Here is a 110,963-nt window from a genome sequence, read left to right as displayed (position 1 = left end):
GTGTTCTTCAGGTAGTTGATCCAGGCCGTTCCGGTGTACTCCCAGTACATGTCGATGCTGCCGGACGTCAGCGCGGCGCGCGTGGTGTTGCTGCCCTGCAGCCCGCACTTCTCCTTGACGGTCGCGCCCGCCGACCGCAGCGCCAGCGCCGTGATCTGGCAGAGGACGAGCTGCTCGGTGAACTCCTTGCCGCCGACCGTGACGGTGGCGCCCTTCAGCGAGTTGCCCTTGGCCAGGCTGCCCGCCTTGGCACCGGTGCCGGACGAGCTGAAGCACCCGGCGGTCAGGCCGACGGCGGCGACGGAGGCGACGATGGGGAGCAGGCGCATGGTGACTCTCCTCAGGGGGATTCAGATGCCGCGCGGGCGCAGGTAGTGCTCGACGATGCCGATGAGCCAGTCCGCCGCCATCGCCAGCACGGCGGTCAGGACGCTGCCGGTGAGCAGGATCGGGGTCCGGTTCAGCGCGATGCCGGTGTTGATGAGGTCGCCGAGGCCGCCCGCGTTGGTGAACGCGGCGAGCGTCGCGCTCCCGACGTTGAGGATCACCGCGACCCGGACGCTGGCGAGGATCACCGGCACGGCGAGCGGCAGCTCCACGCGCAGCAGCACCGCCGTCCGGGACAGCCCGATGCCGCGCCCGGCGTCGATCAGCGAGCGGTCGACGCCCTGCAGCCCCACCATGGTGTTGCGGAGCACGGGCAGCGCGGACACGAGGATGAGCGCGATCACCGCCTTCTGGAAGCCGATGCCGACCGTGACGGCGAGCAGCACCAGCACCCCGATGGACGGGACGGCCTGCCCGACGTTTGCCAGCGCGAGGAACGGCGCCGCCAGGGGCCGCAGCCCCGGCCGGGTCAGCAGCACGCCGAGCGGGATCGCGATCGCGAGGACGAGGGCCGTCGACGCCGCCACCAGCTCGATGTGCTCGACGAACCGCTGGGTGATCACGTCCCGGTTGATCGAGCGCTTCTCGATCGCGTCGAGGTGCCGTCCGTGCAGGTAGGCGAAGAGGGCGGCGGTCGCCACGACGAGGACGACGGGCGTCGCGATCATCCCGGTGGCGGAGCGCGGCCCCCTGTCCCCGGCGGTCTCGTCCCGCGCGGGCCGGCCGCCGCGCGGGCCGTCGGGACGGCCGTCGAGCATCGCGGTGACGCTCATCGGCGGCCGCTCTCCCGGCCCGGCGCCTCCGTCAGCGGCCGCTCGCCGGACGGCGGCCCGGCGTGCGGCCCGCCGGACGCCTCGGACGCCTCGGACGGCGGCCCGGCGGGCGGTGACCCGCCGCCGCTCGGCGTCTCCCGCACGATGGTCGACCAGGAGACGGCGCCGGCGGGCCGCCCGTCCTCGTCCAGCACGACCGCGCCCTCGTGGCCGGCCCGCAGCATCGCGTCGAGCGCCTCGTACAGGCTCTGGTCCGCGCGCACGCTCGTCGACACGGCGCCGACCGCCTCGACCGGCACCAGCCCGATCGACCCGACCTCGACCAGCCTTAGTCGCCGCATCGCCGCGCCCGCCCCGACGAACGACGCCACGAACGCGTCCGCGGGCTCGGCGAGGATCGCCGCGGGCGTGTCGTACTGGACGAGCCGGGCGTGCTCGCCGAGCATCGCGATCCGGTCGCCGAGCTTGAGCGCCTCCGTCAGATCGTGCGTGACCAGCACGATCGTCTTGCCGATCCGCGCCTGCAGCTCCAGGAACGCGTCCTGCAGCCGCTCCCGCGTGATGGGGTCGAGCGCGCCGAACGGCTCGTCCATCAGCATCGCGGGCGGGTCGGCGGCGAGCGCGCGGGCCACCCCGACCCGCTGCTGCTGCCCGCCCGACAGCTCCTTGGGGTAGCGGCCCCGGAACGTCCCCGGGTCCAGGCCGACCATGTCGAGCAGCTCGTCGACGCGGGCGCGGACGCGCTTCCTGTCCCAGCCGAGGGTGCGCGGGATGAGGCCGATGTTCCCCGCGATCGTCATGTGCGGGAACAGCCCGACCTGCTGGATGACGTAGCCGATGCGGCGGCGCAGCTCGTCGGGGTTCACCCGGGTGACGTCCTCGCCGTCGAGGAAGATGCGCCCCTCGGTGGGCTCGATCAGCCGGTTGACGAGCCGCAGCGTCGTCGTCTTGCCGCAGCCGGACGGCCCGAGCAGCACGACGATCTCGCCCTCCCGGACGCTCAGCGTGAGCCCGTCGACGGCCGGGGCGTCCTGCCCCGGGTAGCGCTTGGTGACGCCGTCGAGCCGGATCATCTCCGTCATCGCATGCCCCTCGGTGTGGTCAGCCGCGCCACCGCGGCGAACAGCAGGTCCAGGGCGAGCGCGAGCAGCGCGACGCCGAGCGTGCCGGCCAGCGTGTCGTTCAGCGCGTTCGCGCCGCCGATCCGCGACAGCCCCCCGAAGATCAGCTCGCCGAGCCCGGGGCCGGCGACGGCGGCGGCGATCGCGGCGATCGCGACCGTCATGATCGTGGCGACCCGGACGCCGGTGAGCACGACCGGCCAGGCCAGCGGCAGCCGGATCCGCAGCAGCCGGCTCGCGCGGCCCATCCCCATGCCGCGGGCGGCCTCCTCGACCGCGCCCGGCACCGACTCCAGGCCGGTGATCGTGTTGCGCAGGATCGGGAACACCGCGTACAGCACGAGCGCCGTGATCGTCGGTGCCAGGCCCAGCCCGAACAGCGGGATCAGCAGCCCGAACAGCGCCAGCGACGGGACGGTCAGCATCGTGCCGGTGACGCCGAGCGCGAGCCGGCTCAGCCGCGGCCGGCCCTCCACCGCGATGCCGAGGCCGATCCCGACCACCGCGGCGATGCCGACGGCGATCAGCACCACCTCGGCGTGCTCGGCCATCTCCCGCGCGATCGTCGGCCACCGGTCGGCGAGGTAGTCGGAGAAGCTCACGCGCACCCCCCGTCGCTCAGCCGCTCGCCCGGCGGTGGGGGCGGCGGAACCGAAGCGGGAACGGTCGGCTGGAGGGATCCCATCGTGACCTTCTCATGGGGACCGGCGCCTGCACACGTGGACGGAACCGCCTCATGGGCGTCTACAAGAAGCGGCTGGCCATCCGCCCGACCCCGAAAGATTCGATCCGTATGCGGATGAACACGCATTGCGTCTACCGTGTTGTTGTTGCCGTGGGGGGAGGGTGGCTGGCCTTGAGACGGGCGTACAAGTTCCTTCTCCGGCCCACCGCCCGCCAAGAACAGGCGTTGCGGGAGATGCTTGCCGATCATTGCTCGCTCTATAACGGAGCATTGCAGGAGCGGCGGGAGGCCTACCGGCACGTTTCCAAGACGAGAGTCCGGTACGGGGATCAGTCGGCGCAACTGAAGGAGATCCGGGCGTTCGATCCCCAACGTCAAGGGCGGTGGTCGTTCTCGTCTCAGCAGGCCACATTGCGGCGGTTGAACCGGGCGTTCGAGGCGTTCTTCCGCCGCGTCAAGACCGGCCAGACGCCCGGCTACCCGAGGTTCAAGGGCGTCGGGCATTTCGACACGGTGGAGTTCCCCAAAGACGGTGACGGATGCCGCTGGGATTCCACGCCCCAGGACCCCCAGACCCGTGTCCGGCTGCAAGGCGTCGGGCACATTCGGGTGCACCGGCACCGACCCGTCGTCGGACGAGTGAAAACCATCAGTGTCAAGCGTGAGGGGCGCCGCTGGTTCGTGGTGCTGTCCTGTGACGACGTGCCTACCGAGCCCCTTGCACCTACTGGCTCGGTCGTCGGCATCGACATGGGCGTGACGTATCTGCTCACCACCTCCAAGGGCGAGCGCGTCCACAACCCGCGCTTCTTCACGTCGATGGCCGAGGAACTTGCCGAAGCGCAGCGCCACCTGGCGACATTCCCCCGACGCACCCGCCGGCGCACCAAGAGGCACCGGGCGGCGGCTCGCAAGGTCGCCAGGCTGCACGCCAAGATTCGGCGTCAGCGACTCGACCATCACCACAAGACCGCACTGGAGCTGGCGCGCGACCACGACATGATCGCCTGCGAGAAGCTCAACACCGCGGGCATGACGAGGGCTCCTGTGCCCAAGCCCGCACCCGAACACGAAGGGGCGTACCTGCCGAACGGCGCCGCTGCCAAAGCGGGTCTGAACAAGAGCATTCTTGACGCGGGTTGGGGGCAGTTCCTGAGAATCCTGGCGGACAAGGCTGAAAGCGCCGGCCGCCGGGTGATCCTGGTGGACGCCCGCAACACCTCCCGGACCTGTCCGCCTTTCGCCGGGGGATGCGGGCACGTCGCTGGGCAGAACCGCCTCACCCAAGCAAGATTCGAGTGCACCGTGTGCGGGTTCGCCGGCAACGCCGACCACGTCGGGGCCTTGAACATCCTGCATCGGGCCGGGCCGGCCCGCTGCGCGGCGGCCTAGCCACCGACGCAGGAAGCCCGCGACTTCCGTCGTGGATGGGGTCACATCAGAAGAGGCTGCCTACGGGTGATCAATATGGCAAGAAAAGTCAGGACACAGATCTGTTAACCGGGACTCAGCCGGGTTCGTCCCTCAGGTGGCGCAGCAGCAGCGCCAGGTCCAGCCGCAGCCGCCCGCCGGGCGCCTGGAAGGAGAATCCGAGCCGCCGTTCCGCGTGCGACAGCCGCGCCGCGATCGTGCTGTGGTGGCGGTGCACGCGGGCGGCGGCCTTGCGGGTCGAGCCCGTCGCGCAGAACGCGACCAGCACCGCGAGGACGTCGCCGCCGTGCGGTTCGGCGGCGAGCCGGTCGAGCGCCGCCACGTCCGCGACCCGGGCGATGTCCTCCGGCCGCAGCCGCGCGGCGATCGCGGCGAGCCCGCCGAGCCGGTCGTGGCGCACCACGGTCGGCAGGCCGTCGCCGAGGGTCGTGAACCGCAGCGCCGACCGGGCCAGCCGCCACGCGTCCGGCGCCTCGGCGCCCGGCAGCGCGGGCCCGACCCCGATCCGCGTCCCGTCCGGCGTCCGGTCCTCCAGGTCCGCCGGGACGTCCCGCGCCAGGACGGCGTGCACGTGCCCGAGCACCGCGGCGCGCGCGTCCCGGCCGAGGACGCCGAGGACCGCCGCCGCGTCGCCGCCCGCGACGGCCAGAACGTGCAGCGGCGCGGACGGCTCGAACCGCATCGCCCGCAGCGCGCGGCACCGGTCGGCCTCCGCGGCGTCCGCCGCCACGACCAGGTCCACCAGGGCGGCGTCGTCCCGCTCGTCGCGCTCGCGCTCCAGCAGCACCGTCGCGGCGAAGGCGAACCGCTCCAGCACGATCTCGTCCAGCGGCAGCGGCGCGCCCGGCCGCTCCAGCCACACGATGCCGGTCTCTGCGAACTCCCGGACGGCCCGCTCCCCCGCCGCCTCCCCCGGCGCGGCGCCCGGCTCCGAGCGCAGCGAGATCCCGCGCGCCGGGTCGGCCAGCCCGGCGGGGCACTCGGCGAGCGTCGCGGTGGCGCGCACCAGGGCGTGCGGGCTCGCGCGTCCCGCGATCAGCCGGTCGAAGAAGCCGATCACCCGGACGGCGTTCTCCGCGTCGGCGTCCAGCCCCGACAACCGCAGGAGCAGCCCCTTCATGGACGGATCGTACGCCACCCGACGATCGGCGGATTCCGGTCCGCGATCCCCGCCGGTCGGCGGCTGGGCGGGACCGCCGACCGCGACGAAACTGGTGGTCGGCCGCCGAGAGGAGCCGGAACGTGACGTACGCCTTCGACCCGGAGCTCGCCCCGTGGATCTCCATGATCCCCGAGATCACGCTGACCGACCCCGCAGCGATGCGGGACGCCGACGACCGGCTCCTCGCCGCGCACCCCCGGTACGAGCCGCCCGTCCCGGTCGACGTCCGCGACGTCGCCGTCCCCGGGCCCGGCGGCGCGCCGGCGGTGCCGGTGCGGATCTTCACCCCGGCGGGGGCCGGCGGGCGGCTGCCCGGCCTGCTCTACATCCACGGCGGCGGGTTCGTCCTCGGCAGCGTCGACGCCTCCCACGACGACGCGCTGTGCATCGCCGCGGAGGTCGGCGCGGTCGTGCTGTCGGTGGAGTACCGGCTCGCGCCCGAGCACCCGTTCCCCGCCGGCCTGGAGGACTGCTACGCCGCGCTGACCTGGACCGCCGCCAACGCCGCCGACCTCGGCATCGACCCCGGCCGGCTCGCGGTGGGCGGCGAGAGCGCCGGCGGCGGCCTGTCCGCCGCGACCGCGCTGCTGGCCCGCGACCGCGGCGGCCCCGCGCTCTGCTTCCAGCTCCTCGGCATCCCCGAGCTCGACGACCGGCTCGACACCCCGTCGATGCGCGCGTTCCACGACACCCCGATCTGGAACCGCCCGAACGCCGAGCTGAGCTGGGACTACTACCTCGGCGAGGGCGTCCGCGGCACCGCCGGGGTCTCCCCCTACGCGGCGCCCGCCCGCGCCGAGGACCTCACCGGCCTCCCGCCCGCCTACGTCACCACCTGCGAGTTCGACCCGCTCCGCGACGAGGGCCTCGCGTACGCGCTGCGGCTCGTCCAGGCGGGCGTGGGGACGGAGGTGCACCACTACCCGGGGACCTTCCACGGCTCCGGGCTGATCCCGGACGCCGCCGTCTCCCGGCGCATGGCCGCCGACCGCCTCGGCGTGCTCCGCCGCGCGCTGCGCACCGTCGAGCAGCCCGTGTAGGCACGGCGACCCGCGCGGGGCGTCCTACCGGGACGTCCCGCGCGCCCGCGCCGCGGCGGCGAGACCGGCGCGGCGCCCGAAGAACGAGCCTTCGCCGAGCTGGGTGCCGGAGCAGTACCCGGCGCCGTCCTGGGCGATGTTGGACGCGCAGGCGCCGGCCGCGTAGAGCCCGCCGATGACCGACCCGTCGGCCCGCCGGACCTCGCCGTCGGCCGTGGTCGCCATGCCGCCGAGGGTGAAACCGGCGTACAGGGCGGTGCCGAGGGTCAGGTCGTAGACGCCCCACGGGCCCTTCGTCTGCGGCGCCAGCCAGTCGGGGTGCTTGTGGAAGTCGGGGTCCTCGCCCCGCGCCGCGTGCTCGTTGTAGCGCGCCATCGTCGCCGCGAGCGAGCCGGGAGGCAGCTCCAGGCCGGCCTCCATCTCCTCGATCGTCTCGTAGCCGTCCTTCAGCGGGACGAGCGGCATCCGCTGCTCCTCCATGTGGTCGCTGTCGGCGATGAGGTACGCCGCCGCGCCCGGCTGCCGGAGCACGAAGTACGAGGTGCGCGCGTGGTAGCTGTCCTCGGCCACGAACCGCTTGCCGCGGTTGTTGACGATCAGCCCCTTGACCAGCGACGACGGCGGGTAGAACGGGGCGGTGATGAACGGCTCGTCCATGTGCTCCAGCGCCGCGCCGGCCGACTGGCCGAGCCGGATGCCGAGCCCGTCGTCGTAGGTGCCGCCCAGCGTGAACAGCTTCTCGCCGAGGGCCGGCGTGTAGGCGGCGACCATGTCCGCGTTCATCACGAACCCGCCGGCCGCGATCACCACCCCGGCGGCGGCGACCACGCCCGTCCGGTCGAAGTTCCGCCACGCGACGCCGGCGACCGCGCCGTCACCGTCCACCACCAGGTTGGTGGCGCCGGTCTCGTAGCGGACCTCGACGCCGGCCTCCTCGACGCGGTCCCGCAGCAGGTCCATCACGATCTTGGTGCCCTCGGTGTCGCCCGGCACCGGCACCTTGTGGCCGCGCGGCGCCGGCGGGACCCCGTCGCGGAACGGCCACACCTTCTCGTTGCCGGTGAACATCAGCCCCTCCGTGCCGGGCTGGATCACCGCCTTCCCCGGGAAGTAGGAGCGCTCGAACGCGAACCCCAGCGCCTCCAGCCAGTCGAAGTGCTCGACCGACCCGTCGCAGTAGAGCCGGATCTTCTCCTCGTCCGGGTCCTTCGTGCTCGCCATCAGGTAGCGCGCCATCGCCTCGGCCGTGTCCTCGTGGCCGGTGGCCTTCTGGACGGCGGTGCCGCCGCCGAGGTAGAAGTGGCCGCCCGACATGCTCGACGTGCCGCCGTGGACGGCGGCGCGCTCCAGCAGCAGCACCCGGGCCCCCGAGCGCGCGGCCTCCAGCGCGGCGCAGCCTCCGGCGATCCCGAAGCCCACCACCACGACGTCGAACCGCTCGGCGTCGGCGGGCACGTCCGCGGCCGGCACCACCGCGGGGACGGCCGTTCCGGGAGAGGTCTGTGCGTTCATCGGTTCCCGTCTCGAATCACTGTGCTTCCGGGGGTCACTTCTGGGGTCGCCGTGCGCCTCGGGCGCCGGCGTCACTTGTGGGGGATCTGGTTGACGGTGCCGCCGTCGATGACGAACTCCGTCCCCGTGGCGTAGGAGGACTCGTCGCTGGCCAGGAAGACCACGAACGACGCGACGTCCTCGGGCAGGCCGGGGCGCCCGAGCGGGACCGGGATCATGTCGTCGGGGATGCCGTCGGTGAGCGGCGTGCGGATCAGGCCCGGGTGCAGCGAGTTGACCCGGACGCCGTGCGGCGCGAGCTCCATCGCGACCGACTTGGTCAGGCCGCGCAGCCCCCACTTCGACGCGACGTAGCCGTGCGCCCAGGCCGTGCCGCGCAGCCCCTCGATGGACGAGGTGTTGATGATCGATCCGCCGCCGGCCGCGATCAGCGCGTCCGCGGCCGCGCGGATGCCGAGGAAGGGGCCGGTGAGGTTGATGTCGATGATCTTCTGCCACTTCTCCAGCGAGAACCGCTGGATGGTGGCGCCGTTGGCGATCCCGGCGTTGTTGAACAGCACGTTCAGCCCGCCGAACTCGGCGACGGCGGCCTGGACGGCGGCGGTCCAGTCGTCGGGGCTCGTCACGTCGAGGTGGACGTGGCGGGCGGCGTCGCCCAGCTCGTCCGCGACGGCCTTGCCCTCCTCGTCGAGGATGTCGCCGAGCACCACCTTCGCGCCCTCGGCCACGAGGGCCCGCGCGGCGGCCGCGCCGATCCCGCGCGCGCCGCCGCTGATCAGGGCGATCTTCCCGTCCACGCGTCCCATCGTCGTGTGTCCTCTCTGTCGCGGGTGTCTCAGCTGGCCAGCGCCGTCGCGAAGACGCCGCGGGCGGTGTTGAACGGCAGGTCGAGCGGGGTCCGCAGGCCGGGCGGAGCCGCGACGACGTCGGGGATCGCGTTGACGATGCGGCCGGCGCCCGCGGCGATCGCGGCGTGGTTGTGGTCGCCCTTGGCGCTGGTCGGGCACACGTCGACGCGGTAGGACGGCTCGCCGGTGATCTCGAGCCGGTAGGAGCCGCCGTCCTGCGCGGGCCTCGGCCAGTCGGGGCGCAGGTCGTCGCGCAGCCGGGTCGTGTGGTCGATGACCAGCACCTCCTTGCCGCTCGCGACGCCGGTGATCTGGAACCGCATCGCCGCGACGCCGCCCCGCGGGATGTGCCCGGCGGCGACGTCGAACGCCTCCGGCGCCGGCTCCCGCTCGTACGCCTCGGTGATGTCGTCGAGCTCGAAGCCGAACCCGCGGGCCATCATCCGGAGGCTGACGCCCCAGGAGGCCGCCAGGATCCCCGGCTTGAACATCCTCGGCAGGTCGTCCAGCGGCCGGCCGAAGCCCATGAAGTCGAACATGACCGGGCCGCCGTCGTACGTCGCGTAGTCGGCGATCTCCGAGCAGCGGACCTGCTCCACCCGCTGGCAGGTGCTCGCGATCGCGAAGGGCAGCAGGTCGTTGATCCAGCCGGGGTCCACGCCGCTGGCGAACAGGCTGGTCCCGCCGGCCTCGCACGCCTTCTCGATGGGGTCGATCATGCGGTCGGGCAGCAGCCCCCACGGGTAGATCAGCGGCACCGGCGAGGACGCGGCGACGTTGCTGCCCGAGGCGAGGATCTTCTCGATGTCGGCGAGCGCCTCGAACAGCCGGGTCTCCCCGAGGGCGCAGTAGACGGTGCAGTCCGGCCGCAGCGCGAGGGCCGCGTCGAGGTCGTCCACGGCGGCCACGCCGGTGACCGTGCCGAGGCCGGCGAGGTCGCCGGCGTCGCGCCCGACCTTGGCGGGGTCGGACACGACGAGGCCGGCCAGCTCGAAGCGGGGGTCCTCGATGAGCTGTGCCAGGGCGATGCGGCCGACGTTGCCGGTCGCCACGTGCAGGACGCGGATGGCCATGGTGCTCCTCAGTCCCGTTTCCCGGCGGCCCGCGCGGCTTTCCGGGCCGCCTTGGCGATCGTCTCCTCGACGATGGAGTTGAGCCGCGCGCCGTTCGGCCAGCCCGCGTAGTGGCTGAGGAACACGACGATCTCGCGGAGCGCCTCGTCGTCGAGTTCCCCGGCGGCGTGGGCGGCGGGCACCTGGATGCCGAGCACGTCGGCGGCGCCCTGCCCGGCGAGCAGCCCGATGAGCAGCAGGCGCCGGTCCCGGTCGGACAGGCCGGGGCGCTGCCAGACGTCGCCGAACAGGTGGTCGGCGGTGTAGCGGAAGAAGTCGCCGGTGCCGTCGGTCATGTCGAAGCCGTAGACCTGCTCCATCTTGCGCAGGCCGCGGGCCCGCGGTTCGGGGAGGTCGTCGAACTTCCCGGTCTTCTCGTCGCTCATCGCTGCTCCTCGGGAAAGCCCAGGCCGGGCGCGAGTCGCTCGCGCGCGATCCTGGCCAGCGGTACGTCGACGCCGAGCTCCTCGGCCAGCGCGATCGCGAAGTCGAGGTCCTTCTCGGCGAGCTGCCGGAGGTGGCCGAAGGTGGTGAACCAGAACGACCCCGGCTCCATCTCGGCGGTCGTGTCGCGGTACATGATCGCTCCGGGGCCGCCGGTGAGCGCGTCGGTGTGCCGGACGACCTCGCCGAGCGCGACGATGTCCAGCCCGGCCGCCTCGGCGAGCCGCTGCGCCTCGGTCGCCGCGGTGAAGGCGGCGTAGTGCATCAGGTTGCGGGCGAGCTTGAACTTGGTGCCCGCGCCGATCGGCCCGGCGTGCACGACCTTCTTCGCCAGGACGTCCAGGACCGGGCGGACCGCGGCGAACGCCTCCTGCGACCCGCCGACCATGATGGCCAGTTCGCCGGTGCCCGCGCCCATCACGCCGCCGGACACGGGCGCGTCGACCAGCCGGACGCCCCGCCGCGCGGCGAGCTCCTCCAGCTCGGCGGGCGTCCCGGGGGCGACGGTCGAGTGGATCGCGACGGTGAGGCCGGCGGGGGCGGCGGCCAGCGCCTCGTCCAGCACCGAGCGGACCTGCTCGTCGTTGTTGACCATCACGCACAGCACGTCGCTGCCGGCGGCGAGCGCGCCGACGCCCGCGGCCGCCTTCGCCCCGGCCGCGACCAGCTCCTCGACGGGCGCCGCGGCCAGGTCGAACACGCCGAGCGCGAGCCCGTCCTCGGCCTGCCGCGCGGCCAGCCGGGTCGCCATCGGCTTGCCGATGTCGCCGAGCCCGACGAACCCGACGCGGACGATGTCGCTCATCCCGTTTCCCTCCTCGTCCGCGCCTAGGCGGGCTCGGCCGTGGTCTTGGTCTCGAGGTACTCCTCGAACCCGGCCACGCCCATCTCGCGGCCGATCCCGGACTGCTTGTAGCCGCCGAACGGCGCGTCCGCGCCGAACCACAGCCCGCCGTTGACGCCGACCGTGCCGGTGCGGATCCGGGCCGCGACGGCCTTGGCCCGCTCCAGGTCACCGGAGTCGACCGAGCCGGACAGCCCGTACGGCGACTCGTTGGCGATCCGGACGGCGTCGTCGTCGCCGTCGTGCGCGATGACGGTCAGCACCGGGCCGAAGATCTCCTCCTGGGCGACCCGCGCGGTGTTGCCGAGGCCGGCGATGACGGTCGGCTGGATCCAGAACCCGCCGGCCAGCTCGCCGTCCTGCTCGGCGATCCCGCCGCCGGTCGCGAACCGCCCGCCCTCCTGGAGCGCGAGGTCGAGGTAGGACTTCACCCGGTCGCGCTGCGCCGCGGAGATGACCGGGCCGCAGATGGTGCCGGGGTCGGCGGGGTCCTTCGCGCCGAGCGAGGCCATCGTGGACGCGGCGATCTCCACCGCCTCGTCGTAGCGTTCGCGCGGCACCACCAGCCGGGTGGTGATCGCGCATCCCTGGCCGGCGTGCACGGACGCCGCGAACGCGGTGGCGCCGACGACGGCCTTGAGGTTCGCGTCGTCCAGCACGATCGCGGCGGACTTGCCGCCGAGTTCGAGGAACACCCGCTTGAGGGTGGGCGCCGCGGCCGCCGCGATCGCCCGTCCCGTGGCCGTCGAGCCGGTGAACGAGACCAGGTCCACGCGCGGGTCGCTGGTCAGCAGCGCCGCCACCCGGTTGTCGCGCGGCGTGACGACGTTGAAGACGCCGGCCGGGACGTCGGTGCACTCGGCGAACAGCCGGCCCAGCTCGGCCGCCAGCCACGGCGTGTCGGGCGCCGGCTTCAGCACCACGGTGTTCCCGGCGGCGAGCGCCGGCCCGATCTTGGCGAGGTTGATCTGGTTGGGGAAGTTCCACGGCGTGACCGCGGCGACCACGCCGACCGGCTCGCGGTGCACGGTGCGGCGCGACCGGATGCCCATCGTGACGCCGACGCCGAGGTCGGTCTCCCACGCATAGCCCTCGGCGAGGTCGATCGTCCACTTCAGGCTCTCGACCGGGGTGTCGAACTGCGGGCCGGCGACGAAGAACGCCGGCGCCCCCGCCTCGGCGGTGGTGAGCGCGCGGAGCGCGTCGGCGTTGTCGAGCAGCGCCTGGTGGAACTGGCGCAGCACCCGGATCCGCAGCGCCCGGTCGGTCGCCCAGCCGGACGCGTCGAACGCGCGGCGGGCGGCGCCGATCGCGGCGTCGACGTCGGCGGCGGTGCTGTCGGGCGCCCGGCCGATCTTCTGCCCGGTGGCCGGGTTGAGGATCGGGTAGGACGCCCCGCCGGCCGCGGCGCCGAGCTTGCCGTCGACGTACTGCTGCGCGGGCGGGTTGGCGGGGGCGCGGTCGGTCACTTCGCCGCCTCCGGTGCGTCCTTGGGTGCCTGGGTGACGAAGTCGCCGCGCTCGACGGGCGGCGGCCACAGCGTCGAGGGCATCTCGTCGTAGTGGTAGTGGCCGGGGACGCCGTGCCCGGCGACCTTCATCCGCTTCAGCAGCGTCTCGGGCGCCTTGCCGGAGTTGATGATCTCCATGAAGGTGTGGACGGTCGACGGCATGTCGAACCAGTCCCGCTGCCAGGCGATCTTGATCTGGCCGGCGTCCGCGCCCGCGGCCTGCCGCTCGACGCCGAACCACGAGCCGCCGATGCCGAGGATCTCGTACTCCGCGCCGGTCGCGTCGTTCGTGATCCCGGACTTCTGCTTCCAGAACCCGACGATCATCGACTTCTTCTCGTCGATCACGGTGACCTGGTAGTCGTAGTGCCAGCCGTCGAGGCCGTCCATCTCGATGCCGATCGCCCAGTCCCGGATCTGGTCGCGGCCGACGGCCATGAAGTGCTCGTCGGGGCCGTACATCCAGCCGTACGTCGCGTCCTCGGCGTACCACTCGGCCATCACCCGCCAGTCGCCGGTCCGCTCGGCCTCGCGGTTGATCGCCAGCCAGGAGTCCCAGAACTCCTCGATCTCGGCCCGGGTCAGCCCGCCGTCATCACTCACGTCGTCCCCTCAGTCCTCTTCGATCGAAAGCGCGAAGGCCGGGCAGTACTTCACGGCCGTGGCCACGTCCTTGCGGCGGGACTCGTCCGGGTGCTCGTCGAGGATCACGACCACGTCCTTCTCCTCGTCGAACCCGAACACGTCGGGCGCCTCGCCCTGGCACAGCTGGTGCCCCTGGCAGATGTCGGTGTCGGCGACGACGCGCACCGCGCTCACCTCCCGGCCCGTCGCCGGTACCGCACCCGGCAGGGCTGCTTGAGCTGGATGACCATCTTGGTGAAGTCGTCCTGGTAGGAGTCCAGGGGCTGGGCGGCCTCGAACGTGTAGTCCCGCAGGACGACGGAGAAGATCGCCTTCATCTGCATCATCGCGAACGCGTTGCCGACGCAGCGGTGCCTGCCGGCGCCGAAGGGGATCCAGGTCCAGCGGTTCTGCAGGTCCTCCTGCCGGGGGTCGATGTAGCGCCCCGGCTCGAAGTCGCCCGCCTTGGGGAAGTCCTCCTCGATCCGGTTGGAGACCCGCGGCGACGCCGCCAGCATCGTGCCCGCGGGGATCGTCCTGCCGAGCAGCTCGAAGTCCTCGCGGACCAGCCGCATCAGGATGATCAGCGGCGGGTGCAGCCGCAGGGTCTCCTTCAGCGCCGACTCCAGCACGGGGATCGACCGCAGCGCCTGGAACGACACCTCGGTCCCGTCGGCGTACAGCGCGTCCAACTCGGCGACCACCTCGGCCAGCACGTCCGGGTGCCGCAGCAGCTCGATCATCGCCCAGGACGCGGTGCCGCTGGAGGTGTGGTGCCCGGCGAACATCATCGAGATGAAGATGCCGGTGATGTGGTCGGCGCTCATGTCCAGCGAGATCAGGACGTCGAGCAGGTCGCGCTGGTCGCGGGGGACCTTCCCGCGCTCCTTGCGCCGCTCGATGATGCCCTGCACCAGCGAGACCAGCTTCTCCCGCGCCGCGTCGCGCAGCCGGAAGCTGTCGATGTCGGCGTACGGGTCGACGTAGGCGATCGCGTCGGTGCCGCGCTCCAGCTCGTGGTAGTGATCGGCGAACGAGCCGTCCAGCTCGTCGCGGAACGGCTTGCCGATCAGGCACGCCGAGGTGGTGTAGATGGTCAGCTCGGCGAAGAAGTCGAGGAGGTCGATCTCGCCCTCCTCGCCCCAGCCGGCGACCATCCGGCGGATCTCCGCCTCGATCGTCCGCGCGTGCCCGCGCATCATGTCCCCGCGCAGCGCCTGGTTCTTCAGCATCTGCTGGCGCTCCTCCGGGGAGGCGTCGAACACGACGCCCTTGCCGAAGATCGGCGTCATGAACGGGTACGCGGCGGCCTGGTCGAGCCGCTCGTCGGGCGCGCGGAAGAACACCTCGTTCGCCTCGGCGCCGCTGACCAGCACCACGTCCTTGTCGGCGAGCCGGAACCGCCCGACGTCGCCGCACTCCTCGCGGACGCGGTGGAACAGGGAGACCGGGTCGACCCGCATCTCCGGCAGGTGGCCGGTGCCGCGGATGATCTCGGGCACCTCGGGGCTCTGATCGTCGAGGACCGTGCTCACCTCGGGGATCGCGGCGAGCCGATGACTCTCGGCGGCGGTCATGGCTTCTCCTCCACGGGCGCTTCGGGATTGACGTCGAGCAGGCTGAGGTGCACGCCGCGCGGCGCGCCGACGATCGTGGCGATCGCGTCGGCGTGCGCCCTCGCCTTGAGGAAGTGGGGGTGCCGGGCGAGCCCGAAGCGGACCCACTGGTCGAGCACGAACGCGGCCTCGTCGGCGTCCCAGTCGGCGCCCATGCCGCTCCACGTCGGGCCGGGGCGGATGATCGAGGCGCGGACGCCGGTGCCCTCCAGCTCCATCTGCAGCGCGCTGACCATTCCCTCCAAGCCCCACTTGCCGGCGGAGTACGCCGACATGAACGGCCGCGCGCGGACGGCGACGTCGGACGAGACGAAGACGATGTCGCCGCGCCGGCGCCCGACCATCGCGGGCACGAACGCCCGCGCGACCCGGTGCGCGCCGACGAGGTTGAGGTCGATCTCCCGCGCGAAGCGCTCGGAGCTGACCTCGATGGTCGCGCCGGGCGCCACCAGCGCGGCGTTGCTGACGACGACCTCGATGTCGCCGAGGTCGGCGGTCGCCTTCGCGGCGAAGTCGGCCACCGAGCCGTCGTCGGAGACGTCGAGCGCGTGCGCGACCGCCTCGCCGCCCTCGGCGCGGATCGCCGCGGCGATCTCCTCGAGGACGCCGACCCGGCGCGCGCCGAGCGCCACCGGATGGCCGGCCGCCGCGAGCACCGTGGCCGTCTCCGCGCCGATGCCGGACGACGCCCCCGTGATCACCGCGGGGCGGCGTTCGGGATGCGGGTACTTCCTGGACATCTTCGGTCCCTCCCAGTCCCTCCGCCTCAGCCCTTCCGCAGGGTGAAGCCGGTCGGCAGCTCGGCGAACCCGCGGACGCTGGTGGAGTGCACGCGCACGGCCCGGTCGACGTCCACCTCGAAGTCCTCGACGCGCCGGACCAGCTCGTTCAGCACGACCCGCGTCTCCAGCCGGGCCAGGTTCGCGCCCAGGCAGAAGTGCTTGCCGGAGCCGAAGCTGAGGATCTGGCCGAGCTCGCTCTTGGGCCGGTGGATGTCATAGACGGTCGGGTCGGTGAAGACCCGCTCGTCGCGGTTGGCGGAGCCGAGCAGGATCAGCGCCTTCGCCCCGGCCGGGATCGTCGTGCCGTGCATCTCCACGTCGTCGACAACGTAGCGGGCGAGCATCTGGCTGGAGGTGTCGTGCCGCAGCGTCTCCTCGATCCACGGCGTCACCAGCGTCTCGGGATCGTCCGGGTCCGCGAGCACCTCCGCCTTCTGCTCAGGGTGCGCGGACAGGTGGTACAGCGCGTTGCCGAGCAGCTTGGTGGTCGTCTCGTTCCCGGCGACCACCATGAGGAAGAGGAACGCGATGATCTCGCCGTCGGTGAGCCGGTCGCCGTCGATCTCGGCGACGGTGAGCGCGGCGGTGAGGTCGCCCGCCTCCGCGGCCGCCGCCCGGCGCTCCTTCACCATCCCCGCGTAGTAGGTGATGAGCTCGCCGGCCGCCTCCATGCCCGCCGGCGGGACGTCGCGGACGCCGTCCTCGCGGTGCACGACCAGGTCGGCGAGGCGCCGGACCTCGTCCCGGTCGGCCTCCGGCACCCCCATCATCTCGGAGATGACGTCCATGGGGAGCTTCCCGGCGAAGTCGGTGATCCAGTCGGCCTCGCCGTGCTCGGCGGCGGCGGCGAAGGTCCGTTCGAGGTAGTGCTCGGTGAGCCGCTGGATCTGCGGCTGCAGCTCCTTGACCCGGCGCGGCGTGAACGCGGCGGACACCAGCCTGCGCAGCCGGGTCTGCCGCTGCCCGTCGAGGGCGAGGAAGCTCATCACCCGGTGCGCGTCGGGGCTCCACGCGCTCGCGTCGAGGGAGACGCCCATCCGGTTGGAGAACGCCGCGTCGTCGCGGAGCACGTCGAACACGTCGGCGTGGCGCGAGACCACCCAAAGGTCGTCCCGCTCGGCGTGGAAGACCGGCGCCTCGTCGCGCAGCCGCCGGTAGAGCGGGTACGGGTCCTCGTGGAACGCGTAGTCGTAGGGGTCGAAGACCAGGGGTTCGGCCACCGCGTCGGTCGAAGCGCTCATTCGTTGCCCCTCATGATCACTTCCACGGCCGAGACGAGCCGGTCGGCGATCTGGTCGTAGGTCAGCAGGCCCATGCCGGCCTGCAGCAGCGCGCCGGTGAAGGTGAGGACCAGCACCTCCAGGACGGCGGCGTCGGCCGGCGCCCCGGGCCGCGCCGCCCCCGGTCGCGCCGGCCCCGCGAGGGCCGCCTCGAACCGGGAGTAGAACTCCCCGCCGATGCGCAGCCGCAGGCGCGCGACGTCGGGATCGCCACCGAGCAGCGCCGGCGTCACCGCCGCCGCCAGCTCCGGTTCCGCGACGATCCGGGCCGTCAGCGCCCGGACGGTCGCCTGCAGCCGCTCGGTGGCGCCCGCTCCGTCCGGCGCGGCGCCGTCGTCCTCGCTGAGGTGCCGCCAGAACAGCTCCGCGAAGAGGTGGTTCTTGGAGGAGAGGTAGGTGTAGGCGGTCGCCGGGGAGACGCCCGCCCGCTGGGCCACCGTCCGGATCGTCAGCGCGTCGTGCCCGACGGCGCGCAGCTCCTCGAGCCCGGCGGCCATCAGGTTCTCCACCGTTTCGGCCTGCCGGGCGTTGAGGCCCTGCCGCAGCGCCGGACTGGTCACCTGACTGGACATGTGTCCACCGTAGACCGGGCCGGAGATCGCCGCAATAGCCGGATCTGAATCGACTTCTCCTTTTCCCGGCGGAGGGCCGGTTCTCCGGCCGCTCGGCCGGACAGCTGTCCAGTCACTATTCCAGGAATCCTAGAACACGTTCTACTATGACGCCATGCGCAACGGAATCGTGCTCTTCACCTCCGACCGCGGCATCACGCCGGCAGCCCTCGCGAAGGCCGCCGAGGAGCGCGGCTTCGACACCTTCTACGTGCCCGAGCACACCCACATCCCGGTGCGCCGCGACGCGCTGCACCCCACCGGCGGCCAGGACCTGCCCGACGACCGCTACACGCGCACCCTCGACCCGTGGGTGTCGCTCGCGACCGCCGCCGCCGTGACCGAGCGGATCGGCCTCGCCACCGCCGTCGCGCTGCCCGTCGAGTCCGACCCGATCACCCTCGCCAAGACGCTCGCGACCCTCGACCACCTGTCCGGCGGCCGGCTGACGATCGGCGCCGGCTTCGGCTGGAACACCGACGAGCTGGCCGACCACCACGTCCCGGCGGCGGGGCGGCGCACCGTCCTGAAGGAGTACCTGGAGGCCATGCGCGCCCTGTGGACCGAGGAGGAGGCGTCCTACGACGGCGAGTTCGTCTCGTTCGGGCCGAGTTGGGCCTACCCCAAGCCGCCGCAGGGCCGCATCCCCGTGATCGTCGGCGCCGGCGGCGGCCCGAAGACCATGAGATGGATCGCCCGCCACGCCGACGGCTGGATGACCACGCCGATCGAGACCGGCATCGCCGACAAGGCCGCCCTGCTGCGCCGCGAGTGGGCCGACGCCGGCCGCCCCGGCGAACCCGACGTGCGGATCCTGGTCGCCAAGCGGCCCTCCCCCGACGACCTCGCCGAGTGGTCCGCCGCGGGCGCGTCGGAGCTGATCTGGGGCGTGCCGGACGCCGACGAGGCCAAAGTCATCGAGTACCTGGACAAGACCGCCGCCCGGCTCGGCCTGACCGCGAAGTGACGCCGACGAGAACCCGTTTCATCTTCGAGGAGATCGCCAGATGACGAACCCTGGAGCGATACCGCCCGGCCGTTACGCCGCCCTGTCCCGGGACGAACTCGCGGTCGCCGTCCCCGAGCTGCTCCTGATCGGTCAGCTCATCGACCGTTCCGGAATGGCGTGGTGCATCTCCGCATTCGGCCGCGAGGAGATGGCGCGGATCGCGATCGAGGAGTGGGCCGCGTCCAGCCCCATCTACACGCGGCGGATGCAGCGCGCCCTCGGCTACGCCCCGGAGGTGCCCGGGACGGGCGACGTCCCGACGATCTTCAAGGGCCTCCAGCTCGACATCGGCGCCCCGCCGCAGTTCATGGACTTCCGCTACACCGTCCACGACCGGTGGCACGGCGAGTTCCACCTCGACCACTGCGGCGCCCTCATGGACGTCGAGCCGATGGGCGACGACTACGTCCGCTCCATGTGCCACGACATCGAGGACCCCACCTTCGACGCGACCGCCGTCGCGACCAACCCGAAGGCGCAGGTCCGCCCGATCCACCGGCCGCCGCGCTCGCCCGCCGGCCGGCACCCGCACTGCGCCTGGACCGTGATCATCGACGAGTCCCACCCGGACGCGCAGGGCATCCCCCTGCTCGCCGACAACGAGCGCTCCCGCGCCGCGACCCTCGACCTGGCGCCGATCGACCCGGCCGACGACGGCCTCGCCGACTACACCGGCCCGCTGCTGTCCGACCTCGACTTCGCCGCCTTCTCCCGCTCCGCGCTCGCCCGGATCGCCGACGAGGTGTGCCTGCAGATGCACCTGCTCAACCGGGCCTTCACGCTCGCCGTGGCCGCACGCGCCGACGCCGACGGCCTCCTGCGCATCCGCCGCAAGCAGTTGGTCGGCATCGCCGGCATCGCCGCCGAACGCCTCGCCCGCGCCCTCGCCCTCCCGGCCACCCCCGAGGGGGCCGCCCGGCTCCTCGCGGTCCACCCGCTCCTCAACCCGTCGGCCTACGTCGACGCCTCCATCGACGGCGCGACCGTCACCGTCCGCCCGTCCCCCGCCCACGAGGACGGCGCCTGGATCACCCTGTGCGGGCCCGGCTGGACGACCGCGCTCCAGGCCGTCGTCCGCGCCCTGGACCCGTGCCTCGACACCGAGGTCACCGGCACCGACCGGGACTGGCGGCTGGCCGTCGTCCGCCGCGACGAGCCCGCGCCCGAGCCCGACGAGGTGGCCGTCGTCCGGTTCAGCACCGGCTCCGGCTTCGCCTTCGAGCCGCGCCGCTCCCTGCCGATCACGCCCGTCTGACGGGCGAGCGGTTCGTTCAAGACGAGCCGCGCCGGGACGGCCGACACTTCCGGTCATGACCGAGCAGACCTTCACCCCCGCGCTGGGCCGCGCCGCCCTCCCCCGCCTCTACGACGCCGTGATCGCGCTGACCCGGGAGCGCCTGTGGCGGAGCATGATCGCCATGCACGCCGCGGTCAGGGCCGGTGACGTCGTCGTCGACGTCGGCTGCGGCACCGGATCGCTGGCCCTGCTCCTGCACGGCATCGAGCCGTCCGCGCGCGTGATCGGCGTCGACCCCGACCCGAAGGTGCTCGCGGCCGCCGAGCGCAAGGCCGGTGCGGGCGGCGTCGAGTGGCGGACCGGGATGGGCGACGCGCTGACGGACGTCGTGGACGCGGGGACCGCCGACACCGTCGTGTCGAGCCTCGTCCTCCATCAGTGCCCCGTGCCGATGAAGCGGGCGATCCTGGCCTCGATGCTCGAGACGCTGCGGCCCGGCGGCCGGCTGGTGATCGCCGACTTCGGTCTCCAGCGCACCCGGGCGATGCGCCTGGCCTTCCGCCTGGTGCAGTTGGCGGACGGCCGGGAGGACACGCGGTTCAACGCCGACGGAAGGCTGCCGGGCCTCATCTCCGAGGTCGGCTTCGTCCAGGTACGGGAGACCGCGGCCGTGCCGACGGTCAACGGCTCGATCTCCCTCTACACCGCGCGGCGCGCCTGACGTCCCAGCGCCCGGACGACCTCCGCGGGCGTCAGCCCCATCATCCGCCGCATCTCGCGGGTGAAGTGCGCCTGGTCGGCGAAGCCGCCCGCGAGCGCGGCGCCGCTCAGCGTCCGCCCCTCGCGCAGCGCCTCGGCCGACCGGGCGAGGCGCCGCCAGATGCGCCACCGCGCGAGCGGCATGCCCAGCTCCGCCCGCGCCAGCGCGCGGAGCCGCTGCGGGGACAGCCCCACCCTCGCCGCCAGCGCCGTCATCGGGATCCGCTCGTCCATCAGCACGCGCATCGCGTCCAGCAACCGCCCGTCGAGCTCCCCCGACAGACGGCCACCCGCGACGTCCTCCTCACGAAGCCCCCTCATGCCAGGAGCCGGGGTGATGCCCCTGCCGCAGACCACCCGCAACCGATCGGCGAACGCGCAATGCGGCTCCACGTAAAGCGTGCGCAGCTCCCGAACCGGAAGCAGCCTGTGGCCGACCATGGGCGGCACGACCAACGCCGCATCGCTGAAGCGGTTGCCGTCCTCATCGTCCATGACCACCTCGCCATGAACACCGATGGCCACCTGAAAGGCGGCATGCCGATGAAAGCTCCCCTCCGCCACAGCCCCTTGGTAGACCGCGTACCCGTCCCCAATAACGAAGTAAGCCCCCTCCATCCCACCCCCTCAGCCGCCCTGACACCACACCACACCAACCACACCACCGCCCCACCCCAACAGCCCCCGCCCACCCGAAGCACATTCAGCCACCCAAAGACACCAGCACACACCTCAACCCGCGCGACGCCCCCGTCCACTCAAACGCAAACCCGACCCCGCACACCCCGACCAACACAGCACAGCCAGCACTACGCACGCTCCGCCCCCCGCACAGCGCACACCCACGACCAGCGAGGGCACAATCGCCCGCCGACACGCCAGGTCCAACCACCCCAGCGCACACCCACGACCAGCGGGGGCACACGTCGCCCGCCGACACGTCAGGTCCAACCGCCCCAGCGCGCACCCAGGCCGACGCGATGCGCACTCCGGCCAATGCAGCGCACCCCCTGGACGACCCGGTGCAGCGCAGCCAATACGGCGCCCACCGGCCAGCATGACGCACATCCCGACCGACGCAAGCCCCCATCCCACCACCGCGCCGCGCATCACGGCCAGCTCGGCAGACACTCCCGGCTGCCCCGGCCCGCATTCCGGCCAATGCGGCGCACACCCTTAGCGGCCCAGCACCCCACCCACCCAGCACATCTCGACCTATGCGAGCCCACACCCCGCCACCGTGCACACATCGCGCCAGCGCAGCACGCACCACGGCCGGGTGGGCGCGCGCTACGGCGGATGCGGTGGAGGTGGCGTGTTCAGAGTTCGAGGACTAGGCGCGGGCCTTTGGCGCGGGACACGCAGATCATCATGAAGCCGCCATCGGCGCGCTCATCGTCGGTGAGCACGGAGTCGCGGTGGTCCGGCTCGCCGTCGAGGACGGGCGTCTCGCATGTTCCGCACGTGCCCTCGCGGCACGACGACAGGACCGTGACGCCCGCCTCCTCGACCGTCTCCAGGATCGACCGCCCCTGCTCGACCCGCAGCGTGCGGCCGGTGAGCGACAGCTCGATCTCGAACGCCTCATCCGGGCCGGTGACCGGCTTCGCCGAGAAGCGCTCGGTGCGCAGCGTGCCACGCGGGCACCGCTCCTCGACCGCCGCCAGCATCGGCTCGGGCCCGCAGCAGTAGACGAGCGTGCCCTCCCGGAGCCCGGAAAGCGCGGCGTCGAGGTCGGGCAGTCCGAACTCGTCCTGCGGCCGTACCTCGACACGCTCTCCGTAGCGCGCCAGGTCGTCGAGGAAGGCCATCGCCGCCCGCTGCCGCCCGCCGTAGAGGAGCCGCCAGTCCGCGCCTGCGGCATCCGCCGCCGCCACCATCGGCAGGATCGGCGTGATGCCGATGCCTCCGGCCAGGAACAGGTAGCCGGGCGCGTCCTCCAGAGCGAAATGGTTGCGCGGGCCGCGCGTGAGGAGCTTGTCGCCGACGTTCAGTCGCTCGTGGACGAACGTGGAGCCCGGCCCCTCCCTCAGCACGCCGAGCCGCCACGTCCGATCGTCGGCCGGGTCGCCGCACAGGGAGTACTGCCGCACGAGACCGTCGGGCATCAGCAGGTCGACGTGCGCGCCAGGCTGCCAGGACGGCAACGCGCCTCCGTCCACGGCGCCCAGCGTCAATCCCACGACGCCTTCCGCGAGATCGGTCCTTTCCAGGACGACGACCTCCGTCTCGACGGCGCTCTGGTCGGTCACGTGCCCCCCTCTCGTTCGTGGTCGTCCCGACCATCGCCGCTCCTCCGGGCACGCGTCACCCCCGCTTCCGTCAAACGGAAGACCTCGGCCGGCCCGGCGCCGTGCACGCAGGTCATCCGCTTTGACGGGTTCGTCGACTCACCAATGGAGATGCCGGGGAGAGCACCGTCTGTGACGTACGGTGTTCTGCGGCGAACGGCGTTCGCCGTCGCATGTGCAGCGGGCGCGAGACCCCCTGGAGTGGCATCGGAGCGGATGATGAAGGCAGCGCGTTTCGACCGGTTCGGAGGCCCGGAGGTGCTCCAGATCGTGGATCTTCCCGATCCGCATCCGGGTCCCGGTGAGATCCGGATCGCGGTGCGCGCGGCCGGCGTCAACCCGAGCGACTGGAAGAAGCGCCAAGGCCTGATGGACCCGGAGCTTCCCCAGACGCTGGGCCACGAGGCGGCGGGGATCGTGGACAAGCTGGGCGAGGGCGTCAAGGACGTGGCCGTCGGCGACCGCGTGTTCGGCTTGTCCGCCGAAGGGGCGGCGCAGGCCGAGCTGGCCGTGCTGTCCTTCTACGCGCCGATCCCGCCGTCGCTCGACTTTCCCGGCGCCGCGGCGCTGCCGGCCGCCATCGAGACGGCCACGCGCGCGCTCGACCAGCTCGGCGTCGCAGGCGGCGGCACGCTGCTCATCAACGGCGCCTCCGGAAGCGTCGGCAGCGCCGCCGTCCAGCTCGCCGTGGCGCGCGGCGCGCGCGTGATCGGTACGGGCGGCCCGGCGAACCACGAGTACCTGCGCTCGCTGGGGGCGGAGCCCGTCGCCTATGGCGAGGGCTTGGCCGAGCGGGTCCGCGCGCTTGCGCCCGGCGGTGTCGACCTGGCGCTCGACGTCGCGGGCAGCGGGGTGCTGCCCGAACTCATCGGCCTCACCGGCGGTGCCGAGCACGTCCTCACGGTCGCCGACTTCGCCGGCGCACGGGAGCACGGAGTGCGGTTCAGCCGCGGGGACGCCGGCCGCGCCGTCCACGTGCTCGGCGAGATCGGCGCGCTGATCGAGGCCGGACGCTTCTCGCTCCCGGTCGCGCGGACCTTCCCGCTCGCCGAGATCGCCGAGGCGCACCGCGCCGGCGAGGAGGGCCGCGTCCGCGGGAAGCTCGTCCTGCTGGTCGGCTGACACGGCCGCGGTGGCCGTGGTTAGGCTCCTTTCACGGTCATTCTTCCTGGGAAAGGGCGGGCGCATGGACGTGCTGGAGCGGCTCCGGGAGATCTGCCTCGGGATGCCGGAGGCGACCGAGAAGCCGTTCGGGGGTCACACATCGCCCTCCTTCCGTGTTCGCGACAAGCTGTTCGTGATGACCAGCGAGGACGGCTCGTCCATGATGTTCAAGGCCGGTCCGGGGGTGCAGGAGGCCCTGGTGTCGGAGGACCCGGAGCGGTTCTTCGTCCCGAAGTACGTCGGCGCCAAGGGATGGGTCGGCGCTCGCCTGGACGTCGAGCACGACTGGGAGGAGCTGGCGGAGCTCATCGAGGACAGCTACCGCCTGATCGCCCCCAAGCGTCTCTCGGCCCTGCTGGACTGAACCCCCGCCATCACCCGGGCCACGCAAGCCCCATGCCCAGCGCCCACCCCGCCAGCCGCCGTGGTCGTGGGCGCACCACCAGCGGGCGCAAGCAGCAGGTGCGATGCCCACGCCGCCGGCGGGTACGGTCCGAGTGGCCGTGGTCGGTGGCGTGTCCTCGGTGGGCGGGGGCAGCGGTGCCCGGTCAGCGGGGGTGGTGGGGGCGGCGGGAGAGGGTCGTCAGGCGGGCGGTGATGCGGTTCATCGTCGCGGCGTCGGGTTTCCAGCCGCGTTGGAGGAGTGCGGTCAGGAGCGCCTCCAGGTAGGGGGCCGGGCGGTAGAGGAAGAGCTTGGTGACGGGGATGATCTGCCAGCCCATCTCCCGACCGAGCCAGCGGCGGCGGCTCTCGTCGTGGGCGCGGGCGGCTCGGCCGGTGTGGTGGCGCTCGCCGTCGTACTCGATGCCGACGCGGTAGTCCTCGTAACCGAGGTCCACGTAGAGGCAGCGGTCGTGCGGCCCGGCGACGGGGACCTGGGTGCGCGGGCGCGGGAAGCCCGCGTCGACGACGGCGGTCCGGACCCAGCTCTCCCCGGGGGAGGCCGCGCCGCGGTCGCCGAGGCGCAGGAGGTCGCGCAGCCGCCTGTTGCCGTGGTAGCCGGGGAGCGTGCGTGCCATGGCATTGAGTTCATCGGTGTCGACTCCGTTCCGGAGGAACTGGTCCAGTGCGGCGACCGCCTCGGAGCGTGGCAGCCAGCGCGTGCAGTCGAGGGCCGTCCGGGCGCGGGAGGTGACGCGGATGCCCGCCTCCTCCCGCACGTGGTCGGGTGGAAGGTCCGCGTGGTCGGCGACGGGCGGGCCCGTCGCGCACTCGGCCGGTCCGGGGGTGATCAGTTCGACATCCCAGTCGGTCTCGTTCACGCCCGGTGGGAGGACGTCGATGCCCCAGATCCAGGCGGCGGTGCGGCGGGCGATGACCGCGTCCGGCGGGAGGAGGCCGCTGAGGGCGGCGGCGCGGACGGTGAGCGGGGAGCCGGTGCCGGGGGTGACGTGGACACCGGGGCCGACGGGGACGGCCGGGCCGCCGGACGTCCGCTTCCAGGTGATGCCGAATCCGTTCATGGTCACGGATGATGCCGACCCCGCAAGCCCCCGGGCAGGGGCTCGGGAAAATGTGGATAACCCTCTGTCAACGCAGGTCAGAGGCGTCTCCTGCCGAGGAGCACCGCAGTGAGGACGGCTCCGCAGAGGGCGACGGCGGCCGCGGTGGCGAAGAGGGCGTCCAGCCCCTCGGTGAACACCCGGTGCCGGCTCAGGACCGCTCCGTACACTCCGATCCCCACCGCGGACCCGACCTGCATGACGGTGTTGTTGACGCCGGACGCCATGCCGAGCCGGGAGCGGTCCGCGACGTCCACGGCGAGGCCGCCGAGGGTCGGCAGCGCGATCCCGCACGCGAGGCCGGCCAGCGCCATGCCCGGCGCCAGATGGGTCCAGGTCGAGCCGGGCGTCATCCCGTGCATGAGCAGGATCGCCAGCGCGAGGAGCGTCAGCGAACCCGTGACGAGCAGGCCCTTGGGAAGGCGGTCCATGACGGCGCCGGCGATCGGACCGGCGACGAGGATGGGGACGACGAGCGGCAGGAAGCACAGGCCGGTCTTGAGCGCGGAGAAGCCGAGCTGGTCCTGGAACCACAGCGACACGTAGATGAGCAGGGCGAAGACGCTCGCCTGCACGGCGAACGACCCGATCTGCGTGCCGCTGAACGCGCGGTCCCGGAAGAGCGGCAGGTCCAGCATCGGGTCGGCGAGGCGGCTCTCCACGGCGAGGAACGCCGCGAGCGACGCCGCCGACGCGCAGAAGACGAGCGCGGTCTCGGCGCTCCCCCATCCGTGGTCCTGGACGCGCAGCAGGCCGACGACCAGCAGGGACAGGGAGACGGCGAGGAGGCAGGGCCCGGCGAGGTCGATGCGGCGCCGAGCTCGGGGAGTCTCCTCGCGCGGCAGCGCGCGGGCGCCCATCGCCAGGGTGACGGCTCCGACCGGTACGTTCACCAGGAAGACCCAGCGCCAGCCGAGGCCCGAGACGAGCGCGCCGCCGACGACGGGGCCGAGGACGACGGCGAGCCCGGCGGCGGTGCCCCGCACGCCGAACGCGACGCCGCGGGCCTGTCCCGTGTAGCACTGCGCGATGAGCGCGAGCGTGGTCGCGAACATCAGCGCGCCCGCGAGCCCTTGGACGGCCCGCGCCGCGATGAGGGTCGCGGCGGTGGGCGCCAGGCCGCACGCCAGCGACGCCGCGGCGAACAGCGCCACGCCGGCGAGGAAGGAGCTGCGCCGCCCCCAGCGGTCGGCGAACGCTCCGGCGGTGAGCTGGGAGGCGGCCATCGCCATCGTGTACGCGTTCACGACCCATTGCAGGTCGCCGAGGCCGGCGTGCAGGTCGTGGCGCATTCCCGGGACGGCGACGGTCACCACCGTCGCGTCCAGCATGAGCATGAAGACGGCGGCGACGATCGCCGCGAGCGGCCACCATCCGCCCTTCCGGTCGTGGTGGCGGGCGATGGCGGGGGCCGGTCTCTGGTCGACCATGAGGCTCCTTCCCTAGCAGCGTTAGGCTAAATCTAACACCGCTAGGGCGTACCTAGCGCCATTAGAGAAGAAGAGCGTCCGATGGCACGCTCAGGAAGGCGCGGGCCGCGAGCGCGGCGCCGCTAGGACGGAAGCCGTCAGAGTGCCGCGTCGGGACGCATCGCGGTGGCGGAGGACGCCGCCCACGCGCCGATGCGGTGGATCAGCTCCGGCGTCGCGGCGACCTCCGCGTGGCCGAACCCGGGTTCGATCCACAGTTCCTTCGGGTCGCGCGCCGCGTCGTACAGCTGCCGCCCGTGCTCGATGGGGAAGAACGCGTCGGAGTCCCCGTGGACGATCAGCAGCGGCGCGGGGGCGATGCGCGCCGCGACCTCGTGCGGCGCCTCCGGGACGGGGTCCCAGCCCTTGGCGGCGATGCGCGTCCCGCGCGCGAGGCGGACGGCGAGCCGTCCGAGGGGCCGCTCGATCACCCAGTGGACGCGGCGCATGGGGACGGTGTCGCGGTAGTACCAGCGGGCGGGCGCGCTGACCGAGACGACCGCGTCGACGGCGCCGTGCAGCGCGGCGTGCCGGATCGCGACGGCGCCGCCCAGCGAGAAGCCCGCGACGACGACGCGCCGGTACCCCCTGACGCGTGCCGCGGTGACCGCGGCCTGCACGTCGAGGACCTCCAGGTCGCCGACCGTGGAGTGCCCGCCGGACCGCCCGTGGCCGCGCAGGTCGAGGGCGAGGACGCCGCCGTACCGGTGGAGCACCGCGCCGATGCGGCGGAGCGCGGGCTGCCGCCAGGAGCAGGTGAAGCCGTGCGCGAGCACGAAGCAGAGGTCGTCGTCCCCGCCGAGGTGTCCTGCGTCGATCCGCACACCGTCGGCGGCCTGGAGCGTCACGGGATCCGGAGTCACCACCCCTCCATGATCGGACATCGCGCTCCGGGCTCCCCTCCCGACCCCCGGGGAGAAGTGGGGCGGGTGGGGCTGAACGTGCAGGTGGGTGGGTAGGTAGCCGGTGTGTCGGGGGCGCTGGTGGAACCACGGGCGCGCGGGTCGGGGCGGCCGGTATGGGCGGCGAAGACCGCGCGCTGCGCCTGACGGCGCGCGACGGGGCGCCGGAGACCGGGGCGAACGGGCCGCGGGCTCCGGAGGGCTTCCGGTCGCGTGCCGCCGGGCGTCCGCCGCGGCGCGCGAACGGTGAGGACGCGCTGCGGTCCATGCTGTCCTCGGCGCGGGCCCATGACCGGGCGGCGGCCTTGCTGGAGGACATGGCGGCCGTCCATCCGGAGGAGGCCGCGGCGCATCTGGAGTCGGCCGAACGGCATCGCCGGTGGGCCGACAACGACCGGGATCTGGCCGACCGGTACGGCCCGCGGCACCAGGACCCGGACGAGCCATGACGCCGGCGGCAGCGCGGCGGGGCGGCGGCGCGGCAGGGCGAGCCCCTGCCCGGAGCGCCTGACGACGCCCTGTGCGACGATCGAGACAGCAGATCAGGGAGGTCCTCGTGCGCATCGGTGTTTCCCTCGGCGAGCGCGGCGGTCCCGCCGCGCTCGACAAGCTGGCCGACGATGTGCGGCGCGCCGCCGACGACGGTTTCGCCTCGGCGTGGATGTCGAACATCTTCGGCGTGGACGCGCTGACCGCGCTCGCGGTGGCGGGAAGCCGGGTGCCGGGCATCGAGCTGGGGACCGCCGTGGTGCCGACGTACCCGCGGCATCCGGCGGCGCTGGCCCAGCAGGCGCGGACGACGGCGCTCGCCCTCGGCGAGGGGCGGCTGACCCTCGGCATCGGCCTGTCGCACAAGGTCGTCATCGAGGACATGTTCGGGTACGACTTCGGACGTCCCCTGCGGCACATGGACGAGTACCTGTCGATCCTGCTGCCCCTGCTCGACCATCGGACGGCGTCGTTCACCGGGGAGACCCTGCGCGGCCAGATCGGGCTGACCGTCCCGAACGAGGGCCGGGTCCCCGTGCTGCTGGCGGCGCTCGGTCCCAAGATGCTGCGGCTGGCCGCGGAGCGCGCCGACGGGACCGTCCTGTGGATGACGGGTCCGGCCACCGTCCGCGACCACATCGCGCCGACCATCACCGCCGCGGCCGAGGCGGCGGGACGTCCCGCTCCCCGGATCGTCTGCGTCCTGCCGGTGTGCGTCACGGACGACGCGGAGCGCGCACGCGCGCGGGCGGCGAAGGCGTTCGAGGTGTACGGGACGCTGCCGTCCTACCGCGCGATGATGGACCGGGAGGGCGCCGAAGGCCCCGCCGACCTGGCCGTCATCGGCGACGAGGACGCGGTCGGCGCGCGGGTGGAGGAGCTGGCCGCTGCGGGGGTCACCGACTTCGTGGCGGGCGAGTTCGTTCCGGGCGCAGACCGCGAGCGGACCCGTGACTTCCTGAAGTCGCTCGCCGGCTGACCGGCGCTCGCCTACTGACGGGCGCTCGCCTACTGACCGGCGCTCGCCTACTGACGGGCGCTCGCCGGCTGACGGCACTCACGTACGAACGGGTCCGCTCCGGCCGTTTGAGCCGCGCCGCCCTCAGGACGAGATGAGCTCGTAGAGGTTGCCGCTGGAGTCGGAGAAGTACAGGCCGCGGGCGCCGAGCGGATGGTCGGTGTCGACGCGCCCGTTGTCGGGGTGGGAGGGCTGGTCGCCGTAGGGGATCTCGCGGGCGTCGAGGCGGTCGACGACCGCGTCGAAGGTGGCGGCGTCGACGTCGAAGGCCAGGTGGTGGCCCTGCGGGAAGGCGACGGTCATGAAGTCGAGGGTGAGCCCGTCGTTGACCTTGATCGGGACGAAGTGGCGGGCGTGCGGGTGGGGGCCGGTGTAGTCCAGGCCCATGACGGCGGCGAAGAAGCGGGCGGCCTCGTCGTTGTCGGCGGCGGTGACGATGGTGTGGTTGAGGGTGATGGTCACGCGGGGCTCCCTTCGGGGGTCGTGTCGGTGAGCGCGCCGTGCAGGAAGACGTCGAGGTACTCCTCCAGCGAGGGCGCCGGGGAGTCGGGGCCGGTGGGCGGGCGGCTCCAGGTGAAGACCAGGCCCATGAACATCCCGGCGGTCTCCTCGACGGAGAGCCGGAGGCGGTCGGCGTCGGGCTCGAAGAGCTCGGCGAGCGCGCCCCGCGTGCGGGCCATGGCGGACGCGCGGTCGATCGCGGCGTCGGCCGCCTCGCCGCCGCCGTGCGAGCCGCGCCCGCGGCGGCCGGTGGCGTGCAGAGCGCCGAGGACCATGCCCATCCGGCCGAGGTAGGCCTGGATCGCCGCGGTGGCCTCGGCGAGCCGTCCGGCCAGCGGCTGGTCGAGCGGGATCTCCTGGAGCTCGGCCAGCACGTGGTCGGTGCGCAGCGCCTCCGCCACGCAGGCGTCGAGGAGCTCGTCCTTGTCGGCGAACACCCGGAAGATCGTCGCCTCTCCGATGCCGGCGGCGCGGGCGATCTGGCCGGTGGTGACGGCGGTGCCGTGCTCGGCGACGAGCGGCAGCGCCGTCCGGACGATCATTTCGCGGCGCTGCTCGGGGCTCATCCCGGGGGCGCGCCGCCGGCTCTTGGCTTCCACGCCCGCCACTGTACGGAGTGAGTGCTCACTCCGTCAATGCCGAAGTGAGCACTCACTCCGATGCGCGCGCCAAACCGGATAAGGCGGCTGATAACGTTGCACTTCAAGCGCGCCCTGGAGCGAAGTCCGGTGTGAACCCGGCGCTGTCCCGCAACTGTGGTGCCCCTGTCGAAGAGGCCGAGCCAGGTCGCCTCCGTGCGCGCCGACGACTCTCGACCTCGTGGAAGGGCGATCCGTCATGACGGGCCGCGGCTTCCCGGCAGCCAGGAGGCTCCTGTGAGACCCGTGCGCGTCCTCGGCGCGGCCATCGTGACCGCCGCCGTGACGCTCGCCGCCGGTTGCGGCGACGGCAAGACCAAGACGTCGGAGAGCGGCGCCGCGACCGTCACCGTGCAGGCCGGCAACGGCGCGGTGGCCGTTCCCGCCCACCCGAAGCGGATCGTGTCGCTGTCCCCCACGCACACCGAGACCCTGTTCGCCATCGGCGCCGGATCCCAGGTCGTCGCCGTGGACAGCCTCTCGGACTACCCGTCCGGCGCACCGAAGACCCAGCTCTCCGGGTTCAAGCCGAACGCCGAGGCGGTCATCAAGTACCGTCCCGACCTCGTCGTGCTGTCCAACGACATGGACGGCGTCGTCAAGGCGCTGGAGAAGGTCGAGATCCCGGTGCTGCTGGAGCCCGCCGCAGCGAAGCTCGACGACGCCTACGACGAGATCACCGACCTGGGGCTCGCCACCGGGCACGTCGCGGAGGCGAAGAAGGTCACCGACGGGATGCGCGCCGACATCCAGAAGACCGTCGCCGCGACCACCAGGGGCAAGGGCCTCACCTACTACCACGAGCTGGACAACCAGCTCCACACCGTGACGTCCGAGACGTTCGCCGGGCAGGTGTACGGCCTGTTCGGGCTGCGCAACGTCGCGGACGCGGCGGACAAGGCGAGCGGCGGCTACCCGCAGCTGTCCCGCGAGTACCTCGTCAAGAAGGACCCGGACCTGATCTTCCTCGCGGACACCAAGTGCTGCGGCCAGAACGCCGCCGCGCTGGCCAAGCGGCCGGGCTTCCAGGATCTGAAGGCGGTGAAGGACGGCGGCGTGGTGCCGCTGGACGACGACCTCGCCTCCCGCTGGGGTCCGCGCCTGCCGCAGTTCGTGAAGGCGATCGGCGACGCGGTGCAGAAGACGCGTTGACCTCCGCCTCGATGGGCCCCCGCCCGTGACCCCCTCCGACCGCGAGCCGTCCCCGGCCGTCCCCAAGGGCGTGCCCGGGGACGTCTCCGCGGACGCGGAAGACGTCCCACGGGACGCGAGAGACGTCTCGACGGACGCGGAAGACGTCCGGGGACAGGGCGAGGACGTCCCGGTACGTGGTCGCCGACGCGCGCGCGGGACGACACCCGCAGCGGAACGACGGCGCCGGGAGAAGGACGCCGGGCCGCGCGTGCGAGGGCGGCTGCGGGTGCTGCCGCTGGCCGTGGCGCTGGTCCTGCTGGCCGCGACGTTGCTGGCGGGCCTGGTGGTCGGCGCGGCCGGGCTTCCCGTCACGGGCATCCTCGAGGCGCTGGCCGACAAGATCCCGTTCGTGCACGTCGACAGCGGGTTCAGCGTCGTCGACGAGAACGTGCTGTTCCAGCTGCGGGTGCCGAGGGTGCTGATGGCGGCACTGGTCGGCGGGATGCTGTCGATGGCCGGCGCCGGGTACCAGGGCGTGTTCCGCAATCCGCTGGCCGATCCGTACCTGCTCGGCGCGGCGGCGGGCGCGGGCGTCGGGGCCACGCTGGTGATCGTCGTGGTGCCGGGCGACCCGGGGTACGGGGTGCCGCTGGCGGCGTTCGCGGGCGCGATCCTCGGGGTGGCGATGGCGTACGCGCTGGGCAGCACGGCGGGACGCGGGAACCGGGCGGCGACGCTGGTGCTGGCGGGGGTGGCGGTGTCGTCGTTCCTGTCGGCGGTGCAGACGTTCCTGCAGCAGGTGAAGGCGGAGGAACTGCAGCGGATCTACTCGTGGATCCTCGGCGGGGTCGGCTCGGCGGACTGGCACCAGCTGGCGCTGGTCGCGCCGTACTCGCTGGTCTCGACGGTGGTGCTGCTCGCGCACGGGCGGCTGCTGGACGTGCTGAGCGTGGGCGACGAGGAGGCGGCGTCGCTCGGGCTGTCGGCGGCGCGGGTCCGGTTGACGGTGCTGGTGGCGGCGTCGCTGGCGACGGCGAGCGCGGTGGCGGTGAGCGGGCTGATCGGGTTCGTCGGGATCGTGGTGCCGCACGCGGTGCGGCGGCTGGCGGGCGGCTCGTACCGGGTGGTGCTGCCGCTGTCGCTGCTCGGCGGGGCCGCGTTCCTGGAGCTGGCCGACCTGGTGGCCCGGACGGTGATCGCGCCGGGCGAGCTGCCGCTCGGCGTGGTGACGGCGTTCGTCGGGGGCCCGTTCTTCGTGGCGGTGCTGCGGGCGAGCCGGCGGCAGGTGGAGACGTGACGGTCGCGGTGCGGGGCCTGGACGTGTCGCTGGGCGGCCGTCCGGTGCTGAAGGACGTGTCGCTGGAGGTCGCGGCGGGGTCGTGGACGGCGGTGATCGGGCCGAACGGCGCGGGGAAGTCGACGCTGCTGCGGGCGGTGCTCGGGCTGCTGCCGAGCGCGGGCGAGATCGCGGTGGCGGGCGCGGACCTGGCGGCGATGAAGCCGCGGCAGCGCGCCCGGCTGGTGGCATACGCGCCGCAGAGCCCGAACCTCCCGGTCGGGATGACGGTGTTCGACTACACGCTGCTGGGGCGGTCCCCCTACATCCCGCATCTGGGCCGCGAGAGCGCGCGCGACCGCGCCATCGCGAGGGAGGTCCTCGACCGCCTCGACCTGGAGGGGCTCGCGGACCGTCCGCTCGACCATCTGTCCGGCGGCGAGCGGCAGCGTGTGGTGCTGGCGCGCGCGCTGGCGCAGCAGACGTCGGTGCTGCTGCTGGACGAGCCGACGACGGCGCTGGACATCGGGCACCAGCAGCAGGTGATGGAGCTGATCGACCAGCTCCGGCTGTCGGACGGGCTTACCGTCGTGACGACGATCCACGACCTCACGCTGGCCGGGCAGTACGCCGACGGCCTGGTGCTGCTGTCGGGCGGGCGGGTCGCGGCGGCGGGAACGCCCGGCGAGGTGCTGACCAGGGCGGCGATCCAGGAGCACTTCGACGCCCGCGTGCACGTCCTTCCGGGGCCGGACGGCCGGCCCCTGCTGTCCCTGGAGCGTCCTTGACGTCCTCCCCGCCCGAAGGCGGGGATTCCAACCGTTCCTACGTTGAGAGGAGGTCCGGTTGAGGTTCGCGGTTCACAGCCCCGCCTGCCGGCTGGAAGGCTTCCCGCGCTGCCACCGTGCGTCCCACGGCGGTGTCTCGAGCGGCGATGTTACTGATGGCGGTGTCTCGGATGTTGCGGGCGGCGTTGACGTCAGCGTTGGCCTGATGTCCGCAGGCGACGCACCGGAATTCCGCTTGGCTCTCGCGGTTGTCCGGGGTGCAGTGCCCGCACGCATGGCAGGTATGCGACGTGTAACGCGGGTCGATCTTAAAGAGGCGACCGGGCGCCTTGTGTTCCAGCCGGGTGACGATCCGCCCCCATCCGCTGGCGAGGATGGCCCGGTTCAGTCCGGCCTTTTGCCGGACGTTGACGCCGGGGGCGTCGAGGGTGCCTCTGGCGGAGCGGGTCATGCCCCGCACGTTCAGATCCTCGACCGCGATGCCATCGAAGTGGCAGGCCAGACTGGTAGTGGTCTTCTCCAGCCAGTCCTTGCGCCGGTCGGCCTCCCGCGCCTTAAGACGGCCGATCGCGACCTTGAGGCGGGCGCGACGGTTCGACCCCTTCTCCGCGCGGGCCAGTTTGCGCTGCAACCGCAACAGCCGTTCAGCCTCTGGGCCGGTAAAGCCGGGGGCGTGCAGGAGGTCCCCGGTGGACAGCGCCGCCGACACTGCCACGCCCCGGTCCACCCCCACCATCAGCCCATTGCCGGGCGCCGAGACCGGCTCGGGGATGACGGCGAAGGAGACGTGCCAGCGCCCGGCACGGTCGCGGGTCACCCGAAACCACTTCACATCGTCCGGGACGGGACGGGACCAGCGGAACCGCACCCACCCCACCTTCGGAATCTTCACCTCGCCGACCCTGCGGGACAGGCGCCGCACGTCCCAGGCGCGGCCACGCCGTCCTACAATCCGGAACCCCTCGTGCCGGCCGGACTTCCGCCACGTCGGCCGCCGGTGCGTCCCGCCGAAAAAGTTCGCCATCGCTTGGGCGAAATCTTTCAACGCCTGTTGCTGGACGGTCTGGGACCCGGCGCGCAGCCACGCGAACTCGGCGCGGGCCTCGGTGAGCTGACGGCACTGCTCAACGAACCCCGGTGCCGACCGATGGCCCGGCCGCCAATGCGCCTGCTGCTCGACCGCCAGGTTCCACACGAACCGGGCGTGCCCGCAATGCGCCAGCAATCCAGCCTCCTGAGCAGGCGTCGGCTGCAAACGGTAACGCGTCACGCACACGACGCTAGCGAAAACGGCCGACAGAACAACACCGGACGGAGTAGTTTCCCGCCCGCCCTCGAAAAGGGTGCCTCCACCCCAGATGCCCGGTGAAGATCGAGCTGGTCTGGCGGGACGAGGACGGCGCGCGGCTCGCCGCGACGGTGTGGCGCGCGGGCGGCGGGTGGCGGGCGGTGTCGTCGGCGATGCTCGGCGGCGGGATCGGGCCCCTGGGCTGGGTGCTGAACGCGCAGGTCCGCGGCCGGTACGCGCGGACTGACCCGGTCGTCCACCTGGCGGAGCTGGCCGCGTCGTTCGGGCTGGAGGGTCCGGGTGTCGGGATGCTGACCGCCGCGTCCGTCGCCCGGACGATGCGGCGCGAGGACGGCGGCGTGGCCGCGTCGGCGACGGTCGGGCTCCGCGTTCCGACGTGGGCGGCGGCGCCGGAGGGGGCGGCCGACCCGGAGCTGGCGCCGCTGCACATCGACGTGCCGCCGCCGTCGCCGGAGCCGGAGCCCGCTCCGGAGCCGTCGGAGCACGGGACGGCGTGGCGCCCGGGGACGATCAACATCGTCGTCGCGGTGCCGGTCGCGTTGAGCGATGCCGCGCTGGTGAACGCCGTGGTCACCGCGACGGAGGCCAAGACGCAGGCGCTCCTGGAGGCGGGCTACCCCTGCACGGGCACCGCGTCGGACGCGATCTGCGTGGCGGCCCGGACGTCGGGCGCGGAGGAGCCGTTCGCCGGTCCCCGTTCGGTGTGGGGCGCCCGGGTGGCGCGCGCCGTGCACGCGGCGGTCCGGGCGGGCGCGCTGGACTACACCGAGTACCTGCGCGCGAACCGGCCCTGACCTGCGGGCGGGCCGGGCCCGGCGTACCGGCCGCCCCACCACCCCGGTGCGGTGCGGCGGCCGGTTCAGGGCCAGTGCCGTGTGGTGAAGGGCCTCACCTCCTTTTCGTGGCCGGTACGCCGGCGGATGGTCAGCCGGCGTGGGGAAGGCGGTGGCCGTTGACCGCGAGCGGGTCGGTGCCGTCCAGCGAGGACCCGCCCCGCGCGGCCCCGTTCAGCGGAGTCCCGTTCACCGGGGACCCGTTCAGCGGAGATCCGTTCAGCGGGGGCAGGGGGTGCAGGCCGGTCGGCGGCTCCCGGTCGGCGGCGGGCCGTCCGTCCGGGCGCGGGTCCGCCGGGCGGGTGAGCGCGTCGACGCGGCGGCGGGCGCGGTCGGCCTCGGCGCGCGCGGCGTCCCGTTCGGCGGTGAGGGTCTGGACGGCGGCGCGCAGCTCCTCGTTGGCGCGCGACAGGTCCCAGTTGCGCTCCTCGGCCTCGCGGGCGCGCGCCTGGATCTGGTCGCGGTCGGCGACGGCCTGCCCGCGCTGGGTCTCGGCGTCGCGGACGGCGGCGCGCAGGTCGTCGGCGGCGCGCCGGGCGGCGGCGGCCTCGATCCGCTGCCCCTCGACGACGGTCTCGGTCTCCGACAGCCGGCCGTGCAGGCCGACGAGCTCGGTCCGGGCGGTCTCCAGCGCGGCGAGCAGCTCGCCCTCGCGGGAGGCGATCCGGTCGCGCTCGCGTTCGGCGGCCAGCTGGGCGGCGACGGCGGCGTCCGCGGCGTCCTTGGCCTCCTGGCCCTCGCGGCGTGCGGCGTCGCGTTCGGCGGCGGCCCGCTCGGCTTCGGCGGCGGCGCGCTCGGCCTCGGCGCGGGCTGCGGCGGCGGCGTCCTCGGCGGCGTCCGCGCGGGCGCGGGCGGTCGCGGTCTCGCGCCAGGCGGCCTCGGCCTGGCGCTGCGAGGCGTCCCGCTCCCGCTGCGCGACCGCGATCTGCCCGGCGGCGTCGGCGCGGGCGTCGGCGACCCGCCGCTCGACGCCGGCGACGCTCAGCTCGGAGACCATCGACCCGGCGAGCCGGTCGGCGACGGCCTCCAGCCGCTCCACCATCTCCCACGTCCAGGCGACCTGGCCGGTCAGGCCGGGCGCCTCGCGCGCGCGCTCGCGGTTCTCGTGCGCGGTCCGCTCGCACGCGCCGCCGTTGTCCTGGCAGTAGCGGACGGTGCGGGCGCCGCGCACCGGCTGCGGTACGGGCCTGCCGCAGCCGGCGCACGGCCAGACCGCGACCGGGTCGCCCAGGCGGGCGATCCCGGCGCGGGGCACGGTGTCGAGCCCCGTGTCGAGTCCCGCGTCGGGCCCGGCACCGGCGCCGTCGCTGGTGGGCGGGGACGGCGCGTCCTCCGGCGGGACGCTCTGGGCGGCGTACGCGGGGTCGGTGTAGAAGCCGGGGTCCGTGATCACTGGAAGATCGGTCAACGTCGGGGCGGCAGGGGTCGGGGCGCTGTCGAACGGGGCGACCTTCTGGTCTTCCATGTGCCGTTGTACGCGGCGCGCCCCGGGAACGTTCGACGGTCCCGCCGGCGACTTGCGGCGCCCCTGCCCCGGGCCCCGCGCGCGACCGCCTAGCCCGCCTGTTCCCGCAGGTAGGCGTCGCGGACGCGGCTGCGGCTGAGCTTGCCGGACGGGGTGCGCGGCAGCGACGCGCGGAACTCCACCCTGCGCGGGTGCTTGAGCCTGGCGAGCCGGGGCTCGCAGTGGGCGAGCAGCTCGGCGGCGAGGGCGTCGCCCGCGACGGCGCCGTCCGCGGGCTCGACGAGGGCGACGACGCGCTGCCCCCAGTCCTCGTCCGGGACGCCGATGACGGCGACGTCGCCGACGGCGGGATGCTGGAGCAGCACGGACTCGATCTCGGCCGGGTAGATGTTCACGCCGCCGGAGATGACGAGGTCGGTGCGGCGGTCGCTCATGTAGAGCCAGCCGTCCTCGTCGAGGTGGCCGAGGTCGCCGGGGGTGTAGAACTCGCCGCGCATGGTGGAGGCGGTCTTGCCCGGGTCGCGGTGGTACTCGAAGCCGGGCTGGCCGGCGGCGTAGATCAGGCCGGTCTCGCCGGGCGGCAGCTCCGCGCCCTCCGGGTCGAGGATCTTGATCCGCACGCCGTCGACGGCGCGGCCGACCGTGCCGGGGTGGGCGAGCCAGTCCTGCGGGGTGGCGACGACGACGGCGCCGCTCTCGGTGGAGCCGTAGTACTCGTAGAGGACGGGCCCCCACCAGTCCATCATCCGCTGCTTGGTCTCGACGGGGATCGGCGCGGCGCTGTGGTAGACCTGCCGCAGCGACGACAGGTCGTACCGGGCGCGGACGTCGTCGGGCAGGGCGAGCATGCGGTGGAACATGGTCGGCACCATGAAGGAGTTGGTGACGCCGTGCCGCTGGATCAGCTCCAGGGTCGGCTCGGGCCGGAACCGGGACGCGACGACGACGGCGTGCCCGAGGCTGAGCGCCATCATCGCGTGGACGCAGGGCGCCGAGTGGTAGAGCGGCCCGATCGCGAGGTGCACCTCGTCGCCCGGTTCGAGGCCGAGGTGGGTCATCAGCGTCGTGCGCATGACGTCGAAGAGCAGTTCCGGCGGGACGTCCAGCAGCGGGCGCCGCACGCCCTTGGGGCGCCCGGTCGTCCCGGACGTGTAGAGCATGATGGAGCCCATCCGGCGCTTGGCCGGGGGTGCGGCGCTGCCGGACGCGCACAGCCCGGCCATCGAGCGGTACCCCTCGGCCGGGTCGACGCTGATGCGCAACTCGGCGGCGATCCCGGCCTCGTCGGCGGCTCCGGACACCACGGACGCGAAGGCGCTCTCGGTCACGACGGCCCTGGCGCCGCAGTCGGCGAGGATGTAGCCGATCTCGGGGGCGGTCAGGTGGCGGCTCACCGGGACGATGTAGAGGCCGGACTGCATCGCCGCCAGGAGGACGGTGAGGAAGTCGGGCCGGTTGCCGAGGACGGTCGCGACGGCGTCGCCGGGCCGCAGGCCGAGCCCGTCCAGGGCGTTCGACAGCCGGTTCACCTCGGCGTGCAGCTCGCCGTAGGAGACGGGGACGCCGGGGGCCAGGATCGCCGGGCGGTCCGGGTCGTTGGTCGCGATCTCGTAGAAGCCGACGCCCTCGACGCCCATACGGCTCTCCTCTGCAGCGGGTGGGATGGCCGGTGAACCTTTCATCCCATATGACCCACCCGTGGGGCGGCGCGTCAAGATTGCGGACCGTCCGGAATCCGGGGCGGTCCGGGGGCGCCGGCGCGGCCCGTCAGGCGGCTTCGAGGGCAGCGCGGGCCATGGTGTGCAGGAGGGCGCCCATCGCGTCGCGGTCGAGGCCGGCGGCGCTGCGCGGGGTGGAGTTCAGCAGGCCGAAGCAGGCGTGGACGGCGGCGCGCGTCCGCCCGTCGGGCAGGCCGGGGCGCAGCCGCCGCAGCACGGCCACCCATTCCTCCACGTAGGCGCGCTGCAGCCGGCGGACCTCGTGCCGCTGCGGCGCGGGGACGTTGTCGAGCTCGCGCTCGTGGACGGTGATGAGCGCGGGGTTGTCCAGCGCGAACGCGATGTGGAAGCGGAGCAGCGCGTCGAGGGCGCGGCCGGGGTCGGGGTCGGCGGCGCGGCGGACGCCCTCGGCGTGCAGCCGCTCGCTGATGTCGACGAGCATCTCGCCGAGGACGGCCTCCTTGCCGCTGAAGTGCCGGTAGAGGGCGGGGCCGGTGAGCCCGACGGCCCGTCCGACGTCGCCGATGGACGCCCCGTGGTAGCCGCGGGAGGCGAACAGTTCGGCCGCGGCGGCGAGGATCTCCACGCGGCGCGGGTTCACCGCGGCGAGGGGCGGACCGGCGGCCGGGTCGCCGGGCGCCGGGTCGCCGGGCGCCGCGGCCGGGTAGGAGGTCATGGTGGGGAGTCTAGACCAAGCTTGTTAATGAGCATTAACATCTCTAGCATCGGCGTTGTTAACGAGCATTAACAGGGAAGGGGACCATGACCGGACCCGAGATCGGCAGCCGCGCCGACGTGGCCGGCGAGGCGTTCAAGGCGAACGCCGCGCACAACGCCGCGCTGGCGGCCGAGCTGCGCGACCGCGTCGACCGGGCCGGGCGCGGCGGTCCCGAGCGGGCCCGCGAGCGGCACGTGGCGCGCGGCAAGCTGCTCCCCCGCGACCGGGTCGACACGCTGCTCGACCCCGGCTCGCCGTTCCTGGAGCTGTCGCCCCTCGCCGCGAACGGCATGTACGGCGACGAGGCGCCGGGCGCCGGGATCATCACCGGCGTCGGCCGGGTGTCCGGCCGCGAGTGCGTGATCGTCGCCAACGACGCCACCGTGAAGGGCGGGACGTACTACCCGATCACGGTCAAGAAGCATCTGCGCGCGCAGGAGGTGGCCCTGCACAACCGCCTCCCCTGCGTCTACCTGGTCGACTCCGGCGGCGCGTTCCTGCCCCGCCAGGACGAGGTGTTCCCCGACCGCGAGCACTTCGGCCGCATCTTCTACAACCAGGCGACCATGTCCGGGCGCGGCATCCCGCAGATCGCCGCGGTCATGGGCTCCTGCACGGCGGGCGGCGCCTACGTCCCGGCGATGAGCGACGAGGCGGTGATCGTCCGCGGCCAGGGCACGATCTTCCTCGGCGGCCCGCCGCTGGTGAAGGCCGCGACCGGCGAGATCGTGACGGCGGAGGAGCTGGGCGGCGGCGAGCTGCACTCCCGCACCTCCGGGGTGACCGACCACCTCGCCGAGGACGACGCGCACGCACTGCGGATCGTCCGCGACATCGTCGGCACGCTCGGCCCGCGCGAGCCGCGCCCGTGGGACGTGGCGGCGCCGGAGGAGCCGGCGGTCGACCCGTCCGAGCTGTACGGCGTCGTCCCGCCCGATCCGCGCACCCCCTACGACGTGCGCGAGGTGATCGCGCGGATCGTGGACGGCAGCCGGTTCCAGGAGTTCAAGAAGGAGTACGGCACGACGCTGGTCACCGGGTTCGCGCGGATCCACGGGCACCCGGTCGGGATCGTCGCCAACAACGGCATCCTGTTCGGCGAGTCGGCGCAGAAGGGCGCGCACTTCATCGAGCTGTGCGACCGGCGCAGCGTCCCGCTGGTCTTCCTGCAGAACATCACCGGTTTCATGGTCGGCCGCGAGTACGAGGCGGGCGGCATCGCCAAGCACGGCGCGAAGATGGTCACGGCCGTGTCGTGCGCGCGCGTCCCGAAGTTCACGGTCGTCATCGGCGGCTCGTTCGGCGCGGGCAACTACGCGATGTGCGGCCGGGCGTACTCGCCGCGCTTCCTGTGGATGTGGCCGAACGCCCGCATCTCGGTCATGGGCGGGGAGCAGGCCGCGAGCGTGCTCGCGACGGTCCGCCGCGACCAGATGGACGCCCGCGGCGAGGAGTGGCCGGCCGAGGACGAGGAGGCGTTCAAGGCGCCGATCCGCGACCAGTACGAGGCGCAGGGCAACCCGTACTACTCGACGGCCCGGCTGTGGGACGACGGGGTGATCGACCCGCTCGACACCCGCCGCGTCCTCGGCCTCGGGCTGTCCGCCGCCGCCAACGCACCGCTGGAGCCGGTCGGCTACGGCGTCTTCCGGATGTGAGGGGCCCAATGTCTTCCCGGCACGGAGCCACGGCGCCTTCCCGGCGCGGGGCATCGATGTTCGACAGCGTCCTGGTCGCCAACCGGGGCGAGATCGCCGTCCGCGTGTTCCGCACGCTGCGGCGGCTCGGGATCCGGTCGGTGGCCGTCCACACCGGCGCCGACGCGCGCGCCCGGCACGTCCGCGAGGCCGACGAGGCGCTGCGCGTCCCGTCCTACCTGGACATCGACGCGGTCGTCGGCGCCGCCCGCGCGGCGGGCGCGGCGGCCGTCCACCCCGGGTACGGGTTCCTGGCGGAGAACACCGCGTTCGCGCGGGCCTGCGCGGACGCCGGCCTGGTGTTCATCGGGCCGCCCGCCGCCGCGATCGAGGCGATGGGCGACAAGATCCGCGCGAAGCGGACCGTCGCCGCGGCCGGCGTCCCGGTCGTCCCCGGCCGGGACGAGCCGGGCCTGTCGGACGCCGAACTGGAGGCCGCCGCGCTGGAGGTCGGGCTTCCGGTGCTGCTCAAGCCGTCCGCGGGCGGCGGCGGCAAGGGCATGCGCCTGGTTCGGGACGCGGCGGACCTCCCGGACGCGATCGCGTCCGCCCGCCGCGAGGCGCGCGGCTCGTTCGGCGACGACACCCTGCTCGCCGAGCGGTTCGTGGAGAACCCCCGGCACATCGAGATCCAGGTGTTCGCCGACGCGCACGGCAACGCCGTCCACCTGGGCGAGCGCGAGTGCAGCCTGCAGCGCCGGCACCAGAAGATCGTCGAGGAGGCGCCGTCGCCGCTGCTGGACGAGGCGTCCCGCGCGCGGATGGGCGCCGCCGCCGTCGCCGCCGCGCAGGCGGTCGGCTACGTCGGCGCGGGGACGGTCGAGTACATCGTGTCCGCCGACCGCCCGGACGAGTTCTTCTTCATGGAGATGAACACCCGGCTCCAGGTCGAGCACCCCGTCACCGAGCTGGTCACCGGCCTGGACCTGGTCGAGCTCCAGCTCCGCGTCGCGGCCGGCGAGCCGCTGCCGTTCGCGCAGGAGGACGTGCGGCTGGACGGCCACGCGATCGAGGCGCGCGTCTACGCCGAGGACCCGGCGCGCGGCTTCCTGCCGACGGGCGGGACGGTCCTGGCGCTCGACGAGCCGGAGGGCGTCCGCGTCGACTCGGGCCTCGACGTCGGGACGGAGGTCGGCGGGTCCTACGACCCGATGCTGGCGAAGGTGATCGTGCACGGCGGCGACCGCACCGAGGCGCTGCACCGCCTCGACCGGGCGCTCGCCGGGTACACGCTGCTGGGCGTGCCGACGAACGTGGCGTTCCTGCGGGCGCTGCTGAAGCACCCGTCCGTCGCGTCCGGCGACCTCGACACCGGCCTGGTGGAGCGGGCGCTCGACGAGCTGACCTCGGACGGCGGCGCGCCGCCGGAGGTGCTCGCCGCCGCCGCGCTGGACCGGATGCTCGCGCTGGAGCCCGCCGACGGCGACCCGTGGGCGATCCCGGACGGCTGGCGCCCCGGCGCGCACGCCTGGACACCGTGGATCATCACGCCGTCCGGCGGCGAGCCCGTCGAGGTCCGCGTGCAGGGCCGCGCCGCGGCCGCGCGGGTGGCCGTCGGGGACGGCGAGCCGGTGGACGCGTCGCTGACCGGTTCGACCCTCACCTACGGCGGCCGGACGGTCTCGTTCACCGCCGCCCGCGACGGGCGCACGCTCTGGCTCGGGCGCGGCGGGCGCGCGTGGGCGCTCGCCGAGCACGTCAAGGCGGAGGGCGGCGCCGCGGCGGACGCGTCCGGCGACGGCGTCCTGCGCAGCCCGATGCCCGGCACCGTCCTGGCGGTCAAGGTCGGCGAGGGCGACCGGGTGGACGAGGGGCAGCCGCTCGTCGTCGTCGAGGCGATGAAGATGGAGCACACCGTCACCGCGCCGCGCGCCGGCGTCGTGGCGCAGCTGCCGGCCCGCGCGGGCGCCCAGGTCGCCCTGGACGCGGTGCTGGCCGTGATCGAGGAGGCATGATGGCGACACCGCTGCCGGGCCTGCCCGACCGCGTCACGATCTACGAGGTCGGGCCGCGGGACGGGCTGCAGAACGAGAAGGCGGTCGTCCCGGTCGAGGTGAAGTCGGAGTTCGTCACCCGGCTCGCGGGCGCGGGGCTCACCACGATCGAGACGACGAGCTTCGTCCATCCGAAGTGGGTGCCGCAGCTCGCCGACGCCGAGGAGCTGCTCGGCGTGCTCCCCCGGTCCGGCGACGTCCGGTACCCGGTGCTCGTGCCGAACGAGCGGGGCCTGGACCGGGCGCTCGCGAACGGCATCACCGAGATCGCGATCTTCGGGAGCGCCACCGAGACGTTCGCGCGCCGCAACCTCAACCGGACCGTGGACGAGTCGATCGCGATGTTCGCGCCCGTCGTGGAACGCGCGCGCGCCGAGGGGCTGTGGGTGCGCGCCTACGTGTCGATGGCGTGCGGCGACCCGTGGGAGGGCGACGTCCCGATCGAGCAGGTCGTGTCCGTCGCGTCCCGGCTGATGGACCTCGGCTGCTCGCAGCTGAGCATCGGCGACACGATCGGGGTCGGCACGCCCGGCCACGTCACCGCGCTGATCGAGGCGCTGGCCGCGGCGGGCATCGGCACCGACCGGCTCGCCGTGCACTTCCACGACACCTACGGGCAGGCGCTCGCCAACACCCTCGCCGCGCTGCGCGCCGGCGTCACCGTCGTGGACGCGTCGGCGGGCGGCCTCGGCGGCTGCCCGTACGCCGAGAGCGCCACCGGCAACCTGCCCACCGAGGACCTCGTCTGGATGCTGAACGGGCTGGGCGTCGAGACGGGCGTCGACCTCGACGCGCTCGCCGCCACCAGCCGCTGGATGGCCGGGCGGCTCGGCCGCCCGAGCCCGTCCCGCGTCGTCCAGGCCCTGTCACCGAAATCGGAGTAACCCTGATGATCGACTTCAAGCTCAGCGACGAGCAGGAGGAGCTGCGGCGCACCGTCGAGCGGTTCGCGCGCGAGACCGTGGCCCCGGTGATCGGCGACCTGTACGAGCGCGGCGAGTTCCCGTACGACATCGTCGCGGCGATGGGCAAGATGGGGCTGTTCGGGCTGCCGTTCCCCGAGGAGCACGGCGGCATGGGCGGCGACTACTTCGCGCTCTGCCTGGCGCTGGAGGAGCTGGCGCGGGTCGACTCGTCCGTGGCCATCACGCTGGAGGCGGGCGTCTCGCTCGGCGCGATGCCGATCTACCGGTTCGGGTCGGACGAGCAGAAGGCGCGCTGGCTGCCGATGCTGACGTCCGGTGAGAAGCTCGCCGGGTTCGGGCTGACCGAGCCGGGCGGCGGCTCCGACGTCCCGGGCGGGATGCGGACGACGGCCCGGCTGGACGGCGACTCGTGGGTGATCAACGGGTCGAAGGCGTTCATCACCAACTCCGGCACCGACATCACCGCGTTCGTGACCGTCACCGCGTTCACCGGCGACGGCGAGATCTCCACGATCATCGTGCCGAGCGGCACGCCCGGCTTCACGGTCGGCCGCAAGTACTCCAAGGTCGGCTGGTCGTCCTCGGACACCCGCGAGCTGTCGTTCGACGACGTCCGTGTCCCGGCGGAGAACCTCGTCGGCGAGCGCGGCCGGGGCTACGCGCAGTTCCTGCGGATCCTGGACGAGGGCCGGATCGCGATCGCCGCGCTGTCGGTCGGCCTGGCGCAGGGCTGCGTGGACGAGTGCCTGCGCTACGCCGGCGAGCGGGAGGCGTTCGGCAAGGAGATCGGCCGCTACCAGGCGATGCAGTTCAAGATCGCCGACATGGAGGTCCGCGCGCACACGGCCCGCCTCGCGTACTACGCGGCGGCGGCGAAGATGCTGGCCGGGGAGCCGTTCAAGAAGGAGGCGGCGATCGCCAAGCTCGTCGCGTCCAACGCGGCGATGGACAACGCCCGCGACGCCACGCAGGTCTTCGGCGGGTACGGCTTCATGAACGAGTACGCCGTCGGCCGCTTCTACCGCGACGCGAAGATCCTGGAGGTCGGCGAGGGGACGTCGGAGGTCCAGCGCATGCTGATCGCCCGCGCCCTCGGCCTGCCCGCGTCCTGACCGCGTCCTGGCCACGTGTGCGGGAGGGGGCCGCGGCCCTCTCCCGCGCCCGGGTCACTCGACGAGGCGGTCCAGGACGGCGAACGCCTTCAGGACCGTCTCGCGCTCCTCTTCGGTGCAGTGGTCCTGGAGGGCGCGGCTCAGCCATTCTTCGCGGGCCTGCCGGGAGCCCTCGACCCATTCGCGCCCGGCGTCGCTCGGCGTGACCAGCTGGCGGCGGCCGTCCTCGGGGTCGGGGTCGCGGCGGATGAGACCGCGCTCCTCCAGGACGGCGATCGTGGCGGCCATGGACTGCGGGCGGACCCGCTCGGCCGCGGCGAGCGCGCTCGCGCTGGCCGCGCCGTCCTTGAGCAGCCGGCTCAGCACCGCCGTCTGCGACGGTGTGAGATCGTGGGCTCCGCCGATCTCGCGCAGCCTGCGGCGCAGCCGGCTGAACACGACCCGCACCTCCCGGGCGGCCCGGGCGGCCGAGGGGGAGATGGGCTCGACGCTGTCGCTCATGGCCCCAGTGTAATTTATTCAGTCTGAACTGTCCAGTTCAAGCTGATCAAAACGGCTCCGCGGCCGGGCGGCGAGGCCGACCACCACGGCGGCCGGAGCGGCCACCGCGACCAGCACGGACCCGGTCGCGGTCAGCGTCCCCAGCGTGCCGAAGACCGCCACGCCGAGCGCGGTGCCGGTCTGCCGGGCCGCGTTGAGCGCCCCCTGCCCCGTCGCCGCCAGCCGCAGCGGGACGGCCGCCGACATGTCGGCGATGCACGCCGGGATCGCCAGCGGGCTCCCGGTCCCGATCAGAATCTGGACGGCGAACACCGTCCACAGCGACGCCCCGCCTCCCGCGAGGACGAGCCCGCCCAGCACGTCCATCGCCATCCCCGCGAGCATCACCCGCCGCGCCCCGAACCGGACGACGAGCCGGCCCGTGACCATCGGGACGAACGCCACCGGGACGGTCATCGGCAGGAACGCCAGCCCCGCCCGCAACGCCGTCAGCCCGCGCGCGTCCACCATCCACTGGGTCAGCGTGAACAGCAGGCCGTAGTAGACGAGCTGCGACGCGACCGCGACGACCAGGTCCACGCGGACCCGGCGCAGCGCCATCAGCGCGGGCGGCAGCACCGGCGACGCCGCCCGCCGCTGCGTCACCGGGAGAACGGCGACGACCGCGAGCGCGGCGAGCAGCGCCACGGCGGGCGGGACCCGCAGCCAGCCGCTCGTCCCCGCGTCCACCAGCCCGAACGTCAGCGCGGTGAGCCCGGCGACCGACAGCAGCAACCCGGTCCGGTCGATCGGCCGCGCCTTCCCCGACCGGTGCCCGCTCAGCCCGCCCGACGCCGCGAGCGCCAGCACCGCGACCGGGACGTTCACCAGGAACACCAGCCGCCATCCGGCGAGCGACACCAGCGCGCCGCCGAGCACCGGTCCCGCGACGATGCCGAGGCCGGTGATCGAGACGAGCGCGCCGATCCGGCGGGACCGCTCGTCCGGGTCCGGGTAGAGCGCGGCGAGCAGCGCCATCGACGCGGGCACCAGCCCGGCGGCGGGCACGCCGAGCAGCGCCCGGCCCGCGATCAGGAGGCCGGCGCCGGGCGCGGCCGCGCAGAGCAGCGCGACGGCGGCGAACGCGCCGAGCGCCGCCCGGTACACCCGGCGCGGGCCCCACCGGTCCGCGACCGAGCCGGACGCGAGCATCAGTCCGGCGAGCACCACCGTGTAGGCGTCCACCGCCCAGGGCAGTGCCGCCGCGGGCGCGTGCAGGTCGCGCCGCATGTCGGGCAGCGCCACGTTGAGGATCGTCGCGTCCATCGCGATCATGAAGTTGCCGGCCGCGATGCCGGCGAACCGGAGCGGGGCGCCCCGCCGGGCCGGCGGGCTGTCGGGGATCGTCATGGCCACGACCCTCGCCGTCCGGCCGCCCCGCCCGACAGGCCGTGGATCCGATGGGGCCATCGAGAAGTCCGATGGCATAATCCGGACGTGGATTCGCGCTACCTGCGGGCCTTCGTGGCCGTGGCGGAGACCGGGGGCATCTCCTCCGCCGCCGAGCGGCTCGGCTACGCCCAGTCGAGCCTCAGCATCCAGCTGCGCCGGCTGGAGGACGACCTCGGCGTCCGCGTCCTGGCCCGCACCAGCACCGGCACCGCCCTCACCGACGCGGGCCGCCGCCTGCTCCCCTACGCGGTGCAGTCCCTCGAACTGGAGGACCGGATGCGCCGCGCCGCGCGCGACCAGGCCCCGCGGCTGCGCGTCGGCGCCCTGGACTGCCTCGCCGACGAGTGGACGACCGACCTGCTCGCCGCCTTCCAGCACGGCGCCGCCGGCCCGGGCACCGCGCGCGAGGTCGACCTGGCGGTCGGCGACCGCGCGTTCCTCGCCGCCGGGCTAGAGGCCGGCCGTCTCGACCTCGTGTTCGTCTACGACAACGGCGTCCCCGCCACGGGCCCCCACGAGATCGTCGCCGAGGACCGCGTCGTCCTGGTCGCCGCGCCCGAGCACCCCCTCGCCCAGGCGTCGCCGCTGGATCCGGCCGCGCTGATGGCGGCGGAGTTCCTCATCGTCAACCCCGAGTGCACGTCCGAGATGCTGACCCGCCGCTACGGCCGCGCCCTCGGCCCGGGCACCCGCATCGGCATGGCCACCGGCTCCCTCGCCGCGCTGCGCCGGATGGCCGCGCTCGGCCGCGGCGTCGCGCTCGTCCCGGAGACGGCCGTCCGCGCCGAGCTCGACGCCGGCGACCTCGTCCGGCTCGATCCCGCCGTCGACGAGGTCACCGGCGTCCACGTCGAGGCCCGGTGGCGTCCCGGTGCCGAGCCCCTGGTCCGTCCCCTGGTCGAGCTGGCCCGGAGGTCCGCCGGCCTGGCGCGCGGCGAGGCCGGTGCGGCTCGGGCGTCTTGACGGCGGGCGTCTTGACGGCGGCGGACCGCCGTCCGACGATTCGATCATGGCGACGGCAGAGGACGGCGCGGCGGCGGACGGGCGGCGCGCCGGGACGGGCCCCGGCGAGATCGCGGACGACGGGTCGGCGGTCGAGTTCTACGCCGCGCTCCCGCCGGACGTCGCGAGCGCCGCGCTCGTCCACACGACGATCCCGGCCGGCACGCCGGTCCTGGAGCTGGGCGCGGGCACCGGGCGGGTCACCCGCCCGCTGGTCGGGTTCGGCCATCCGGTGACGGCGGTGGACGGCTCCGCGGCGATGCTCGCCCGGATCGAGGGCGCGCGGACGGTGTGCTCGCCGATCCAGGATCTGGACCTGCCCGACCGGTTCGGCTGCGTCCTGCTGATGTCGTACCTGGTCAACTACGGCGACCGGGCGGCGCTCCTCGCGGCCTGCCGGCGCCACGTCCGGCCGGACGGCGTGGTCGTCGTCCAGCGCGACACGGGCAGGCACTGGCACGACGACGCGCCCCGGGAGTGGACGCACGACGGTGTCCGCTACCGGGTGGCGCACCTGGAACGGCCCGACCCCGGGACGGTCGTCGCGACGCTCGAATACCGGATCGGCGAGCGGCGCTGGACGCACACCTTCACCAACCGGCACCTCGGCGACGAGGAGCTTCCCGCGGTGCTGGACGCGGCGGGCCTGCGCCTCGGCCACTTCCTGGACGACGACGGCGCCTGGTTCACCGCCCGCCCCCGCTGACCCGCGGCCCGGCCTGTCGGACCCGTGCGGCACATTGGTCCGCGAAAACGGCGGAGCCGACGCATGCGGGAGGACCGATGGACGAGCGGACGTGGTGGGCCCTGATCGAGGACGCGCGGGCCGAGGCCGGTGCGCACGCCGACGACCGCGACTCCCCCGACGACCCGCTGATCGACCTGGTGGCCGACCGGCTCGCGGAACTGGACGGCCCCGGCATCGTCGCGTTCGACGCCATGCTGACGCGCGTCCTCGACTCGGCGTACCGGCGGCCGCTCTGGAACGCCGCCTACCTCATCGAGGGCGGCTGCGGCGACGACGGCTTCATGGACTTCCGCGCCGGGCTCGCGCTGCTGGGACGCGACGTGTTCGCGCGCGCCGTCGACGACCCCGACACGCTGGCCGACGTCCCCACGGTGGTGCGGATGGCCCGGGAGGACGAGGGGTGGATCGGCGCGGAGGGCCTGCACTACGCGGCGCGCAGCACCTACAAGCGCGTCATGGGAGAGACCGAGTCGTTCGACGCGGCGATGGAGTCGGCCGTGCGCTCGATGCGGCGGCCCGAGCGTCCCGCGGGCGAGAACTGGGACGTCGAGGACGACGCCGAGACCCGGCTGCGCCTGCCCCGGCTGGCCGCCCTGTTCCTCTGAGCGGCCGTTTCTCCATGAGCTTGACAGCTAATGGCATTAGCCTTAGCTTGTAGCTAATGCCATTAGCCAAGCAGGAGGGCACCAGGCCATGAGCACCGCCACCGTTCCGACCGTCCGCAAGGGTTCCGCCGCGCTCGTGGCCCGCCGCACCGCCTGGGGCGCGAACGCGCTGTTCTGGAGCGCGTTCGCCGTCCTCGAAGGCGTCAACCACGGCTGGCTCGCCGCGCTCCTCGCGGTCGCGTTCTTCATCGCGCCCGACCTCACCTTCCTGGCCGGGATCCGGGACGCGCACACCGTCGAGCGCGGGCAGCTCCCGGCACGCGCCGTCCCGTACTACAACGCCGCGCACCGCGCGCTGGTCCCGCTCGCGCTCATCGCGCTCTACACCGTCACTCCGTTCGCGTGGGCTCCGATCTTCGCCGGGCTCTGCGGCTGGATGGCCCACATCTCGTTCGACCGCGCCCTCGGCTACGGCCTGCGCACCAAGGACGGCTTCCAGCGCCACTGACCCCCTCCCCCGACCCGAAGGCGGGCACCGCTACGATCGCGGACGGCGTGAACTGACGCGAGGTGCCCCTCGGGGAGAATCGGGAAGCCGGTGCGAATCCGGCACGGGCCCGCCGCGGTGACCGGGGAGCCGCCGCCCACGCGCGCACGCGCGGCCACTGGCCGTCAGGCCGGGAAGGCGGGCGGTGAGGCGTCGATCCGGGAGTCCGAAGACCGGCCTCGCTCCACCGGCCGCCCGCCCTGGGCGGCCCGACCGCAGCGGGAGCCTGCCCATGAACCTGTACGACGTCATCCACCGCCGCCGCGACGTACGCGCCGAGTTCACCGGCGCGCCGATCCCGGACGGCGTCCTCGACCGCGTCCTCACCGCCGCGCACGCCGCCCCCAGCGTCGGCCTCACCCAGCCCTGGGACTTCGTGCTGGTCCGCGACCCGGACGTCCGCCGCGCGTTCCACGACCACGTCCGGTCCGAGCGCGACGCGTTCGCCGCCACCCTCACCGGCGACGCCGCCGCCCGCTTCGCCCGCATCAAGATCGACGGGGTGCTCGAATCCACCGTGTCGATCGTGGTGACCTACGACGCCGAGCGCGGCGGCCCCGCCGTCCTCGGCCGGCACGCGATCGCCGACGCCGGCCTGTACTCCGTCTGCCTGGCCGTCCAGAACCTCTGGCTGGCGGCGACGGCGGAGGGACTGGGCGTCGGCTGGGTGTCGTTCTACCGCGAGCCCTACCTGCGCGACCTCCTCGGCATCCCGGCGGGCGTCCGGCCGGTCGCCTGGCTGTGCGTCGGGCCGGTCACGCACCTGGAGGCCGTCCCGGACCTCGAACGGCACGGCTGGCGGCACCGCCGCCCCCTCCACGCGGCCGTCCACCACGACCGCTGGTGAGCACGGCACCCGAATAATCAGGTGCGCCGCCCCGCCCATGGCGTGATCATGCCTGCATGGACCCGGTACGCATCAGGCGCATGTCGCGGGACGACCTCGTCGCGACCGAGCGCGCGGCGGCGGTGACGTTCCTCGAAGGCGACCGCCTCAGCCGGCGGGTGGGCGAACCGGACCCGGAACCGCCGACGGAGGAGCAGTCCCGCCGCCTGATCGACCGCCTGGGCCACTTCCTGTCCGTCGACCCGGACGGCTGCTGGATCGCCGAAGAGGGCCGGGACGTCGTGGGCTTCGCCGTCTCCCAGAACCGCGAAGGGCTCTGGTACCTGGCGACCTACGGCGTCCTGCCCGGCCGGCAGGGGAAGGGCATCGGCAAGCGCCTGATGGACGCCGTCCTCGCGCACGCGGGCGACCGGCCGGGCCTGTTCTCCTCGACGGTGCATCCGGCGGCGACGCGCCGCTACCGTCTGGCGGGATTCACCCTGCACCCGCAGATGCGGATGGTCGGCACCGTCGACCGGGCCACGCTGCCCGCCGTCCGCGGACTGCGGGACGGGCACGCCGACGACCTCGAATGGATGGACGAACTGGACACCGCCGTCCGCGGCGCGGGCCACGGCCCCGACCACGTCCACATGCTGGAGACGCTGCGGCTGGTCGTCTCCGACGCGCCCGGCCGGCGCGGCTACGTCTACATCGACGAGGGCGCGGGACGTCCCACGCTGCTGGCCGCCGACCGTCCCGGGACCGCCGAGACCCTGCTGTGGGAGGCGCTCGCCGCCGCGCGCGGGGACACCCTCGTCAACTGCATCACCACCGACAACCACTGGGCGGTGGACGTCGGCCTCGCCGCCCGCCTCGACATCGGCCAGGAGGGCTACATCGCCGTCCGCGGCATGCCCGCCCCCGCCCCCTACCTGGCGAGCGGCCACTACCTGTGACCCGCCGTCCTGCCGCGAGAAGGGGTGGGACGCTTCCGGGCAATCAAGGACGTGACCCCCCTCCACGCCTCCAGAAGGGTCCCGCATGACCCTTCCTCCAGCGCCACGGGACGAGCCGTGACGGGCGCCCCCTCCGAAACGGGCGCCCCGGCGGAGCCGGAGCCGTCGGACGCCGACGTCATCGCCGCCGCGCGGCGCGACCCCGAACGGTTCGCGGACCTCTTCGACCGGCACTACCGGGACATCCACCGCTACGTGGACCGGCGGCTCGGCGCCGACGCCGCGGACGACATCGCGGCCGAGACGTTCCTCATCGCCTTCCGCCGCCGCGCCGTGTTCGACCCGGCGCACACCTCGGCGCGCCCCTGGCTGTACGGCATCGCGACCCGGCTGATCAGCCGCCACCGCCGCGACGAGCTGCGCCGCTACAAGGCGATGGCCCGGATGCGCACCGCCGACGTCGTCGAGAGCCACGAGAGCAGCGTGACCTCGGCGGTGGACGCCGCGAGCTTCGGCCTGAGCCCGGCCCTGGCGCGCCTGCGGCACGGCGACCGCGACGTCCTGCTCCTCGTGGCGCTGGCCGAACTCAGCTACCCGGAGGTCGCCGAAGCCCTCGGAATCGCCTACGGGACGGTCTGCTCGCGGCTGAGCCGCGCCCGCAAACAGGTCCGCGCCGCATTGCGCGCATCGGGACACGACGAGGAGGACGACCGTGGATGATCTGACCCTCATCAGCCGGATGCACACCGCCGAGCGCCCCCCGTCCCCCGAGACCACGCACGCGGCCCGCCGCCGCCTCCTGGCCGAGGCCGCCGCCCCGCGCCGCCGCCTCGCACGGCTCTTCCAGCCGAAGCGGAGGGCGGCGCTGGTCGCGGCGGCCACCGCATGCGCGCTCGCCGCCGCCTCATGGACGGCTTACCGAGGGGAGACGCGGCCCCCCTACCATCCCGAACCCCTGGCCGACCAGAACGGCCCCGCCTCCACATTCCTGCTCGCCGCTGCCGACGCCAGCACACGGCACGCCTCCGACGGGCGCCTGTGGTACGTCCACCGCGTGGTGGGCAAGTCGGTGGTGGTTCCGTCCACCCGTCTGCACGGTGCCCACTACACCGTGCAGACCACCAAGGACGCCTACATCCTCAGCGCCAAGTCGGCGAAGGACTTCGGCCCGCTCCCCGGCGGCGAAAGGGAAACGACGACCAGCCTGGGCTGGGACGGCGAGAAGGTCGCGGTCCGGCCCGCAACGCCCGCCGACGGTAAGGCGTGGAGAGCGGACGGGCGCCCCGACGCGGCGCAACTCGGCATCAGGGACCTGGACGACGAGGTCGGCAGCCCGTTCCTGCAGGAAGGCGCCGAACTCGACTTCGGCGTCGACGCTGCGCGCCGGCTCCCCGCCAACCCGTCCAAGCTGCGCGCATGGCTCCTGAACTACGCGACGAAGTTTGACCACCGGCGCCTGCGCGCCCCGGACCTCTACCTCTTCCTGAACGCCCCCTCCCTGCTCGCCGACCGCGCGGTCACCGACCGGGTCCGGATCGCCACGTACCGGATGCTCGCCGGACTCCGCGACGTCAAGACGATCAACGACACCGACGCCGCCGGACACCCGGGACGAGGCGTCGCGATGAGGCAGACCACCCGCGACTACGGCACGATCGAGTGGCAGTTGCTCATCGACCCCGAGACCGGACGGCTCACCGCCAGCCAGGGCATCGTGGTGACCCCCGGTCCGAAGAACGCGGGCCTGCGGCCCGGCACCCGCCAGTTCTTCGAGATCGTCAAGGCGGCCGAGTGGACCAACGCCCCCCGCGACAGCCTCCTGCCCAAGTGGATCCTCAATCTGAACCGGCCCCCATCGGCGAACTGACCTCCTCCGGCCGCCCATGTGGACGGTCGAGCAAGGGAAGGGGGGCGGATGCTTCGCGCATCCGCCCCTAGGTGCCCGCGTCAACGAGTGAGGTCGAGGGAACCGGCCTTGACGTCGGCGAGCAGGGACGCCCACCCGGACGGCGCGACCGCCAGCACCGCCCGGTCCGGATCCTTAGAGTCCCGCACCGCCACCCGCCGCTCCCCGCCGGTGCCGCCTCCAAGAGCCGCACTTGGAGATCTCGCGCAGTTCGCGATCAGCCCCGAGCCCGCGAGCCGCCAGACGGTCCGAGCCCGAGCACGACGATGCCATCGCCAACGCCGACGCGGCCTTATCGATCATTGATGCGGCGGGAGTCATTAAGCTGACACCGGTGACCACCGAACGCCCGGATGTGCCGCTGATCGCCGACGAACGTGCCCTGCTCCGCGCCAACCTCGACTACCACCGCGCCACCCTCGCATGGAAATGCGACGACCTGAGCGACGACGACCTGCGCATGCAGGCGTCGAAACCCTCAGCGCTCTCGCTGCTCGGGCTGGTCCGTCACATGGCCGAGGTCGAACGTACCTGGTTCCGCAAAACCGTGAACGGCGAGCGCCACCTGCCCAACGTCTGGTCCCACGCCGACGACTACCAGACCGCCTACGACCCGACCGGCTGCACCCGCGACGAAGCCTTCACCGCCTGGCGAACCGAAGTCGAGCACTCCCGCCGCATCGAGCACGCCGCCCCGTCGCTGGATCTGGTCGTCCACCAGCCCCGATGGAACGAGAACGTCTCGCTCCGCTTCGTCATGCTGCACATGATCCACGAGTACGCACGACACAACGGCCACGCCGACCTCATCCGCGAAGCCATCGACGGCACCGTAGGCGCTTGAGGCCCTTCTTTCCCCCCGCTGTCACACCATCTCGCCGTTCGCGTTAGGGCGGCTCTTCGTGACGGCCGTACGTGCTGGCGGTGGTACTACGGCGGGGTTGGATGTTCTTGTACGGGTGTGGACGTACGGGAGGCCGCAGGGGGCCGGTCAGGGACCCTGTACCGACAAGGCCTACTCCAGCCGGCCCTCCGCGCCCATCTCCGCCGGCGGGGCATCAAGGCGATCGCCTCCAGCAAGATCTGGCTTCGCGACCTCACCCAGGATCCCGCCGGACACGACCTAGGTGCCCGCGTCAGCGAGTGAGGTCGAGGGATCCGGCTTTGACGTCGGCGAGCAGGGACGCCCACCCGGAAAGCGCGACGGCCAGCACCGCCCCGTCCGGATCCTTAGAGTCCCGCACTGCCACCCGCCGCTCCCCCGCCGCCACCTCGACGCACTGTCCACTGCCGCTGCTGCGGCTGCTCTTCCGCCAGGCAGGAGCGGCCTCGACACACTCTGAGCCTTGACTCCCGCTGTAGCTGCTCTTACGCCACGCAGAGGCGACCTCGACGCACGACGAACCTTCGCTCCCACTGCGCCTGCTCTTGCGCCACGAAGAGAAGACGAACTCCTGACTGGTCATGACTCTGACACTATCCGCTCGATGAACTCTCGGGATGCAGACGGGGACAAGGCTCTTGCTCTTTGGTGATCGAAGACGACATCGTAACGACGTATCTCGACCGGATCTTCCAAATACCAGCCTGTCGTCAGATTCTCAACCAGCACTACCGAGAGCTCGCTCGTCACCAAGGTAGTGAAAGAACCGTTGAGCCCAGGGTGGCCACCTACCTCAAACGGGAGAACCTGGAAGGTCACGTTCGGCAACAGAGACAACTCCACAAGCCTCCTGAGCTGGGCTTTCATCACCCGAGACCCACCGAACTGCTGCCTCAACACAGCCTCACTTGCTATCACCCACAGATGGGGCGGCTTCGGTCCGAACAGCACCTGCTGGCGGCGCATGCGCACCTCCACGAGACCATCCACGGCGGGAGGCGTGCCCAGCGAGATTCCAGACCCAATGACCTCCCGAGCGTATTCCTCAGTCTGCATAAGGCCAGGGACAAGGTGGAGTTCATGGCTCTTTATCGATGAAGCTTCAGCCTCCAACGAGATGTAGTCGAGTGCCGCGGGAGCCAGTTTGCCTTCATGACGGAGCCACCAGCCCTTCTTGCCGGAGTCTCGGGCGAGATCGAAGAGGTACTGGCGCTCGTCAGGGTCACTGATCTCGTAGCGGTCGAGCATGTGCTCCAGGGCGGGGCGGCGGATGCCGCGTTTGCCGGTTTCGAGCTTGCTCAGCGAGGACGGGGTGCGGTTGAGCAGGCGGGCGGCCTTCTGGAGGGTGAGCCCTCGCTCCTCACGGATGGCGCGAAGGCGCTGGCCGAGCTTGCGGCTTCGCATGGTCGGGCGCTGCGCGTTCTCCATGGAGTAATCATGCCTTGACTTTGCGTGATGCTGAAGGTTTCCAACGAAGGCGGCAACAGTGCCTCGGTCAAAAGTGACTGAGTCACTGTTGCCCGAGGACCTGCGGACGAGGACGGCGAACGCATCGTTCGGCCGCGGACGTCCGGCTCATTCTTTTCGGCGACAGCGATGCGAAGGGAGTGGGCGATGACTGCGCCGACCATGAGGTTCGACGCGCTCCTGTTGCCGGGGATGGACCGGGCGGTGGGGCACGCGCGGCGCTGGCTGCGCGACGTGCTGGGCCTGGAGCATCCATACCTGGACGACGCGGCGCTCTGCATGAGCGAGCTGCTGACGAACGCGCTGCGCTACACCGAGTCGGGACGGGACGGCCAGATCCGCGTGGAGGTGACCTACTCGGCGCGGACCGTCCGGATGGAGGTGATCGACGACGGGCGGGCGGCGACCGTCCCGCACGTCGCCGAGGCGGCCGAGCTGGACGTCACCGGCCGCGGCCTGCTGATCGTCGCGTCCCTCGCGAAAGCGTGGGGCATGGAACCGCGCGCCGAGGGCCACGCCGTCTGGTTCGAGCTCCAGTAGCCGCGGATCACGGCGTCGCCGGCGTGGCGTCGGTCAGCGGCTTCGGCGGATAGGCGTGGAGCACGAGGGACGTGGTGACGGGGCCGTACCGGGCCAGCGCGTCGACGACTTCTTCGAGCCGTCCCGCCTGCGGGCAGTGGACGTCGAAGATGAGGCAGTCTTCCCCGGTGACCCTGAGGACGGAGGTGATCTCGGACGTCCGGGAGGCGAAGTCCAGGGCGGGTGAGAGCCGGGCGTGCGTGGTGCGCAACCGGACGACCGCATGGATGTTCAGCCCGAGGGCTTCCGGGTCGACCAGGGCCCGGTAGCCGGTGATGACGCCGCTCTTCTCCAGCCGCTGGATGCGGGCGCTCGCCGCAGGCTGCGAGAGCCCGACGCGGCGTCCCACCTCCGCGCCGGTCAGCCGGCCGTCGGCCTGGAGCAGGGCGAGGATGTCACGGTCTATCCGGTCGAGTGATTCCATTGTCGTCCGCACCATTTTCTTTGAGATCACTTGCAACACGGCCGCCGCCCCGATGCATCCACCAGAATCCGCGTCGAGCGCCCTCATGATCGCAAGGGGCGACGAGTGAAACGGTGGTGGGCAGTGACCGCGTACATCATCATCCCGGGCATCGACGGCTCGGACGGCCGGCACTGGCAGACCTTGTGGGAGCGGGAGTGGGGCGCCTCGGCGGTGAGGATCTCCCCCGCCTCATGGTCCGCCCCCGAACTGGACGACTGGGTCGGCGCTGTGCAGAAGGCGTACGACAACGCCTCGCGGCAGGACGGCCAGGTCGTGCTGATAGCCCACAGCCTGGGCTGCTGGGCGGCGTCCGCCTGGCTGCTCAAGAATCCCTCAAGCCCGGTGGGCGGCGCGTTCCTGGTCGCGCCGCCCGACCCAGCGGGCCCGGCGTTCCCACGCCAGGCGGCCTCGACGTTCACCGACGTGTCAGCGCAGCCGTTGCCATGCCCGGCCCTGGTGGTGGCCAGCGTCGACGACCCGTACTGCACTCCCGAGACGGCCGCCGCATTCGCGGCGCGCTGGGAGGCACGATTTCATCTGGTGGACGCATGCGGACACATCAACTCCGCCAGCGACCTGGGCTCCTGGCAGCACGGCCGCGAACTCCTGAACTCGCTGACCCCGCACTGATCGCCCACCACAGGTGGCGGTGCTGTCAGGGCTGGACGGCCTCTGCCAGGCGGTTCGCCATCGTCGTCTCCACGGACGGCCACTCGGCGGCGATCACGGAGAACACGGCGGTGTCGCGCAACTCGCCTTCCTCACCGGCGACCCACGACTCCGAGTAACTGCGCAGGACGCCCTCGAAATGCGCGCCGAGCCGCTCGATCGCCCGCCGCGACCGCTCGTTCCGCGCATCCGTCTTCAGCTCCACGCGGGCCACGCCCAGCGTCTCGAACGCGTAGCCGAACAGGAGCTTCTTCGCCTCGACGTTCATGCCGGTGCCCTGCGCGGACGCCGCCAGCCACGTCCACCCGATCTCGACCGCGCGCAACCGGTCCCGGCCGGGCCATGGCTGCGGATGCAACAGCGCGGTATGCCCGACCGCCCTCCCATCCGCCACTCTGACCTGTGCGAACGCCATGAGTTCAGGACGGTCGAGCTTGTCGGAGACGTACGCCTCCATGCCGGCCGCGGAGGGCACCGGTGTGAAGCCGTACGACGACCTGTTCTCCTCGGCGGCCTCCGCGAGCTCGGACACATGCCGCATCGACAGCGGCTCCAGCCGTACCACCGTCCCGTCCAGCACCGGCACGCGCCCGGGAAACCCGTTCGCCGTCACCTCGCGACGGTCCCCGCCAGCCGGTTCGTCATGGCCGTCTTCACCGACGGCCACTCCGACTCGACCACCGAGAACATCGCCGAGTCGCGCAGCGTGCCCTCCTCGCCCGGCGCCCACGACGGCGACCAGCTCCGCAGGACGCCCTCGAAGTGCACGCCGAGCCGCTCGATCGCCCGCCGCGACCGCTCGTTCCGCGCATCCGTCTTGAGATCGACGCGCGCCACGCCCAGCGTCTCGAAGGCGTAGGTGAACAGCAGCTTCTTCGCCTCGACGTTGATGGCGGTGCCCTGCGCGGACGCGGCCAGCCACGTCCAGCCGACCTCGATCGCGCACAGCCGGTCCGTGCCGGGCCACGTCCGCGGATCCCAGAGGCCGGTGTGCCCGACCGCCTTCCCGTCCGCGACCCTGACCTGCGCGAACGGCGTCAGCCCGGGCCGCGCGAGCTGCCCGGCGACATAGGACTCCATGTCCGCCGCCCCAGGCACGAGCGTGAACCCGTACGACGACCGGTTCTCCTCGGCGGCCTCCGCCAGCTGCGGCACATGCTCCAACGACAGCGGCTCCAGCCGGACGAGCGTCCCGGCCAGCACAGGAACATCAAGGCGTACGCCCATGAGCTTCTCCTCATCGCTCCTGGCATTGGCACCTTGCCGCGAAGGCAGGTTGCCGGACCGTCCCAGGGCCAGGTCCCTCAGGTCCTCTAGATGATCACAACCCCCGCATCCTGCCCGCCCCACCCACCCCCCGTCAACACGCTTCCGAGCGCACCGCCGGTCTGATCCCACAGCACGGCGGAGGGCCTCCAAGGACCCGCAGATCTATAGCGAGGGTGAGCACCCGAACTCTCTCAGTTCGGGCCGATCTGCGATCTCAGCAGGCGCCCGCTTTCCTCCTTCATGCGACTTATGTCACCCCCTTCTCACCACCTGAACAGCGTCCGGAACTTGACCTTCCAGAGCTTGCATATTACTTCGCGGTGAGTATTATGAAACCCCTTCCAGGGGAAATGCTCCTTGGAAACTTCACCGCTCCAACGCATCATGTTCCGGCCGCACCACTGGAGCGGCAAAAGGCACCTTGCGTCCGGTGCTGTGAGATTCTCACCTATCAACGAACCTAGAAAGATCACGTTACGTGTCCGCTACAACGGAATCTCATTGGCGCAAGAGTTCTCGCTGCGTCGCCGACTCGAACTGCGTCGAAGTGGCGCGCATCGCAGCAGGAAAGCTCGGTGTACGTGACACCAAGACCGGCCCCGACGGCCCGGTTCTCACCCTTGCATCAGAGGTGTTCACGACCTTCCTCGCCAAAGCCAAGGCGGGCGACCTCGACCTGCAGTGACGGCGCCACCGCGGCCTCCTCCCGGGCACCCTGGCGGAGGCCGCGCATCTTCATTCGGACCACTTCTCCTGCGCCGTGCGCGCGATGTACCGAACCGAGTCGTCGGGGTCCATCGAGGAAGCCCTCAAGGCTTTCCAGGCTCTCCGGTACCTCTCGGTTATCTCGTCATCCTGAAGGTCCATTTGCATCGTGAAGCTGTCAATGTAGGCCACGTCGGGAAATTGAACATCGTATGCCGGCGCGAACCGCAGCAGCGTGAACGCCTCTCCGATTATAGGTTCACGATGCGCCTGCAGACGCTGCACAAAGATGTGAACGTTGGGAAGCTCCGCCACTTCGAGCAGCCATTCCAATTGGCGCCGCATGATCCCTTCGTCACCGACCAGGCGCAGCAGGACCGACTCGTCGACGACAGCGGAGTAGGAAAGCGGATCCGGCCTTTTGAGCAGCTCTTGCCGCCGCATTCGCGCGTCCACGTTGCGGGCTACCTTCCCCGTTGACATCTGCGTTACGAGACGGCTGGTCTCGATGACGCTGCGCGCATACTCTCTGGTCTGCAGCAGGGCGGGCACTGTATGGGTGCTGTAGAGATGCGCCGCGGTCGCCTCGTCCTCCAACGCAACGTAGGCGGCGAACCGCTCGGGCAACGTATGGCGGTAGGCGTCCCACCAGCCTCGCTTCGTCGCACTGGTCGCGAGCGCAACGATCTCTTCCCTGTGCCCCTCTTCGACCCCGTACAACTCAAGGAGCAGGCGAACATCGGAGACTCGCACGCCGATGCGGGCGTTCTCGATGCGGCTGAGCTTGGAAGGCGACCAGTCGAGCCTGGTCGCGATCTCTTCGGCGGTCGGGCCGAGACTCTCCCTCAACCGCCGCAACTCGGCACCCAGCCGGCGCTGGCGAACGGTCGGGGCAGCCGCCATGTTTCCTCCAAGCCGTGTCGCGAGGTCCAGCGGGGCTTCGAAGGGATTATGCAACTTGCAGAGAAAGAATAGAGGACACCTGCGAGTGCCGCCAGACCCAACTGCCGCTCTACCAGCCTTGTAAGTGAGCAGCGACCACCCTGAAACTCCCAATCAGGGAATCTCACAGGCGATGCGGAGGGGGCGCAACCTCACCTGCGAGGTCACAATCAGCTTCCCCTCGTGATGCACGTGGCTATGCACCTTGCATGGCGGGTAGAACCAACTCAGACTGCAACTAGCCGGCTCGTTCAAGAGATCGATTGTCGCGTCAAGACTGTTCGGAATCCCCGCACCGGAACGGTCTGCATCCCGGCCCGGCGGGCGACGGTGCCTCGGTCGGGCCCCGGGCCGCGCACTCCGCGCGGCCGGTCCTCCGAGTCACGCCGCACGCGGCGGGGACGCGCACGGCCCTGGGGTCGTGCGGGATTGGGGGCGCTCCGGTGAGCAGCAACCCTGTGCACAGGAGCATTCTCGTCGTCGACCTGGAGAATTCGACGGCGGCGCTTCGCACGAACCCGATCAAGCAGGAGTTGCGGAGCCAGATCTACGGTCAGTTGAAGCAGGCCATGACGTACACGGGCATCGAGGACCGGTGGTGCGATCCGTTCGAGGACCGCGGTGACGGTGTCCTCGCGCTGTTCCATCCGGTCGACGAGCTGCCCAAGACGTATCTGCTGTCCCGGCTTGTGCCGAGGCTCGCGCGTCAGCTCACCGAGTACAACGAGTCGATCTCAGCGGAGGACCGGCCGAGCCGCTGCATGCGCTTACGGGCCGCCGTGCACGCGGGCGAGATCCACCGGGACGAGAACGGTCCGTTCGGGGAGGCCATCGACCTGGCGTGCCGCTTGCTGGACGCGCCAAAACTGAAGAAGTGCCTCCGAGTGAGCTGCTCGCCGCTCGTCCTCGCCGTCTCCGAGGACATCTACTGGGCGATCGTCAAGCATGGGTACGACGGGATATGCCCGGCGTCCTACCAGCCCGACCTGCGCGTCTGTGTCGCCGCGCGCCGGCGGCGAGGGTTCGTCCACGTGCCATCGGGATTTTCGGGGGCAGCCGAGGATTCCTCAATGGCGGTCGCCTGAGACTGGGTTCTCGCCATAATGGCTCAGCCGGTCTCGTCGGAGGCGCCATGTCGGTTGAGGTGGCCGCGTTGCGGGTGGGGGCATCGGTGGCGCGGCTGGCCGTCGGGCGATGGCTCGCCGGGCGTTCCACCAGGGACGCCGCCGGCAAGGACCTCACCGAACTGATCAGGACCGGGTTCCCGGACGAGATCAAGCGGCGGCGCGTCCAGCGGCAGTTCGAAGGCATCGCCGACGCGGTGGCGGAGCGGCTCCTGACGTTCGCCGGGAACGAGTTCGGCGGTCTCACCGACGGCGACCGCGAGGGCGCGCTGTTCGAGGTCGTCCGGACGCTCGACAACGCCGACCTCTCTGATGACGCATTCTTCGCGGCGGACGCCGACCCGGTGAAGCTCGCGCGGAGCCTGCGGTCGCGGCTTCCCGCGCGGCGCGCCGAGTTCGAGTTGGGCGAGGTCGGCGCCCACCTTTACGAAGTAATACTCGACGAGTGCTGCGACTGCCTGGCGCGCATCGTCATCCACCTGCCGGAGTTCGCGCCGCGCGCGTCCGCCGAGATGCTCGGACGGCTCAGCGGGCTCGCCGACCAGGTCGGAGCCGTCCTCGCCCGGCTTCCGGCACGCACCCTCACCGCCCCCGAAGGCGAGGCGGACGACGAGGAGTTCACGCGCCGCTACCTCGCCTCCATCAGCGAATCCCTCGACACGCTGGAACTGTTCGGCGTCCGCTTCGAGCGGCTCACCCGCCCGCAGACCACGCTCAGCGTCGCCTACATCAGCCTGAACGTCTCCGACGAGAGCGCGCGCAGCCTGCACCGGGCGCCGCAGGCCGTACCCCTCAGCGAATGGCGCGACCAGGTGCGCACGGGCGCCGTCCGCGTCGAGGCCGCGTTGGGCGACCACCGGCTGATGTTGCTGCGCGGCGAAGCGGGCGGCGGAAAGAGCACCCTGCTGCGCTGGCTCGCCATCACGGCGGCGCGCGGATCCTTCACCGGCCCGCTCAGCGAGTGGAACGGCTCCGTCCCGTTCCTCATCAAGCTGCGCAGTCATGCGGGCGGCGCGCTGCCGCGTCCGGAAGAGTTCCTCGACGACGTCGCTGGCAACCTCGCCGGGATCATGCCGCGCGGCTGGGTGCACCGGCGGCTGCTGTCCGGCCGTGCCCTGCTCCTCGTGGACGGCGTCGACGAGGTGACGAGCGGCCAGCGGCAGGCCGTCCGGCAATGGCTGAAAGGACTCGTCACCGAGTTCCCCGGCATCCGCGTCATCGTGACGTCGCGCCCGGCCGCCGCCGCTTCCGACTGGCTCCGCGCCGAAGGCTTCGCGACCGCCTTCCTAGAGCAGCTCGCTCCGGCGGACGTGCGGACGCTCGTCCAGCACTGGCACAACGCCGTCCGCGACTGCGCCGACATCCCGTGCACGCCGGAACGCCTGCCGTCCTACGAGGCCCGCCTGCTCGCACGCCTCGAAGCGGCCCCTCACCTGCGGACACTCGCGTCCAGCCCACTGCTCGCCGCGATGCTCTGCGCGCTCAACCTCGACCGCGAGGCGCTCCCCCGCAACCGCATGGGCCTCTACACGGCCGCGCTCGACATGCTGCTGGAGACACGGGACACCAAACGCGGCATCCCGAGCGTCCTCGAACGCGACCAGAAGATCCGGATCCTCCAGGACATCGCCTGGCACCTGTCGACCAGCGCCCGCGTCGAGCTGCCGAAGCCGATGGTCGAACGCCTGGTCGCGGACCGCCTCGCCTCGATGCCGCAGGTCCGCGTCCCGGCGGAGAAGGTTCTGGACGAACTGCTCCAGCGCAGCGGCGTCCTGCGCGAACCGGTGCCCGGACGCATTGACTTCGTCCACCGGACCGTCCAGGAGTACCTCGCCGCCAAGCAGGCCGCCGACCTCGGCGACATGGATCTGCTCGTCCAGAACGCCCACCGCGACACCTGGCGCGAGACCCTCATCATGGCCGCCGGCCACGCCAACGAGCCCCTACGCCGCGAACTGCTCACCGGCATCCTCGCCCGCGCGCACACGGAGAAGCGGCGTGCCCGCGCCCTGAAGCTGGTGGCCGTCGCCTGCCTGGAGACGCTCCCGTCCGTCCCCGACGACCTGCGCGACGACCTCGACCGCTGCCTGGACGACCTCATCCCGCCCCGCGACGAAGCCTCCGCCCGCTCCCTCGCCACCGCCGGCGAACCCGTCCTCCACCGCCTCCCCGAAACCCTGGACGACCTCACCGAAGCGGCCGCCAAGGCCACGATCACGGCGGCCTGGTCGATCAACGGCCCGGAGGCACTCGACGTACTCTCCCGCTTCAGCATCGATCCTCGTCCGAGCGTGCAAGAAGAGTTGAACAAGGCGTGGGCCTACTTCGATCCGCGCGAGTACGCCGAGCGTGTTCTCGCCGCCAGGACCGAGCAGTGGCGGGTCACCGTGTGGCGTTCGCCCGGCCGGTTGGCGGCCCTCGACCTCCTTCCGCCGCTCACGAACCTGTACGTGGTCATCGACGGCCCTCAGCCGGAGTTGCGCTTTCTCCGGCGTCACGCCCCCACGTTGAAGCAGCTGACCCTGTTGTTCGACGAGCCCGGCGTCGACCTGGCGGAACTGCCCGACATGGCGAACCTGTCTTGGCTGAGCCTGGGCGTTCCCGGGCTGGTCGATCTCGGCTTCCTGGACGATCTCCCGGAGCTTCGGAGCATCTGGCTGCCCTACTGCCAGGAGGTGCGGGACTTCGGCCCGCTGAAGCGGCACTCCCGGCTGGATGGGCTGTCCGTCCAGGAGAGTCCCCGGCTGACGGCTCTCGACCAGTTGCCCTCTCTCCGCGAGGTCACGACGCTGGGGCTGCAGCGCAGCCGCCTGTCCTGCGGCCTCCCCGCTCTGGTCGAGGCGGCCCCCTCCGTGGAGACGCTTTTCCTCGGCGGATGCCACTGGGTGGCCGACCTCGGCGCTCTGGCCGCTCTGCCCCTCCGGCAGCTCGATCTCGACAAGTGCACCGCCGTGCACGACATCGGACCCCTGGCGTCCGCGAAAGGACTCGCCTGGCTCGACCTCAGCCGGACGCGAATCTCCGACCTCGCCCCGCTCGCCGGGCTCCGCGACCTTCGGCAGCTGCACCTGGACGGTTGCGACAGGATCACCGACCTCGCGCCGTTGGCCTCGCTTCGTTCTCTGACCGCACTGTCCCTCCGGGGGGCGGCATCCGGCATCGACCTGTCGCCGCTGGCCGGGAACCGGAAGCTGACCATCCAGATCGCTCCCGGGCAGGAGGTGCGGGGCGGCGAGGCGTTGGGGCGGCGGTTGAAGGTCTCCTGAGCCGCCTGGTCCGCTTCCCTCGGCGGCCGCCGCGTGAGTGCACGTGCGCGGCTGGCCGGGGCGGCCTGCGCGGGCGGCGTCATCGCGGTGCGGGTGGGGCTGGGTGGGTGGTTACGGAAAGTTGTCGGGAAATTTCGGCATACGGGCGATGAGTTCTTCGTAGAGCCCTGGTCTGCCTGTGCGTCCGCTTCGGAACGCTCTGTAGGGAGGGGGAGACCTCGATGTCGGATGCGTCACACTGTGTTGACCACGAGTGCGGTCGAGGTCGGACGCTGGACGCCGGGGAGCAGCGCAGACCCCGGTCAGACTGTCGGACCCTCCTGGAATAGTCCTGAAGGCCGCGAAGTTTAGTCGTTGGCGAAAGTGTCAGTCTCTGCAGTATTTTGCTGCGGTATCCCCGAGAACGTCCCCACGGTCCCTGCGTGCCCGCGTGCACGGGCCCCGAACGATTGGAAGAGAGTTGACCGCTCCCGCGTCTTCGCAGACGGCGGACGGCCCGCTGGAGGATTCGGCCCCTGGCGGCGGGCTGGACCGCGGCGTGCTCGCGGTGGCCATGTGCGTCGTCCTCGGCGCGATCATGTCCATCCTCGACGTCACGGTCGTCAACGTCGCGATCAATGACCTGACCAAGGAGTTCGACGCCCCGCTGGCGACCATCCAGTGGGTCGCGACCGGATACACCCTCGCGCTGGCCACGGTGATCCCGATCACCGGCTGGGCGGCGGCCCGGTTCGGCACCAAGCGGCTCTACATGATCTCGATCGCGCTGTTCGTGATCGGCTCGATGCTGGCCGGGCTGGCCTGGTCGGCGACCTCGCTGATCGTGTTCCGGGTGCTGCAGGGCCTCGGCGGCGGCATGATCATGCCCGCCGGCATGACGATCCTGACGCAGGCCGCCGGCCCGAAGCGGGTCGGCCAGGTGATGAGCGTCGTCGGCATCCCGATGCTGCTCGGCCCGATCCTCGGCCCCATCCTCGGCGGCTGGCTGGTCGACGACGTGTCGTGGCGGTGGATCTTCTTCATCAACCTGCCGATCGGCATCGTCGCGCTGTTCATGTCCGCGCGGATCCTGAAGAAGGACGAGCCGCAGCGGGCCGAGCGCCTCGACATCCTGGGCCTGATCCTGCTGTCCCCCGGCCTCGCCTCCCTGATCTACGGCCTGGCCAAGGGCGCCGAGCTGAAGGACTTCACCAAGCCGGACGGGCTGATCCCCACGGTGGTCGGCGCCGTCCTGGTGATCGCGTTCGTGTTCCGGGCGCTGAACGCCAAGAGCCCGCTGATCGACCTGCGGCTGCTCAAGCGCCGCTCGGTGGTCGCCGCGTCCGGCACGATGGTGCTGTTCATGGCGGCGTTCATGGGCGCGATGCTGCTGCTGCCGCTGTACTACCAGACGGTGCGCGGGCAGGGCGCCCTGCACTCCGGCCTGCTGCTGGCCCCGCAGGGCCTCGGCGCCATGGTCACCATGCCGATCGGCGGCAAGCTGACCGACCGGATCGGCCCCGGCCGCGTGGTCCTGGTCGGCCTGGTCGTGGTGGTGCTGTCGGTGGCGGGCTTCGCCGCGATCCTGGAGGCCGACACGTCCTTCTGGGCGCTCGGCGCGGTGCTGTTCGTCATGGGCCTCGGCATGGGCATGACGATGATGCCGACCATGGCGGCGGCCATCCAGACCCTCGAGCACGACGAGGTGCCGCGGGCCAGCACGATGCTGAACATCATCCAGCAGGTGTCGACGTCCCTCGGCACCGCGCTGATCTCGGTGCTGCTGGCCAACAAGCTGGCGTCCAACCTCAAGCCGTTCGGCGGGGGCGGCCAGGCGAACCCGGGCCAGAAGGTCCCGGAGACGATCATGCAGAAGATCGCCGGGCCGATGGCGGACGCGTTCCAGCACACCTACTGGTACGCGGTGGCGCTGCTGGCGCTGGCCTTCATCCCGGCGCTGCTCCTGCCGCGCAGGCGGCCGGACACCACCGCCGCCGCGGAGAAGCCCGAAGTGCCGATCGCGATGCACTAGGACGCCTCTGGCGTCCGCCGAGCCCCGGTCCGGGAACCTGGTTCCCGGACCGGGGCTTTCGCCGTTCGCGGGCCTCTCAGCGCCGTCCATGGACGGTTCCAACGCCGCGGTCAGGCGGTCGCGGCGCTCTGGTCCTTCCAGTACTCGTCGCGGAGCAGGCGCTTGTAGAGCTTGCCGGTGGGGTGGCGCGGGAGCTCGGCCCGGAAGTCGACGGAGCGCGGGCACTTGTAGTGGGCGAGGTGGTCGCGGCAGTAGTCGATCAGCTCGGCCTCCAGTTCCGGGCCCGCGTCCGCCATGGACGACGGCTGGACGACGGCCTTGACGGCCTCGCCCATCTCCGTGTCGGGCACGCCGAACACCGCGACGTCGGCGACCTTGGGATGCACCGCGAGGACGTTCTCGGCCTCCTGCGGGTAGATGTTCACCCCGCCGCTGATGATCATGTACGAGCGGCGGTCGGTGAGGTAGAGGAAGCCGTCCTCGTCGACCCGGCCGATGTCGCCGAGGGTCGTCCAGCCGTGCCCCCAGGGGTCGCGGGACGCGGCGGTCTTGGCCTCGTCGCCGTGGTACTCGAACTTCGGCCCGCCGCCGAAGTAGAGCGTGCCCGGGGTCCCCGGCGGCTGCTCGGCGCCGTCCTCGTCCAGGACGTGGATCTCGCCGAGGATCGGGCGCCCGACGGTGCCCTTGTGCGCCAGCCAGTCCTCGGAGTTGGTGTAGACGAAGCAGTTGCCTTCGGTGCCCGCGTAGTACTCGTGCAGGATCGGGCCCCACCAGTCGATCATCCGCTCCTTGACCGGGACGGGGCAGGGCGCGGCGGCGTGCACGGCGCAGGCCAGGCTCGAAAGGTCGTACTTGGCGCGGACCTCGTCCGGGAGCTTCAGCATCCGGATGAACATGGTCGGCACCCACTGGCTGTGCGTGACGCGGTACTTCTCGATCGCGGCGAGGGCCTGCTCGGCGTCGAACTTCTCCATCACCACGACGGTGGCGCCGCACCGCTGGAAGACCAGCGAGTAGCGCAGGGGCGCGGCGTGGTACAGCGGCGCCGGGGACAGGTAGACCGAGTCCTCGCCGGCCCCGAACAGCCCGGTGATGAGCGTGTAGAGCGGGCCGGCGGTGCCCATGGGGGCCTGCGTGAGCGGCGGCTTGACGCCCTTGGGGCGGCCGGTCGTGCCCGAGGAGTAGAGCATGTCCTGCCCCTCGCACTCGTGCTCGATCGGCTCGGCCGGGTGCGCGGCGACGCGGTCCTCGTAGGAGTCGTAGCCCGGTGCCGTGCCGCCGAGCATCAGGCGCAGCGGCACGTCCGGCGGGTCCTGCGCGGCGGCCTCCATCGAGGCGCTGGTGATGAAGGCCTTGGCTTCGCAGTTGCCCACGATGTAGGCGAGCTCCTCGGGTTGGAGCCGGGAGCTGATGGCGGTGTAGTAGAGCCCGGACCGCTGGGCGGCCCAGGCGACCGCCAGGTAGAGCGGGTGGTTCTCCAGCATGAAGGCGATGTGGTCCCCCGGCCGGAGCCCCTCCGCATGGAGCAGTCGCGCGAGCCGGTTGGACTCGTCGTTCAGTTCGCGGAAGGTGACGACCCGGCCGGAGCCCGCCATGATGACGGCGGGCTTGTCGGGCGTCTGCGCCGCTACGTGCCCCAGGTGCATGGCCGCACGCTACCGGCCCGGACGGGCGAATGGAATCCCGTTCGGTTTATGGGACGGTCAGACCAGCATGTGGTCGAAGTCCCCGTCCTTGGCTCCGCCCACGAACGCCTCCACCTCCTCGCGCGTGTAGACGAGCACGGCCCCCTCCGGGTCCCGGGAGTTGCGCACGGCGATCTCCCCGTTCGGGAGTTCGGCCATCTCGACGCAGTTCCCGCTGGGGTTGCTGCGCCGGCTCTTCTGCCAGACCAGCCCGTCGCGCCAGTCCGACATCTGGTGGCCGTCCATCGTTTGTGCCCCCTCAGGCGTCTCAGCCTCCCCTGACGGGAAGGCCGCGATCTCGCCCCACCCCACACCATGGTACGAGATGCACGTGCATTCGTTCTTGCATTCGTTCATGCAGACGGTCTTGCATCTGCACGACTTGGGGAGCAAGATAGCGAACGCTCGCCGGTACCGACCCAGCACGCCTTCGAGGTTCGAGAAATGACCGTTGACCAGGCAGACGACGTCGCGGCCCACGCCGCCAGAGGCGGCCGCGGACCGCGGCACGCCGTGCACGCGCCCTGGCCGGACGCTCCGCCGCCGCCCGCGCGACCGAACACTCCCGCGAGCGCCCCGGTGGCCGCGGCCGGCCTGGCCGGGCTGTGGCCCGCCGCGTACGCCGGCACGCCGCGCACCGCGCGCCGCGTGCTGCCCGCGGAGATCACCGCGCCCCGCACGGCGCGCGAGTTCACCCAGGCCACGCTGCGCGAGTGGGGCCTCGGCGAGGGCGCCGAGGACGTGGTCGTCGCCGTCTCCGAACTGGTGACCAACGCGCTGCGGCACGGCCTGGAGGGGCTCCCTCAGCCGCTGCCGCTGTGCCCGATCCAGGTCGTCCTCGTGGGGCACCCGCGGCGGCTCGTCGTCACGGTGACCGACCCGGGGGCGCGCGCGCCCGAGGCTCTGCCCGCCGACCCCGACCGCTTCGTCGAAGGCGGCCGGGGCCTGCTCGTCGTGAGCGGCGTCAGCGACGCGTGGGGCTGGGCGCGGCTGTCCACCGGGGGGAAGGCCGTGTGGGCCTCCTTCGACCTGCGGGTCAGCCCTCCGCGGCGCTGACCGGCGAGGGCACCGACCGGACCGGGCGCTCCAGCTCGCTGAGGAAGTCCTGCGCCCAGCGGTCCACGTCGTGCTCGATGACCCGCCGGCGCATCGATCGCATCCGCCGGGCCTGCTCGGCGGGCTCGGCGTTCAGGGCGGCCAGAAGCGTGCCCTTCAACCCGTCGATGTCGTAGGGATTGACCTGGAAGGCGCCCCGCTTCAACTCCGCGGCGGCGCCGGCGAACTCGCTGAGAACCAGCGAGCCGCGCAGGTCGCGGCGGCAGGCCACGTACTCCTTGGCCACCAGGTTCATCCCGTCGCGCAGCGGCGTGACGACCATCACGTCCGCCGCCAGGTAGAGCGCGGTCAGCTCGGCGCGGTCATACGAGCTGTGCAGATAGTGAATGACCGGAAAGCCGATTTCGCCGTATTCGCCGTTGATCCGGCCGACCTGCTGCTCGATCTCCTCGCGCAGCAGCTGGTACTGCTCCACGCGTTCCCGGCTCGGCGTCGCGATCTGCACGAACACCGCCTGGCCCGGCTTGAGGTGGCCGTCGCCGAACAGCTCCCCGAACGCCTGCAGCCGCTGGGTGATGCCCTTGGTGTAGTCGAGCCGGTCGACGCCGAGCAGCACCGTCGCGTCCCCGAGGTCGCCGCGGATCTCCTGCGCGCGCTCGACCACGTCGGGGCGCCCGACCAGCTCGTTCAGCTCGCCGACGTCCACCGAGATGGGGAACGCGCGGGCGCGCACGACCCGGTCGTCCCAGAACACGTCCTGCTTGGAGTAGCGGGTGTCCAGCAGACGCCGGCACAGCCGCACGAAGTTCGCCGCCGCGCCGGGCAGCTGGAAGCCGACCAGGTCCGCGCCGAGCAGCCCTTCGAGGATCTGCCGCCGCCACGGCAGCTGCCAGAACAGCTCGACCGGCGGGAACGGGATGTGCAGGAAGAAGCCGATGCGCAGGTCGGGGCGGAGCGCGCGCAGCATCGCCGGGACGAGCTGGAGCTGGTAGTCCTGCACCCAGACGATCGCGCCGTCGGCCGCGACCTTCGCCGCCGCCTCCGCGAACCGCCGGTTCACGCGCACATAGGCGTCCCACATGGCGCGGTCGTAGACCGGCGGGGCGATCACGTCGTGATAGAGCGGCCACAGCGTGGCATTGGAGAAGCCCTCGTAATAGAGCGCGACCTCCTCGGCGGACTGCGCGATCGGGTGGAGTGACATGCCGTCCTCTTCGAACGGCTCCAGCTCCTCGCCGGGCGCGCCCGTCCAGCCGATCCACGTGCCGTTCCTGCGCCGCATCACCGGGGCGATGGCGCTGACGAGCCCGCCGGGGCTGCGCCGCCATGCCGGAACCCCGTCCGGCCCGACGTTCCGGTCCACCGGAAGCCGATTGGCCACCACAACGAACTCACTACCGCGCGACACCAGCGACCCGCCTCTCCAGGAACTCTCGGTCATCACCATGCCCAGAAACGGTCATCGGGAACATTGTGTCAGTTCGACGTAAAGACCCGATGACAGCAAACCGGGATGTCAGGGAGGCGGGGCGCCCACGGCCCGGATTTGGAGCGGACCATATCCCTTTCCGGGCTGGTGACGGTTGTTTACCCGAATGTCACCTTCCCTGTGCGGCGGCCAGAAAAAGTTGTGTAGATCACACTGACGCGACCGGGGTCGGCGCGGCCCGCAGGCGCAGGTGCCCGCCCGGCGCCTGCGGACCCGCCTGGTAACGGCCCTCCGGAGCACTCTCCAGGGCGGCGAGCTGAGCCGACACCACGCGCATGGCGTTGGCCTGGGCGCGCGCGGGGTCCGGGTCGCGTCCGTACGCGCCGATGCGGGTCGGTTCGTGGAGCACCCGGAGCATGGTCTGGGCGTTCGGCTCCCGGGTGCAGTACAGGTCGATGCGGACGTCCCCGGGGTCGACGGGCGCGGGCTCGGCGTCGGGCAAGACGGTGACGCGCACAGGGCCGGCACCCGGGCCGTCGGCGGTGCGCGCCGGCCCGTTGCCGGCCTTCAGGATCGACCACGGACCGGGCCCCTCCTCCCCCGCCGTGACCTCCAGCATCGCCCAGTGCGGCGGCGGGTCGTTGTAGAGGTGCTCGGCGCGCCAGCCACGGTCGCGCGCGTCCTCCCGGTAGGCGTCCACGACGGCCTGGACGTGGTCGTGGCCGCCGTCCTCCGCGTCGATCAGCACGATCGCGTCGTACGGGTCGAAGGGATCGCGGGCGGCGACGGCGGCGGCCAGGTCCGCGCGCAGGGAAACCGACTCCCGCTCGATCCGGTCGGCCTCGGCGCGCCAGGCGGGATCGGCGGCGAGACCGCGTGCGTCCCGCAGATCGTCCAGGAGGGCCCGGAGGCGCAGCGCGTCCTCGTTCAACGGCCGCAGTGCCGCCGCGCAACGTCGCAGCCTGCGCGCGCGCCGGAAGTCTCGATGGACGTGGGGGTCGGCCAGCCGCGCCTCCAGACCGGCGTATTCGGCCGTCACCGCCTCCCACGCGTCCATGGGGACATCCTGCAACGCGGCGGCCCCTGCGCGCGGGAATTCGCGCGCAGGGGCCGGGACGCGATGGATCAGACGCGCGCGGGTTCCCGTCCGGGGACTTCGCTGCCGCCGCGCCGGGTCAGCCGTCCCCACAGGACGGCGTCCAGCGAGAAGCGCCCGCCGCCCGCGAGGGCGAACAGCAGCGCGGCGGCGCCGAGCATGAGGACGTACTCGTAGCCGCCCTTCTCCGCGAACAGGCCGTGGTCCATGTGCACGAACCAGAACGCGCCGGCCATGTCCACGGCGATCAGCACGCCGGCGACGGGGAGCAGCGCGCCGAGGACCATCGCGACGCCCCCGGCCAGCTCGACCCAGGTGCCGTAGTAGGCCGACAGGCCGGGCATCGGGATGCCGAGCCCGTCGAACTCGGCGGCGACGGCGGCGTGGCCGGTGTCGTGCAGCTTCTGCCAGCCGTGCGCGATGAAGATCGCACCCAGGGCCAGCCGGCCGATCAGCAGTCCGGCGTCGGGCAGCAGGGGATGGCGTCGGGCGGGGAGCATGCCGGTCCTCCGGTGTCTCTCGGCGGGTGGTTCAAAGTTGAACTACCGTGACCGTAGCAGAGGTCGTTCAAATTCAGACCATCTAGAAACTTCAATCCGAATACAGGTCAACTAGAATCACGACATGACGGACGCGGGGGACGCTCTCGAACCGGCGGAGCTGCGCGCCTGGACGGCCTTCCTGGCCGCCGGCCACCTGCTCGACCACGAGGTCGAACGCCAGCTCAAGCGGGACGGCGGGCTGTCGCACGCCGAGTTCGAGGTGCTGGTGCGGCTGCGCGCGGCGGACGGCGGCCGGCTGCGCATGTCCGACCTCGCGCGCGAGGTGATGATCTCCAAGAGCCGGCTCACCTACCAGATCGGCCGCCTCGAGGAGGCGGGCCTGGTGAAACGCACCGGCTGCGAGTCCGACCGGCGCTCGGTGTGGGCGGAGCTCACCGCGGACGGCGCCGCGGCCCTCGACCGCGTCCGCCCCGGCCACCGCAGGGTGGTCCGGGAGGCCCTCATCGACGTCCTCACCGCCGAGGAGATCGAACTGCTCGGGGACGCCCTCACCCGCGTCGGCGACCGCCTCCGCGCCCGCTGAGCGGCCGGGGGTTCCCAGGCCGGGGCCGTGCTGGGACGCTCGGTCCCATGCGGGACTTCGGCGGGATCGTGGAGCGGGCGCCGGCCCGCGTGGTGCGGCCGACCGGCGCGGACGAGGTCGTCGAGGCGCTGCGCGAGGCGCGGGCGCGGCGGCTGGAGGCGGTCCCCCGCGGGTGCGGGCACTCGACGTTCGGCCAGTCGCTCACCGGCGGCATCTGCCTCGACATGCGCGGCCTCGCCGGCGTCGAGGACGTCGCCGCCGGGCGCGCGGTCGCCGGCGCCGGGACGACGTGGCGCGAGGTGCTGGCGGCGACGCTGCCGCACGGGCTCGCGCCGCCCGTCCTGACCGACTTCCTCGACGTGACCGTCGGCGGGACGCTCTCGGCGGGCGGCGTCGGCGGCGCCTCGCACCGGTACGGGACGCAGGCCGACCACGTCCTCGGCCTCGACGTCGTGACCGGCGGGGGCACCGTCCCGTGCTCACCGGTCGCGTGCTCACCGCGCGTCCGGCCGGACCTGTTCGACCGGGTCCGTGGCGGGCTCGGCCGGCACGGCGTGATCACGAGCGCGGCGCTGCGCCTCGTCCCGGCACCGGAACGGGTGCTGACCTGCACGATCCCCTGCCGGGACGCGGCCGGGCTGCTGCGCGTCCAGGGCGAGGTCGCGGCCGACGACATCGCGGGGCAGGCCAAACCGTCTCCGGACGGGTGGCGGTACGAGGTCAAGGCCACCCTCTACGGGGACGGGCCGGTCCCGCCGGGGACGACCGAGACCGAGGAGCTGCCCTTCCTCGCGTTCGCGGACCGCATGCGCCCCGACGTCGAGGAGCTGGTCGCGCTCGGCGAGTGGGCGCGGCCGCACCCGTGGGTCATGGTGTTCCTGCCCCGGGACCGCGCCGCCGACGTCATCGAGGCCACGCTCAAGGAGATGGCGCCGCACGATCTCGGGCTCAGCGGCGTCGTCCTGATCAAGGCGCTGCGCGTCGGGCACGTGCCGATGCTCGCCGCGCCGCCGGAGCCGGTGCTGTTCAGCGTCCTGAAGACCGCCTCCCCCGGCTGCGCGCCCGTCCCGGAGATGCTCGCCGCCAACCGGGCGCTGCTCGACCGGGCCCGCGCGGCCGGCGGCACCGGCTACCGGATCGGCGCCGTTCCGGATCGATTCCGGCCCGGGCGATGAGTTCCGGGCGGACGCCAGGTCCACCCCCGATGTCGGTCGACACGACGCGGCGCGGCGGGCCGCGGGGGCCCCGCCGCACAGCCGCGCCCGAAATTCAGGCGACGACCGGATAGGCCGCCTGGAAGGCCAGGCGGCCGTCCGCGCCCGCGGCGAGCCGGTCGCAGACGTCGTCGAGCCCCATGAAGACCTCCCACCTCTCGGCGCCGGACGCGGCGGCCAGCACGTCCACGACGCGTTCCTCCAGGCCGGGAACCCGTTTGGCCTTCCAGACCTTGTCGGCGAGGCTGACGAGCAGGTCGTCGGTGCCGATGCCGGGGGCGTCCCAGGACGCGTGGGTCCGGGCGAAGCGCGCCAGCCGCTCCTCGACACCGCGTTCGCGGAGCAGCGCGTGCCCCGCCTCCTCGTGCCGCGACCCGGGCCCCGACAGCTCCTCCGGATGCAGGGCCTTGCCGATGTCGTGGGTCGCGGCGCCGAACAGGACGGCCTCCGCGTCCACGGCGAGCGCCGGGTACCGGCCGGCCGTCCAGGCGAGGAGCTCGGCGGCGACGTCGTGGACGGCGCGCAGATGCGCCGCCAGGCGGGGCGGCGTGTCCAGGTCCTCCAGCAGCCGCGCGGCCTCGGCGGGCAGGGGGCGCGGGCCGGGGTCGGTGAGGGCGCGCCGCAGGGCGTCGGACGGCATGGCTACTGGGCGAGGGCGATGACCTCGGCGCCGGGCAGCCCGGCGAGGGCCTTGCCGGGCAGCAGGATCTTGGACTTGCGGAGCCCGCTGCCGATGACGACCCGGGGCGCGGCGGCGACCGCCTCGTCCACCAGGACCGGCCAGCCCGTGGGCAGGCCGACCGGCGTGATGCCGCCGTACTCCATGCCCGTGAGCGAGGTGGCCTGGTCCATCGGCGCGAACGAGACCTTGCGGGCGCCGAGGTGCTTGCGGACGACGCCGTTCACGTCGGCGCGGTCGGTGGCGAGCACCATGCACGCCGCGTACGTCACCTCGCCGCCGCGCTTGGCCGCGACCACGACGCAGTTGGCGCTGGCCTCCAAGGGCACGTCGTAGCGCTCGCAGAACGCCGCCGTGTCCGCCAGCTCCGGATCGATCGCGGCGGCCTCGGCGTCCGGGACGCCGCCGATCGCGGCCGCCACCGGGTCCGCCAGCAGGTCCGTCCGCCCGGCGGCCGGTTCCCAGTCGAGCGCGCCGACCATGGTCGTCTCCTCCCGTGTCACCGGCTCTCAGGAGCCGAGGTAGCGCAGTACCGCCAGCACGCGGCGGCTGTAGCCGGCGGCGTGCGACAGGTCCAGCTTGTCGAAGATCGCGTTGACGTGCTTCTCCACCGCGCTCTGCGAGACGTGCAGGTGCGCGGCGATCGAGGCGTTCGTGTGGCCCTGGGCCATGTGGTCGAGGACGTCGCGCTCGCGCGGGGTCAGCCGCGACAGCGGGTCGGCGTGCGTGCTGTGCGCCAGCAGCCGCCGCACCACCTCCGGATCGAACGCGGCCCCGCCGGCGCCGACGCGGTCCAGCGCGTCGAGGAACTCCTCCACCTGCGCCACCCGGTCCTTCAGCAGGTACCCGACGCCGGTGGTGTCCGCGGTGATCAGCTCGGTGGCGTAGCGCTTCTCGACGTACTGCGACAGGACGAGCACGCCGACGGCGGGCCAGCGGCGGCGGATCTCCAGCGCGGCCCGCAGGCCCTCGTCGGTGTGCGTCGGCGGCATCCGGACGTCCACGACGACCACGTCCGGCGGGCTGCCGGCGACCGCCGCGAGCAGCGCGTCGCCGTCGCCGACGGCCGCCGCGACCTCGTGGCCCTCCTCGGCGAGCAGCCGCACCAGGCCCTCGCGCAGCAGCGTGGAGTCCTCGGCCAGCATCACCCGCACGGCAGCTCCGCGGTGATCACGGTGGGGCCGCCGGGCGGGCTGTGCACGGCGAACGTCCCGTCCAGCGCGGCGACCCGGCGGGCCAGCCCGGCGAGCCCGCCGCCGGACGGGTCCGCGCCGCCGGTCCCGTCGTCCTCGATGCGCACGCCGATCATTGTCCCGGATCCCGCGACCTCCACGCGTACCCGTCCGGCGCCCGAGTGCTTGGCGGCGTTCGTGACGGCCTCGCAGACCACGAAGTACGCGGCGGTCTCGACCGCGTGCGGCGGGTGGCCCGGCACGTCGTAGCCGATCGTCACCGGGACCGCGGACCGCTCGGCGACCGATTCCAGCGCGGCCCGCAGCCCCTCGCCGTCGAGCGCCGCCGGGTAGACCCGCCAGGTGACCTCGCGGAGGTCCTCCAGCGCCCGCTGCGACTCCTCGTGCGCCTGTTTCAGCAGCTCGGCCGCCCGCTCGTGGGCGCCGGCGCGGCGGGCGCGGCCGATCAGCATGCCGAGCGCGACGAGCCGCTGCTGGACGCCGTCGTGCAGGTCGCGCTCGATGCGCCGGCGCTCGTCGTCCACGGCGTCGACGACCTCCGCGCGGGTGACGGAGAGCTGCGCGATCCGGCGCTCGTACTCGGCGAGGGGGCTCGGGCCGAGGCAGCGGCGCGCGACCGCCCGCTCCAGCGCCGCGACCCCGACCAGCCCCTGGACGGCCAGGAACAGCAGGACCAGCCCGACGGCGCCGGTGTACAGGACGATCCACCAGGACGGCGGGATGCCGTCGAGGTAGTCCCCGGTGATCCACCAGCTCGCCGCCAGTTCGGCGCCCAGGGCGGCGCCGTAGCCGATCAGGACGAGGATGGCCCCGCCGAGCAGCCCGACCGGCACCCGCAGGACGAGGTAGGCGAGGGCGCGCAGCGGCCCGTACTCGGCGGCGCCGGTCTCGCCGAGGAGCGCCAGCCGGCGGCGCTCCAGCTCGGTGAGGCGGCGCGCGCCGTCCGCGACGACGCCCGGCACGGCCCGCTGCCCGCGCGAGAACGCCAGCGCGTACGCCATGAGCAGCGCCGCGGCCGCGAGCAGGACCGTCTCCACGGCGGCGGTGGCCGCGCCGAGCAGCAGGCCGGCCCCGGCCCGCGCCGCCGCGCCGGCCATCGCGCGCGGGCCGGGGCGGCGTGCGGGCGGCGGGTCAGAGGATGCGGTCACGTTCGAGTTCTCGCTGGTGGTGCATTCGGGCGGGCGTGGCCTCGCGGGCGGGCGCGCCGCGGTGCCGTCCACCGCGGGCCTTCACGATACGCACCGCCAGGAAGGCCGCGACCGCGACGGCCACCACCGCGACCACCCCCTTGGAGTACACGCCGACGAGGTCCTGGACGGCCGTCCAGTTGTCGCCGAGCCAGTACCCGGCCAGCACGAACACCGTGTTCCACAGCAGGCTGCCGAGCGTCGTGTAGACCAGGAAGGCCGCCATCCGCATCCGCTCCAGCCCGGCCGGGACGGAGATCAGGCTGCGGAAGATCGGGATCATCCGGCCGAAGAACACCGCCTTGCCGCCGTGCCGGGCGAACCACGCCTCGGTGCGGTCCAGGTCGGCGAGCTTCACCAGCGGGAGCCGCGCGACCAGCGCGCGGATCCGGTCGCGGCCGATCAGCGCGCCGACGCCGTAGAGGGCCAGCGCGCCGGCCACCGAGCCCAGCGTCGTCCAGACCAGCGCCGCGACCAGGCTCATCCGGCCCTGCGCCGCGGTGAAGCCGGCGAGCGGCAGGATCACCTCGCTCGGCAGCGGCGGGAAGAGGTTCTCCAGCGCGATCGCCACCCCGGCGCCGGGCGCGCCGAGCCGTTCCATCAGGTGCGTCGCCCAGCCGGTGATCCCGCCGGACGGCTCGCCGCCGGCCACCGCGGACGCCAGCGCGTACGTCGTCTCGATCATGTCCTCGACGCTAGGAACCGGGCGTTCCCGCCGCCATGGAGCGCACCGCCGACCCGTCCGGGCGCGCACCGCAGCCGCGCCCTGCGGAAAACCGCACCCGGTGCCGGAACTTGCCCGGCAAAGCCGCGAAAACCCGTCCGGAGACGGCGGATCGGCCTACCCTTGGGCCATCTCGTTACGCCCCGCACGCGTCCGCTCCGGGGTCCGACAGAAGGAGCCGCACGCGTGGCCGACGAACTCCCGGAGAGCGCGCCTCCCGGCATCGACACCTCCACGCCGACGTTCGCACGGGTGTACGACTACTTCCTCGGCGGCAAGGACAACTTCGCCGCCGACCGCGAGGTGGCCGACATGGTGATGCAGCTCGTGCCGGAGGCGCCGGTCGTCGCGCAGGGGAACCGGGTCGCGATCGGGCGGGCGGTGGAGTACCTGGCGGGCGAGGCCGGGATCGACCAGTTCGTGGACATCGGGTCGGGGCTCCCGACCTCGTCCAACGTGCACCAGTTCGCCCGGTCGGCGAACCCGGACGCGCGCGTGGTGTACGTGGACAACGACCCGATCGTGCTGGCGCACGGCCGGGCGCTGCTGAGCGAGCGGGGCGTCGCCACGTTCATCCAGGGCGACCTGTACGAGCCGGAGAAGATCTTCGGCGACCCGGCGCTGACCGGGCTGATCGACCTCGACCGGCCGGTGGCGCTGATCCTCGCCGCGATCATCCACCACGTGCCGGACGAGCGGGACCCTGCCGCCGTCGTCGGGGCGCTGCACCCGTTCCTGCCGAAGGGCAGCCACGTCGTGCTGACGCACTTGCACGACGCCGGGGACGACCCGCGCGTCGAGGAGGCCAAGCGGATCCTGCAGTCGGGCCTCGGCGGGTCGTACTTCCGGCCCGCGGCCCAGATCGAGGGGTTCATGGACGGGCTGACGATCCTGGAGCCGGGCGTCGCGAACGTGACGGAGTGGCGCCCGAACGGGCCGAAGGGCCCGCTGGAGCACCCGCTGCACAGCCAGATGGTGGCGGTGATGGGACGCAAGGACTGATCATCCGCCGGGCCCGGTGATCGGCGGCGAAGGGAGGCCGGATTCAGCGGAGAGTGAAACCGGCGGCGCCGCCGCCGCGGGCTCCGCGACGCTCGGATGCCCCGATTCCCCAGGCCGCACGGGTTCCGGACGGTGCCCGGCCGGGGTTTCGGCCCCCCACCCGATCATGATCCAGGCGAAGATTCTTTTCTGATCGACTTTTCCGTTAAGAGCCTTTCTTGTACCGTTCGCAGGGTTTTGTGAAGTGAATTCATGATCGGACTTTCCCGCCACAAGATCATGTAAGGACGCCGCGATGCCCCTGGCGACTGGCCTGGCAGCGGCCGCGCTCCTCGGCCTGCTGACCCTGCTGGCCACCGCGCGGCGCGCCGGGCGCCGAGACCGCCCGCGCGACGAGCACCCCGAGTCGCTGACGGCCGTGCTCGCACCCGGAGAGGAGGAGTACCTGGCCTGGCTGGCCGACCACCACTGGCCCGGCGACGAGTACCTCGACCTCGAACACGAGTGGCGGGACGAGCTGGGCCTCCCCGACCCGGCCGAGCACTACGAGTCGCCGCTGTGCCCGCAGTGCGACCAGCGCTGCGAGGACGTCTGGCCGTGCCCGACCTGCGGGCGCCTGCTGCACTCCTCGTGCGGGCTCGGGATGCGGCGCCGCTGGGTCGACCGCCCGTACCGGGCGCACGGCCTGAACTCCGAGGCCGTCATCGCCGAGTGGATCTGCACCGGATGCCTGTCGGTCGTCGGGCTCGACGTCGACCACGGCGGCGAACCGGACGAGGGGCTTCTGCGCTGAACGCCCCGATGTGCCCCACCTTGTCCGGCGGCACACGCGACGAACGGTAAAGAATCCCCCATTGACTTGCATATTTCGGACGAACGGCGGCAGGCTTCCACTATGTCCTTAATCACAGGGACGCCCGTGGAGGAACCCGTGACCGATCAACGCGCACCGTCCTGCCCGCACCAGCCGCCGTGCCCGAGGCCCGACGCGCTGGACCGCGAGGCCGCGAGAACCGTCGCCGCCCACCCGGAGCAGGGCTGGAGCCTGCTCTGCAACGGCATCGTCGTCTTCGAGGACACCGGCGAACTGCTGCCCGACGGCCGTGTGATCGCCCCGCACCGTCCCACGACCGCCGCCTAGCGGCGCCGCGCGGCCCGCGGGGTCCCCGCGCCTCCTCCCCGCACCCCCCGCGAGGCCGCCGCCGCGCCGCCGCGCCGCCCGGGACCTGCCGGGCGCGGGCGCGGCCGGCGGCGTCGGGTTCGCCGCGCTGGCCTTCCTCGGCGCGACGATCGAGCCGGGCGCCGCGCTGATGCTGGACCTGCTCGACCTCACCGGCCGCGCGCGCGGCGCGCACCTGGTCGTGACCGGCGAGGGCACCCTCGACACCCGGTCGCTGCGCGGCACCGCGCCGATCGGCGTCGCGCGCGCCGCCGCCCGGGCCGGCGCACCGGTGATCGCGGTGGCCGGGCGCCGCGGGCTGACCGGCGAGCGGCTGCGCAAGGCGCGGATCCAGGCCGTGTACGCGCTGGACGACATCGAGCCGGACGCCGAGCGCCGCGTCCGCCGGGCCGGGCCGCTGCTGGAGCAGCTGACGGTCGCGATCGCCGACGAGTGGCTGCCGGAGCCGCGCCGCTGAGCGGCGGCCGCCGGACGCCGGCCGCGGAACGGAAACCGCCGGGCGGAAACCGCCGAACTACATTCGACAGTTTCCGGACGGAGGGCTGGACCGCCGTCTAGGATCATGGGCGGCGGCGGCATCAGAGAACTCCACAGCGGCACGAGGCGGGCGCACATGGCGGATGAGCAGCAGTACGACTGGGCATCACTCGGCATCGACGTGACGAAGCCGAGCATCGCGCGAACCTATGACGTCGTCCTGCGCGGCAAGGACAACTTCGAGGTCGACCGCGCGTTCGTGGACGAGATCGTCAAGATCGTCCCCGAGATCTACGACGTGGCCGCCTACAACCGGCAGATCCTCGGCCGCGGCGTGCGGTACCTGGCCGGCGAGGCGGGCCTGCGCCAGTTCCTCGACCTCGGCTCCGGGCTGCCGACCGTGCAGAACACCCACCAGGTCGCCCAGTCCGTCGCGCCGGAGTCCCGCGTCGTGTACGTCGACAACGACCCGATCGTGCTGGCGCACGGCCGGGCGCTGCTCGCCGAGAACGATCGCACGACCGTCGTCACGGCCGACGTCCGCGAGCCGGAGGAGATCCTCGCCAACGAGGAGGTGCGCCGGCTCCTCGACCTCGACCGCCCCGTCGGGGTGCTGCTCGTCGGCATCCTGCACCACCTGCACGACGACGAGAAGCCGCAGCGGGTCGTCGACACGCTGATGGACGCGGTGCCGTCCGGCAGCCACCTGTTCATCACGAGCTTCTGCGCGTCCAGCCAGGAGGCGGTCGACGCCGAGGTGCAGTACCAGGGGCTGCTCGGCACCGGCCGGTTCCGCACCCCCGAGGAGATCGAGCGCTGGTTCGCCGGCCTGGAGCTGCTGGAGCCGGGCGTGGTCCCGCTGCCGCTGTGGCGGCCGGACGGGCCCGTCCCGAACGAGCTGACCGTCGGGCACCGGCTCATGTACGGGGGCATCGCCCGCAAGCCCTGATCCAGGCCCGCGCCGACCTGCGGCGCTTTACACGTTGTCATCGAACGGGACGATGACTTTGCACCCTGCACATGGCACGGAGGGGTCCCCGCACCGCACCCTGTAGGCGTGCGCACCGGCGTACGCCCTGGTCAGCGTTGACGGAGGATCCCCCGTGAAGATCGGCGTCCCACAAGAGATCAAGAACCACGAGTACCGGGTGGCCATCACCCCTGCGGGCGTGCACGAGCTCACCCGGCACGGCCACGAGGTGTACGTCGAGCGCGGCGCCGGTCTCGGCTCGGCCATCCCCGACGAGGACTACACCGCCGCCGGGGCCAAGATCCTCGACGGCCCGGACGAGGTGTGGGCCGAGGGCGACCTGATCCTCAAGGTCAAGGAGCCGATCGCCGCCGAGTACCACCGGATGCGCGCCGGCCAGACCCTCTTCACCTACCTGCACCTCGCCGCGTCCCGCGAGTGCACCGACGCGCTGCTGTCCGCCGGCGTCACCGCGATCGCCTACGAGACCGTCCAGCTGCCGGACCGGTCGCTGCCGCTGCTCGCCCCGATGTCGGAGGTCGCCGGACGGCTCGCCCCGCAGGTCGGCGCGTACAACCTCATGGCGTCCAACGGCGGCCGCGGCGTGCTGCCGGGCGGCGTGCCCGGCGTCGCCCCCGCGAAGGTCGTCGTGATCGGCGGCGGCGTCTCCGGGCTCAACGCCGCGCAGATCGCCGTCGGGATGGGCGCCGACGTCACCGTCCTGGACCTGAACGTCGACCGGCTCCGCCACATCGACGCGATCTACCAGGGCCGGATGCGGACGCTGGTGTCCAACGCCTACCTGGTCGAGCAGGAGGCGCGCGCCGCCGACCTGGTGATCGGCGCCGTGCTGATCCCCGGCGCCAAGGCGCCGAAGCTGATCTCCAACGACCTCGTCGCCGCGATGAAGTCCGGCTCGGTGCTGGTCGACATCGCCATCGACCAGGGCGGCTGCTTCGAGGACTCCCGCCCCACCACGCACGACGCCCCCACCTACAAGGTGCACGGCTCCACGTTCTACTGCGTCGCGAACATGCCCGGCTCGGTGCCCAACACCTCGACGTACGCGCTCACCGGCGTCACCCTCCCCTACGTCCTGCAGCTCGCCGAGAAGGGCTGGCGCCGCGCGCTCCACGAGAACGCCGCCCTGGCCAAGGGCCTCAACACCCACGCCGGCGAACTCGTCTACGACCACGTCGCCGAGGCCCACGGCCTCCCGTACACCCCCCTCTCCTCGATCCTCGACTGACCGGTCCCCGCCGGTCCGTCCGTCGTCACGGGGTTCCCGGGAGCCGCCCCCAGGGCATTAGGGTGGGGCGCATGGGGGAGCTGATCTTGCTGAGGCACGGCGAGACCGAGTGGAGCCGGGACCGGCGCCACACCGGACGCACCGACCTGCCGCTGACGGCGCGCGGCGAGGAGCAGGCGCGGGCGCTCCCCCCGCTGCTGGCCCCGCGGCACATCGTCCGCGTGCTGGCCAGCCCGGCCGAGCGCGCCCGCCGCACCGCCGAGCTCGCGGGCCTGACGGTGGACGAGACGGACCCCGACCTGTGGGAGTGGGACTACGGCGGCTACGAGGGGATCACGACCGCCGAGATCCGTGAGGACCGGCCCGGCTGGTACCTCTGGAAGGACGGTGTGGTCCCGGGGGACGCGGAGCACCCCGGCGAGACCGTCGAGCAGGTCGGGAAGCGGACCGACGCGGTGCTCGCCCGGGTGCGGCCGCTGCTGGCGGAGGGCGACGTGGCGCTCGTGGCGCACGGGCACGTGCTGCGCGTGCTGACCGCCCGCTGGCTGGGGCTGGAGCCCGCGCTCGGACGGGCGTTCGCGCTCGCCACCGGGACGCTGTCGCTGCTCGGGACCGAGCACGGCCACCCCGTGATCACCTCGTGGAACGTCCCGGCCGATCCGACCGCATAAAATACCCCTTGGGGGATCTCCCCCGGCGGGGCGTCCCAGGGGCCCGCGCGGCCCCGGAGTGATTGCGAGGACGGAGATGGCGACCAGCGAGACCCCCACCCGCGGGTACACGGCCACCAAGGACCAGCTGCAGACCCGGCTGGCCCGGATCGAGGGGCAGGTCCGCGGCATCGACCGCATGGTGGCCGACGACCGCTACTGCATCGACATCCTCACCCAGATCAGCGCCGTCCAGGCGGCCCTGGACAAGGTCGCGCTCGGGCTGCTGGACGGGCACGTCCGGCACTGCGTGGCGGAGGGGACGCAGGAGGGCAAGGGCGAGGAGATGTCCACCGAGCTGATGGCGGCGGTCGGGCGGCTCATGCGCCGCGGCTGATGCCGCCGCAGAGCGGGTCGTCCTTCCCGGCCCGCTCCATCATCTCCACCAGCGTCCGCCAGCCGTGCAGGAAGTGCTCGCGCTCGGCGGGGCCGAGCGCCTCCAGCGTCATCCGCAGCGGCCGCAGGCGCCGCCAGGCGAACCGCTCGACGAGCGCGCGGCGCTCCTCGTGCAGGCTGACGATCATGCGGCGGCGGTCCCGCTCGTCCGGGCGCCGGTCGACGAAGCCGCCGCGCTGCAGCTCGCCGACGAGCTGGCTGACGGTGGCGGGGCTGAGCGCCATGTGCCGGGCGAGGACGCCGACCGGGACCGGGCCGTTCAGCACCAGGCCGATCAGCACGGGGACGTGCCGCGGGCCGAGGCCGGCCGCCTTCACCATCCCGATCAGCTCTTCGGCCTCCTCGTGCGCCCTGCGGCCCTTCATGCCGCGGAACATCCGGCCCATGATCTGGACCATCGCCTCCAGGTCGGCGTCCACGGCGGCGTCTCGGGTGCCCGTGCGGGCCGGCGCGCCGTCCGGCGCGCCCTCGGCCGTGGCGGACGGGCCTGATTTCCCGGACATACCTTGAATTTCAACACATTCCGTGTTGCAGTGTAAATACGTTGAACTTCAAGGCGTTTCAAGCTTTTCACAACGGGGACACGGGGCAACCGGAGCACACCTGAGGGGGCCGACCATGGCCGAGAGCCCGCCCACCGATCTCGCGCCGCCGGGCGCGTCCGCCGCGACCGAGCGCCTGGATCCGCAGGTCATCCTGCTCGGTCTGGTCATCGTGTCCGGGACCGTCATGGCGATCCTGGACACCACCATCGTCAACGTGGCCCTGCAGACGCTCGGCAAGGACTTCCACGCGAGCCTGTCCACGATCCAGTGGACGATCACCGGGTACACGCTGGCGCTCGGCACGGTGATCCCGATCACCGGCTGGGCGGTCGACCGGTTCGGCGGCCGCCGGGTGTGGATGCTGTCGATCGTGCTGTTCGTCGCCGGGTCGGTGCTGTCGGGCGCGTCCTGGAACATCCAGTCGCTCATCGTCTTCCGCGTCCTGCAGGGGCTCGGCGGCGGCATGCTGATGCCGACCGGCATGGCCATCCTCACGATGGCCGCCGGGCCGCGGCGGATGGGCCGCATCATGAGCATCGTGGGCGTGCCGATGCTGCTCGGCCCGGTGCTCGGCCCGGTGATCGGCGGCTGGCTGGTCGAGGACGTCGACTGGCGCTGGATCTTCTTCGTGAACCTGCCGGTCGGCGCGCTCGCCTTCGCCCTCGCCTGGTGGAAGGTGCCGCACGAGCAGGAGGGGCAGGGCGGGGGCGGCTCCTCGGCGCTGGACCTGCGCGGGCTGTTCCTGCTGCCGCCGGGGTTCGCGCTGCTGATCTACGGGCTGTCCACCGCCAACAGCAACGGCGGCTTCGGGAGCACCTCGACGATCGCGTGGCTGCTCGCCGGCGCCGTCCTGGTCGTGCTGTTCGTGCTGCACAGCCTGCAGCGGCGGGAGCGCTCGCTGATCGACGTGCGGCTGTTCGCCGACCGGACGTTCGCGACCGCGTCCGTCGCGGTGTTCCTCGTCGGCATCGCGCTGATGGGCTCGATGCTGCTGATCCCGCTGTACTACCAGACCGCCCGCGGCGAGGGCGCCCTCGCCGCCGGGCTGCTGCTGGCCCCGCAGGGCCTCGGCGCCGCCACCGCGATGCCGTTCTCCGGCGTCATCACCGACAAGCTCGGCGCCGGCCGCATCGTGCCGTTCGGCATCGTGCTGCTGGTGGTCGGGACCATCCCGTTCGCGCTGGTCGGCGCCGACACCTCGTACTGGTTCCTCGGCGCCGCCCTGTACGTCCGGGGCCTCGGCCTCGGCTGCACCATGATGCCGACGATGTCGGCCGCGCTGACCACGCTGGCCCGCTCGGCGGCGTCGCGGGCGAGCAGCACGCTGAACATCCTCGTCCAGCTCGGCGGCTCGGTCGGGGTGGCGCTGCTCGCCGTCATCCTGTCCCGCCAGATCAGCTCGCGGCTCCCGCAGGTGGGCGGCAAGGGAGGCGGCGCGGGGGTCGGCCAGATCCCCGACCAGATCCGCCAGCAGGTGGCGCCGAAGCTCGCGGACGCGTTCGGCACGACGTTCTGGGTCTCGATGGTCCTCACCGCGGTGCTGATCGTCCCGGCGTTCCTGCTGCCGAAGCACGGCACGCACGCCGGCGACGGGCCGGGCGCCCCTGCGGGCGACGCTCCCCCGCCGATGGCCTGACCCGCACCGCAGACCGCGGCCGCAGACCGGGCCGCAGACCGCGCCGGAAGGGTCAGGACGCCATGGTCCAGGTGGCCGGGTCCGCCTCGTGCTCGCGCGTGAGGCGCCTGGCCCGCCGGGCGTCCGGCGAGTACCGGAACCGCTCCGGGACGGCGTGGGTGGTCCGGTACAGGCCCTTGAGCGCCAGCGTCGCGGCGAGGTCGGACGTCGGCAGGCCCGGCAGCCCGTACATCCGGCGGGCCCAGCGCGGCAGCGTCGACACCACCAGCATCGCGACGCCCGGCGCGGCGAGCTTCAGCGGCATCAGGTGCTGCGGGACGGCCGGGCTGAACATCCGCTTCAGCCCCTCGCGGGCCTCGCGGCACGCGAAGATCCGCCGCCGCATCTCCTCGTAGTAGTCCTTCATCTCGGCGACCGAGCCGGGCACGTCCGCCGGGTCGAGGCCGACGACGGCGGCGGCGCGGCGCTGCTCGTCCACGAACGCGTCGGCGTCGGCGGAGGTCAGCGGCACGCCGGCGCGGCGCGCCACGTCCAGGTAGGAGTCGACCTCCCCCATGTGCACCCAGAGCAGGTTCTCGGGGTCGTCCACCGGGAACGTCTCGCCGGTGCGCAGGTCGAGGCCGGTGAGCTTGGAGTGCAGCTTGCGGACGCGGCGGCCCACCCGCTCGACCTCCGCGTGCGTCCCGTAGGTGCGCACCCGCACGAACTCGACCGTCCGGCCGAGCCGCGCCCAGGCCGCGTCGGGGTTCATCAGCTCGGAGTTCTGCGCCGTGCCCCACATCGTGCGGGGATGCAGGGCCTGCAGCAGCAGTGCCCGGATCCCGCCGACGATCAGCACCGGTTCGCCCATCACCTGCCAGGTCACCGAGCCCGGACCGAACAGGCCGTGGTCCTCGTCGTCCCCGGCGCCGCCCTCCCGGGCCCCGAACTCCTCGCGCACGTCGACCGCCTTCCTCTCCGCGGCCGAGGAAACCACGCCGGCCACGGTAAATGAAGACTTACCCGGCTATGGCGTGCGTCACACGGATCCGGGGCGGCCCGCGGCGTCCGGTCCCGCTCAGTCCTCGGGCTCGTCCACCGCCTCGTCGCGCTCGCCCGGCTCGGTCTGCTCGGCGACCCAGGCGAGGTAGTCCAGGCTCCCCGCCACCACCGGCGTCGCGATGATCTCCGGGGTGTCGTAGGAGTGCAGGTCGGTGATCAGGGTCGCGAGCTCGTCGAACCGGTCGGCGGTGGTCTTGAAGACCACCATCCACTCCTCGGCGGTCTCGATCTCGCCCTCCCACCAGTAGGTGCTCGCGATCGGGCCGACGAGCTGGGCGCACGCGGCGAGCCGTTCGGCGACCGCCGACCGGGCCAGCCCGGCCGCCTCGGACCGGGCGTCGGTGGTGGTCGTCACCTGCACGTAAGACTCCGCCATGACCCCACTATTTCCCGCTCGGGAGTCCCGCACGCCCCCGCGGCGTCACGGGCGGGCCGGGCGCACGACCAGGGCGCTGCCGCCGCCGCGCCGGACCGGCTCGGCGACCGCCTGGACGAGTCCGGGCGCCAGGAACTCCAGCCCGGTGGCCGCCCCGATCACGCCCGCAGGCGGGCCGGGGAACACCTCCAGCCGGTGCCCGCGCGCCGCGAGCGCCTTGCCGTACTTGTCGATGAACGCCTGCTCGGCGAAGACCTGCGGGGTGTTGCGCTGGGTGGCGCGCGGCGCCGCCAGCGCGGTGGGCAGGTCCATGCCGAGGTCGAGCCGGTCCACCAGGATCTGCAGCACGGTCGTGATGATCGTCGAGCCGCCGGGCGTGCCGAGCGCGAGCTTCGGCCGCCCGTCCTTGAGCACGATCGTCGGCGCGATGCTGCTGCGCGGCCGCTTGTGCGGGCCGGGCAGGTTCGGGTCGGGCAGGCCGCCCGGCGCGGACGGCGCGAACGAGAAGTCCGTCAGCTCGTTGTTCAGCAGGAACCCGCGGCCCGGGACGGTGAGGGCGCTGCCGCCGAACTGCTCGATCGTGACGGTGTAGGAGGCGACGTTCCCCCACTTGTCGGCGACGACGAGGTGGGTCGTCTGCGGTCCCTCGGCGGCCAGCACCCGCGTCTGGGTGCCGGACGGGACGCACGGCTGGTACTGCCCGTCCGGGCTGCCGGGCGGGACGGGCGCGGCGGCGGCCTGGTCCGGCTTGATCAGGCAGGCGCGCTCGCGGGCGAACCCCTGCGACAGCAGCTCGTCCAGCGGCACCTTCACCTTCGCGGGGTCGCCGACGTAGGCGCCGCGGTCGGCGTAGGCGAGCTTCGACGCCTCCAGGTAGTAGTGCAGCGCGGTAACGGGGTCGCGCGGGTCGAGCCGGAAGTTTCCGAGGATGTTGAGCGCCTCGCCGACCGTGGAGCCGCCGGACGACGACGGCGGTTCGCCGTACACGTCGTACCCGCGGTAGGACACGTGCGTGGGCTGCTTGGGCAGCGCCTTGTAGGCGGCGAGGTCGCTCGTCTTCAGGACGCCGGGGCGCACCACGCGGGTGGCCTTCGGGTCGACCGGCGGCTTGGTCACCGTCCGGACGATCTCCTTGCCCAGCTCGCCGCGGTACAGCCAGCCGATGCCGTGCTCGGCGAGCCGCCTGTAGGTGTTCGCGAGGTCCGGGTTCTTGAACACCGACCCCACCGCGGGGGGTTTCCCGCCGGGCAGGAACAGCTCGCGGGTCGGGACGATGTCGCGGAAGCGCGCCTCGTTCGTCGCGGTCTGGTCGTAGAACTCCTGGTCCACCACGAAGCCGTGCTCGGCCACCTTGATCGCGGGCTGCAGCAGCGCGCCCAGCCCGCGGGTGCCGAACCGGTGCAGCGCCAGGTCCCACTGGGCGAGGGTGCCGGGCACGCCGACGCTGAGCCCGCTGGTGACGGCGTCGTTGAAGGAGAGCGGCTTGCCGGTCTCCTGGTCGATGAAGTAGTCCTCCTTCATCGACGCCGGGCCGAACTCGCGGCCGTCCAGCGCGTACACCTTGCGGTCCTTGGCGCTGTAGTACGTCATGTAGCCGCCGCCGCCGATGGCCGAGACGTACGGCTCGGTGACGCCGAGGGTCGCGCCCGCCGCGACGGCGGCGTCCATCGCGTTGCCGCCCCGCTTGAGGATCTCCAGGGCGGCGCGGCTCGCGTCCGGGTCGACGGTGGAGACGGCGCCGCCGTAGCCGGTCGCGACGGGCTGCTTGGCCGGCGGGTCCTGCGCGGGCGGCGCGGCCGGCGCGGGCGGCGCGGCCGAGGCGGCCGCGGGGACGGCCAGCGCGGCGGCGAGGGCGAGGGCGGCGGCGAACGCCGTGCGGCGGACGGCTCGGGAGGGCGAGGGGCGCTGTGCTTGGCGGGACACCGAACCTCCTGTGGGACGCGGCGTCCCTACGGTGTCACCGATCTTCGCCGATCGCCACCGTCCGCACCGGCCGACCCCGGCCGCCGGGGCCCCTCCGGTCGAAAGCGCTTTCCTTCGGAATGGCGGCGAACGTGGGAACGGTCCACCGGAAATCGGGTCCGCCATCCGCCTCTCACCTGCGGTTTTTTCCGCCATACTGGCGAACCGTGGTTTGGCAGCATCCGACAACAGACCCCTGACGGCAATCCGCTGGAAAACGGTGTGCTTTATGGTCTTCCTGGTGAATTCTTAGGGACTTCGACCACACCGTCTCTCGCGATCAGCGGCGCGGGTTCGGGCCAGGGGGGAAACCTATGACCTGGGACGTCCGCATGCGCAACAACATGTTCCGCCGGCTGCCGGTGGAGCAGGCGACCGGCCGGCTGTACGGCGGCCGGCACCGGCTCCGCGTCGTGTACCGGACCCGGGACCTGATCGTGCTCGGGCTCGGCGTGATGATCGGCTCCGGCATCTTCAAGATCTCCGGAGAGCAGGCCGCGGCCACCGCCGGCCCGTCGGTGATCGTCTCCTTCCTGATCGCCGGCGGCGTCTGCTTCCTCGCCGCGCTCTCCTACGCGGAGCTGTCCTCGATCGTCCCGGTCGCGGGCAGCGCCTACTCCTTCAGCTACGTCGCGTTCGGCGAGATCTGGGCGTGGGTGGTCGGCTGGGCGCTGGTGCTGGAGCTGCTGCTCGCCGCGTCGGTCGTGGCGCGGGCCTGGTCGCTGTACGCCGCGCAGGCCCTCGCCGACTTCGCGGTGCCCGTGCCGTCCTGGCTCGCCGGGATCATCGGGCAGGAGAAGGGCTTCGACCTGTTCGCGTTCGGGATCCTGGTGCTGCTGATCGCCATGCTGGCCACCGGCAGCCGGATGAGCCTGCGCAGCCTGTGGTTCATGGTGATGGCCAAGCTGATCGTGATCGGGCTGGTCGTCGCGACCGGGCTGAAGTTCTTCCACGCCGGCAACCTCACCCCGTTCGTGCCGCCCGCGCGGCCCGCGCCCGCCGGCGCCACGACCGTGCTGGACGCGGTGCTCGGCGCGGTCACCGGCAGCAAGCCGGAGGTGTTCGGGATCTGGGGGGTCTTCGCCGCCGCGCCCGCGATCGCGTTCGCCTACATCGGCTTCGACCTGATCGCGACCGCGTCCGAGGAGACCGACGACGCGCCCCGCAAGGTGCCGCGCGGCATGCTGACCAGCCTCGCGATCGCCGTCGTGCTGTACGTCGCGGTCGCCGTCGCGATGGTCGGCATGGTCTCCACCGACCGGCTCGACCCCGCCAAGCCGCTGCTGGCGACCGCGTTCGGCCTCGTCGGCGCGGACTCCATGGGCAAGATCATCGACATCGGGGCGGTGCTGGCGCTGACCACCGTGATCCTGGTGGTGCTGATCAGCCTGACCCGGGTGGTGTTCTCCATGTCCCGGGACGGCCTGCTGCCCCGCCCGATCGCCGGGATGAGCCGGTTCCGGGTGCCGTCGCGGGCCACGCTGGTCGCGGGCGGCGCGGCGGTCGTGATGTCGCAGAGCGTCAACGTGCTGACGCTGGAGCAGATGGTCGTGATCGGGACGCTGTTCGCGTTCCTGTTCGTCTCGGCGGGCGTGCTGGCGCTGCGCCGCGACCGCCCCGACCTGCACCGCCCGTTCCGCGTCCCGGCGGCGCCGGTGACCGCGGTCGCGACGATCCTCGCGACCGGCTGGCTGATGCTGAACCTGAAGGTGCAGACGTGGGGGTACTTCACCGTCTGGATGGCCGCGGGGATCGTGATCTACCTCGTGTACGGCCGCCGCAAGAGCCAGATGAAGCTGCTGCTGGACGCGCCGCCCGGGCGCCCGGCCGCCGCGCGGACGGACGCGCCGCCGCCCGGCGTGGCGCCCCTTGACGTGTCCTTCGCCGGGCCGCCCGCCGGGCCGTCCGCCGGTCCCGCGCCCGGCGGCGGGTTCCCGGCGCCGCCCTTCGATCCGTACCGGGCCGGTCCGCGGCCGCACGTCCCCGCGCCGGAGAGCCCCTACCCGACCGGCCGGTACTCGGTGGGACGCAGGCCGATCGGCCAGAACGCCGCCGACCCCTACGAGCGTGAGCCGTACGCGCGGGGCGGCGGCCCCGGCCCGGGGCGGCCTGCACGGGAGGACGCGGCGGACGGGCCGGCCGATCCGTACGCCCTCGACCCCGGGGTGCCGGACCCCTTCGCGTCCGGGCCGCATGAGGAGCCGCCCTACCCGGGCGGTCGCCACCGCCGCTGACGAACACCCGAACGCCCTGAGCGCCGTCTCCCCAGGTGGGAGGCGGCGCTCTGCGCTCGCGCCGGGAACGGGGTGGACAGACCGCCGCACCCCGGGTTATGTTCTTCTCATACCGAGATGAACTCACTCTGAGACTTACTCAGTTCGAGACCATGGAGAGGCCCGGATGTCCCCGGAACCGATGCGCGACGAGAGCGAGTTCCTCGCGAGCTACGACCCGCGCGCCTACGACCCCGTCGCCGTGACCGTGGACGTCGTCGCCCTCACCATCCGGGACGGCGCGCTGCACGTCCTGCTCGTGCGCCGCGGCGGCGCGCCGTTCGCGGGCATGTGGGCGCTGCCCGGCGGTTTCGTCCACGCGGGCGGCCGGCGCGAGGCCGAGGACCTGCCGGACGCCGCCGTCCGCGAGCTGGCCGAGGAGACCGGCCTCAGCGGGAAGGACGGCGCGCTCGGGCGCGTCCACCTGGAGCAGCTCGGCACCTACGGCGCCCCCGGCCGCGACCCGCGCATGCGGATCATCTCCGTCGCCTACCTGGCGTTCGCGCCCGAGCTCCCCGACCCCGAGGCGGGCGGCGACGCCGCCGACGCCGCCTGGGTCCCGGTCGGCGCGCTCGGCCTGACCGAGTCCGGCGACCAGCGGCCCGGCACCACCCGGCGGCTCGCGTTCGACCACGCGCGGATCCTCTCCGACGGCCTTGAGCGGGCCCGCGGCAAGCTCGAGTACACCCCGCTCGCCACGGCGTTCTGCGGCGCCGAGTTCACGATCCCCGAGCTGCGCGCCGTCTACGAGGCGGTCTGGGGCGAGGAGCTGCACGCCGGGAACTTCCACCGGAAGGTGCTGTCGGTGCCCGGCTTCGTGGAGAGCACCGGCGCCACGTCCGACAGGGGCGGCCGGCGCGGCGGCCCCCGGCCCCGCCTCTACCGCGCGGGCGACGCCCGCCTCCTGCACCCCGCACTGCTGCGGCCCGGCCGCGAGGAAGAGATCAGGTGATGCCCTCATGAGCAGACACAGCGGGAGCCCCGGCGACCTCGGCGAGGCGCTGGCCCGGCTCGACCGCGCCCGCGTCCCCGCCGACCTGTTCGGCGACGACGACGCCGAGGCGGCGCGCCGCTACCGGCGGCTCGTCCGGCTCGTCCACCCGGACGCGACCGGCGGCCGCACCCGCGACGCGTTCGTCCGGCTGAACGCGCTGTGGCGGACCTACAACCGGTCCGACCCGTCCGTCCTCACCACCCGCCGGCACTCCTACCGCATCGCGGGCGATCCCGTCTCCGGCGACCTCGCCGAGCTCTACCGGGCCGGGACGGACACCCGGCCGGGCGAGGTGCTGCTGAAGATGCCGCGCGACCCCCGCGACGGCGACCTGCTGGAACGCGAGGCCGTCGCGCTGCGCCAGCTCCCCAAGGACGGGGACGGGCGCTTCCTGCCGTACGTGCCGTACCTCGTCGAGTCGTTCCGCCACAAGGACGCGGCGACGGGGACGCAGCGGCAGGCGAACGCGGTCGCCGCGCTCGACGGCTTCCGCACCCTGGCCGAGGTCAAGGCCGCCTTCCCCGGCGGCGTCGACCCGCGCGACGCCGCGTGGATGTGGCGGCGGCTGCTGGTCGGGCTGGGGTTCGCGCACCGCGCGGGCGTGCTGCACGGCGCGGTGCTGCCCGACCACGTCATGATCCACCCGGAGGAGCACGGGCTGGTCCTGGTCGACTGGTGCTACTCCGTGCCCGGCTGCTACTCCTACGCCGACGCGTCCGGGCGCGTCCCCGCCCTGGTGGAGCGGTACCGCGACTGGTACCCGCCGGAGGTTCCGGCGCGGCGGCCCGCCAGCGAGGCCACCGACCTCTACATGGCCACCCGGTGCATGACCGACCTGATGGGCGAGCGGGCGCCCAAGGCGATGCGCATGTTCGCGCGCGGCTGCCTGCTGTCCGCGCAGAACCGCCGCCCCCGCGACGCCTGGCGGCTGCTGGGCGAACTCGACGAGCTGCTCGAACGGCTCTACGGCCCGCGGCGGTTCCGCCCCTTCCACCTGCCCGTCGCCCCCTGAAGGAGAAGACCCATGGGAAGCGGAAACTGGTCCACCGACGTCTACGCGGCGCGCGCGAGCTACCGCGCGTCCACCGGCTCCAGCGCGTTCGCCTACAGCGACGGCGGCGCCACCACCACCCACCCCGACCTCGACCCGAAGGGCGTGGCGCTCCGGGAGAGCCGCGACTCCGACGACCACCCCGAGTCGCTGGCGATCGGCGTCCTGTTCGACGTCACCGGCTCGATGGGCGGCGTGCCGCGCACCCTGCAGACCAAGCTGCCCGACCTGCTCGGCCTGCTGCTGCGCAAGGGCTACGTCGAGCACCCGCACATCCTGTTCGGCGCGGTCGGCGACGCGACCTGCGACCGGGCGCCGCTGCAGATCGGCCAGTTCGAGGCCGACAACCGGATGGACGACGACCTCGGCAAGATCCTCTTGGAGGGCGGGGGCGGCGGCCAGATGCGCGAGTCGTACGAGCTGGCCATGTACTTCATGGCGCGGCACACCTCGATCGACTGCTTCGAGAAGCGCGGCAAGCGCGGCTACCTGTTCATGATCGGCGACGAGCTGGCGTACCCGAAGATCAAGCGGCGGGAGGTCGCCAAGGTCATCGGCGACGACCTGGAGCGCGACCTGCCGATCGAGGACGTGCTGCGCGAGCTCCAGCGGATGTACGAGGTGTACTTCATCATCCCCGAGGGCGCCTACCACTCCGGCAGCCGCGAGATGAAGGACTTCTGGCAGGGGCTGCTCGGCCAGCACGTCCTCTACCTCGACGACCTCGACGCCGTCTGCGAGACGATCGCGCTGACCGTCGGGCTCGCCGAGGACGCCATCGACCTGGACGAGGGCCTGGGGCACCTGGCCGAGGCCGGCTCGGACGCGGGCGCGTCGGTGTCGCGGGCGCTGGCCCGGCTGGACGCGTCCCGCGCGCCGGTCGCGGTGTCGGCGACGCCGCCCGGCCTGGACGCCTCCGGGCCGTCCGGGACGACGCGGCTCTGAGGCCCACACGGAAGAGGAGGGCACGGGAGAGGAGGGCACCGCGATGGGGCACGTCATCGTCGTCGACCTCGGGTTCGGGGACGCGGGCAAGGGCACGGTCGTCGACCACCTCTGCCGCACGTCCCCGGTGACGGCGGTCGTCCGGTTCAACGGCGGCGCGCAGGCGGCGCACAACGTCGTCGCCGGCGACGGCCGGCACCACACGTTCGCCCAGTTCGGCTCGGGGACGTTCACGCCGGGCGTCAGGACGCACCTGTCGCGGTTCATGCTCGTCGACCCGCTCGCGCTCGCCGCCGAGGCCGACCACCTGCGGCGGCTCGGCGTGGGCGACGCGCTGGACCGGCTCACCGTGGACCGGGACGCGCTGCTCACCACGCCGTACCACCGGGCCGCCAACCGCGCGCGCGAGCGGGCGCGCGGCGCGGCCCGGCACGGGTCGTGCGGCATGGGCATCGGCGAGACCGCGTCCTACGCCCTCGCGCACGACGACGCGCCGCGCGCGGGCGACTGCCTGTCACCCGCCCGGCTGCGCCGCCGGCTCGCCGCCGTGCACGGCTGGTACCGGGCGTCGTTCCCGTCCGGCGAGGACGTCCCGGACGTCGCCGCCTGCGCGGACGCGTTCATCGCGTTCGCCGAGCGGGTGCGGATCGTCGGCGGCGGCCACCTGCACGGCCTGCTCCGGTCCGGCGACGTGGTGTTCGAGGGCGCGCAGGGCGTGCTGCTCGACGAGCGGCACGGCTTCCACCCGTACACGACCTGGTCGACCACGACCTTCGCCAACGCCGAGACGCTGCTGGACGAGGCGGGCGCGTCGGCGGCCCGCCTCGGCGTCCTGCGGACGTACGCGACGCGCCACGGCCCGGGGCCGTTCGTCACCGAGGACGCGGCGCTGATCGCCGCCCTCCCCGAGCCGCACAACGGCACGGGCCCCTGGCAGGGCGCCTTCCGCGCCGGCCACCTCGACGCCGTCGCGCTCCGGTACGCGCTGGAGGCCGCCGGCGGCGCGGACGGCCTGGCGGTCACGCATCTGGACGTCGCGGGGGCGCGTCCCGACCTGCGCGTCTGCCACGCCTACGCGACGCCGGACGGGCGGCTGGACCGGCTGCCGGCGGGCGGGGGCGGCCTGGACCGCCAGGCCGCCCTCACCCGCCGGCTGGCGTCGGCGCGGCCGGTCTACGCGCCGCTGGGCCGTCCGGTCGCGACGATCGAGGACGCGCTCGGCGTCCCGGTCGTCCTCACCTCGCACGGCCCGTCGGCCGCGGACAAGCGCCCCACCGGTCAGCCGTTCTCGCGGAACCCGGGCACCTTGCGCAGGACCGCGTAGAGCAGCGCCGCCAGGACGAACCCGACCGCGAACGTGATGTCGCCGAACGACGGGTGGTGGCTCGGCACGATCCCGACGTACTTCTCCTGGTTGGAGAACAGCCACACCGACACCACCACGGCGACCGCCATCGCCGTCGGCCCGGCCCAGTTGCGGCGCCCGGCGTCGAACACCATGGCGTCCACCCGCGCGTCCGCGTCCCGCACCGACCAGACCCCGCGCCGCAGCACCAGGTCGGCCAGCACCACGCCGAGCCAGGGCCCGATCCAGTACGCGATGACCAGCAGGAACGCCTCGTAGTCGTGGCCGGCGTCGTCCAGCCCGAAGTAAGCGACGACGAGCCCGACCGCGCCGAACGCCCCGGCGACCAGCGCGCGCTGCAGCCGCGCCGGCAGCGGCAGCCGGATCCCCGTCGCGACGAACGACATGGACCCGGAGTAGATGTTGATCGCGTTGGCGCCGACCGCGCCGATCGCGATGACCAGCAGGGTGAGGTTCGCGACGAGGGAGGGCAGGTGCCCGGTGAACGCGCCGGTCGGGTCGGCGAGCGCCGCGCCGCCGAGCGTCGCCGACGCCGCGCCGACGATCTGCAGGACGGTGCAGCCGGCGAAGACGCCGAGCGCGGCCCACAGGCCCGCGGCGCGCGGGCTCGTCGTGGCCGGCAGGTAGCGGGTGTAGTCGGCGGCATAGGGGTTCCAGCCCGCCGCGTACCCGAAGCTCGCGCCGACCACGATGAGGAACGCGCCGATCCCGCCCGCCCCGGCCCCGGCCGGTGCGGGCGCGCCGAAGTCCGCCTTCGCGAGGATGATCACGGACGCGATGCCGAACACCACCGCCAGCACCGGGAACGCGTACCGCTCGTAGGCGTGCACGAGGTTGTGCCCGAAGAACGCGACCCCCGCCTGCAGCGCGACCACGATCGCCAGGCACAGCGGCTTCGGCATGCCGGTCAGCGTGTTGAGCGCCAGCGACCCGCTGACGCTGTTCACCGCGAACCAGCCGACGCCGCCCGCCACCGAGTTGATCGCGGACGGCAGCATGTTGCCGCGGTGCCCGAACGGCACCCGGCCGAGCACCATCTCCGGCACCCCGTAGCGGGGGCCGCGCGCCGACAGGACCGCGTGGGTCGCCGAGCCGAGCAGCGTGCCCACCACGATCGCGCCGGTGGCCTGCCAGAACGTCAGCCCGAACGCGGCGACCGCGAGCACGCCGAGGAACACCGTCGCGAACTCCAGGTTCGGCGACGTCCACGTCCACAGCAGGTCGAGCGGCCGGCCGTGCCGCTGGTCGAGGGGGATGAAGCCGGCGCCGCCCGGCTCGACCGCGGCGACCCGCGCGCCGTAGTCGCCTTCGCGGACGTCCACGCCCGCGGGCGCGCCTTCCTGGATCTCCGTCACGGGGGGACCTTTCAGCGTGTTCAGGCGAGGGTGATGGCGTCGAGGCGTTCGAGGAGGAAGTCGTGCGCGCGCACGGTCGCGCCGCCGGCGGCGCGGCCGACGGGCGGGCCGAGCGGCTCGACGCGGGTGTCCGGGTCGCACTCGTAGAAGAAGATCAGCGACACGAGCTCCTCGTCCGGGGCGCTCGGGTCGGGCGGCAGGACGCGGTGCCGGTTGGACGTCCAGCGGCCGCCGGTCCAGTGGGCGAGCAGATCGCCGACGTTGATGGTGAAGGAGTCCTCGACCCACGGGGCGTCCACCCAGCCGGCCTCCTCGGAGTGCACCTGGAGGCCGCCCACCCCGTCCTGCCGGTCCAGGACCGTGAGGGTGCCGAAGTCGGTGTGCGGGCCGATCCGGAACTGGCCGGGCTCCGGCTCCCCGAGCTGCGACAGCGGCGGGTAGCGGTTGATGTTCAGCGTGAAGGACGGGTTCAGGGCGTGCGCCGTGAAGAAGCCCGACGGCAGACCGAGCGCGACCGCGCACAGCGCGAGCAGGTCGTCCGACAGCCGCTTCATCCGGGCCAGGTAGCGCGTCAGCAGCGCCTCCAGCTCCGGCACCTCGCCCGGCCACACGTTCGGCAGGAACCACTCGGCGTCGAAGAACGGGTCGCCGGTCGGGCGGTCCGCGCCGACCGCGAACGTCTCCTTCAGGTCCGGCGGCGTCGCGGTGCCCTCGGCGTACCCGTTGGCCTCGACGCCGGGCGGCAGCCAGCCGCGCTCCCCCACGGTCGCCGCGTACCGCTGCTTGACCTCCCGCGGCAGCGCGAAGAACCGCTTGGCGGCGGCGCGGATCGCGTCCCGGTCCGCGGCGGGCACCCCGTGCCCGGTGACCACCAGGAAGCCGATCTCGCTCAGCGCGGCGTCGACCCGCGCGGCGACGTCGGCGCGGTCGCGCTCACCGCCGTGGAACCAGGGGGTGAGGTCGATGATCGGGACGGCTTTCATGGAACGGTCCTTTCCGGGTGGGTGCGGCGCTGCGCTCACTATCGCTGGCGATCAAGGCCGAATCACCCCTCGAAACGGAGATGAAACCGTCACTTCGGAAGATTTAACGTCGTCGGAACATCCGGGGGCCGATGGCCCTCCGGGCCGTCTCCGGATGACCGGCATCGGCCGACGGCCGCCGCCCATCGACCCGGGGCCGCGGTGAGACCAAGATCTCCCCGAACGCCGCGGACCTCCCGGAGGTGGACGATGCGTGCCCGGCCCATGCGTGCCCTGTCCCTGCGCGCCCTCGCTTCGGGCGCGGCCCTGGTCCTGTCCGCGGCCCTGCTCGCCGTGACACCGGCGTCCGCCGACACCGCCCCCGCGGGCGGCGACGGCTGCGACCCGATCGACCCGGCGTCGTGCCTGCTGCCGTTCCCGAGCAACTGGTACACCAAGCCCGACCCGCGCACACCGACCGGCGTGCGGATCGACATGCGGACCACGCTGAAGAACGCGCTCGGCCTGCCCGTGTCGCCCGACGCGTGGAACCGCGCGGACGGCTTCTCCCCCGGGTCCGAGCTGCTCACCCGTGTCCCCGGCGTCGACCTGGCGCGCACCGGCGCCGCCCCCGTCACCGACATCGGCGCGTCGCTGAAGCCGGACGCGCCGATCGTCATCGTCGACACCGCGACCGGGCAGCGCTGGCCGTACTGGGCCGAGCTCGACGCCAACGCCCCCGACGACCGCAGGGCGCTGATCGTCCGGCCCGCGAAGAACCTCGTCGAGGGCCACCGCTACGCCGTCGCGCTGCGGAACCTTCGCGACGCGTCCGGGAACCCCATCCCGCCGAACGCGGCGTTCGCCAAGATCCTCGGCCCGGCGCTGCCGTCCACGGACCCGCTGTACGCGCGGCAGAAGGCCGAGAAGAAGGTGCTCGCGGACCTCGCCGCGCGCGGCGTGAAACGCGACGGCCTGTACCTGGCCTGGGACTTCACCGTCGCCAGCGCGCGGAGCATCGCCGGGCCGATGCTGCACATCCGCGACGACGCGCTCCGCGGGCTCGGCGACCGGTCGCCGTCGTTCCTGGTGACGCAGGTGACGAACAACGTCGACGACAAGATCGCGCGCGAGGTCAAGGGCGTCGTGTGGGCGCCGAGCTACCTCGACCAGTACGGCGGGCTCCCCGGCTCGGCGTTCCACTACGGCGAGGACGGCCTCCCGTCCCGGCTGCCCGGCAACAGCCAGGCCGTCCCGTTCCAGTGCGAGATCCCGAAGGCCGCGTTCGGCAAGCCCGCGAACCCCGCCCTCTACGGGCACGGGCTGCTCGGCGGCGAGGACGAGGTGGGCGCCGGGAACGTCAAGGCGATGGCCGCCGAGCACGACTTCGCGTTCTGCGCGACGAAGTGGATCGGCATGTCCGAGGAGGACGTCCCGAACGTCGTCTCCGCGCTCGCCGACATCAGCCGGTTCCGCACCGTCGCCGACCGGCTCCAGCAGGGCATGCTGAACTTCGTCTTCCTCGGCCGCGCGATGACCCGCGGCTTCGCCGGCGACAAGGCGTTCCAGGACGACTCCGGCAGGCCGCTGATCGCGCCGGGCGCCCCGCTCACCTACGACGGCAACAGCCAGGGCGGGATCATGGGCGGCGCGCTCACCGCCGTCTCCCCCGACCTGCGCCGCTCCGTCCTCGGCGTCCCCGCGATGAACTACAGCACGCTGCTCAACCGCAGCGCCGACTTCCCCGAGTACGCCAAGGTCCTCGACCTGTTCTACCCCGACAAGCTCGACCAGCAGATCGGCCTCGCGCTGATCCAGATGCTGTGGGACCGCGGCGAGGCCGACGGGTACGCCTGGCACATGACCGACCACCCGTACCCGGGCACCCCGCGGCACCAGGTGCTGATGCACGTCGCGTTCGGCGACCACCAGGTCGCGACCGTCGCCGCCGAGGTCGAGGCCCGCACGATCGGCGCCCGGATCCACGCTCCGGCCGTCCGGCCCGGGCGCAGCCTCGACGTCGCCCCGTACTGGAACATCCCGACGTTCGGCGCGTCCACCGGCGGGTCGGCGATGGTCGTGTGGGACAGCGGCTCCCCCGCGCCGCCGACCACGAACACGCCGCCCACCGAGGGCCGCGACCCGCACTCCGACCCGCGCAACAACGCGGACGCGCGGCGGCAGAAGGCGATCTTCCTGACCACCGGGAGGACCGTCGACGTCTGCGGCGGCGGCCCCTGCGTGATCGCCCCCTGACGGGCGGCTGAGAGAATGGGAACATGCTCCAGGTATGCCCGAACGGGAGCCGGGCGCAGGGCGTCCCGGTCACACCGGACGAACTCGCGGCGGCCGTCCGCGCGTCCGTGGACGTCGGCGCGCAGGACGTCCACCTCCACCCGCGCGACGCCGCCGGCGCCGACACCATGGACCCCCGCCACGTCGCCGCCGCGCTCGCCGCGGTCCGCGAGGCCACGCCCGGCGTGCCCGTCGGCGTCACCACCGGCGCCTGGACCGCCGAGGACCCCGCCGAGCGCGCCGCGCTGATCCGGTCCTGGACCGTCCTGCCCGACCACGCCTCGGTCAACTTCCACGAGGACGGCGCCGAGCGCGTCGCCGAGACCCTCCTCGACCGCGGCGTCGGCGTCGAGGCCGGGATCTTCTCCGGCACCGAGGCCGCCGCGCGGTTCCTGCGCTGGCCGCGCGCCCGCGAGGTGCTGCGCGTCCTCGCCGAGGTCACCGACACCGACCCGGAGACCTCGACCGGCACCGCGAAGGACCTCCTGCACGCCCTCGGCACCGGCCACGGGCGGCCCGTGCTGCTGCACGGCGAGGACGGCGGCGCCTGGCCCGTCCTCCGCCTCGCCGTCCGGTTCAACCTCGACGTCCGTGTCGGCCTGGAGGACGTCCTCACTCTCCCGGACGGCACCGCCGCGGTCGACAACACCGCCCTCGTCCAGACCGCCGGGATGCTCCTCCAGGCATAACGGCCGGATCCGGCCCGACCGCCGGGGGGCGCGCGTGCGTATCCCTCAGCATGAACCGACGCCCCATCGCCGCCGCGGCCCTCGCCGCCGCGATGACGCTCACCGGCGCCTGCGAGTACACCGCCGCGGCCCGGACGGCCGGTCCCGCCGCCCCCGCCGCGAAGAGCCCCCGGGCCACCGGCTCGCCCACCGCCGCGCCGCGGACCACGGCACCGCCCCGCAGGTTCGACGAGGCCGGGTTCGACGAGGACCTCCGCACCGCCACCGCGATCACCGACGGCTACTGGCGCCGGCACTGGACGCGGTTCTTCACCGGCTCCTACCGGTCCCCGCGCGTCGTCGGCCTCTACGACGGCGCCGACCCCGCGGCCACGCCCACCTGCGGCGGCGAACCCCTCGAACGCGACAACGCCGAGTACTGCCCCGCCGGCGACTTCCTCGCGTGGGACGCGCACCTGATGCGGGCGGGCTACGCGAACGGCGACGCCTGGGTGTACCTCGTCGTCGCCCACGAATGGGGCCACGCCGTCCAGAACCGCCTGCAGCGCCGCCTCGTCTCCGCCGCCGCCGAGCTCCAGGCCGACTGCCTCGCCGGCGCCGTCCTCTACGGATCCGCCGCCGACGGCGACCTGACGTTCGAGGCCGGCGACGCGCGGGAGATCGTCGACTCGTTCCAAGTCATCGGCGACCGGACGCCTTGGACGAGGCCCGGCGACCACGGCACCGCCTCGCAGCGGCTGCAGAGCTTCTCCCGCGGCGGCGCCCGCGGCGTCCCCGCCTGCTTCACCTGACCGGACGGCACGGAACGAACAGGAACAGGCCGATCCGCCCCGACCGCTTGGCGACCGTCCGTGCCCGCGCGATGCTCTCCAGTGACCGGACCTGGCCCGATCCGCTGGGGGGCACCGTGAAGGACACCGCCGTCGCCATGGTCGTCATCGAGCACGAACGGCACACCACCGTCCTGCTGACCGGCGAGATGGACCAGGCGTCCGCTCCCGCCGTCCGGACCCGGCTCCTCGGCTTCGCCGCGCGCCCCATCGTCCTGGACATCGCCGGCGTCTCCTTCATCGACGCCGAAGGCATGCGCGCCGTCTCGCACTGCGCCCGCCGCTGCGAGGACAACGGCGCCGCCCTCGCCGTGGTCGGCGCCGGGCCCTTCGCCCGCCGCATGTTCCGGGTCCTCGGCCTCGACCGGCGCGTCCCGCTCTGCGCCTCCATGGACGAGGCCCTCTGGTGCGCCGTCCCCCGCAGCGACGACGAGATCGCCGCCTGGCTGGCCTAGCGGCGCCCGGCGACGCCGCCCGTCAGCCCTCGGACAGGTAGCGCTCGACGGACTCCACCTTCGCGTCCATCGCGCCCGTCACCCCCGGCCGCAGGTCCGCCTTCACCACCAGGCTCACCCGGGGCGCCCGCGCCGCCACCGCGTCCGTGGCGGCCTTCACCACCGCCATCACCTCGTCCCACTCCCCCTCCACCGTCGTGAACATCGCGTCGGTGCGGTTCGGCAGGCCGCTGGCCCGCACCACCCGCACCGCCTCCGCGACCAGTTCACCGACGTCCTCCCCCATCCCGAGCGGGGTCACCGAGAACGCAACGAGCACAACGCACCTCCTGGTCAGGGCTGCACGACCTGCCTGACCACGATCTCATCCAGCCGCCGCTCCACGATCACCCCCACCGGCCAGTCGCGCACCAGGCAGCGCAGCAGCGCCGCGTCGTGCTCGGCGAACGACGGATCGCACCCCTGCTGCTCCAGGCTGGAGCGGATCGCCTCCACGTAGTCCTCGTCGGTGAACCCCGGCACCTCCCGCACCATCGCCGTCGTCGTCGCACGGTGCGAGTTCAGCCCGGCGAACGAGCGGCCGCACCCGCAGCCGCCGTCCGGGTCGTCCCGGTCGCGGGCGCACACCACGCCGATGTGCACCAGTTCCCCCTCGACGCACCAGTCGAAGTCGTTGTCGCGCAAACCCTGGCTGGAGTTGGTGGCAGTGAGCAGCTTCAAGGCCATCCCCCCTCGGCGTCCGTGGACCAGCCCACCGTACGACGAGGGTCTGACGTAACGTCGGGAGCATGAGCGAAAGCACGGATGTCCTCGTCGAACGCGACGGCGCCTTCACCACCGTCACCATGAACCGCCCGCGCCGCCGCAACGCTCTGTCCCGCACGTTCCTCCTCCAGCTCACCGACGCGTTCACCGAGGTCGCCGGCACCGACGCCCGCGGCGTGATCCTCGCCGCCAACGGGCCCGTCTTCTCCGCCGGGCACGACTTCGCCGACATGGCCGGCGCGTCCCACGCCGACGTCCGCGACCTCCTGCGCGTCTGCACCGACCTCATGCGGACGATCCAGTCCGTCCCGCAGGTGGTGATCGCCCGCGTGCACGGCCTCGCCACCGCCGCCGGCTGCCAGCTCGTCGCGTCCTGCGACCTCGCCGTCGCCGCCGAGAGCGCCGCCTTCGCCGCCCCCGGCGGCAAGGGCGGCTGGTTCTGCCACACCCCCCTCGTCGCGATCTCCCGCAACGTCGGCCGCAAACGCGCCGCCGAGATGGCCCTCACCGGCGACACCATCGACGCCGCCACCGCCGCCGACTGGGGCCTCGTCAACTACGCCGTCCCCGACGACGACCTCGACAAGGCCACCGTCGCCCTCCTCCAGCGCGCCACCCAGGGCAGCCCGCGCAGCAAAGCCCTCGGAAAGCAGGCCATGTACGCCCAGCTCGACCGTCCCGAAGCCGACGCCTACGCCTACGCCGTCGAGGTCATGGCCGCCTCCAGCCAGACCCCCGAAGCCCAGGAGGGCATGCGCGCCTTCCTGGACAAGCGCCGCCCCACCTGGCCCGCCTGACCCCCGCCCCGACCGCTTCTCGCTGGCCCCCGCCGACGCCCCGCCGCTAAGATGGCACCCGGCACGCCCCCGACCGCAGCGTCACGACGGGGCGCCGCCCCCGGGGTGGTAGCTCAGCTGGTCAGAGCAGGAGACTCATAATCTCCCGGTCGCGGGTTCGAGTCCCGCCCGCCCTACGGTCGGGCTGTTCGTCGGCCTTTGGCCGCCTTCCCGTCGGCGTGGTGTCTTTCTGGGGGGCGACCCCCAGACCCCCGATGTGGGGGCTCCGCCCCCCACACCCCCTCCCGGTACCGGTCCGTGCGGAGCGCCGGTCAGCCGGTGGCGAGCGTCCCGCAAACACCCATGCTCGTCGGGCAGTGCGAGCACTGATCACGCCTGCCCGCACGGACGCGCCGCTTTTGCCGGACCACGCGGCGACCTGGGCCGTCGCGATCGCGAGCGAAGCCGGATTCGAGCGGAGCGAGAATCCGATCGCGCAGCGAGCCCCCAGGGCGAGTCGAAGCGATGCAGCGATCGCACGCATCGCCCGCCGAAGGAAGGCCGTCTAGCGGCCTGACGCCAAGGGCGATGCAGAAAAATTCGTGACCGGTCGGTAGGGTCCGCGTATGTCCAGACGATTCCTCGGTCTTGTCCCGTTGTCGTTCGTGCTGCTGGCCGGTGCGTGCGGGGGCGGCGGGTCCGACAAGCCGGCGCCGAAGGCGGACTTCGACGGGGCGCAGACGCTGAAGCGGTCGGCCGGCGCCATGGCGGACCTGAAGAGCGTCGCGTTCACGGTGGCGTCGGACGGCAAGACGCCGATCATGGTCAAGGGCGGCGACATGAAGCTGCTCCGGGACGGCGACGCGCAGGGGACGCTGACCCTGGAGCAGTCGGGCCAGAACGTCGAGGCGAAGGTCGTCGCGAAGGGCGACACGTTCTACCTGGACGCGGGGACGGGCGGCTGGCGGAAGCTGCCGAAGTCGATGGCGTCGGCGGTGTACGACCCGTCGGCGGTGCTCGACCCGAACCGGGGCATCGCCAAGCTGCTGGGCTCGCTGCAGGCGCCGAAGGCCGAGGCCGTGGAGAAGGTGGACGGCAAGGAGGCCTACCGGGTCGCGGCGACGCTGCCGCAGGACCAGGTCGGGGGGCTGATCCCGGGGATCGGCGACGATCTCGCCGGGCAGGTGTGGGTGAGCAAGGCCGACGGGCGGCTGCTGAAGGTGCGGGGCGCGTTCCCGAAGGGGCAGGGCGCCGTGGTGATCACGTTCACCGACTTCAACGCCCCCTACAAGATCAGCGCTCCGAAGTGACCGCGCGGCGCGGGATCGCGATCGGGGCCGGCGGCGCGGTGGTGCTGCTGGCCGCGCTGGACGCCTACGTCGTGACGACGATCCTGATGCCGGTGGTGAAGGACCTGGGCGTCCCGGTGAACCGGCTGGAGCGGATCACGCCGGTGCTCACCGGGTTCCTGCTCGGGTACGTGGCGGCGATGCCGCTGCTCGGGCAGTTGTCGGACCGGTTCGGGCGGCGGCCGCTGCTGCAGGCGTGCCTGGTGTTCTTCGCGGCCGGGTCGGTGGTGACGGCGCTGGCGCAGGACGTGCCGGTGCTGACGGCGGGGCGGGTCGTCCAGGGGGTGGCGGGCGGTGCGCTGCTGCCGGTGACGATGGCGCTGGCCGGGGACCTGTGGGACGAGCGGCGGCGTCCGGTGGTGCTGGGCGCGGTGGGCGCGGCGCAGGAGCTGGGGAGCGTGCTCGGGCCGCTGTACGGGGCGGGGATCGCGGCGGCGCTGGAGTGGCGCGCGATCTTCTGGATCAACGTGCCGCTGGCGGTGCTCGCGATCGTGGCGGTGCAGCTCACGGTGCCGGGCGGGCGGCCGGAGGGGCCGCGCCCTGGCGTGGACGTGGTGGGCGGGCTGCTGCTGGCGGCGGGCCTCGCCCTGCTGGTCGTGGGGGTCTACAACCCGGATCCGGAGAAGTCGGCGCTGCCGTCGTGGGGGCTGCCCGTGATGGCGGCGGGCGTCGTGGTGCTCGCGGTGTTCGTGCTGTGGGAGGTCAGGGCCCGGACGAGGCTGCTGGACCTCGGCGGTGTGCGGCGCGGGCCGCTGCTGGCGACGCTGGGCGTGAGCTTCCTGTCGGGGGCGGCGCTGATGGTGACGCTGGTGGACGTGGTGCTGGTCGCGCAGACCGTCCTGAACAACGACGAGACCGAGGGCGCGCTGCTGCTGACGCGGTTCCTGGTGGCGCTGCCGGTCGCGGCGGTGGCGGGCGGGGTCGTCGCGCGGCGCGCCGGCGAGCGGTGGCCGATGGCGGCGGGGATGCTCGTCTCCGCGGTCGGTTACGTGCTGATCGCGGGGTGGCCTGCGGACCTGGCGCACGCGTCGTACGGGCCGCTGCCGCGGATGGACGTCGACCTCGTGGTGACGGGGCTCGGGCTGGGCCTGGTGATCGCCCCGGTGTCGTCGGCGGTGCTGGCGTTCGTGCCGCCGGCGCGGCACGGGGTGGCGTCGGCGGCCGTGGTGGTCGCGCGGATGATGGGGATGCTGCTGGGGATCTCGGCGCTGTCGGCGTGGGGCTTCCACCGGTTCCACGTGCTGACGGCGCATCTGCAGCCGCCGCTGCCGTTCCTGATGTCGAAGGCGGAGTTCGCGAAGGAGATGACCGTGTACAAGGCGGCGGTGCGGGACGCGCTGCGGGCGGAGTACCGGGAGATCTTCTGGATCACGGCGGGGATGTGCGTGCTGGGCGCCGTGCTGGCGCTGATGGCGGGGGCGCGGCGGGACGGCGCGGAGCCCGCGGCGGAGCCGGCGGAGAGCCTGGCCACCCGCTGACCTCGCGGTTCGCCCGGGACGCAAGAGCCGGAGAAGAAATGGCCGGATCCGGCCATGCTCGGCTGCCACATCGCTCACACCGGGCGCGTTGATCCCGTGGTTCGCGCGGCGCCTGGTTAGCGTGACTTGCTCCGCCGCCCGCGCCCCGGCGGCCCGGCCGGTGGCGCTTCCCCCCCGACCCCGCGGAACCGCGGCAGAAAGACGGTGAGCCCGTGCATCGGATGAGCGGACTGGACGCCAGCTTCTACCTCCTGGAGGACGAGAACACGCCCCTGCACGTCGCGTCGGTGGTCGTCTTCGAGGGGCCCGCGCCCTCGTACGGCGACGTGGTCAGGACGATCGCCGCGAAGCTGCCCCTCGTTCCCCGGTACCGGCAGCGCGTGCGGGGCGTCCCCCTGCACCTCGGACGGCCCGTCTGGGTGGACGATCCGCATTTCAACATCCTGTACCACGTCCGGCACACCGCCCTCCCGGCGCCGGGCAACGACGAGCAGCTGCGCAACCTGTCCGGCCGGGTCCTCGCGCAGCGCCTCGACCCGGCGAAGCCGCTGTGGGAGATCTGGCTGGTCGAGGGCCTGACCGGCGGGCGCTGGGCGATGATCGCGAAGGTGCATCACTGCATGGTGGACGGCATCGCCGGCATGGACCTCGCGACCGTGCTGTTCGACCTGTCCCCCGAGTTCGAGCAGCCCCGCGAGACCGAGCCGTGGGAGCCGGACGCCGAGCCGTCCGACCTGGCGCTGCTGGCGGACGCCGCGCGCCGCACCGTCACCCGCCCGCTGCGCCAGCTCACGGACGTGGCGCGCAGCGCGGGCGCGGTCCGGGAGGCGCACCGGCTGCGCGAGTTCGCGTCCGGCCTGACCCGCGCGACCGCCCGGTTCGCCAGCCCGTCGGCGGGCTGCCTGAACGGGCCGATCGGCCCGCACCGGCGCTGGTGCTGGCAGCGGGTGCCGCTGGACGAGGTGAAGGCGGCGCGCAAGGCGCTCGGCGGGACGGTCAACGACATCGTGCTGACCGCGGTGTCCGCCGGGTACCGCGACCTGCTGAACGCGCGCGGGCGGCTGGAGGACGACACCGTCGTGCGGACGGCGGTGCCGGTGTCGCACCGCGGCGCCGACGAGCGCGGCGAGCTGAACAACCGGGTCGCGGCCGTGTTCGTGAACCTGCCGGTGGGCGTGGAGGACCCGCTCGAGCGGCTGCGCCGCGTCCGCGAGCAGACTGACGACGTCAAGCGCAGCAACCAGGCCGCCGGGACGCAGGCGATCACCCGGCTCACCGACACGGCCGTGGCGCCGGCGCTGCTGTCGCTGGCCGCGCGGATCCCGGTGCGGCTGCGCCAGGACATCGTGCAGACGGTCACGACGAACGTGCCGGGCCCCGACTTCCCGCTGTACGTGATGGGGCGCCGCGTCCTGGAGATGCACCCGTACGTGCCGCTGACCGGCGGCATCCGGGTCGCGACCGCGATCGTGTCGTACTGCGGGACGCTCCATTTCGGGATCACCGGCGACTTCGACGCGATGCCGGACCTGGACGTGCTGGCGAAGGGCGTGCAGGCCGGGCTGGACGAGCTGGTGCGGGCGGCGGACGGCGCCCGTCCCGCCGCGCCGCGAACCCCCTGAGGAACCGCGGGCGGGCCCGTCGATGCGGTGACCGGATCAGGCCACCGCATCGACGTGCCGGGCCCCACCTGGGAAAGGATTCGGTCACCGATCATGTGCCGATCTTCGAACTCGGGAATATCCTGGGGAATGAGGGTCCAGGACCCCCTGCCGGGTGGGCACGCCCCGGGGAGGTGACGCAGATGCGCGGGTCCCGCGCCGGACGTGGCGGCGGACCGGCCGTCAGGCTGCGCCGCAGGCTCGGCCTGGAGCACAACGAGCTGCGCAGGCACATCGACCGCGTGCAGCGGACGATCGCACTGGGGCTGCTCCTGCTGATGCTCGCGGTGGCGCCGCCGCTGGCGTTCTGGGCCGGAACGTGGTCGTACCACGCCGGCGGCGCCGCCGAGCGCGCCGAGCGGGCGCAGCGGCACCAGGTGGTCGCCACCGTCGTCTCGACGGGCGGCATCGGCTCCTCGGGCGACCGCTACATCCACGAGACCGTGCAGGCGACCTGGCCCGGCGCCGGCGGCGCGACCCGCACCGGGACGCTGCCGAGCTGGAAGAACGCGAAGGTCGGCGCGCACCGGACGATCTGGATCGACGCCAAGGGCGATCCGACGGTCCGCCCGCGCCCGCACAGCCGGACGGTCACCGACGCGGCCTACGCCTCGACGGCCGCGGTCCTCGGCGTGGCGATGCCGATCCTGCTGGCGTACCTGCTGGTCCGCCGCCGCTGCGACCGCCGCCGCGACGAGATGTGGGAGGCCGACTGGGCCCGCATGGACGCGGCCGGCCAGCGGTGAGGACCGGCTAGTTGTTCTGTCCCGTGAGGTTGGGGACGCGGCTGGCGGGTGGTTGGCCGCCGAGTGCGGTGTGGCCGCGGTGGTGATTGTAGGTGTGCAGCCATTGCGGGAGTGCTCGGCGGCGTTCGGTCTCGCTGGTGTAGGGCTGGTTGTAGGCCCATTCGTCGAGCAGGGTGCGGTTGTAGCGTTCGACCTTGCCGTTGGTCTGGGGCCGGTAGGGGCGGGTGCGTTTGTGGGTGATGCCGGCTTGGGTGAGGGTGTCGCGCCACAGGTGTGAGCGGTAGCAGGCGCCGTTGTCGGTCAGGACGCGGGTCACGGTGATCCCGGCGGTGGTGAAGAACGCCTGCGCGCGCTGCCAGAACGCGGTGGCGGTTTCCTTGGTCTCGTCGGGGAGGATTTCGGTGTAGGCCAGGCGGGAGTGGTCGTCGACGGCGTTGTGCAGG

General features: G+C 72.9%; 114 protein-coding genes, 1 tRNA gene and 2 riboswitches (1 of these 117 running past the window's edge). Of the genes, 59 read left to right on the top strand and 56 right to left on the bottom strand.

Annotated features, from left to right (window positions below):
- The 4 genes in view from amrb99_RS21810 to amrb99_RS21795 are tightly spaced (at most 21 nt apart) and all read right to left on the bottom strand, a layout consistent with a single transcriptional unit that may run on beyond the window.
- On the bottom strand, nt 1-329 hold the start of the coding sequence (locus amrb99_RS21810) for a glycine betaine ABC transporter substrate-binding protein (RefSeq protein ID WP_190858825.1). Its footprint begins 628 nt before the window's first position; only the first 329 of its 957 coding nucleotides appear in the window; the start codon lies at nt 327-329; its stop codon lies beyond the left edge, outside the window.
- Nucleotides 330-350: 21 nt separating this feature from the next.
- Complete coding sequence (locus amrb99_RS21805) at nt 351-1,160, bottom strand: ABC transporter permease (RefSeq protein WP_241755769.1); 810 nt, start codon at nt 1,158-1,160, stop codon at nt 351-353.
- Nucleotides 1,157-2,242, bottom strand: coding sequence for an ABC transporter ATP-binding protein (locus amrb99_RS21800; protein WP_241755768.1), 1,086 nt, complete (start codon nt 2,240-2,242; stop codon nt 1,157-1,159). The genes amrb99_RS21805 and amrb99_RS21800 overlap by 4 nt, the downstream gene beginning before the upstream one ends.
- A complete protein-coding gene (locus amrb99_RS21795) occupies nt 2,239-2,883 on the bottom strand; it encodes an ABC transporter permease (RefSeq protein ID WP_347256784.1) in 645 nt (214 codons plus the stop codon). The genes amrb99_RS21800 and amrb99_RS21795 overlap by 4 nt, the downstream gene beginning before the upstream one ends.
- A 134-nt stretch (nt 2,884-3,017) precedes the next feature.
- Between amrb99_RS21795 and amrb99_RS21790 the strand changes: the two genes are divergently transcribed.
- Entirely contained in the window at nt 3,018-4,358 is a 1,341-nt protein-coding gene (locus tag amrb99_RS21790) for a transposase (protein ID WP_241755767.1), read from the top strand.
- 115 nt (nt 4,359-4,473) lie between these two features.
- Here the strand turns inward: amrb99_RS21790 and amrb99_RS21785 are convergent, their stop codons facing one another.
- Nucleotides 4,474-5,517: a helix-turn-helix domain-containing protein gene (locus amrb99_RS21785; RefSeq protein WP_190858823.1), complete on the bottom strand. Its 1,044-nt coding sequence runs from the start codon at nt 5,515-5,517 to the stop codon at nt 4,474-4,476.
- Between the two features lie 122 nt (nt 5,518-5,639).
- On the opposite strand from amrb99_RS21785, the gene amrb99_RS21780 reads away from it, so the two are divergent.
- Nucleotides 5,640-6,599, top strand: coding sequence for an alpha/beta hydrolase fold domain-containing protein (locus tag amrb99_RS21780; RefSeq protein WP_190858821.1), 960 nt, complete (start codon nt 5,640-5,642; stop codon nt 6,597-6,599).
- 24 nt (nt 6,600-6,623) lie between these two features.
- Here the strand turns inward: amrb99_RS21780 and amrb99_RS21775 are convergent, their stop codons facing one another.
- The 12 genes from amrb99_RS21775 to amrb99_RS21720 all read right to left on the bottom strand — a co-directional run bounded on the left by amrb99_RS21775 (nt 6,624) and on the right by amrb99_RS21720 (nt 17,743).
- Nucleotides 6,624-8,111 carry an FAD-binding protein gene (locus amrb99_RS21775; RefSeq protein WP_190858819.1) on the bottom strand — a complete coding sequence of 496 codons (1,488 nt, stop codon included), beginning with the start codon at nt 8,109-8,111 and terminating at the stop codon, nt 6,624-6,626.
- A gap of 71 nt (nt 8,112-8,182) precedes the next feature.
- Complete coding sequence (locus amrb99_RS21770) at nt 8,183-8,917, bottom strand: glucose 1-dehydrogenase (RefSeq protein WP_190858817.1); 735 nt, start codon at nt 8,915-8,917, stop codon at nt 8,183-8,185.
- A 29-nt stretch (nt 8,918-8,946) separates the two neighbouring features.
- Nucleotides 8,947-10,032, bottom strand: coding sequence for a diacylglycerol kinase (locus amrb99_RS21765; RefSeq protein ID WP_190858815.1), 1,086 nt, complete (start codon nt 10,030-10,032; stop codon nt 8,947-8,949).
- 8 nt (nt 10,033-10,040) lie between these two features.
- Complete coding sequence (locus tag amrb99_RS21760) at nt 10,041-10,457, bottom strand: carboxymuconolactone decarboxylase family protein (protein ID WP_190858812.1); 417 nt, start codon at nt 10,455-10,457, stop codon at nt 10,041-10,043.
- Entirely contained in the window at nt 10,454-11,320 is an 867-nt protein-coding gene (locus tag amrb99_RS21755) for an NAD(P)-dependent oxidoreductase (protein WP_190858810.1), read from the bottom strand. The genes amrb99_RS21760 and amrb99_RS21755 overlap by 4 nt, the downstream gene beginning before the upstream one ends.
- A 23-nt stretch (nt 11,321-11,343) precedes the next feature.
- Nucleotides 11,344-12,828, bottom strand: a complete 1,485-nt coding sequence (locus tag amrb99_RS21750; protein WP_190858807.1) for an aldehyde dehydrogenase — start codon at nt 12,826-12,828, stop codon at nt 11,344-11,346.
- Entirely contained in the window at nt 12,825-13,472 is a 648-nt protein-coding gene (locus tag amrb99_RS53245; protein ID WP_347256783.1) for a hypothetical protein, read from the bottom strand. The genes amrb99_RS21750 and amrb99_RS53245 overlap by 4 nt, the downstream gene beginning before the upstream one ends.
- A 9-nt stretch (nt 13,473-13,481) precedes the next feature.
- Nucleotides 13,482-13,679 (bottom strand): ferredoxin, encoded by a 198-nt coding sequence (locus amrb99_RS21740; RefSeq protein ID WP_190858805.1) that lies wholly within the window; start codon nt 13,677-13,679, stop codon nt 13,482-13,484.
- A gap of 5 nt (nt 13,680-13,684) precedes the next feature.
- A complete protein-coding gene (locus tag amrb99_RS21735; protein ID WP_190858803.1) occupies nt 13,685-15,070 on the bottom strand; it encodes a cytochrome P450 in 1,386 nt (461 codons plus the stop codon).
- A complete protein-coding gene (locus tag amrb99_RS21730) occupies nt 15,067-15,849 on the bottom strand; it encodes an SDR family oxidoreductase (RefSeq protein ID WP_190858800.1) in 783 nt (260 codons plus the stop codon). The genes amrb99_RS21735 and amrb99_RS21730 overlap by 4 nt, the downstream gene beginning before the upstream one ends.
- A 26-nt stretch (nt 15,850-15,875) precedes the next feature.
- The gene (locus amrb99_RS21725; RefSeq protein WP_190858798.1) at nt 15,876-17,132 is read right to left on the bottom strand and encodes a cytochrome P450; all 1,257 of its coding nucleotides are present in this window, start codon (nt 17,130-17,132) and stop codon (nt 15,876-15,878) included.
- Nucleotides 17,129-17,743, bottom strand: coding sequence for a TetR/AcrR family transcriptional regulator (locus tag amrb99_RS21720; protein WP_190858796.1), 615 nt, complete (start codon nt 17,741-17,743; stop codon nt 17,129-17,131). The genes amrb99_RS21725 and amrb99_RS21720 overlap by 4 nt, the downstream gene beginning before the upstream one ends.
- A gap of 154 nt (nt 17,744-17,897) precedes the next feature.
- Here amrb99_RS21720 and amrb99_RS21715 point away from each other — a divergent pair, with 154 nt between their 5' ends.
- From amrb99_RS21715 to amrb99_RS21705, 3 genes are read left to right on the top strand one after another with little or no spacing between them, the layout of a single operon-like run.
- Nucleotides 17,898-18,749 (top strand): LLM class F420-dependent oxidoreductase, encoded by an 852-nt coding sequence (locus amrb99_RS21715; RefSeq protein ID WP_190858794.1) that lies wholly within the window; start codon nt 17,898-17,900, stop codon nt 18,747-18,749.
- 40 nt (nt 18,750-18,789) lie between these two features.
- On the top strand, nt 18,790-20,046 hold the full coding sequence (locus amrb99_RS21710; protein ID WP_190858792.1) for a hypothetical protein: 1,257 nt from the start codon (nt 18,790-18,792) through the stop codon (nt 20,044-20,046).
- A 55-nt stretch (nt 20,047-20,101) separates the two neighbouring features.
- On the top strand, nt 20,102-20,749 hold the full coding sequence (locus amrb99_RS21705) for a class I SAM-dependent methyltransferase (RefSeq protein ID WP_190858790.1): 648 nt from the start codon (nt 20,102-20,104) through the stop codon (nt 20,747-20,749).
- On the opposite strand, the gene amrb99_RS53240 is transcribed toward amrb99_RS21705, so the two are convergent.
- Complete coding sequence (locus amrb99_RS53240; RefSeq protein ID WP_347256782.1) at nt 20,728-21,351, bottom strand: AraC family transcriptional regulator; 624 nt, start codon at nt 21,349-21,351, stop codon at nt 20,728-20,730. The genes amrb99_RS21705 and amrb99_RS53240 overlap by 22 nt on opposite strands.
- Before the next feature lie 755 nt (nt 21,352-22,106).
- Nucleotides 22,107-23,039, bottom strand: a complete 933-nt coding sequence (locus tag amrb99_RS21695) for a 2Fe-2S iron-sulfur cluster-binding protein (RefSeq protein WP_190858785.1) — start codon at nt 23,037-23,039, stop codon at nt 22,107-22,109.
- A gap of 258 nt (nt 23,040-23,297) precedes the next feature.
- Here amrb99_RS21695 and amrb99_RS21690 point away from each other — a divergent pair, with 258 nt between their 5' ends.
- Both amrb99_RS21690 and amrb99_RS21685 read left to right on the top strand, forming a co-directional pair.
- Complete coding sequence (locus amrb99_RS21690) at nt 23,298-24,200, top strand: NADP-dependent oxidoreductase (protein ID WP_190858783.1); 903 nt, start codon at nt 23,298-23,300, stop codon at nt 24,198-24,200.
- Between the two features lie 64 nt (nt 24,201-24,264).
- Nucleotides 24,265-24,606, top strand: a complete 342-nt coding sequence (locus amrb99_RS21685; protein ID WP_190858781.1) for an MmcQ/YjbR family DNA-binding protein — start codon at nt 24,265-24,267, stop codon at nt 24,604-24,606.
- A 184-nt stretch (nt 24,607-24,790) separates the two neighbouring features.
- Here the strand turns inward: amrb99_RS21685 and amrb99_RS21680 are convergent, their stop codons facing one another.
- The 3 genes from amrb99_RS21680 to amrb99_RS21670 all read right to left on the bottom strand — a co-directional run bounded on the left by amrb99_RS21680 (nt 24,791) and on the right by amrb99_RS21670 (nt 28,076).
- Entirely contained in the window at nt 24,791-25,705 is a 915-nt protein-coding gene (locus amrb99_RS21680) for a hypothetical protein (RefSeq protein WP_190858779.1), read from the bottom strand.
- Nucleotides 25,706-25,782: 77 nt separating this feature from the next.
- Nucleotides 25,783-27,174 carry an MFS transporter gene (locus amrb99_RS21675; protein WP_190858777.1) on the bottom strand — a complete coding sequence of 464 codons (1,392 nt, stop codon included), beginning with the start codon at nt 27,172-27,174 and terminating at the stop codon, nt 25,783-25,785.
- A gap of 137 nt (nt 27,175-27,311) precedes the next feature.
- Nucleotides 27,312-28,076, bottom strand: a complete 765-nt coding sequence (locus tag amrb99_RS21670) for an alpha/beta fold hydrolase (RefSeq protein WP_347256781.1) — start codon at nt 28,074-28,076, stop codon at nt 27,312-27,314.
- Between the two features lie 155 nt (nt 28,077-28,231).
- Here amrb99_RS21670 and amrb99_RS21665 point away from each other — a divergent pair, with 155 nt between their 5' ends.
- Together amrb99_RS21665 and amrb99_RS21660 are read left to right on the top strand one after the other, a co-directional pair.
- Nucleotides 28,232-28,564: a hypothetical protein gene (locus amrb99_RS21665; protein ID WP_190858773.1), complete on the top strand. Its 333-nt coding sequence runs from the start codon at nt 28,232-28,234 to the stop codon at nt 28,562-28,564.
- Nucleotides 28,565-28,671: 107 nt separating this feature from the next.
- A complete protein-coding gene (locus tag amrb99_RS21660; protein WP_190858771.1) occupies nt 28,672-29,583 on the top strand; it encodes a TIGR03564 family F420-dependent LLM class oxidoreductase in 912 nt (303 codons plus the stop codon).
- 123 nt (nt 29,584-29,706) lie between these two features.
- On the opposite strand, the gene amrb99_RS21655 is transcribed toward amrb99_RS21660, so the two are convergent.
- Both amrb99_RS21655 and amrb99_RS21650 read right to left on the bottom strand, forming a co-directional pair.
- Nucleotides 29,707-30,084, bottom strand: a complete 378-nt coding sequence (locus tag amrb99_RS21655) for a VOC family protein (protein ID WP_190858769.1) — start codon at nt 30,082-30,084, stop codon at nt 29,707-29,709.
- Complete coding sequence (locus tag amrb99_RS21650) at nt 30,081-30,722, bottom strand: TetR/AcrR family transcriptional regulator (RefSeq protein ID WP_347256780.1); 642 nt, start codon at nt 30,720-30,722, stop codon at nt 30,081-30,083. Before amrb99_RS21650 ends, amrb99_RS21655 begins: the two co-directional genes overlap by 4 nt.
- Before the next feature lie 276 nt (nt 30,723-30,998).
- Here amrb99_RS21650 and amrb99_RS21645 point away from each other — a divergent pair, with 276 nt between their 5' ends.
- The 3 genes from amrb99_RS21645 (at nt 30,999) to amrb99_RS50135 (ending at nt 33,959) form a co-directional block, all read left to right on the top strand.
- Nucleotides 30,999-31,913, top strand: a complete 915-nt coding sequence (locus tag amrb99_RS21645) for a helical backbone metal receptor (protein WP_190858767.1) — start codon at nt 30,999-31,001, stop codon at nt 31,911-31,913.
- A gap of 250 nt (nt 31,914-32,163) precedes the next feature.
- Nucleotides 32,164-33,192: an iron chelate uptake ABC transporter family permease subunit gene (locus amrb99_RS50140; protein ID WP_190858765.1), complete on the top strand. Its 1,029-nt coding sequence runs from the start codon at nt 32,164-32,166 to the stop codon at nt 33,190-33,192.
- Nucleotides 33,189-33,959 carry an ATP-binding cassette domain-containing protein gene (locus amrb99_RS50135; RefSeq protein ID WP_190858762.1) on the top strand — a complete coding sequence of 257 codons (771 nt, stop codon included), beginning with the start codon at nt 33,189-33,191 and terminating at the stop codon, nt 33,957-33,959. Before amrb99_RS50140 ends, amrb99_RS50135 begins: the two co-directional genes overlap by 4 nt.
- 37 nt (nt 33,960-33,996) lie before the next feature.
- Here amrb99_RS50135 and amrb99_RS21630 read toward each other — a convergent pair whose 3' ends face one another.
- Complete coding sequence (locus amrb99_RS21630; RefSeq protein WP_190858760.1) at nt 33,997-35,229, bottom strand: RNA-guided endonuclease TnpB family protein; 1,233 nt, start codon at nt 35,227-35,229, stop codon at nt 33,997-33,999.
- A gap of 101 nt (nt 35,230-35,330) precedes the next feature.
- On the opposite strand from amrb99_RS21630, the gene amrb99_RS21625 reads away from it, so the two are divergent.
- The gene (locus amrb99_RS21625; RefSeq protein WP_190858895.1) at nt 35,331-36,062 is read left to right on the top strand and encodes an adenosylcobinamide amidohydrolase; all 732 of its coding nucleotides are present in this window, start codon (nt 35,331-35,333) and stop codon (nt 36,060-36,062) included.
- 130 nt (nt 36,063-36,192) lie between these two features.
- Here amrb99_RS21625 and amrb99_RS21620 read toward each other — a convergent pair whose 3' ends face one another.
- From amrb99_RS21620 to amrb99_RS21610, 3 genes are all read right to left on the bottom strand, one after another.
- Nucleotides 36,193-37,566 carry a chromosome segregation ATPase gene (locus amrb99_RS21620; RefSeq protein WP_190858758.1) on the bottom strand — a complete coding sequence of 458 codons (1,374 nt, stop codon included), beginning with the start codon at nt 37,564-37,566 and terminating at the stop codon, nt 36,193-36,195.
- Nucleotides 37,567-37,655: 89 nt separating this feature from the next.
- Nucleotides 37,656-39,203 carry an AMP-binding protein gene (locus amrb99_RS21615; protein WP_190858756.1) on the bottom strand — a complete coding sequence of 516 codons (1,548 nt, stop codon included), beginning with the start codon at nt 39,201-39,203 and terminating at the stop codon, nt 37,656-37,658.
- Between the two features lie 130 nt (nt 39,204-39,333).
- Nucleotides 39,334-39,960: a TetR/AcrR family transcriptional regulator gene (locus amrb99_RS21610; protein WP_190858753.1), complete on the bottom strand. Its 627-nt coding sequence runs from the start codon at nt 39,958-39,960 to the stop codon at nt 39,334-39,336.
- An 86-nt stretch (nt 39,961-40,046) separates the two neighbouring features.
- On the opposite strand from amrb99_RS21610, the gene amrb99_RS21605 reads away from it, so the two are divergent.
- Genes amrb99_RS21605 through amrb99_RS21590 form a run of 4 tightly spaced genes read left to right on the top strand, consistent with a single transcriptional unit; the run spans nt 40,047 to nt 45,731 of the window.
- Nucleotides 40,047-41,660, top strand: a complete 1,614-nt coding sequence (locus amrb99_RS21605; protein ID WP_190858751.1) for a carboxyl transferase domain-containing protein — start codon at nt 40,047-40,049, stop codon at nt 41,658-41,660.
- 56 nt (nt 41,661-41,716) lie between these two features.
- A complete protein-coding gene (locus amrb99_RS21600) occupies nt 41,717-43,654 on the top strand; it encodes a biotin carboxylase N-terminal domain-containing protein (protein WP_190858749.1) in 1,938 nt (645 codons plus the stop codon).
- Nucleotides 43,651-44,577, top strand: a complete 927-nt coding sequence (locus amrb99_RS21595; RefSeq protein ID WP_190858747.1) for a hydroxymethylglutaryl-CoA lyase — start codon at nt 43,651-43,653, stop codon at nt 44,575-44,577. The genes amrb99_RS21600 and amrb99_RS21595 overlap by 4 nt, the downstream gene beginning before the upstream one ends.
- Nucleotides 44,578-44,582: 5 nt before the next feature.
- Nucleotides 44,583-45,731, top strand: coding sequence for an acyl-CoA dehydrogenase family protein (locus amrb99_RS21590; RefSeq protein WP_190858745.1), 1,149 nt, complete (start codon nt 44,583-44,585; stop codon nt 45,729-45,731).
- A 54-nt stretch (nt 45,732-45,785) separates the two neighbouring features.
- Here amrb99_RS21590 and amrb99_RS21585 read toward each other — a convergent pair whose 3' ends face one another.
- On the bottom strand, nt 45,786-46,232 hold the full coding sequence (locus amrb99_RS21585) for a MarR family transcriptional regulator (protein ID WP_190858743.1): 447 nt from the start codon (nt 46,230-46,232) through the stop codon (nt 45,786-45,788).
- An 18-nt stretch (nt 46,233-46,250) separates the two neighbouring features.
- Complete coding sequence (locus amrb99_RS21580; protein WP_190858741.1) at nt 46,251-47,621, bottom strand: MFS transporter; 1,371 nt, start codon at nt 47,619-47,621, stop codon at nt 46,251-46,253.
- Between the two features lie 87 nt (nt 47,622-47,708).
- Between amrb99_RS21580 and amrb99_RS21575 the strand changes: the two genes are divergently transcribed.
- The 8 genes from amrb99_RS21575 (at nt 47,709) to amrb99_RS21540 (ending at nt 54,217) form a co-directional block, all read left to right on the top strand.
- On the top strand, nt 47,709-48,626 hold the full coding sequence (locus tag amrb99_RS21575; protein ID WP_190858739.1) for a LysR family transcriptional regulator: 918 nt from the start codon (nt 47,709-47,711) through the stop codon (nt 48,624-48,626).
- A 46-nt stretch (nt 48,627-48,672) separates the two neighbouring features.
- Nucleotides 48,673-49,371: a class I SAM-dependent methyltransferase gene (locus amrb99_RS21570; RefSeq protein ID WP_190858736.1), complete on the top strand. Its 699-nt coding sequence runs from the start codon at nt 48,673-48,675 to the stop codon at nt 49,369-49,371.
- A 77-nt stretch (nt 49,372-49,448) separates the two neighbouring features.
- Nucleotides 49,449-50,018: a DUF4240 domain-containing protein gene (locus amrb99_RS21565; RefSeq protein ID WP_190858733.1), complete on the top strand. Its 570-nt coding sequence runs from the start codon at nt 49,449-49,451 to the stop codon at nt 50,016-50,018.
- Between the two features lie 88 nt (nt 50,019-50,106).
- The gene (locus tag amrb99_RS21560) at nt 50,107-50,526 is read left to right on the top strand and encodes a DUF4260 family protein (protein WP_190858730.1); all 420 of its coding nucleotides are present in this window, start codon (nt 50,107-50,109) and stop codon (nt 50,524-50,526) included.
- Between the two features lie 43 nt (nt 50,527-50,569).
- A riboswitch (cobalamin riboswitch) is annotated at nt 50,570-50,762 on the top strand.
- Nucleotides 50,763-50,797: 35 nt separating this feature from the next.
- Nucleotides 50,798-51,412: a 5,6-dimethylbenzimidazole synthase gene (gene bluB, locus amrb99_RS21555; protein WP_190858727.1), complete on the top strand. Its 615-nt coding sequence runs from the start codon at nt 50,798-50,800 to the stop codon at nt 51,410-51,412.
- 56 nt (nt 51,413-51,468) lie between these two features.
- Nucleotides 51,469-52,350, top strand: a complete 882-nt coding sequence (locus amrb99_RS21550; protein WP_206700045.1) for a GNAT family N-acetyltransferase — start codon at nt 51,469-51,471, stop codon at nt 52,348-52,350.
- Between the two features lie 117 nt (nt 52,351-52,467).
- Complete coding sequence (locus tag amrb99_RS21545) at nt 52,468-53,070, top strand: sigma-70 family RNA polymerase sigma factor (RefSeq protein ID WP_190858724.1); 603 nt, start codon at nt 52,468-52,470, stop codon at nt 53,068-53,070.
- Nucleotides 53,063-54,217: a hypothetical protein gene (locus tag amrb99_RS21540; RefSeq protein ID WP_190858721.1), complete on the top strand. Its 1,155-nt coding sequence runs from the start codon at nt 53,063-53,065 to the stop codon at nt 54,215-54,217. Before amrb99_RS21545 ends, amrb99_RS21540 begins: the two co-directional genes overlap by 8 nt.
- An 80-nt stretch (nt 54,218-54,297) precedes the next feature.
- On the opposite strand, the gene amrb99_RS51305 is transcribed toward amrb99_RS21540, so the two are convergent.
- The gene (locus amrb99_RS51305) at nt 54,298-54,474 is read right to left on the bottom strand and encodes a DUF397 domain-containing protein (RefSeq protein ID WP_347256786.1); all 177 of its coding nucleotides are present in this window, start codon (nt 54,472-54,474) and stop codon (nt 54,298-54,300) included.
- Here amrb99_RS51305 and amrb99_RS21530 point away from each other — a divergent pair.
- Entirely contained in the window at nt 54,450-55,100 is a 651-nt protein-coding gene (locus tag amrb99_RS21530) for a DinB family protein (protein ID WP_241755766.1), read from the top strand. The genes amrb99_RS51305 and amrb99_RS21530 overlap by 25 nt on opposite strands.
- 292 nt (nt 55,101-55,392) lie before the next feature.
- On the opposite strand, the gene amrb99_RS21525 is transcribed toward amrb99_RS21530, so the two are convergent.
- Both amrb99_RS21525 and amrb99_RS21520 read right to left on the bottom strand, forming a co-directional pair.
- Nucleotides 55,393-55,722 (bottom strand): DUF397 domain-containing protein, encoded by a 330-nt coding sequence (locus amrb99_RS21525; protein ID WP_190858718.1) that lies wholly within the window; start codon nt 55,720-55,722, stop codon nt 55,393-55,395.
- Entirely contained in the window at nt 55,719-56,567 is an 849-nt protein-coding gene (locus amrb99_RS21520) for a helix-turn-helix transcriptional regulator (protein ID WP_190858717.1), read from the bottom strand. The genes amrb99_RS21525 and amrb99_RS21520 overlap by 4 nt, the downstream gene beginning before the upstream one ends.
- A gap of 186 nt (nt 56,568-56,753) precedes the next feature.
- Here amrb99_RS21520 and amrb99_RS21515 point away from each other — a divergent pair, with 186 nt between their 5' ends.
- Entirely contained in the window at nt 56,754-57,146 is a 393-nt protein-coding gene (locus tag amrb99_RS21515; protein WP_190858715.1) for an ATP-binding protein, read from the top strand.
- A 7-nt stretch (nt 57,147-57,153) separates the two neighbouring features.
- Here amrb99_RS21515 and amrb99_RS21510 read toward each other — a convergent pair whose 3' ends face one another.
- Nucleotides 57,154-57,609 (bottom strand): Lrp/AsnC family transcriptional regulator, encoded by a 456-nt coding sequence (locus amrb99_RS21510; RefSeq protein ID WP_190858713.1) that lies wholly within the window; start codon nt 57,607-57,609, stop codon nt 57,154-57,156.
- Between the two features lie 123 nt (nt 57,610-57,732).
- Between amrb99_RS21510 and amrb99_RS21505 the strand changes: the two genes are divergently transcribed.
- The gene (locus tag amrb99_RS21505; RefSeq protein WP_190858711.1) at nt 57,733-58,281 is read left to right on the top strand and encodes an alpha/beta hydrolase; all 549 of its coding nucleotides are present in this window, start codon (nt 57,733-57,735) and stop codon (nt 58,279-58,281) included.
- 25 nt (nt 58,282-58,306) lie between these two features.
- On the opposite strand, the gene amrb99_RS21500 is transcribed toward amrb99_RS21505, so the two are convergent.
- Together amrb99_RS21500 and amrb99_RS21495 are read right to left on the bottom strand one after the other, a co-directional pair.
- On the bottom strand, nt 58,307-58,933 hold the full coding sequence (locus tag amrb99_RS21500) for a GNAT family protein (protein WP_206700044.1): 627 nt from the start codon (nt 58,931-58,933) through the stop codon (nt 58,307-58,309).
- Nucleotides 58,930-59,547 carry a GNAT family protein gene (locus amrb99_RS21495; RefSeq protein ID WP_190858709.1) on the bottom strand — a complete coding sequence of 206 codons (618 nt, stop codon included), beginning with the start codon at nt 59,545-59,547 and terminating at the stop codon, nt 58,930-58,932. Before amrb99_RS21495 ends, amrb99_RS21500 begins: the two co-directional genes overlap by 4 nt.
- Before the next feature lie 7 nt (nt 59,548-59,554).
- A riboswitch (SAM riboswitch) is annotated at nt 59,555-59,644 on the bottom strand.
- Nucleotides 59,645-60,067: 423 nt separating this feature from the next.
- On the opposite strand from amrb99_RS21495, the gene amrb99_RS21490 reads away from it, so the two are divergent.
- Entirely contained in the window at nt 60,068-60,274 is a 207-nt protein-coding gene (locus amrb99_RS21490; RefSeq protein WP_190858707.1) for a DUF397 domain-containing protein, read from the top strand.
- A 50-nt stretch (nt 60,275-60,324) separates the two neighbouring features.
- Here amrb99_RS21490 and amrb99_RS21485 read toward each other — a convergent pair whose 3' ends face one another.
- Entirely contained in the window at nt 60,325-61,197 is an 873-nt protein-coding gene (locus amrb99_RS21485; RefSeq protein WP_190858705.1) for a helix-turn-helix transcriptional regulator, read from the bottom strand.
- Between the two features lie 482 nt (nt 61,198-61,679).
- Here amrb99_RS21485 and amrb99_RS21480 point away from each other — a divergent pair, with 482 nt between their 5' ends.
- The 3 genes from amrb99_RS21480 (at nt 61,680) to amrb99_RS21470 (ending at nt 67,637) form a co-directional block, all read left to right on the top strand.
- Nucleotides 61,680-62,321: a hypothetical protein gene (locus amrb99_RS21480; protein ID WP_190858703.1), complete on the top strand. Its 642-nt coding sequence runs from the start codon at nt 61,680-61,682 to the stop codon at nt 62,319-62,321.
- Nucleotides 62,322-62,368: 47 nt separating this feature from the next.
- Nucleotides 62,369-65,626, top strand: a complete 3,258-nt coding sequence (locus amrb99_RS21475; protein WP_190858701.1) for an NACHT domain-containing protein — start codon at nt 62,369-62,371, stop codon at nt 65,624-65,626.
- Nucleotides 65,627-66,086: 460 nt separating this feature from the next.
- Nucleotides 66,087-67,637 (top strand): DHA2 family efflux MFS transporter permease subunit, encoded by a 1,551-nt coding sequence (locus amrb99_RS21470; protein WP_241755765.1) that lies wholly within the window; start codon nt 66,087-66,089, stop codon nt 67,635-67,637.
- Nucleotides 67,638-67,747: 110 nt separating this feature from the next.
- Here amrb99_RS21470 and amrb99_RS21465 read toward each other — a convergent pair whose 3' ends face one another.
- Both amrb99_RS21465 and amrb99_RS21460 read right to left on the bottom strand, forming a co-directional pair.
- Nucleotides 67,748-69,283: an acyl-CoA synthetase gene (locus tag amrb99_RS21465; RefSeq protein ID WP_190858698.1), complete on the bottom strand. Its 1,536-nt coding sequence runs from the start codon at nt 69,281-69,283 to the stop codon at nt 67,748-67,750.
- A gap of 57 nt (nt 69,284-69,340) precedes the next feature.
- Nucleotides 69,341-69,568: a DUF397 domain-containing protein gene (locus amrb99_RS21460; protein ID WP_190858696.1), complete on the bottom strand. Its 228-nt coding sequence runs from the start codon at nt 69,566-69,568 to the stop codon at nt 69,341-69,343.
- A gap of 198 nt (nt 69,569-69,766) precedes the next feature.
- Here amrb99_RS21460 and amrb99_RS21455 point away from each other — a divergent pair, with 198 nt between their 5' ends.
- Complete coding sequence (locus tag amrb99_RS21455) at nt 69,767-70,378, top strand: ATP-binding protein (RefSeq protein WP_190858694.1); 612 nt, start codon at nt 69,767-69,769, stop codon at nt 70,376-70,378.
- Here the strand turns inward: amrb99_RS21455 and amrb99_RS21450 are convergent.
- From amrb99_RS21450 to amrb99_RS21440, 3 genes are all read right to left on the bottom strand, one after another.
- Nucleotides 70,359-71,786, bottom strand: coding sequence for a trehalose-6-phosphate synthase (locus amrb99_RS21450; RefSeq protein WP_347256779.1), 1,428 nt, complete (start codon nt 71,784-71,786; stop codon nt 70,359-70,361). The two genes, amrb99_RS21455 and amrb99_RS21450, sit on opposite strands and share 20 nt — an antisense overlap.
- A gap of 229 nt (nt 71,787-72,015) precedes the next feature.
- Nucleotides 72,016-72,864 (bottom strand): PCRF domain-containing protein, encoded by an 849-nt coding sequence (locus amrb99_RS21445; RefSeq protein ID WP_190858690.1) that lies wholly within the window; start codon nt 72,862-72,864, stop codon nt 72,016-72,018.
- 68 nt (nt 72,865-72,932) lie between these two features.
- Nucleotides 72,933-73,403 (bottom strand): DoxX family protein, encoded by a 471-nt coding sequence (locus tag amrb99_RS21440; RefSeq protein ID WP_190858688.1) that lies wholly within the window; start codon nt 73,401-73,403, stop codon nt 72,933-72,935.
- Between the two features lie 124 nt (nt 73,404-73,527).
- Between amrb99_RS21440 and amrb99_RS21435 the strand changes: the two genes are divergently transcribed.
- Entirely contained in the window at nt 73,528-73,989 is a 462-nt protein-coding gene (locus tag amrb99_RS21435) for a MarR family transcriptional regulator (RefSeq protein WP_190858686.1), read from the top strand.
- 47 nt (nt 73,990-74,036) lie between these two features.
- Nucleotides 74,037-75,164 (top strand): FAD-binding protein, encoded by a 1,128-nt coding sequence (locus amrb99_RS21430; protein ID WP_190858683.1) that lies wholly within the window; start codon nt 74,037-74,039, stop codon nt 75,162-75,164.
- A 94-nt stretch (nt 75,165-75,258) separates the two neighbouring features.
- Here amrb99_RS21430 and amrb99_RS21425 read toward each other — a convergent pair whose 3' ends face one another.
- Genes amrb99_RS21425 through amrb99_RS21405 form a run of 5 tightly spaced genes read right to left on the bottom strand, consistent with a single transcriptional unit; the run spans nt 75,259 to nt 78,947 of the window.
- Nucleotides 75,259-75,843 carry an HDIG domain-containing metalloprotein gene (locus tag amrb99_RS21425; RefSeq protein ID WP_190858681.1) on the bottom strand — a complete coding sequence of 195 codons (585 nt, stop codon included), beginning with the start codon at nt 75,841-75,843 and terminating at the stop codon, nt 75,259-75,261.
- 2 nt (nt 75,844-75,845) lie between these two features.
- The gene (locus amrb99_RS21420) at nt 75,846-76,364 is read right to left on the bottom strand and encodes a YbaK/EbsC family protein (RefSeq protein WP_190858679.1); all 519 of its coding nucleotides are present in this window, start codon (nt 76,362-76,364) and stop codon (nt 75,846-75,848) included.
- Nucleotides 76,365-76,391: 27 nt separating this feature from the next.
- Nucleotides 76,392-77,036, bottom strand: a complete 645-nt coding sequence (locus amrb99_RS21415; RefSeq protein ID WP_190858677.1) for a response regulator — start codon at nt 77,034-77,036, stop codon at nt 76,392-76,394.
- Nucleotides 77,027-78,223, bottom strand: a complete 1,197-nt coding sequence (locus amrb99_RS21410; RefSeq protein WP_347256778.1) for a histidine kinase — start codon at nt 78,221-78,223, stop codon at nt 77,027-77,029. Before amrb99_RS21410 ends, amrb99_RS21415 begins: the two co-directional genes overlap by 10 nt.
- Nucleotides 78,207-78,947: a DedA family protein gene (locus tag amrb99_RS21405; RefSeq protein ID WP_241755764.1), complete on the bottom strand. Its 741-nt coding sequence runs from the start codon at nt 78,945-78,947 to the stop codon at nt 78,207-78,209. The genes amrb99_RS21410 and amrb99_RS21405 overlap by 17 nt, the downstream gene beginning before the upstream one ends.
- Nucleotides 78,948-79,172: 225 nt before the next feature.
- On the opposite strand from amrb99_RS21405, the gene amrb99_RS21400 reads away from it, so the two are divergent.
- From amrb99_RS21400 to amrb99_RS21365, 8 genes are all read left to right on the top strand, one after another.
- Entirely contained in the window at nt 79,173-79,988 is an 816-nt protein-coding gene (locus tag amrb99_RS21400; protein WP_190858675.1) for an SAM-dependent methyltransferase, read from the top strand.
- Between the two features lie 295 nt (nt 79,989-80,283).
- Nucleotides 80,284-80,781 (top strand): hypothetical protein, encoded by a 498-nt coding sequence (locus amrb99_RS21395; protein WP_190858673.1) that lies wholly within the window; start codon nt 80,284-80,286, stop codon nt 80,779-80,781.
- Between the two features lie 138 nt (nt 80,782-80,919).
- Nucleotides 80,920-81,129, top strand: coding sequence for a DUF5999 family protein (locus tag amrb99_RS51300; RefSeq protein WP_190858671.1), 210 nt, complete (start codon nt 80,920-80,922; stop codon nt 81,127-81,129).
- A gap of 85 nt (nt 81,130-81,214) precedes the next feature.
- On the top strand, nt 81,215-81,625 hold the full coding sequence (locus tag amrb99_RS21385; RefSeq protein WP_190858881.1) for a glycerate kinase: 411 nt from the start codon (nt 81,215-81,217) through the stop codon (nt 81,623-81,625).
- A gap of 156 nt (nt 81,626-81,781) precedes the next feature.
- Nucleotides 81,782-82,594, top strand: a complete 813-nt coding sequence (locus amrb99_RS21380) for an SAM-dependent methyltransferase (RefSeq protein ID WP_190858669.1) — start codon at nt 81,782-81,784, stop codon at nt 82,592-82,594.
- A 154-nt stretch (nt 82,595-82,748) separates the two neighbouring features.
- The gene (ald, locus tag amrb99_RS21375; RefSeq protein WP_190858666.1) at nt 82,749-83,864 is read left to right on the top strand and encodes an alanine dehydrogenase; all 1,116 of its coding nucleotides are present in this window, start codon (nt 82,749-82,751) and stop codon (nt 83,862-83,864) included.
- A 71-nt stretch (nt 83,865-83,935) separates the two neighbouring features.
- Entirely contained in the window at nt 83,936-84,535 is a 600-nt protein-coding gene (locus tag amrb99_RS21370) for a histidine phosphatase family protein (RefSeq protein WP_190858664.1), read from the top strand.
- 76 nt (nt 84,536-84,611) lie between these two features.
- The gene (locus amrb99_RS21365; RefSeq protein WP_151546637.1) at nt 84,612-84,911 is read left to right on the top strand and encodes a metal-sensitive transcriptional regulator; all 300 of its coding nucleotides are present in this window, start codon (nt 84,612-84,614) and stop codon (nt 84,909-84,911) included.
- On the opposite strand, the gene amrb99_RS21360 is transcribed toward amrb99_RS21365, so the two are convergent.
- Nucleotides 84,895-85,473, bottom strand: coding sequence for a MarR family winged helix-turn-helix transcriptional regulator (locus amrb99_RS21360; protein ID WP_241755763.1), 579 nt, complete (start codon nt 85,471-85,473; stop codon nt 84,895-84,897). The genes amrb99_RS21365 and amrb99_RS21360 overlap by 17 nt on opposite strands.
- Nucleotides 85,474-85,588: 115 nt before the next feature.
- Here amrb99_RS21360 and amrb99_RS21355 point away from each other — a divergent pair, with 115 nt between their 5' ends.
- The gene (locus tag amrb99_RS21355) at nt 85,589-87,151 is read left to right on the top strand and encodes a DHA2 family efflux MFS transporter permease subunit (protein WP_190858662.1); all 1,563 of its coding nucleotides are present in this window, start codon (nt 85,589-85,591) and stop codon (nt 87,149-87,151) included.
- A 52-nt stretch (nt 87,152-87,203) separates the two neighbouring features.
- On the opposite strand, the gene amrb99_RS21350 is transcribed toward amrb99_RS21355, so the two are convergent.
- The 3 genes from amrb99_RS21350 to ggt all read right to left on the bottom strand — a co-directional run bounded on the left by amrb99_RS21350 (nt 87,204) and on the right by ggt (nt 90,491).
- On the bottom strand, nt 87,204-88,127 hold the full coding sequence (locus amrb99_RS21350; RefSeq protein ID WP_347256777.1) for an oxygenase MpaB family protein: 924 nt from the start codon (nt 88,125-88,127) through the stop codon (nt 87,204-87,206).
- 81 nt (nt 88,128-88,208) lie between these two features.
- A complete protein-coding gene (gene cutA / locus amrb99_RS21345; protein WP_190858660.1) occupies nt 88,209-88,568 on the bottom strand; it encodes a divalent-cation tolerance protein CutA in 360 nt (119 codons plus the stop codon).
- Nucleotides 88,569-88,613: 45 nt separating this feature from the next.
- Nucleotides 88,614-90,491 (bottom strand): gamma-glutamyltransferase, encoded by a 1,878-nt coding sequence (gene ggt, locus amrb99_RS21340; protein ID WP_347256776.1) that lies wholly within the window; start codon nt 90,489-90,491, stop codon nt 88,614-88,616.
- 353 nt (nt 90,492-90,844) lie between these two features.
- Between ggt and amrb99_RS21335 the strand changes: the two genes are divergently transcribed.
- From amrb99_RS21335 to amrb99_RS21315, 5 genes are all read left to right on the top strand, one after another.
- Nucleotides 90,845-92,764, top strand: coding sequence for an amino acid permease (locus tag amrb99_RS21335; RefSeq protein WP_241755762.1), 1,920 nt, complete (start codon nt 90,845-90,847; stop codon nt 92,762-92,764).
- Between the two features lie 166 nt (nt 92,765-92,930).
- Entirely contained in the window at nt 92,931-93,755 is an 825-nt protein-coding gene (locus amrb99_RS21330; protein ID WP_206700043.1) for an NUDIX hydrolase, read from the top strand.
- A gap of 7 nt (nt 93,756-93,762) precedes the next feature.
- Nucleotides 93,763-94,809 (top strand): molecular chaperone DnaJ, encoded by a 1,047-nt coding sequence (locus tag amrb99_RS21325; protein ID WP_190858656.1) that lies wholly within the window; start codon nt 93,763-93,765, stop codon nt 94,807-94,809.
- Nucleotides 94,810-94,821: 12 nt separating this feature from the next.
- Nucleotides 94,822-95,793, top strand: a complete 972-nt coding sequence (locus tag amrb99_RS21320; RefSeq protein WP_190858654.1) for a hypothetical protein — start codon at nt 94,822-94,824, stop codon at nt 95,791-95,793.
- 43 nt (nt 95,794-95,836) lie between these two features.
- The gene (locus amrb99_RS21315) at nt 95,837-97,117 is read left to right on the top strand and encodes an adenylosuccinate synthetase (protein ID WP_190858652.1); all 1,281 of its coding nucleotides are present in this window, start codon (nt 95,837-95,839) and stop codon (nt 97,115-97,117) included.
- On the opposite strand, the gene amrb99_RS21310 is transcribed toward amrb99_RS21315, so the two are convergent.
- Both amrb99_RS21310 and amrb99_RS21305 read right to left on the bottom strand, forming a co-directional pair.
- Nucleotides 97,072-98,514: a cytosine permease gene (locus amrb99_RS21310; RefSeq protein WP_190858650.1), complete on the bottom strand. Its 1,443-nt coding sequence runs from the start codon at nt 98,512-98,514 to the stop codon at nt 97,072-97,074. The two genes, amrb99_RS21315 and amrb99_RS21310, sit on opposite strands and share 46 nt — an antisense overlap.
- Nucleotides 98,515-98,534: 20 nt before the next feature.
- Nucleotides 98,535-99,497: an isopenicillin N synthase family oxygenase gene (locus tag amrb99_RS21305; RefSeq protein WP_190858648.1), complete on the bottom strand. Its 963-nt coding sequence runs from the start codon at nt 99,495-99,497 to the stop codon at nt 98,535-98,537.
- Between the two features lie 264 nt (nt 99,498-99,761).
- On the opposite strand from amrb99_RS21305, the gene amrb99_RS21300 reads away from it, so the two are divergent.
- The 4 genes from amrb99_RS21300 (at nt 99,762) to amrb99_RS21285 (ending at nt 103,745) form a co-directional block, all read left to right on the top strand.
- Entirely contained in the window at nt 99,762-101,732 is a 1,971-nt protein-coding gene (locus amrb99_RS21300) for a hypothetical protein (RefSeq protein ID WP_190858646.1), read from the top strand.
- A 23-nt stretch (nt 101,733-101,755) separates the two neighbouring features.
- A complete protein-coding gene (locus amrb99_RS21295) occupies nt 101,756-102,460 on the top strand; it encodes a 3-keto-5-aminohexanoate cleavage protein (protein ID WP_190858644.1) in 705 nt (234 codons plus the stop codon).
- Between the two features lie 50 nt (nt 102,461-102,510).
- Nucleotides 102,511-103,251 carry a neutral zinc metallopeptidase gene (locus amrb99_RS52530; RefSeq protein ID WP_206700042.1) on the top strand — a complete coding sequence of 247 codons (741 nt, stop codon included), beginning with the start codon at nt 102,511-102,513 and terminating at the stop codon, nt 103,249-103,251.
- Between the two features lie 116 nt (nt 103,252-103,367).
- Complete coding sequence (locus amrb99_RS21285) at nt 103,368-103,745, top strand: STAS domain-containing protein (protein ID WP_190858642.1); 378 nt, start codon at nt 103,368-103,370, stop codon at nt 103,743-103,745.
- A gap of 22 nt (nt 103,746-103,767) precedes the next feature.
- On the opposite strand, the gene amrb99_RS21280 is transcribed toward amrb99_RS21285, so the two are convergent.
- Both amrb99_RS21280 and amrb99_RS21275 read right to left on the bottom strand, forming a co-directional pair.
- On the bottom strand, nt 103,768-104,064 hold the full coding sequence (locus amrb99_RS21280) for an MTH1187 family thiamine-binding protein (protein WP_190858640.1): 297 nt from the start codon (nt 104,062-104,064) through the stop codon (nt 103,768-103,770).
- Nucleotides 104,065-104,078: 14 nt separating this feature from the next.
- Nucleotides 104,079-104,471, bottom strand: a complete 393-nt coding sequence (locus tag amrb99_RS21275; RefSeq protein ID WP_190858638.1) for a hypothetical protein — start codon at nt 104,469-104,471, stop codon at nt 104,079-104,081.
- Nucleotides 104,472-104,533: 62 nt separating this feature from the next.
- On the opposite strand from amrb99_RS21275, the gene amrb99_RS21270 reads away from it, so the two are divergent.
- The 6 genes from amrb99_RS21270 to amrb99_RS21245 all read left to right on the top strand — a co-directional run bounded on the left by amrb99_RS21270 (nt 104,534) and on the right by amrb99_RS21245 (nt 110,520).
- Complete coding sequence (locus tag amrb99_RS21270) at nt 104,534-105,307, top strand: enoyl-CoA hydratase-related protein (protein WP_190858636.1); 774 nt, start codon at nt 104,534-104,536, stop codon at nt 105,305-105,307.
- A 102-nt stretch (nt 105,308-105,409) separates the two neighbouring features.
- Nucleotides 105,410-105,483 (top strand) — tRNA-Ile (locus tag amrb99_RS21265).
- 429 nt (nt 105,484-105,912) lie between these two features.
- Entirely contained in the window at nt 105,913-106,596 is a 684-nt protein-coding gene (locus amrb99_RS21260) for an LppX_LprAFG lipoprotein (protein WP_190858634.1), read from the top strand.
- On the top strand, nt 106,593-108,113 hold the full coding sequence (locus amrb99_RS21255; RefSeq protein WP_190858628.1) for an MFS transporter: 1,521 nt from the start codon (nt 106,593-106,595) through the stop codon (nt 108,111-108,113). The genes amrb99_RS21260 and amrb99_RS21255 overlap by 4 nt, the downstream gene beginning before the upstream one ends.
- A gap of 221 nt (nt 108,114-108,334) precedes the next feature.
- Entirely contained in the window at nt 108,335-109,735 is a 1,401-nt protein-coding gene (locus amrb99_RS21250) for a wax ester/triacylglycerol synthase family O-acyltransferase (RefSeq protein ID WP_190858627.1), read from the top strand.
- A gap of 182 nt (nt 109,736-109,917) precedes the next feature.
- Nucleotides 109,918-110,520 (top strand): hypothetical protein, encoded by a 603-nt coding sequence (locus tag amrb99_RS21245; RefSeq protein ID WP_190858625.1) that lies wholly within the window; start codon nt 109,918-109,920, stop codon nt 110,518-110,520.
- 7 nt (nt 110,521-110,527) lie between these two features.
- On the opposite strand, the gene amrb99_RS21240 is transcribed toward amrb99_RS21245, so the two are convergent.
- Nucleotides 110,528-110,963, bottom strand: a 436-nt coding sequence (locus tag amrb99_RS21240; protein ID WP_190858622.1) for an integrase core domain-containing protein, incomplete at its 5' end; no start/stop codon positions are given.

The organism is Actinomadura sp. RB99 (genome assembly GCF_014706005.1).
Classification (GTDB): Bacteria; Actinomycetota; Actinomycetes; order Streptosporangiales; family Streptosporangiaceae; genus Spirillospora.
Note: the sequence above shows the minus strand (reverse complement) of the source record. Positions and strands in the feature narration are given on the sequence as shown.

Excerpts from the sequence above, each read along its gene's own strand:
- amrb99_RS21380 (WP_190858669.1), top strand. The coding sequence starts at position 81,782 with ATGGCGGATGAGCAGCAGTACGACTGGGCATCACTCGGCATCGACGTG.
- amrb99_RS21395 (WP_190858673.1), top strand. The coding sequence starts at position 80,284 with ATGCCCCTGGCGACTGGCCTGGCAGCGGCCGCGCTCCTCGGCCTGCTG.
- amrb99_RS21755 (WP_190858810.1), bottom strand. The coding sequence starts at position 11,320 with ATGAGCGACATCGTCCGCGTCGGGTTCGTCGGGCTCGGCGACATCGGC.
- amrb99_RS21305 (WP_190858648.1), bottom strand. The coding sequence starts at position 99,497 with ATGAAAGCCGTCCCGATCATCGACCTCACCCCCTGGTTCCACGGCGGT.
- amrb99_RS21435 (WP_190858686.1), top strand. The coding sequence starts at position 73,528 with ATGACGGACGCGGGGGACGCTCTCGAACCGGCGGAGCTGCGCGCCTGG.
- amrb99_RS21765 (WP_190858815.1), bottom strand. The coding sequence starts at position 10,032 with ATGGCCATCCGCGTCCTGCACGTGGCGACCGGCAACGTCGGCCGCATC.
- cutA (WP_190858660.1), bottom strand. The coding sequence starts at position 88,568 with ATGGCGGAGTCTTACGTGCAGGTGACGACCACCACCGACGCCCGGTCC.
- amrb99_RS21730 (WP_190858800.1), bottom strand. The coding sequence starts at position 15,849 with ATGTCCAGGAAGTACCCGCATCCCGAACGCCGCCCCGCGGTGATCACG.
- amrb99_RS21270 (WP_190858636.1), top strand. The coding sequence starts at position 104,534 with ATGAGCGAAAGCACGGATGTCCTCGTCGAACGCGACGGCGCCTTCACC.
- amrb99_RS21690 (WP_190858783.1), top strand. The coding sequence starts at position 23,298 with ATGAAGGCAGCGCGTTTCGACCGGTTCGGAGGCCCGGAGGTGCTCCAG.
- amrb99_RS21665 (WP_190858773.1), top strand. The coding sequence starts at position 28,232 with ATGGGCGGCGAAGACCGCGCGCTGCGCCTGACGGCGCGCGACGGGGCG.
- amrb99_RS21565 (WP_190858733.1), top strand. The coding sequence starts at position 49,449 with ATGGACGAGCGGACGTGGTGGGCCCTGATCGAGGACGCGCGGGCCGAG.
- amrb99_RS21370 (WP_190858664.1), top strand. The coding sequence starts at position 83,936 with ATGGGGGAGCTGATCTTGCTGAGGCACGGCGAGACCGAGTGGAGCCGG.
- amrb99_RS21675 (WP_190858777.1), bottom strand. The coding sequence starts at position 27,174 with ATGGTCGACCAGAGACCGGCCCCCGCCATCGCCCGCCACCACGACCGG.
- amrb99_RS21785 (WP_190858823.1), bottom strand. The coding sequence starts at position 5,517 with ATGAAGGGGCTGCTCCTGCGGTTGTCGGGGCTGGACGCCGACGCGGAG.
- amrb99_RS21515 (WP_190858715.1), top strand. The coding sequence starts at position 56,754 with ATGACTGCGCCGACCATGAGGTTCGACGCGCTCCTGTTGCCGGGGATG.
- amrb99_RS21445 (WP_190858690.1), bottom strand. The coding sequence starts at position 72,864 with ATGGACGCGTGGGAGGCGGTGACGGCCGAATACGCCGGTCTGGAGGCG.
- amrb99_RS21260 (WP_190858634.1), top strand. The coding sequence starts at position 105,913 with ATGTCCAGACGATTCCTCGGTCTTGTCCCGTTGTCGTTCGTGCTGCTG.
- amrb99_RS21315 (WP_190858652.1), top strand. The coding sequence starts at position 95,837 with ATGGGGCACGTCATCGTCGTCGACCTCGGGTTCGGGGACGCGGGCAAG.
- amrb99_RS21300 (WP_190858646.1), top strand. The coding sequence starts at position 99,762 with ATGCGTGCCCTGTCCCTGCGCGCCCTCGCTTCGGGCGCGGCCCTGGTC.
- amrb99_RS21725 (WP_190858798.1), bottom strand. The coding sequence starts at position 17,132 with ATGAGCGCTTCGACCGACGCGGTGGCCGAACCCCTGGTCTTCGACCCC.
- amrb99_RS21620 (WP_190858758.1), bottom strand. The coding sequence starts at position 37,566 with ATGGAAGACCAGAAGGTCGCCCCGTTCGACAGCGCCCCGACCCCTGCC.
- amrb99_RS21365 (WP_151546637.1), top strand. The coding sequence starts at position 84,612 with ATGGCGACCAGCGAGACCCCCACCCGCGGGTACACGGCCACCAAGGAC.
- amrb99_RS21295 (WP_190858644.1), top strand. The coding sequence starts at position 101,756 with ATGCTCCAGGTATGCCCGAACGGGAGCCGGGCGCAGGGCGTCCCGGTC.
- amrb99_RS21595 (WP_190858747.1), top strand. The coding sequence starts at position 43,651 with ATGATGGCGACACCGCTGCCGGGCCTGCCCGACCGCGTCACGATCTAC.
- amrb99_RS21495 (WP_190858709.1), bottom strand. The coding sequence starts at position 59,547 with ATGGGCGTACGCCTTGATGTTCCTGTGCTGGCCGGGACGCTCGTCCGG.
- amrb99_RS21610 (WP_190858753.1), bottom strand. The coding sequence starts at position 39,960 with ATGACCTCCTACCCGGCCGCGGCGCCCGGCGACCCGGCGCCCGGCGAC.
- amrb99_RS21760 (WP_190858812.1), bottom strand. The coding sequence starts at position 10,457 with ATGAGCGACGAGAAGACCGGGAAGTTCGACGACCTCCCCGAACCGCGG.
- amrb99_RS21325 (WP_190858656.1), top strand. The coding sequence starts at position 93,763 with ATGAGCAGACACAGCGGGAGCCCCGGCGACCTCGGCGAGGCGCTGGCC.
- amrb99_RS21250 (WP_190858627.1), top strand. The coding sequence starts at position 108,335 with ATGAGCGGACTGGACGCCAGCTTCTACCTCCTGGAGGACGAGAACACG.
- amrb99_RS21680 (WP_190858779.1), bottom strand. The coding sequence starts at position 25,705 with ATGAACGGATTCGGCATCACCTGGAAGCGGACGTCCGGCGGCCCGGCC.
- amrb99_RS21600 (WP_190858749.1), top strand. The coding sequence starts at position 41,717 with ATGTTCGACAGCGTCCTGGTCGCCAACCGGGGCGAGATCGCCGTCCGC.
- amrb99_RS21775 (WP_190858819.1), bottom strand. The coding sequence starts at position 8,111 with ATGAACGCACAGACCTCTCCCGGAACGGCCGTCCCCGCGGTGGTGCCG.
- amrb99_RS21570 (WP_190858736.1), top strand. The coding sequence starts at position 48,673 with ATGGCGACGGCAGAGGACGGCGCGGCGGCGGACGGGCGGCGCGCCGGG.
- amrb99_RS21420 (WP_190858679.1), bottom strand. The coding sequence starts at position 76,364 with ATGGTCGGCGCGCTCGACTGGGAACCGGCCGCCGGGCGGACGGACCTG.
- amrb99_RS21805 (WP_241755769.1), bottom strand. The coding sequence starts at position 1,160 with ATGAGCGTCACCGCGATGCTCGACGGCCGTCCCGACGGCCCGCGCGGC.
- amrb99_RS21465 (WP_190858698.1), bottom strand. The coding sequence starts at position 69,283 with ATGCACCTGGGGCACGTAGCGGCGCAGACGCCCGACAAGCCCGCCGTC.
- amrb99_RS21550 (WP_206700045.1), top strand. The coding sequence starts at position 51,469 with ATGGACCCGGTACGCATCAGGCGCATGTCGCGGGACGACCTCGTCGCG.
- amrb99_RS21580 (WP_190858741.1), bottom strand. The coding sequence starts at position 47,621 with ATGACGATCCCCGACAGCCCGCCGGCCCGGCGGGGCGCCCCGCTCCGG.
- amrb99_RS21735 (WP_190858803.1), bottom strand. The coding sequence starts at position 15,070 with ATGACCGCCGCCGAGAGTCATCGGCTCGCCGCGATCCCCGAGGTGAGC.
- amrb99_RS21685 (WP_190858781.1), top strand. The coding sequence starts at position 24,265 with ATGGACGTGCTGGAGCGGCTCCGGGAGATCTGCCTCGGGATGCCGGAG.
- amrb99_RS21510 (WP_190858713.1), bottom strand. The coding sequence starts at position 57,609 with ATGGAATCACTCGACCGGATAGACCGTGACATCCTCGCCCTGCTCCAG.
- amrb99_RS21485 (WP_190858705.1), bottom strand. The coding sequence starts at position 61,197 with ATGGCGGCTGCCCCGACCGTTCGCCAGCGCCGGCTGGGTGCCGAGTTG.
- amrb99_RS21335 (WP_241755762.1), top strand. The coding sequence starts at position 90,845 with ATGACCTGGGACGTCCGCATGCGCAACAACATGTTCCGCCGGCTGCCG.
- amrb99_RS21605 (WP_190858751.1), top strand. The coding sequence starts at position 40,047 with ATGACCGGACCCGAGATCGGCAGCCGCGCCGACGTGGCCGGCGAGGCG.
- amrb99_RS21705 (WP_190858790.1), top strand. The coding sequence starts at position 20,102 with ATGACCGAGCAGACCTTCACCCCCGCGCTGGGCCGCGCCGCCCTCCCC.
- amrb99_RS21460 (WP_190858696.1), bottom strand. The coding sequence starts at position 69,568 with ATGGACGGCCACCAGATGTCGGACTGGCGCGACGGGCTGGTCTGGCAG.
- amrb99_RS21520 (WP_190858717.1), bottom strand. The coding sequence starts at position 56,567 with ATGGAGAACGCGCAGCGCCCGACCATGCGAAGCCGCAAGCTCGGCCAG.
- amrb99_RS21245 (WP_190858625.1), top strand. The coding sequence starts at position 109,918 with ATGCGCGGGTCCCGCGCCGGACGTGGCGGCGGACCGGCCGTCAGGCTG.
- amrb99_RS21425 (WP_190858681.1), bottom strand. The coding sequence starts at position 75,843 with ATGCCGTCCGACGCCCTGCGGCGCGCCCTCACCGACCCCGGCCCGCGC.
- amrb99_RS21525 (WP_190858718.1), bottom strand. The coding sequence starts at position 55,722 with ATGACCAGTCAGGAGTTCGTCTTCTCTTCGTGGCGCAAGAGCAGGCGC.
- amrb99_RS21790 (WP_241755767.1), top strand. The coding sequence starts at position 3,018 with ATGGGCGTCTACAAGAAGCGGCTGGCCATCCGCCCGACCCCGAAAGAT.
- amrb99_RS21615 (WP_190858756.1), bottom strand. The coding sequence starts at position 39,203 with ATGGGCGTCGAGGGCGTCGGCTTCTACGAGATCGCGACCAACGACCCG.
- amrb99_RS21770 (WP_190858817.1), bottom strand. The coding sequence starts at position 8,917 with ATGGGACGCGTGGACGGGAAGATCGCCCTGATCAGCGGCGGCGCGCGC.
- amrb99_RS21275 (WP_190858638.1), bottom strand. The coding sequence starts at position 104,471 with ATGGCCTTGAAGCTGCTCACTGCCACCAACTCCAGCCAGGGTTTGCGC.
- bluB (WP_190858727.1), top strand. The coding sequence starts at position 50,798 with ATGAACCTGTACGACGTCATCCACCGCCGCCGCGACGTACGCGCCGAG.
- amrb99_RS21430 (WP_190858683.1), top strand. The coding sequence starts at position 74,037 with ATGCGGGACTTCGGCGGGATCGTGGAGCGGGCGCCGGCCCGCGTGGTG.
- amrb99_RS21320 (WP_190858654.1), top strand. The coding sequence starts at position 94,822 with ATGGGAAGCGGAAACTGGTCCACCGACGTCTACGCGGCGCGCGCGAGC.
- amrb99_RS21590 (WP_190858745.1), top strand. The coding sequence starts at position 44,583 with ATGATCGACTTCAAGCTCAGCGACGAGCAGGAGGAGCTGCGGCGCACC.
- amrb99_RS21800 (WP_241755768.1), bottom strand. The coding sequence starts at position 2,242 with ATGACGGAGATGATCCGGCTCGACGGCGTCACCAAGCGCTACCCGGGG.
- amrb99_RS21360 (WP_241755763.1), bottom strand. The coding sequence starts at position 85,473 with ATGTCCGGGAAATCAGGCCCGTCCGCCACGGCCGAGGGCGCGCCGGAC.
- amrb99_RS21715 (WP_190858794.1), top strand. The coding sequence starts at position 17,898 with ATGCGCAACGGAATCGTGCTCTTCACCTCCGACCGCGGCATCACGCCG.
- amrb99_RS21440 (WP_190858688.1), bottom strand. The coding sequence starts at position 73,403 with ATGCTCCCCGCCCGACGCCATCCCCTGCTGCCCGACGCCGGACTGCTG.
- amrb99_RS21710 (WP_190858792.1), top strand. The coding sequence starts at position 18,790 with ATGACGAACCCTGGAGCGATACCGCCCGGCCGTTACGCCGCCCTGTCC.
- amrb99_RS21455 (WP_190858694.1), top strand. The coding sequence starts at position 69,767 with ATGACCGTTGACCAGGCAGACGACGTCGCGGCCCACGCCGCCAGAGGC.
- amrb99_RS21355 (WP_190858662.1), top strand. The coding sequence starts at position 85,589 with ATGGCCGAGAGCCCGCCCACCGATCTCGCGCCGCCGGGCGCGTCCGCC.
- amrb99_RS21585 (WP_190858743.1), bottom strand. The coding sequence starts at position 46,232 with ATGAGCGACAGCGTCGAGCCCATCTCCCCCTCGGCCGCCCGGGCCGCC.
- amrb99_RS52530 (WP_206700042.1), top strand. The coding sequence starts at position 102,511 with ATGAACCGACGCCCCATCGCCGCCGCGGCCCTCGCCGCCGCGATGACG.
- amrb99_RS21560 (WP_190858730.1), top strand. The coding sequence starts at position 50,107 with ATGAGCACCGCCACCGTTCCGACCGTCCGCAAGGGTTCCGCCGCGCTC.
- amrb99_RS21330 (WP_206700043.1), top strand. The coding sequence starts at position 92,931 with ATGTCCCCGGAACCGATGCGCGACGAGAGCGAGTTCCTCGCGAGCTAC.
- amrb99_RS21405 (WP_241755764.1), bottom strand. The coding sequence starts at position 78,947 with ATGATCGAGACGACGTACGCGCTGGCGTCCGCGGTGGCCGGCGGCGAG.
- amrb99_RS21475 (WP_190858701.1), top strand. The coding sequence starts at position 62,369 with ATGTCGGTTGAGGTGGCCGCGTTGCGGGTGGGGGCATCGGTGGCGCGG.
- amrb99_RS21720 (WP_190858796.1), bottom strand. The coding sequence starts at position 17,743 with ATGTCCAGTCAGGTGACCAGTCCGGCGCTGCGGCAGGGCCTCAACGCC.